This is a genomic window from Streptomyces sp. NPDC041814 (genome assembly GCF_055590565.1).
In genome coordinates this window covers 1-110,004 of the sequence record NZ_JBVJAM010000010.1, presented here as the reverse complement: position 1 = coordinate 110,004, position 110,004 = coordinate 1, and the positions used below count along the sequence as shown (strand labels likewise).

Genomic DNA, 110,004 nt, shown 5'->3' with positions numbered 1-110,004 from the left:
GGCAGAGCGGCACCCTCACCGACGCGCTCGTCCCCGTCTCCGGCGACACCCGCCGCACCCTCGCCGTGGTCGACGCGGCCACCGGCGACACCACCCAGTTCAACGAGGCGGGACCGCACGTCACCGCCGACGAGTGGACCGCCTTCCTCGGCGCGTACGCCGGGCTGCTGGAGACCGCCGACGCCGTCGCCCTGTGCGGCAGCCTCCCGCCCGGCATCCACGTCGGCGCGTACGGCGAACTCGTCCGGCTCGCCCGCACCGCCGGAGTACCCGTTCTCCTGGACACCAGCGGCGAACCGCTGCGCCGGGGCATCGCCGCCCGCCCCGACCTGATCAAGCCGAACGCCGACGAGCTGGCCCAGCTCACCGGCTCCCGCGAGCCCCTGCGCGCCACCCGCGACGCCCGCCGCCGCGGCGCCCACGGCGTCATCGCCTCGCTCGGCCCGGACGGCATGCTCGCCGTCACCCCGGACGGCGTCTGGCGGGCCTCGCCGCCCGCGTCCGTCAAGGGCAACCCGACCGGAGCGGGCGACTCCGCGGTGGCCGGGCTGCTCTCCGGCCTGGTGGAGTCCCTGAGCTGGCCGGACCGGCTGCGCCGGGCGGTGGCACTGTCGACGGCGACCGTGCTGGCCCCCACCGCGGGCGACTTCGACCGCACGGCGTACGAGGAGCTGCTGCCGCGCGTCGCCATCGAGGAACACGCAGCGGGGGCGGCCTGACGCCGCGCCCGCCCCGCACCGGGCCCGCCCGCCGGGCCCGGAGAAACAAACAGAGGTCAGCAATGCCGCTCGTCAGCACCGGTGAACTCGTCTCGGCCGCCCAGGCCCAGGGACGCGGGATCGCCGCCTTCAACGTCATCACCCTGGAACACGCGGAGGCCATCGCCACCGGTGCCGAACGCGCCGGCGCGCCCGCCATCCTCCAGGTCTCCGAGAACGCCGTGAAGTTCCACGGCGGCCGCCTCACCGCCATAGCCGCTGCCGCCGCCGCGGTCGCCCGGACCTCCTCCGCGCCGCTCGCCCTGCACCTCGACCACGTCGAGTCCGTGGACCTGCTCCACCAGGCCCACGACGAGGGCTTCGGCTCCGTGATGTTCGACGCGTCCAAGCTCTCCTACGAGGACAACGTCCGGGCCACCGCCGAGGCCGTCGCCTGGGGCCACGAGCGCGGTATCTGGATCGAGGCCGAGCTCGGCAAGGTCGGCGGCAAGGAGGGCGAGGCCCCGCTCGACGCCCACGCCCCCGGCGTCCGCACCGACCCGGACGAGGCCGCCGCGTACGTCGCCGCCACCGGCGTGGACGCCCTCGCCGTCGCGGTCGGCTCCTCGCACGCCATGACCGAGCGCACCGCCGCCCTCGACCACGAGCTCATCGGCCGGCTCCGCGCCGCCGTCCCCGTCCCGCTCGTCCTGCACGGCTCCAGCGGCGTCCCGGACGACGAGATCCGCCAGGCCGTCGCCGCCTCCGGCATGGTCAAGATCAACGTCGGCACCGCCCTGAACACCGCGTTCACCGGCGCCGTCCGCGCCCACCTGGCCGAGAACACCACGGGCGTCGACCCCCGCAAGTACATCGCCCCCGGCCGCGAGGCCATGGCCGCCACGATCGCCGGGTTCCTCGCCCTGATGGGCTGAGCGGACCGGAAACGCGCCGGCCCCCTCTGCCCGGAGGCGAGGGGGCCGGTAAGTCGTACGCGGACGGTCAGCGGGTCTGGTGACCGGCCTTCAGCGACAGCTGGTCCAGGTTGGCGTCGCACTGATCGCCCTCGTTGCACGAGATCATCAGCGTGTTCTGGCCCTTGACGAGGTTGACGTAGGCGTACGTCGTCGTCCAGCCCTTCTCCAGGTCGCCCTCGGGGGCGTTGGCGAAGTTCTTCATGTTGATCGCGCGCGGGTCCTCCTGGTTGACCGTGAGCGAGGTCTTGGCGTCCTTGCCCGGTACGCCGTACGTCACGAACAGCGTGTACTCGCCGGCGTCCGGCACCTCGACCGTCCAGGTCGCCGACCGGCCCACCTCGTTGAGGTTGATGTACTGCCCGTTCGCGCTCTTGGCGCCCTTCACGGTGTTGTCGAGCCGCGCCGAGCCGCCCAGGTGGAGCGAGGCCGCGTCCTGCTCCGGGAGCTCCGCCGGGGCCGAGGAGGACGGGGACGTCTCCGGGGTCGGGGACTGCTCGACCTGCTTGCCCGGGCCCTCCGAGGACGTCGCCTCGGCCTTCTTGTCCTTGTCGTCGTCGCTCGTCATCAGCGCCGCGCCGATGCCGATGAGCACCACCGCGACCACCGCGACCGCCGCGATCAGCAGGCCCTTGGTGTTCGGACCGCCCTTGCCGGAACCACCGCCGCGACCGCCCTGCTGCGGCACCTGCGTGGTGGCCGCGCCGCCGGGATACGTCTCCGGGGCGGCGTACTGCGGGCTGGGCTGACCGTACTGGCCCTGGGGCGGGTAGCCGTACGCCTGCTGCTGCGGCACCTGCTGGCCGTACTGGCGCTCGCCGACGGCCCGCACCTGGTTGTACGAGGTCCGGGGCACACCCGGCTGGGCGGCGGGACCCGGGTAGCCGTAGCCGCCCTGCCCCGGCGGCTGCGCCCCGGCCGCCTGCCCGTCCGCGTAGAGGTAGCCGAACGGATCGTCGTCCTCGGGTGTGCTCGCGCCGTTGTTCCCGGCCATCCCTGGGTCACTCCTCACCATGTCGCCAGCCGTCGCCGAATAGCGCCGGCCCTCGCCGACCGGCCGAGCCTACCTCGAATGGACGATGTCAAGAATTGACAAGCACCTCGGCGGAAACCCGGGCGGGGACGCCCGGAAGAACGTCAGCCGGCTCTGCGGTGAACCTTCGACCGCGACCGCTTCTCCACGTACATCCGCTGGTCGGCGGAGCGCAGCACCTCTTCCGCGGTCATCCCGCAGGCCGCCCAGCCGATGCCGAAACTCGCCCCCACGCGCACCGCGCGCCCGTCGACCCGAATGGGCGGAATGATCGCATTGCGCAGGCGAACCGCCAGGTCAGCCGCGTCCGCCGCGCCCAGCCCGTCCGCGAGCACGACGAATTCGTCACCCCCGAGCCGGGCCACCGTGTCCCCGTCCCGGACACAGGTGGTCAGCCGCCGGGCCACCTCGATGAGCACCGCGTCACCCGTGTGGTGCCCGAAGCGGTCGTTGATCGACTTGAAGCCGTCCAGATCGCAGAAGAGGACCGCGAGCCCCTTCGCCCCGTCGTCCCGCGATGTGTCCGGCGCCACGGCGTGCACATGGTGGTCGAAGGGGTGGGCGCCCGCACCGGCCACCGGATAGTGCCCCCGCGACTCGTCCACGTCCCCGTACGCCGCGTCCAGCGCCTCCACGTCCGTGGTCGCCGCCGCGTCCGGGCGGGCGCACAGCCGGGCACCGAGCCGGGCCCGCAGCTCCGCGCTGTTGGGCAGCCCGGTGAGCGCGTCGTGCGAGGCGCGGTGCGCGAGGTTCAGCTCATGGCGCTTGCGCTCCTCGATGTCCTCCACATGCGTCAGCAGGAAGCGCGGCCCGTCCGCCGTGTCCGCGACGACGGAGTTGCGCAGCGACACCCACAGGTAGGAGCCGTCCCGGCGGCCCAGGCGCAGCTCGGCCCGGCCGCCCTCGGCGGAGGTACGGAGCAGGGTGCCGATGTCCTCGGGGTGGACCAGGTCGGCGAAGGAGTAGCGGCGCAGCACCGACGCGGGGCGGCCGAGGAGCCGGCACAGCGCGTCGTTCGTCCGCAGCAGCCGCCCCTGCTGGTCGCCGCCCAGCTCGGCGATCGCCATGCCGCTGGGGGCGTACTCGAATGCCTGGCGGAAGGATTCCTCACTGGCCCGGAGCGCCTGCTGCTCGCGCTCCAGCCGGACCAGGGCCCGCTGCATGTTGGCCCGGAGTCTGGCGTTGCTGATCGCGATGGCGGACTGCGAGGCGTACATATGGAGCGCCTCGCGGCCCCAGGCCCCCGGGCGGCGTCCGTTGCGCGGCCGGTCGACGGATATGACGCCCAGGAGGTCCGAGCCGCCGCCGGACGCGTACATCGGGGCGTACAGCCGGTCCTGCGGGTGCCACTCGTCATCGAAGCGGGGCTCCGGGCCCTCCGTGTGCCACTGCGGCACGTCGTCGTCCAGGAGGACCCAGCCCTCGGTGTGCGGTATGAACCGCAGCCCGTCCCACGCCTCGCCCATGAGGAGCCGGCGCTCCCAGGAGGCGCGGGAGCCGACCCGGCCGGTGATCAGGGCCTCGGCGGCGTGGTTCCCGGCGAGGGCGGCGACGACGAGGTCGCCGTCGGGGCGGACGAGGTTGACGCAGGCAAGCTCGTAGCCGAGGTTGGCGACGATCCCGTCGGCCACGGTCTGCAGTGTGTCGGCCAGGCTCCGCGCCGTGTTGAGATCGGCGACGGCCTGGTGCAGCTGCCGCATCGTCGCGAGACGGACGTAGGGCTCCGACTCGGCGTCCATCGCTCGCACTCCCCGAGACCTCGACAGCACTCCAGAATTCATATCGACGTACGTGACGTACTTACTGCAGTGTCACGGCCACTGAATCACAGCGAGCTGTGCACCCGGTACACAGGGTCAGCAAATATTGCACTCTGTGACTCAAGTCACAAACGAGCGGGAAGAGGACACGGCAGGTCAGCGGGGCGAACGGGGGGCGGCGGTCCTAGGACCCGGCTGGTCCCCTGGCCCGATGCGGGGGCGCGTGGAGCGCGGCTAGCGTTCCCGGTGTGTTGCAGACGAAACCCCCCACCCCGCGTACCGAGCCCGTCCCCCATGCTGAGGGGGTGAGCAACGAAGAGTTCCGTGCCGCCCTCTCCCGGCTGGCGGCCGGCGTGGTGCTGGTCACCGCCCAGGAGCCGCCGCTCGACGCGGACGGGCGCGGTGAGGACGTCGGCATGACCGCGACCGCCTTCATGTCCGTGTCCCTGGACCCGCCGCTGGTGATGGTGAGTCTGCGCAACGACTCCCGGATGGACGACCTGCTGGCGGAGCAGCCGCTGTGGGCGGTGTCCGTGCTGGCGGAGAGCCAGCGGCACATCGCGGGCCGCTTCGCGATGAAGGGCCGGATCAGCGACCGGCTGCTCTTCGAGGACATCCCCTACGCACGCGGCGAGGTCACCGGCGCCCCACTGGCGGGCGGTGCGCTCGCGACGCTGGAGTGCCGCACGGAGCAGCGGGTGGTCGCGGGCGACCACACCCTGGTGATCGGCCGCGTGCTGAGCGCACACGTCCCGGGCGGCGACGGCGGACCGCTCACGTACTTCCGGGGCAAGTACCGCCATCTGGGCTGAGTGCGCGGGCCTGAACCCCGCCGGCCCGGGGGGCCGCGCTACCAGTCGCGGCCCGAGCGGCCCCGCTTCGTATCGCCGCGCTGCTTCTTCTCGCGCAGCCGGCGCTCGTTGATCCCGCGCGGCACCTTCTTCTTCACGCGCGGCCTGGGCGGCGGGGCGGACGCCTCCGCCAGGAGGGCCGCGAGGCGTACGGCGGCCGTCTCCCGGTTGCGCCACTGCGAGCGGTGCTCCGACGCGCGTACCGCGATCACACCGCCGGTCAGCCGGCCCGCCAGCCTTTCCAGCGCGCGTTCCTTCCACACCTCGGGCAGCGCCTCGGTGGCCGCGAGGTCGAAGCGCAGCTCGACCTGCGAGTCGCTGGTGTTGACGTGCTGGCCGCCGGGACCGGAGGACCGCGAGAATCGCCACATCAGCTCGGCCTCCGGCAGGGAGACCGAACCTCGGATGACATAGGGCCCGGACATGGCACCCATGTTCCCCGCCCCACCAGCTGTTCGTCACCTCTTTTTGCGGCGCCCCGACGCCTCTTCGGCAAAGAAAGTAAAGGCGGGCGGAACCTCGCGGTCCCCTGTCGACGTTATGACCTGTGACGGTAGCTTCGTGACCGCGAAGCCCGCACCCGACAGATGAAAGGGACTTCCCATGGCAGTAAGCCTGTCCAAGGGCGGCAACGTCTCCCTCACCAAGGAGGCCCCCGGCCTCACCGCCGTCACGGTCGGCCTCGGCTGGGACGTCCGTACCACCACCGGCACCGACTTCGACCTCGACGCCTCGGCGATCGCGGTCAACACCGCCGGCAAGGTCTTCTCCGACGCCCACTTCGTCTTCTTCAACAACAAGGCGACCCCGGACCAGACCATCGTGCACACCGGTGACAACGTCACGGGTGAGGGCGAGGGCGACGACGAGCAGATCAACGTCAACCTGGCGGGCCTGCCGGCCGACATCGACAAGATCGTCTTCCCGGTCTCCATCTACGACGCCGAGACCCGCAGCCAGAACTTCGGCCAGGTCCGCAACGCGTACATCCGCATCCTCAACCAGGCCGGCGGCGCCGAGATCGCCCGCTACGACCTGAGCGAGGACGCCGCCACCGAGACCGCCATGGTCTTCGGCGAGCTGTACCGCAACGGCGCCGACTGGAAGTTCCGCGCCGTGGGCCAGGGCTACGCCTCCGGCCTGCGCGGCATCGCCCAGGACTTCGGCGTCAGCCTCTGACGCCCAGCCAAGGAGCCCCCGGCCGAACGTCCTGCGGCCGGGGGCTCCCGCATGTCCGGAGACCCGGTCATGACCGGTCGAAGGCCGCCGGATAACGGACATGACAGCGCCTCAGTCGGACAAGAACTGGTCAAGGAAATGTGAGGCATTTGTTGGTACACCGTCAATAACGCCGATTCGGTGGCAGGCTCCCGGCTCGTAACCCCCCACGGAACGAGCAACGGAGTCTGCATGACCCCCCACATGAACACCCGTCGCACCGCTGCCCTGGCCGCCGTGGCCGCGATGGTCGTCGTCGGAATGCAGTCCGGTGCGGCGAACGCCCACCCCAACACCCCCGGCGACTCCGCCTCCGCCTCAACCACCCCGGCCTTCAGCAGCGCGTCGGCCCGTACCGCCGCCATCAAGTCCGCCCAGTCCGACGCCTCCGCCACCGCCTCCGCACTGAAGCTGGGCGCCAAGGAGAAGCTGATCGCGCGTGACGTGATCAAGGATGCCGACGGCACCGTCCACACCCGCTACGAGCGCACCTACGCCGGGCTGCCCGTCCTCGGCGGCGACCTCGTCACCCACGCCACCGCCAACGGCAAGCTCAAGAGCGTCACCAAGGCGACCGACGCCCGCATATCCGTGCCGTCCACCACGCCGAAGGTCAAGACCGCGGCGAGCGCCCGCACCGTGATCTGGGCCGGCGACGGAACCCCCGTCCTCGCCCTGGAATCCGTCAGGACCGGAGTCCAGAAGGACGGCACCCCCAGCCGCAAGCGCGTCATCACCGACGCCACCACCGGCAAGGTCCTCCTGAGCTACGAGGAGATCGAGACCGCCGGCGTCGGCAACAGCCAGTACAGCGGCAAGGTCGACCTCACCACCACCGCGTCCGGCTCCGGCTTCGAGCTGACCGACGGCGACCGCGGCGGCCACAAGACGTACGACCTGGGCCAGGGCCAGAGCGGCACCGGCGACCTCGTCACGGACGACGACGACACCTGGGGCGACGGCACCGGCAACGACCGCCAGACCGCCGCGGTCGACGCCCACTACGGCGCCGCCAAGACCTGGGACTTCTACAAGTCCGCCTTCGGCCGGGACGGCATCGCGGGCGACGGCAAGGCCGCGTACTCCCGGGTCCACTACGGCGACGCGTACGTCAACGCCTTCTGGGACGACAGCTGCTTCTGCATGACGTACGGCGACGGCGCCGACAACAAGAGCGCCCTCACCGCCCTCGACGTCGCCGGCCACGAGATGAGCCACGGCCTCACCTCGTCCACCGCCAACCTGAACTACTCCGGCGAGTCCGGCGGGCTCAACGAGGCCACCAGCGACATCCTCGGCACCTCCGTCGAGTTCTTCGCCGACAACGCGACCGACGTCGGCGACTACCTCATCGGCGAGAAGATCGACATCAACGGCGACGGCAGCCCGCTGCGCTACATGGACGAGCCCAGCAAGGACGGCGGCTCGGCCGACTACTGGGACAGCGGCGTCGGCGACCTCGACGTCCACTACTCCTCCGGCGTCGCCAACCACTTCTTCTACCTGCTGTCCGAGGGCAGCGGCGCGAAGACCATCAACGGCGTCGACTACGACTCCCCGACCTCCGACGGCTCCACCGTCACCGGCATCGGCCGGGACAAGGCCGTCCAGATCTGGTACAAGGCCCTGTCCGAGTACATGACCTCCACCACCGACTACGCGGACGCCCGCACCGCCACCGAGAAGGCGGCGACCGACCTCTACGGCGCCGACAGCGCCGAGCTCAAGGCCGTCGACGCGGCCTGGAGCGGCGTCAACGTGAAGTAACCCGTACGCGGGAGCGGGAGCCGGTCAGCCGTCCGCGGCGGGCCGGCTCCCGCCGTACAACCACGCCTTCCACAGGTCCGACAGGTCCTGGCCCGTCTCCTCCTCCACGTACGCCGTGAAGTCGGCCGTCGACGCGTTGCGGTGCCGGTACTTCTTCGTCCACCCCCGCAACAGCGCGAAGAACTCGTCGTCGTCGTCCACCGCCTCTCGGATCTTGTGGATGACCATCGCCCCGCGCCCGTACACCGGATCGTCCGAGATGGCCGCCGCCGACGGCGGATCGGCGGGCGGGAACGCCCAGTTGTCCTTGTCCTCGTAGGCGTCGTCGAACGACTCCTCGGCCAGGGTGTCGTTCTTCTCCTCCTCCCACAGCCACTCCGCGTACGTCGCCAGACCCTCGTTCAGCCACATGTCGCGCCAGCTCTCCGGCGTGACCGAGTCGCCGAACCACTGGTGCGCCATCTCGTGCACGAGCAGCCCGACGCCCGGCGGGCCGGGGAAGAAGGGCCGCGTCTGCGTCTCCAGGGCGTACCCCGCGTCGTCCTCGCGGTCCACGATCGCGCCCGTCGCGGAGAACGGATACGGACCGAAGTGCTCCGCCTCCCACGCCACGACCTCCGGGACGCGGGCGACCGTCCGCGCGCTCGCCTCCGCCACCTCCGGGTCCACGGCCGTGAACACCGTGATGCCCCCGGCCATCGTGGACGTCTTCGTCTCGAACCGCCCGACGGCCAGCGTCGCGAGATAGCTCGCCATCGGCTCGGCGGTGTGCCAGCGGAAGGTGGTCCGGCCCTTCTCCGTCACCGGCGGCCCGGCGAGCACGCCGTTGGAGACCGCCGTGAGCCCCTTCGGGACGGTCACCGTCAGGTCGTACGCGGCCTTGTCGCCCGGGTGGTGGTTCCCCGGGAACCAGGCCATCGAACCGGTCGGCTCACCGAGTGCCAGCGACCCGTCGTCGGTGGGCAGCCAGCCCTCCTCGGACTCGTCCGGGTCCGTGATGGTCTTCGGGGAGCCGGAGTAGCGCACGACCGTACGGAACGTCTCGCCCTTCCGCAGCCGGTCCTCGGCCTTCGCGTCCGTACGGAGCGTCAGCTCGTTGCCCGCCCGGTTCACGGCGGCCGGACGCCCCTCCACCGTCGCCGAATCCACGGTCAGCCCGGCCAGGTCCAGATTGAACGAGCTCAGGTCCTGCGTGGCCCGCGCGGTGATCTCGGCCGTCCCGCGCAAGGTCTGCTCGTCCGGGTCGACGTCGAGCGTGAGGGCGTAGTGCGTGACGTCATAGCCCCCGTTGCCCAGCTTCGGAAAGTACGGATCGCGCACTCCGGAAGCGCCCGGCTTGCCCTCCACCCCGCCCGTGCAGGCGGGCGCGAGGAGCGCGAGGGCGAGCAGGGGGAGGGCGGCGCGGGTGGCCCTTCGGCATGCCGGGGTTCGATGATCCACACGGATGATCCTATGTGCGGAATGTCGTAATCCGGAGGCTGTGCGGCGGGCTCACAGCACCGCGATCCCCAGCGGCCGCTCGCCCGCCGCGAGACGGACCGGCGGGGTCCTCCCGTCGAGCGCGACGACAGTGATCCCGTTCCAGTAGCCGTCCCGGGTGAAGCCTCCTGTGACGTACGCCGTACGGCCGTCCCGGGACACAGCGACATCCTCGTGCGGGCCGTCCAGCTCCACGACGCGCTCGGAGCCGTCCGGCTCACGGATCGTCAGCGACGCCTCCTCGTCGTCGGAGGCGATCGGGCCGGTGCCGACGACGAGCAGGGTGCCGTCCGGGGCGAGCGCCGCGCCGTGCTGGTGGGTGTTGGCCGTCATCCGCTCGACGGTCACCTTCCCGGTGCGCGGATCGAGGACCGCGAGCCGCTCGCCTTCGAACGGCAGCAGCAGCTTCCCGTCGGACGGCCGCACCACCGCGTAGTGCGGCTTCAGCCAGGACCCGAGCCCGCCGCCGGTGCCGTACGGGGCGACCTCCATGCGGCGCGCGCGGAGCGTGTCCGTACGCACGGACGTCACGTCGAACGAGTCGTGCCCGGTGGCGTACGCCTCCGAGCCGTCGCGCGACACGTCCACGTCGAAGGGCCGGCGCCCCACGGAAGCCGTGCCGGTGACCTTCCGGGCCGCAGTGTCGATGACCTCAAGGACGCCGTTGCCATCCGGCACGTTGACACCGACGTAGGCGTGCCGGCCGTCGGGGGCCAGCGCGATGCCCATGCCGCCGCCCCGGTATTCACCCGTCGTCGCGGGCCCGGTCCGCGTCCGGTACGGGATACGGGCCGTCCGCGTCCGCTTCTCGGTGTCCACGACCGCGACGCCTTCGGCGGTGGTGACCCACGCCCGCCCGTCCGCGCCGACGGCGACGCCATAGGGGGCTGTGCCGACCCTCACCCGGTCGAACGTGCCCCGCTCCGGATCGACGAAGCTGACCGTGTCGCCCCCGAAGTCGGCGACGAGCAGCGTCCCTTCGGGGGTCACCCCGGGCTCGGGCGCGGCAGTGGGCGCGGGGGCCCGCGCGGCGGGCGAGGCGCCGGGGGACGCGGGCGCGTCGGTGGCGGCGCACCCGGCGAGCACGGAGGCGGCGGCGACGGCGGCCAGGACGGCCGCCGGGCGCTTCCGGCCGACAGGGCGGGGGCTCACGAGGCGTCCCGCAGCAGCGCCGCGATCCCCGCGAACCCGCGCCGCTCCGCGTGCTCCAGCGCGGTCACCCCGTCGCCGTCCGCCAGCCCCGGCGTCGCGCCCGCCGCGAGCAGCAGCTCCACGATCTCCTGGTGCGCCCGGCCGCCGTCGCCGAGGATCACGGCCTCCAGCAGGGCGGTCCAGCCCAGCCGGTTGACGTGGTCGACGTCGATGTCGGTCACCCTCAGCAGCTCCCGTACGTACGCGACATGACCGCGCTCGCTCGCCGGGATCAGCGCGATCCCGCCGAACCGGTTGCGGAGCTTCAGGTCGGGACCGGCCGGCAGCAGGGCGCGCAGCATCTCCACGCTGCCCGTGACGCCGGTGGCCAGCCAGGGGCTCTCCTCGCGCCGGTCCTGCGCGTCCGGGTCGGCGCCCGCCGCGACGAGCAGCCGGGCGGCCTCGACGTGATCGCCGTGGACGGCCAGGAGCAGCGGGGTGCGCAGCTCCTCGTCCCGGGCGTCGACCCGGGCGCCGCCCTCGATCGCGGTCCGCACCCCGTCGGTGTCGCCTGTGCGCGCGGCGTCGAGCAGCTGGTGATCGAGGGCGTTCATGTCCGTCTCCCGGGAGGTGTGCGCGTACGTACTACTTGGCGAGGGCGGCGACGCCGGCCTGGGCGAACTTCTCGTCCAGGTCGCCGCTCGGGGCGCCCGCGACGCCGATGCCCGCCACCGGGGCGCCCTTGACCTGCACGGGGGCGCCCCCCGCGAGGAACAGCGTGCCAGGGATGTCCTTCAGGTTCGGCGCCTGGGCGAGGCGCTTGGCCAGCTCGGAGGTCGGGGCGTTCCACGACACGGCGGTGTACGCCTTCTTCTCGGCCGACTCGTACGCCTGCGGGCCCGAGCCGTCGCCGCGCAGGGTCAGGATCGTGTTGCCGTTGCGGTCGACCACCGAGACCGCGACGCGCTGGTTCTCCTTCTTCGCCGCGTCCAGGGCGGCCTGCGCGGCCTTCGTCGCGGCGTCGAGCGTCAGGTGCGTCGTCTGCTGGAGGTTGCGGTGCGCGGTGTCGGCCTTGACGGTGGTCGCGGGGGCGGCGGCCGGGGTGGACGCGTTCGCGGACATCGCGCCGAACGTGCCGGCCCCGAGGGCGGCGGCGGCGACGGCACCGGTCAGGACACGGGTGCGCAGCGACATCTTCTTCATCAGGGGCTCCTCAGGGGGGACGGAAGCGGGTGGTTCCCGCGTCCTGTCATCCATCCTTGGCCCGGAACCGCCCCCGGACGGTCGTCGTACCGGCTCGACCCGGCGCCCGGGACGGCTGACGTCCCCATCGGCCGATCGGTTGATGCGGGGACGGCCTTCCGGGGTGACGATGGAATGTCCACGCAGGTCAGCGGGGGTCCCTTCGGGGCCGGAGATCGGAGTACGAGGTGGCTCAGGGGTACGAGGACGGGCTCCGGCCCGTACCGGAGCGGGGCGCCGACGACGGCGACACCCGCTCCCTCGCCCTCCTCATGCACGCCGCGTTCTTCCTGCTCCTCGGCGCCTCGCTCGCCCGGTTCCTGCTCCGGCACCCCGGTGAGGCCCGCACGCCGTGGATCATCGGCCTGTCCATCGCCCTGGCCGTGCTCTACGTCATGGGGCCCGTGCTCGGCTCGCGGCCCACCGCCCGCAGCCTCGTCTGGCTCGGCGGACTCGTCGTCGTGTGGATGGTGGTGGTCGTCCTCGCGCCCAGCTTCGCCTGGTGCGCGGTGCCGCTCTTCTACACCGGTCTGCGCATCCTGCCGCCCCGCGCCGCGTACGCGCTCGTCGCCCTGCTCACGCTGTTCGTCGTCGCCGCGCAGCTCCGCCTCGCACACGGCTTCGACCCCAACCTCGTGCTCGCCCCGCCCGCCGTCGCCGCCGTCGCCACCGCCGTGTTCGTCCACATGCAGCGCCAGGCCGTACGGCAGAGCAGGCTCATCGACGATCTGCTCCGCACCCGCCGCGAACTCGCCGCCACCGAGCGCCGCGAAGGCACCCTCGCCGAACGCCAGCGGCTGTCCATGGAGATCCACGACACCCTCGCCCAGGGCCTGTCCAGCCAGCAGATGCTCCTCCAGGCCGCCGACCGCACCTGGGACACCGACCCGGCCGCCGCCCGGCGCCACATCCGTACCGCCGGGGGCATCGCCGAACGCAACCTCGCCGAGGCCCGCCGCTTCGTCCACGACCTGGCCCCCGCCGACCTGGCCGAGGGCGGCGGCCTCGACGCGGCCCTGCACGCACTCGCCGCCCGCGAAACCGCCCAGGCGCAGGGCAGGCTCACCGTCCGCTGCCACATCGAGGGCGCCCCGCACACCGTGCTGCCCGACCGCACCCAGTCCGCGCTGCTGCGGATCGCCCAGGGCGCCCTGGCCAACGTCACCGAACACGCGGGCGCCACCGAGGCCGCCCTCACGCTCACGCACCTGGACGACCGCACCGTCCTCGACATCGCCGACAACGGCCACGGCTTCACGCCCACCGCCACGGCCCCGGGCGGGGTGCGCGGCCACGGGCTGCCCGCCATGCGCGCCCGCCTCCATCAGCTCGGCGGCACCCTCACCATCGAGTCGGCGCCCGGCGAAGGCACCGTCGTCACCGCCACCGTCCCCGTCGTCACCGCACCCCAGGACTCCGCATGACCGCCGACCGCACCGCCGACCGCATCCGCATCCTGCTCTGCGACGACCACGCCGTCGTACGCGCCGGGCTCCTCGCCCTCCTCGGCAGCGAACCCGACATCGAGGTCATCGGCGAGGCGGGCAGCGGTGAGGAGGCCGTCGCGCTCGCCGCCCGGCTCACCCCCGACGTCGTCCTGATGGACCTCCAGCTCGGCACCGGCATCGACGGCGTCGAAGCGACCCGCCGCATCGCGGCCGGCCCCGGCACCCACGTCCTGGTCCTCACCACGTACGACACCGACGCCGACATCACGCGCGCCATCGAGGCCGGCGCCACCGGCTACCTGCTCAAGGCCGAACGCCCCGAGGAGCTGTTCGCAGCGATCCGCTCCGCGGCCCAGGGCCGCACCACGCTCTCCCCGCCCGTCGCCAGCCGCGTGATGGCCCGTATGCGCGCGCCCCGCCCCACCCTCACCGACCGCGAGCGCGACATCCTCGGCCAGCTCTCCCGGGGGCTCGGCAACCGCGAGATCGCCCGCGCCCTGTTCATCAGCGAGGCCACGGTCAAGACGCACCTCGGCCGCATCTACGACAAGCTCGGCGTCGACACCCGCGCGGGCGCCGTCGCCGTCGCCAAGGAGCAGCGGTTGCTGCCGTAACGGGCGACACGCCGGGCATGACACCATCGAAGCGTGCTCGACATCGGCTACTCCCTCTCCCGCCGCTTCCCCGACCCCCCGCAGACCGACTACCGCCGCGCGGACGTCCACGCGCTGCGGCACGACCTGTTCTCCGGGGACGTCTACCTCGCGGACACCAAGGAGGACCGCGAAGTATCCACAGCCTGGGGATGGGTGCCGGTGCTCGACTTCGCCTGGGCGCTGTGCGACATCGTGGAGCGGATCGACCAGGACCCGCGCGGCAGCCGCTCGCACCGCCGCCAGCAGGCCGAACTCGACTTCACCGAGTCCACCGACCGCATGCTCTTCGAGCGCCGCTTCGGCTGGGTCGACATCGAGGCCGACTGGATGGACCCCGAGGAACCGCCGCTCACCTTCAGCCACTCCCTCCTGCGCCGCGAGGCCCGCGACTTCCTGCACGACCTGATCGCCGACCTGGCCGACATGCACGAGGGCCTGGCCGACAACCCGGCCGTCTGGGACCTCCAGGCCCGCTTCCCCCGCCTCTGACCGGGCCCGGCCCGCACCTCACGCCTCCACCCGCACCCCGATCTGCGCCGCGAACGCCGGCGCCAGCTCCATCAGCTGCACGGGGCTGATCACCGCGCCCGCCAGCCGCTCCACCCCGCGCGCGATGTCGAGCTCGGCGGCCGCGCGCAGATCGACCGCATCCATCCGCGCCGCGCTGAAGTCCGCCCGCTTCAGCGCGCAGTCCCGGAACTCCACCCGCGTCAGCCGCGCGCCCCCGAAATCCGGCTCCACCAGCACACAGCCCTCGAAGACGACATCCGTCAGCCGGGCCTCCCGCAGATTCAGGTAGTCGATCTTCCCGCCCCGCACCACCACCCGCTCCAGCACCGCGCCGTGCAGCTGCGTCCCGCCGAGCCTCGCGTCCACCACCTCCACGTCCCGCAGCGACGCCTCCGCGAGATCGGTGCCCACTCCCCGTACGCCCGTCAGCACCGAGTCGATGAACCGCGCCCGCACCAGCTCCGCCCGGTCCAGGGCGCATCCCTCCAGCGCGCAGTCCATGAACCGCGCACCCCGCCCCGACGCGTCCGCCAGGTCGACCGACGCCCCGAACCGCACGCCGTCGTAATCCCCGTCCGGTTCGAGCACGCCCTCCTCGAAGTCCACCAGCGGCGGCAACCGCACCTCCGGCCGCCGCGCCGCCTTCACACCACCGCTCCGACCACCAGCACGCACCATGCCCCCATCGTGACGCACGCCACTGACAACGCCCCGACCGCACTTGACCTCAACCCTGCTTGAGGTCAAAGGCTGGGGCCACCCGCACCCACACCACTCCGGGGGACCCCGCCATGCACGCCGTACGCCTCCACGCCTTCGGCCCCGCCGAGAACCTCACCTACGAGCACACCGACACCCCCTGGCCGGGCCCCGGCCAGGTCCGCATCGCCGTCCGCGCCGCCGGCGTCCACCTCCTCGACACCACGCTGCGCCAGGGCCTCCCCGGCCCCTTCCCGCCCGCCCCGCTGCCCACCATCCCCGGCCGCGAAGCCGCCGGCACCGTCGACGCGCTCGGCGAAGGCACCGACCCGGCCTGGCTCGGCCGCGACGTCGTCGCCCACCTCGGCAACATTCCCGGCGGCTACGCCGAACGCGTCGTCAGCGACACCGACCGGCTCCACCTCGTACCCGAAGGGCTCGGCCACGCGGAAGCCGTCGCCATGGTCGGCACCGGCCGCACCGTCCTCGGCATCCTCGGCTTCACCCCGCTCGGCCCCGACTCCCTCGTCCTCGTCACCGCCGCCGCCGGAGGCATCGGCACCCTGATCGTCCAGTACGCCAAGAACGCCGGAGCCACCGTCATCGGCCTAGCCGGAGGCCCCGGCAAGACCGCCCGCGTCCGGGACAACGGCGCCGACCTCGCCGTCGACTACACCCGCCCGGACTGGCCCCACCACGTCCGCACCCACCTCGACGCCCTCGGCCGCCGTGCCACCGTCGTCTACGACTCCGTCGGCTCCACCACCGCCCGCGCCGCCGTCGACCTCCTCGGCAGGGGCGGGCAGCACGTCGTCTACGGCCGGTCCGGCAACGGCCGCCCCTACTCCCCCACCGACGACGAACTCGAAGCACGCGGCATCACCTCCGAGAACGTCCTCGGCCCCGGCCTGTTCCGCAAGGGCGGCGGACCGCGCGCGCTCGAAACCCGCGCCCTCGCCGAGGCCGCCGCCGGCCGGCTGCGCCCCGCGATCCAGACCTACCCGCTCGCCCGCGCCGCCGACGCCCACCGCGACCTGGAGACCCGGGGCACCATCGGCAAGGTGGTCCTCATCCCCTGACGCGGGACCCCGCCCGCCTCACGCCCCGCCCAGCTCCGCCAGCGCCCCGTCGGTCAGCCGGTACACCGTCCACTCGTCCTGCGGACGCGCGCCCAGCGACTCGTAGAACGCGATCGACGGGGCGTTCCAGTTCAGCACCGACCACTCCAGGCGCTCGTAACCCCGCTCCACACAGATCCGCGCCAGCTCCGTCAGCAGCGCCTTCCCGTGCCCGCCGCCGCGCCGCTCGGGGCGTACGTACAGGTCCTCCAGGTAGATGCCGTGCACCCCGCGCCACGTCGAGAAGTTCAGGAACCAGAGCGCGAAGCCGACGACCTCGCCGTCCTCGTCCGACTCCGCGATGTGCGCGAAGGCGGCCGGCCGCTCGCCGAACAGCGCCTCCCGCAGGTGGTCCTCCGTCGCACGCACCTCGTGCAGCGCCTTCTCGTAGTCGGCCAGCTCACACACCATGGCGTGGATGACGGGGACATCGGCGGGGGTAGCGGTACGAATCATGCGTGCAGCGTAGACATCGCCCCGCCGAGAGCTACGCGCGGCCCGTCGTCAGACGAGCCCCCGCAGCACCCGCGCGATCTCCGCCTGCTCCGGAGCCAGCCGCCTCGTCCCGCCCTCCACCGACCAGCACGCGTTCTGGAGCACCCTCCCCAGCGTCCACGCCGCAGCCCGCCCCCGGTCGAGCTCCAGCACCCCGGTCATCGCGTCGAACCGCTCCCCCACCGCGCCCGCGTCGAACCGGTTCACCAGCGCGGGCAGCAATTCGAACCCCGGGTCCCCCACCAGGGGCTTCGGGTCGATGGCCACCCACCCGCTGCCGCCCTCCCCCGCCAGCACGTTCCCGAAGTGCAGGTCCCAGTGCAGCAGCCGGTCCCCCGGCTCCCCCGCCACCTCGCGCACCACCGCCGCGCAGTCCCGTACGAGCCCCCGCTCCTCCTCGTCCACCAGCGCCGCCACGACCTCCGGCGCGCCCGCCAGCATCCGCGAAACCGCCTCCCCGAGCCCCCTCAGTCCGGCCCCCGTCGCATCCGCCCCCGGCCGCACCGCCGTCAGCTCCGCCAGCAGCCCGGCGATCACCCGGACCGCCCGGTCCGGGTCCGGCTCGGCCGCCAGCGAACGGCGTCCGTCCAGCCGCTCCAGGAGCATCGCCCCGGTCACCGGATCGTGCTCCAGCAAGCGCACCGCCCGGGCCCCCGCCGCACCCCACAACCGCAGCGCGACCGGCTCCCCCACCGTCTCCGCGTCCACCGGCTGCAGCTTCAGCACCGCCCGCCGCCCGTCCGCCCGCACCACCGGCAGGACCAGCGCGCACACCCCGTACATCGCCGCACCGTCCCGGCGCAGCCCCCACCGCTCCAGGAACTCCGCCGCCATCCCCGGCAGCGCGGCCACGAACGCCCGGCCCGCCTCCCCGTTGTATGCGGACTGAGTAGCGATGAGCGCATCCGGAATGTCGATCACGCCCCCGATCGTAGGAGCGTGCGTCAATCGGGCATGCCCTCCGGCCACCCAGCCCCGCCCGCCCGGCCCCGCACCGCCCCCGCCGGGCGGCTGCTCCGCGCCCTCGGCTCCTGGATCCGCAGCGCCCCCGGCACGTACCTCTGGCTGACCGCCCTCTTCGTCACCACGGTGATCGTCCACCAGATGTCTCCGGCCTTCGAGGAGGAGTTCCTCCGCCAGCGCTCCACCAACATCCACGAGCTCTCCCGCAACCCCATCCGCGTCCTGATCACCAGCGCCTTCTGGATCGACAGCGGACGATGGCTCCCCTACGCCGTCCTGTACACCGTCTTCCACGCCCCCGCCGAACGCCGCCTCGGCACCCTGCGCTGGCTCACCGTCGCCGCCACCGCGCACGTCCTCGCCACCCTGGTCAGCGAGGGCATCCTGGCCTGGGCCATCAACCACGGCCACGCCCCGGCCTCCGCCGCCAACACCCTCGACGTGGGCGTCAGCTACGCCCTGGCCGGCGTGGTCGCGGTCCTCACCTATTACGTCCCCCGCCCCTGGCGCCCGGCGTACCTCTTCGCGGTCCTGGTGATCTACACGGTCCCCCTGATCACCAACCCGACCTTCACGGACATCGGCCACCTGACAGCGGCGCTGATCGGCCTGGGGTGCTACCCGCTGACGCGGCGCGGGACACCTGGACGTAGCGAGGCATGAAAAAACCAGGCCGGGGAAGACCGGCCTGGTGGTGGAGCCCCCTGTCGGATTCGAACCGACGACCTACGCATTACAAGTGCGTTGCTCTGGCCAGCTGAGCTAAGGAGGCGTGCCGGAGCAGTCTAACCAACCCGGCCACCGGCACCGCGCAGAAATTTCACAGCCGGGGAACTACTGACAGATTCGAAACCGCCAGGTAGCGTCCTTGCAGGTTCACTCCGATGGACCAGACCACTCCCTTACAACGGATCGTCCGGCACGTTCCTGCCGGTGGAGGAGAAGAATCAGCATGGCCAGTGTCACGTTCGACAAGGCGTCCCGCGTCTACCCCGGCTCCACGAAGCCCGCGGTGGACCAGCTCGAAATCGACATCGCGGACGGTGAGTTCCTCGTCCTCGTCGGTCCCTCCGGTTGCGGCAAGTCCACCTCGCTCCGCATGCTCGCGGGTCTTGAGGACGTCAACGGCGGTGCCATCCGCATCGGTGACCGCGACGTCACGCACCTGCCCCCGAAGGACCGGGACATCGCCATGGTGTTCCAGAACTACGCCCTGTACCCGCACATGACCGTCGCGGACAACATGGGCTTCGCGCTCAAGATCGCCGGTGTGAACAAGACCGACATCCGGGCGAAGGTCGAAGAGGCCGCCAAGATGCTGGACCTCACCGACTACCTGGACCGCAAGCCGAAGGCGCTCTCCGGTGGTCAGCGCCAGCGTGTGGCGATGGGCCGCGCGATCGTGCGTGAGCCGCAGGTCTTCCTCATGGACGAGCCGCTGTCGAACCTCGACGCCAAGCTCCGTGTCTCCACCCGTACGCAGATCGCCTCGCTCCAGCGCCGCCTGGGCATCACCACCGTGTACGTCACGCACGACCAGGTCGAGGCCCTCACCATGGGTGACCGCGTCGCGGTCCTCAAGGACGGTCTCCTCCAGCAGGTCGACTCGCCGCGCAACATGTACGACCGCCCGGCGAACCTCTTCGTCGCCGGCTTCATCGGCTCCCCCGCGATGAACCTGGTCGAGGTCCCGATCACCGACGGCGGCGTGAAGTTCGGCAACAGCGTCGTCCCGGTCTCCCGCGAGGCGCTGACCGCCGCCGCGAACCGCGGCGACACCACCGTCACGGTCGGCATCCGCCCCGAGCACTTCGACATCGTCGAGCACGGCGGCGCCGCCGCGAAGTCCCTCACCAAGGACTCCTCGGACGCCCCGGCCGGCCTGGCCGTCTCGGTCAACGTGGTCGAGGAGCTCGGCGCCGACGGCTTCGTCTACGGTGCCGCCGAGGTCGGTGGCGAGCACAAGGACCTGGTCGTCCGCGTCGGCGGCCGCGCCGTCCCGGAGAAGGGCACCAAGCTGCACGTCGTGCCCCGCCCGGACGAGCTGCACGTCTTCGCCACGTCGACCGGTGAGCGCCTCACCGACTGACGTCGCACCCGCTGTACGGTGGCCCCGCGCGATCTTCGTGCGGGGCCACCGCGCGTCCCGGACACGTTACGAAGCCCGCCCGCGTTTGAAGCGCCGGAGGCGAATTCCCTGCCAGATCGGTCATTTCGCTACCGTTCGTCAACACGTGATTCGAAAAGCACACTCGAACCGTCCCCCGCGAGGGTGACGTAATGTCGCCGTATCATCACCGGCCGCTACGCTCGCTGCGTGACCCACACCGTGCGCCGTATCGGCCGAACTCTCGCTTTCGTACTGCCCGTCGTCATGGTCCTGTCCGGGACCCTCGCGGTCACCGCCGTGCCGTGGGCAGCCAGCAACTCCGACTCGCAGCTCCTCGCCGCGTCGGCCCGCAGCGTCCCCGACGCCAAGGGTGCCGAGGCCGCCGTCAAGCCGCGTGCCCCGCAGGACGTCCTGCGCGACCGGCTCCTCCAGGAGCTCCGCGCCAAGGACCCGGGCGTCGCGCTGACGGACCTCCAGCGTGCCGTCGAGGGACGCCCGTCGCTCGCCAAGCACTGCATGTCCATCGCGAAGACGCTGGGCAAGGCCGCCGTCGACAAGTACGGCCCGACGCGCGCGCACCGCTTCTCGCGCCCCGTCTGCGACACCTCGTTCGCCTCGGGCGTCGCCCAGTTCAGCTGACCGACGCGACGCTCCCCGCTGCCGGGCACGGCTTATCGTGCCTGGCATGCATACGTTTCCGACGCAGGCCGTGATCCTGGCGGGTGGCCAGGGGTCACGGCTGCGCCCGTATACCGATGACCGCCCCAAGCCGATGGTCGAGATCCCGGGCACCGGGACGCCGATCATCGGCCATCAGCTTTCCTGGCTGGCCGCCGAGGGCGTGACGGACGCCGTGGTGTCGTGCGGGCACCTGGCCGAGGTGCTCCAGGAGTGGCTGGCCGACGCGGTGCTCCCGCTGCGCGTGACGACGGTGGTGGAGTCCGAGCCGCTGGGACGCGGCGGCGGCCTCAAGTACGCGGCGGCGCGGCTGCCCGAGCCGGACGAGCCGTGGTACGCGACCAACGGGGACATCTGGACGCGGTTCTCGCTGCGCGAGATGGCGGCGTTCCACGCGGAGCGCGACGCTACCGCGACCCTCGCGCTGGCGCGGCCCCGGATTCCTTGGGGCGCGGTGGAGACGGACGCGTTCGGCCACATCACCGACTTCATCGAGGCGCCCCCGTCGCCGTATCTGATCAACGCCGGGGTGTACGTGTTCTCCCCCGCCTTCACGGACATGCTGCCGGACCGGGGCGACCACGAGCGGACCACGTTCCCCCGGCTGGCCCGCGAACGCCGGCTGGCCGGCTATCCGTTGCCGCACGGCGCGTACTGGCGGGCGATCGACACCGCGAAGGACCTGACGGAGGCCGCCAAGGAGCTGGACGGACGGTAGGGCGTACGGGAACGGGGCGGGCCCGGAGGTTTTCCTCCGGGCCCGCCCCGTTCCCACGCGGGGCGTCCGCCGTCAGCCGAGGAGGCCGCCGATCGGGTTGCGGCCGCCGCTGCCGCCGTCGCCGCCGCCCGAGCCGGCGCCGGGGTCGGGGTCGGTGCCGCCGGTGGTGGAGCCGCCGCCGGTGCCGGTGGTCCCGGACGAGCTGGGGCCCGAGCTGGTGGCGGGCGGCTGCTGGGGGGTGGTCTGCTGCGGGGGCTGCTGGCCGGTGCCCTGGGTCTGGCTGGGCTGTCCGGTGCTCGCGCCCGCCGCCTGACCCGTCTCGCGCACGCTGTCCGAGGCCGGGGTCGAGGCGTCGGCCGACGGGGTGTGCGGTGCGGTGCTGTGCGAGGGCGAGGGCTGGTGGCCGGTGGGGCTCTTGGACGCCTTGCCCTTGCGGGACTTGTCGGGGAGGGGCGAGCCGGGGAGCTGGTTGGTGGGGACGCCGTGGGGGCCGGGGACGGTGACGACCTCCGTGGAGCGGACGGCGCCGCCGAGCACGGAGCCGATGAGCAGGGTGAGGCCGACGACGACGCTGGCGACGACCGCGCCCCGGCGCAGGACGCGGCGGCGCAGGTCCCAGATCTCCGAACGGGGGCCGAGCTTGCGCCAGGCCTCCCCGGCGAGCCGTCCGTCGATGGAGTAGACGGGGGCGCCCGCGATGATCAGGGGGCTCCAGGCGGCGAGGTAGATGATGTCCGGCGCGTCGTAGGCGGCGACGGTGCGCCAGCTGACGGTGACCAGCAGGGCGGCCGACAGCAGGGCGCCGACCGTGGCGGCGACGCGCTGCCAGAGCCCGAGGACGGTGAGGACACCGACGACGACCTGGAGGAAGGCGATCGAGAGCCCGGCACCGACGGGGTGCGACAGGGCGAACTCGCGCAGCGGCTCGGCCAGCGCCCACGGGTGGAGCGAGTTGAGCCACTTGACCATCGAGCCGCGCTCGCCGCCGTCGAAGTAGACGGGGTCGCAGAGCTTGCCCATACCGGCGTAGATGGAGATGAAGCCGAGGAAGACCCGCATCGGCAGGAGGACGACGCCGAGGTTCATCCGGCGGCCCGGGTAGTACGCGTGGCGCACGTCGTCGGCGCCGCCCTGACGCCGGCCGCGGGCCTCCTCGTCGGTGAGGTCGACGGGCTCGTCGTCGTAGGCGCCCCGCCCGTCGTAGCCGTCCGGGTCGTACGGACCGGGGTCGACGGGGTCGTAGGCACCGACCGCCCGGCGCATGGGGGGCAGCAGCGGACCGCCGGAGCGGGGCGCGCCGATGACGGGGTTGGGCTGGGTCTCTTCGAGCGGGGACTCGTCGAGGCGCGGGATGACCTGGGTGCCCGCTCCGCCGCGCCCCTGGTCGAACTCGTAGGAGGCGTACGGATCGTAGGGGTCGTACGCGGTGTCGGGCCGGCCGGCGGTGGAGTTGCGTACGGCCTGCAGGAGTCCGGTCGCGCCGGGGTCGCCGGGAGAGGACTTGCCGCTCCAGACGACGGGGGCGCGCCGGCCGCGTCCGGCTCCGGGGACGCTCATGGCGGGGATCCTGGGCGCGCCGGCGGGGGTCACACCGCGCAGCCGTGCGCGCTGGCCGGGGGCGAGCTGCACCCGGAAGCTGGCGTGGTTGACGATGACCTGCGCAGGGTCGCAGTCCACCTTGGTCATGCTCAGGGCGGGTAGTTCGTCGAACCGAGGCGTTCTGGTGTCCACACTCATCTAACCGAGTGATGTGTGATTAGGACACTGCCTTGACCGTGTCGAAGGTGTCCGAGACCCGTCAACAGGTGGTGGGGGGTTGCGCGGGGGCGCGTGCACGTGCGCGCGCGCCCCCGTGCGGCCCCTCGGACCGGCTCCGGTCAGGCGCGGCGGCGCGCGACCTCGTACATGACGATGCCCGCGGCGACACCGGCGTTGAGCGATTCGGCACCGCCCGGCATGTTGATGCGGACGCGGTAGTCACAGGTCTCGCCGACGAGGCGGCCGAGGCCCTTGCCCTCGCTGCCGATGACGACGACGACGGGCCCGCCGAGCGCTTCGAGGTCCTCGACGGTGTGCTCGCCGTCGGCGGCGAGACCGACGACCGCGATGCCCTCCTTCTTGAACGCTTCGAGGGCCCGGGTCAGGTTGGTGACCTTGGAGACGGGGGTACGGGCGGCGGTGCCGGCCGAGGACTTCCAGGCCCCCGCGGTCATACCGGCCGCGCGGCGCTCGGGGACGACCACGCCGTGACCGCCGAAGGCGGAGACGGAGCGGACGATCGCGCCGAGGTTGCGCGGGTCGGTGACGCCGTCGAGGGCGACGATCAGCGGGTCCTCGCCGTTGTCGTACGCGGCTTCGAGGAGGTCCTGCGGGTCGGCGTACTCGTAGGGCGGGACCTGGAGGACGAGACCCTGGTGGTTGAGCCCGCCCGTCATGCGGTCGAGCTCGGGGCGCGGGGCCTCCATGAGGTTGATGTTGCCGCGCTCACCGGCGAGCTGGAGGGCCTCACGGACGCGCTCGTCGTTGTCGATGTACTGCTGGACGTAGAGCGTGGTGGCGGGGACGCCGTCGCGCAGGGCCTCGTACACCGGGTTACGGCCGACGACCATCTCCGAGGTGCCCTTGACGCCGCCGCGCCGGGGGGCGGGGCGGCGGTTGGCGGCCTGCTTGGCCCTGGCGGTCGCGATGCGGTTCTTCTTGTGCTTCTTGCGCTCCTCGGCCGGCGGGGTCGGGCCCTTGCCTTCGAGGCCCCGGCGTCGCTGGCCACCGCTGCCGACCGTGGCGCCCTTCTTGTTGGACGTGCGGCGGTTCCTGCGCTGGCTGTTCCCGGCCATGACCTACCTGTTTCGTTGCTTCGTCGTGCGTACGTATAAGTGCAGTGTGCCGCCCGGCGGACCGGGCGGCATGTGGTGGCTACTGGCGCGGGCCGAGTGTCCACCGGGGGCCGGACGGGCTGTCCTCGATGACGAGTCCGGACTGGTTGAGCTGGTCGCGGATGGCGTCGGCGGCGGCCCAGTCCTTGCGGGCACGCGCGGACTGCCGCTGGTCGAGGACGAGGCGGACCAGGGTGTCCACCACGCCGTGGAGGTCGTCGCCGCGGTCGCTCTCGCCGGCCCAGTGGTCGTCCAGCGGATCGAGGCCGAGGACGCCGAGCATGGCGCGGACCTCGGCGACGCGCGCGACGGCGGCTTCCTTGTCGTCGGCGGCCAGGGCGGAGTTGCCCTGGCGGACCGTGGTGTGCACGATCGCGAGGGCCTGGGGGACGCCGAGGTCGTCGTCCATGGCTTCGGCGAAGGCGGGCGGCACCTCGGCGGCGGGCGCGACGGTCTCCCCCGCCTTCTCGGTGACGCGCTGGATGAAGCCCTCGATGCGGGCGAACGCGGACTCGGCCTCGCGCAGGGCCTCCTCGCTGTACTCGATCATGGACCGGTAGTGCGGGGTGCCCAGGTAGTAGCGCAGGACGATGGGGCGCCAGGTCTTGACCATCTCGCTGACGAGGACGGAGTTGCCCAGCGACTTCGACATCTTCTCGCCGGACATGGTGACCCAGCCGTTGTGCACCCAGTAGCGCGCGAAGTCGTCACCGAACGCCTTGGCCTGGGCGATCTCGTTCTCGTGGTGCGGGAAGATCAGGTCGATCCCGCCGCCGTGGATGTCGAAGGCGGTGCCGAGGTACTTGTGCGCCATGGCCGAGCACTCCAGGTGCCAGCCGGGGCGGCCGCGGCCCCAGGGCGTCTCCCAGCTGGGCTCGCCGGGCTTCGACGCCTTCCACATGGCGAAGTCGCGCTTGTCGCGCTTGCCGGTCTCGTTGTCGCCCGACGGCTGGCGCAGATCGTCCAGCTCCTGGTTGGACAGCTCCAGGTAGCCCGGGAACGAGCGCACGTCGAAGTAGACGTTGCCGTCGGCGGCGTACGCGTGGCCGCGCTCGATGAGGCCCCGCATCATCTCGATCATCTCCGGGACGTGCCCGGTCGCGCGCGGCTCGTAGGTGGGCGGCAGGCAGCCGAGCGCGTCGTAGCCCGCGTTGAACGCCCGCTCGTTCTCGTAACCGATGGACCACCACGGGCGGCCCCGCTCGGCGGACTTGGCGATGATCTTGTCGTCGATGTCCGTGACATTCCGGACGAACGTCACGTCGTAGCCGCGGTACGTGAACCAGCGGCGCATGATGTCGAAGTTCAGCCCGGACCTGATGTGCCCGATGTGCGGGGCGGCCTGGACGGTGGCGCCACAGAGGTAGATCGAGACACAGCCCGCTGTGAGCGGGACGAAGTCACGGATCTGCCGGGCGCTGGTGTCGTACAGGCGAATAGTCACCCCTCAAGGGTAGTGGGCCCGCACCAGTGCCCCGCGCCCCTCCGGATATTGCGGGCGCAGTTGTTACGGGGCGGGCGCGGGCGCTCGCGCGTACGGGTCAGCCGGTGCGGTAGACGAGGGCTGTCGCGAGGCCGGCGATGCCCTCGCCGCGCCCGGTGAAGCCCAGCCCGTCGGAGGTGGCGGCGGACAGCGAGACGGGGGCGCCGACGGCGTCGGACAGCACCCGCTGCGCCTCCTCGCGCCGCTTGCCGATCTTCGGGCGTACGCCGACGACCTGGACGGCCACGTTGCCGATCTCGAACCCGGCCGCGCGGACGATGCGGGCGGCCTCGGTGAGCAGGGTGACCCCGGCGGCACCGGACCACTCGGGGCGCCCGGTGCCGAAGTGCTGCCCGAGGTCGCCGAGACCGGCGGCGGAGAAGAGCGCGTTGCACGCGGCGTGGGCGACGACGTCCGCGTCGGAGTGCCCGGCCAGGCCGGGGCCCTCGCCGTCCCAGCGCAGACCGGCGCACCACAGCTCACGGCCCTCTTCGAAGGCGTGGATGTCGGTACCGATGCCGACGAGCGGGATCACCGGCGCGGGGGCCCGGCCGGGTCCGGGGGTCTCAGAAGCCATCGTTGGCCCTCCTGCGTGCGAGTACGGCTTCGGCCAGGACCAGGTCCAGGGGCCGGGTGACCTTGAACGCCTCTTCGTGTCCGGGGACGACGACCACGGGCGCGCCGAGCTGTTCGACCATGCCGGCGTCGTCGGTCGCGCCCTCACCGCTGACCGCGACCTGCTCGTGGGCGCGGAGGAGGGTGGCGCGGTCGAAGCCCTGCGGGGTCTGCACGGCCCTGAGCCGGGCGCGGGCCGGGGTGGAGAGCACCGGCTCGGGCGCGCCGGGGGCCCCCGGCTCGACCTCCTTGACGGTGTCGGCGAGCGGCAGGGCGGGAACGACGGCGGGGGCGCCGTCGCGTACGGCCTCGACGACCGCGTCGACGGTGTCCACGGGGACGAGGGGCCGGGCCGCGTCGTGCACCAGGACGGCGGAGATGGCGTCGGGGAGCGCGTCGAGGCCGCGCTGCACGGATTCCTGGCGGGTGCCGGCGCCGGGCACGACGAGGAAGTCGGTGCGCTCCGGCAGGGCGTACTCGTCCAGGAGGGTGCGGACCTCGGCGACGCCTTCGGGCGGTGCGACGACGACGACCAGGGACACGTGCCGGGAGGCCGCCATGGCGCGGACGGCGTGGACGAGCATGGGCGTTCCGCCGAGCGTGCGGAGCGCCTTGGGGGCGCCGGGCCCGAGCCGTACGCCGCGGCCGGCCGCGGGGATCACGGCGGCCGTGCGGTAGGGACGCGGTTGTTCAGACATCGGTTGCACTCCGAGGCTTCGGCATGTTTGTGTCCACGGCCGACGTGGGTATGGCCACAAGCGAGCCGGGGCGCTGCGCCATGACTCGACCGGGACCCTTTCCGTGACCCCGGGCGAGCCGGGACACACCGCGGCCGTTCGGGGTCGGTCTCGCACGCCGGTTCAGCAAGATCGCGAGCAACGTACCAAGGACATGTACCGGGGGACCGTCGGCAAGTGGCCGGAATTCGCCGTTCGATTGCGGTCCGGACATGCCGCAGCGCCCGACGACACAGCGTGAATACAGCTGGTCAGCGGGCACCGCGGCACATTATCTACGACCGGTGCGATCCGGTCGTGACGACCGGTGCCATCCGGTTCAGGATGCGAGGACCTCGTCGAGGAGAGCCTCGGCCTTGTCCTCGTTGGTGTTCTCCGCGAGAGCGAGCTCGCTCACCAGGATCTGGCGCGCCTTGGCGAGCATGCGCTTCTCACCTGCGGAGAGTCCGCGCTCACGCTCACGACGCCACAGGTCGCGAACGACTTCGGCGACCTTGATGACATCGCCGGATGCGAGCTTCTCGAGATTTGCCTTGTAGCGCCGGGACCAGTTCGTCGGCTCCTCGGCATACGGTGCGCGCAGCACCTCGAAGACGCGGTCCAGCCCTTCCTGCCCGACTACGTCGCGCACGCCCACGAACTCCGCATTGTCCGCCGGCACACGCACCGTCAAGTCGCCCTGAGCGACCTTGAGCACCAAGTAGGTCTTGTCCACGCCTTTGATCTGGCGAGTTTCGATAGCCTCGATCAGCGCGGCCCCGTGATGGGGATAGACCACGGTGTCGCCAACCTTGAACGTCATGTGACAGGTACCCCTTCCGTGGCTATCAAGCGTAACACGAGAATCGCTACTCCTGAATGGCGTTTTCGCAGGTCAGGGCATATCTCGGGGCTTGACAAGAGAGACAGGGACGTGCTGCGGAGGGCCCGCGGAAGACGGTATTCGCAGGTCGGAGCGGCTGTCCGGCAACGGAGAAACGCGGACGTTACACACACTCCAGCTCGCTTCGAAGGGGCCGAACGTCCCGTTTTGTCGGTTTCCGCTTGCTGAACATTCCGTAGCCCGTTCGATGATGGATCACTCGTTCGGACGTAAGTGCCGATGGCCAATGAAATTGATCAACGTACGGCCTCGCCGCGGATTATGCGCAATGAATGCGCCACCGTCCGTGAACAGCCAGGAAGCCCGGGGTGAACGCGTGGCCGGAATTTGATCAAGCGCGTTATGTGAAGGGACTGCGAATGTCCGTACGTGTCCGGGCCCGGTGATCACTGGCCCGTCAGGGGCGGGTCGGGTGCGGGGCGGCGAGGAGGGCTCGGTAACCTGACCGCTGACAGACCCTTAGGGCGGCTTTACCCCAGGCGCCCGACCCGTCCGTACCGTCCGAACGTTCAAGGAGTTGCCGCCGCCGTGAGCCGCAGCCTTCGACACGGCGCCCTCGCCGCCACTGCCATCGCGTTCTCGATCACCGCGCTGACCGCATGCGGTGCGGGCAACAACGCGCAGACGCTCGAAGTCCGCCCGGACAACGCCTCCACCCGGTCCGGCGACATCAAGATCCAGAACGCCAACGTCATCACCCAGCCCGAGCGCGAGGCCAAGGGTCCGGCGGTCGTCACCGCCACGCTGTTCAACAACGGCTCGAAGCCGGAGACCCTGGACTCCATCACCCTGAAGGGCGGCAGCGGAACCGTGCAGCTGCACCCCGCCAAGGGTTCGGGTCCGGTCGTCGTCCCGGCCGGCGGCCGGGTGATCCTGGGCGGCCAGGGCAACGCCTCCGCCGTCATCGAGAACGGCGACGAGGCCACGGAGAACGGCAACGTGCAGCCGCTGGTCTTCAAGTTCAGCCGCTCCGGCGACGTCTCGCTGGCGGCCTCCGTCGTCCCGGCGACCCACTACTTCAAGGGCTTCGGCCCCAGCGCGCTGCCCGAGCCGTCGCAGACGCCCGACGCCTCGCCGTCCGGCTCCGCGTCGCCGGACGCGTCCGGGAGCCCCTCCGGCGAGGCGTCGGCCTCGTCCTCGGCCTCCGAGTCCGGCCAGCCCGGCTGAGCCGCACCCCGAAGCACACATGGCCGAGGCGCCTTCCCCGCAGGGGGGAGGCGCCTCGGCCATGTCATGCGTACGGGCCGGCCTACGGCTCGAACTTGTACCCGAGGCCCCGCACCGTCACCAGGAACCTGGGCGCGCCCGGGTCCGGCTCGATCTTGGCGCGCAGCCGCTTCACGTGGACGTCGAGGGTCTTGGTGTCGCCCACGTAGTCCGCGCCCCAGACCCGGTCGATGAGCTGCATCCGGGTCAGCACCCGGCCCGCGTTGCGCAGCAGCATCTCCAGCAGGTCGAACTCCTTCAGCGGCAGGTCGACCTTGCCACCGGACACCGTGACGACGTGCCGGTCGACGTCCATGCGGACCGGTCCGGCCTCCAGGGCGGCGGGGGCGACCTCCTCCGGCTCGCCGCGCCGGCGCAGCACGGCCCGGATGCGGGCGACGAGCTCGCGGGAGGAGAAGGGCTTGGTGACGTAGTCGTCGGCCCCTATCTCCAGGCCGACGACCTTGTCGATCTCGCTGTCCTTGGCGGTCACCATGATCACGGGCACGTTGGAGCGGCTGCGCAGCTGGCGGCAGACCTCGGTGCCGGGGAGCCCGGGCAGCATCAGGTCGAGCAGCACGAGGTCCGCGCCGTTGCGCTCGAACTCGTCCAGGCCGTCGGGCCCGGTGGCCGCGATGGCGACCTCGAAGCCTTCCTTGCGGAGCATGTAGGACAGGACGTCGCTGAAGGATTCCTCATCCTCGACGACAAGCACTCGGGTCACGGAAGGGCCTCCGGGGAAGGGAATGAATCGAAGGATTCGGGGGCGGCGTCCGGGTGGGACGCCTCGTCGCCGTTGACGATGAGCGGCCCGCCGGACACACGGTCCCGGCCGCGTGCGGAGCCCGCTTCGGGCAGCCGCAGGGTGAAGGTGGAGCCCTGTCCCTCCGAGCTCCACACGGTGACCTCCCCGCCGTGCGAGGCGGCCACGTGTTTGACGATGGCCAGGCCGAGGCCCGTACCACCGGTGGCGCGTGAGCGGGCCGGGTCGACGCGGTAGAAGCGCTCGAAGACCCGTTCCCGGTCCTTCTCGGAGATGCCGATGCCCTGGTCCGTCACGGCGATCTCGATCTCGTCCCCGCCGGGCACGACCACGCGGCGGGCGGCGATGCCGACGCGGGTGCGGGCGGGACTGTAGTTGACGGCGTTCTCGACCAGGTTGCCCAGTGCCGCGGCGAGCTGGCCCCGGTTCCCCCATATCCGCAGGTCGGCGGTGCCGCCGGCGGCCATGGTGATCTGCTTGGAACCGGCCTGCTGGCGGCAGCGGTCGATGGCCTCGGCGACGAGCTCGTCCACGCGGACCGGCTCGGCGTCCTCCAGCGGGTCGTCGTTCTGCACCCGGGAGAGGTCGATCAGCTCCTGGACGAGGTTGGTGAGCCGGGTCGCCTCGATCTGCATCCGGCGGGCGAAGTGCTCGACGGCCTCCTGGTCGTCGGAGGCGTCGAGCACGGCCTCCGAGAGCAGCGACAGGGCGCCGGTCGGGGTCTTGAGCTCATGGCTGACGTTGGCGACGAAGTCGCGCCGGACCGCCTCGATGCGGCGGGCCTCGGTGAGGTCCTCGACGAGCAGCAGCACGAGCCGGGAGCCGAGCGGAGCGACCCGCGCGGAAACCGCGAGCGCCTCGCCCCGGCCCGTGCCGCGGCGCGGGAGGTCCAGTTCGCCCTGGCGTATCTCGCCGTCGCGGCGGGTGTCCCGCGCCATGTTGAGCATCGGCTCGACGGCGAGGCGGCCGCCCCTGACGAGCCCCAGCGCGTAGGCGGCGGAGCTGGCCTTGACGACGCTGTCGCTCTCGTCCAGCACCACCGCGGAGGAGCTGAGCACGGACAGGACCGTGTCGACGCCCGGCGGCAGCGGGGCGCCGCTGTCGGACCGCAGGGAGGTGCGCGTCGGCTTCTTCTGGTCGCGCTCGCTCCAGCGGAACGCCAGCATGGCGATCACGCCGGTACCGACACCGGCGATCGCGGCAGCTGCGGCGACCGCCGCGTTCACGTCCATGTGTCCAGGTTATGCGGCACGCCGGACACTCTCCCAGCCGTCCGGGGGCCTCCTCGGTCACTCGTCGCCCAGAGTTCACCGAGGGGCTAGGGCCGGTTCACTTGGCCGGTCGGAATCCGACGCGTACACCCGTCACGGTGGTGGCGTGGGGTTCGGAGCCGGTCGTCGGCGGGCCCCGGCCTCGGTCAAGGACTGGAGAGGGACACCCATGCGTGACGCGTACCACGAGGAACTCGACTCGATCGGCGAGGGCCTGGTCGAGATGGCCCGGCTCGTCGGCTCGGCGATAGGCCGGGCGACGACGGCGATGCTCGACGCCGATCTGAAGCTGGCGGAGTCGGTGATCGCCGCCGACCAGAAGGTGGACGACCTCCAGCACGAGCTGGAGGCGCGCGCCATCGCGCTCCTGGCCCGCCAGCAGCCGGTGGCGACCGATCTGCGGATCGTGGTGACGTCGCTGCGGATGAGCGCGGACCTGGAACGCTCGGGCGACCTCGCCCAGCACGTCGCCAAGCTGGCCCGGCTGCGCTTCCCGCAGTCCGCGGTCCCGCACGACCTGCACGCCACCATCCTGGAGATGGGCCAGCTCGCGCAGCGCCTGATGGCGAAGGCGGCCGAGGTGATCGTCACCAAGGACGTCGACCTCGCGCTCCAGCTGGAGCAGGACGACGACGAGATGGACCTGCTGCACCGCGCGCTGTTCCAGCACCTGATGGACGACCGCTGGAAGCACGGCATCGAGACGGCCGTCGACGTGACGCTGCTCGGCCGCTACTACGAGCGGTTCGCGGACCACGCGGTGTCGGTGGCGAAGCGCGTGGTCTACCTGGTGACCGGTGAGCACGCGGACGAGATCCAGCAGTCCGCGCCGGCCGAGGGGGCTTAGCGAGGCTCCGGGGCGGGAAGAGCGGGGCGCGCGCGGCCAGACGCACGCCCGCGCGCACGGCTCGTACACACGTTCCTGCGCGTGTGCGCCGTTGATGCGCCCGTCCGGGTGGGCATGCAATGGGTCGGGGCGGCACGACGTGTCCGTACGCCCCGGGTCGCGGGCCCCGGTGGGCGTGTGGCCCTTCCGTACGCCTTGAGGAGGAGCCATGGCCGATTCCCCCATGACCGAACCTGAGCGGGAGGCCCCCGTCGAGGTGGTGCCGCTGACCGTGCTCGGCGCCTGCGGCTGCGGCTCGGGCTGCGGGTGCGGCTGCCAGTCCGGGGCTCCGTGCCAGTGCGGGGGCTGCTCCGGCTGACGCCGCCGGGCCGTACGGGTTACGAGGGTGACGCCTCCGCCTTCGTGACCCGTGCCCCGCCCGGCCGCGCCGGGGCGGCGGTCTCCGTCACCGCGGTCTCCTCCGTCGGCAGGCCGCGCATGAGCAGCCAGTAGCCGGCGGAGGCCGCCGTGCCCAGGAGCGCGGTGGTCCCCCACAGCCAGCCGGCGCCGAAGTGGTCGATGACCACACCGGACATCAGCGGGGCGATGAGCGCGGCGGCCGACCAGGACAGGGTGTACATGCCCTGGTAGCGACCCCTGCCGTGGGCCGGGGACAGCCGGACGACCAGGCCGTTCTGCACGGGCGCGTTGATGATCTCGGCGACCGTCCACACGCTGATGGTCAGCGCGTACACCCCGACGGAACCGGCGAAGGCCGTCAGCCCGAAGCCGTACCCCGCGAGCAGCGACGAGGCGACGAGCAGCCGGCGCGGGTCGCGGCTCTGGATGAACCGGGTGACGGGGATCTGGAGCACGACGATGAGGACGCCGTTGACGGCGATCGCCGTACCGAAGTCGGAGCTGCTGAGCCCGTCCGCGCCCATGGCCACCGGCAGGCCCACGTATCCCTGCTGGAAGATCAGCGCGATCACGAACGACAGGCCGACGACGCCCATGAACCGTCCGTCGCGCAGCACGGTGGAGAGCCGTACGCCGTCGTCGGCGGGCACCCCGCCGGGAACGGCCGGGGCGGAACGCTCCGGGCGGGACTCCGGGACCTTCAGGAAGACGACGATCGCGCACACGAGGGTCATCGCCGCCTCGCCGAGGAAGCCCGCGCGGTAGCTGTACTCCGCGACGAACCCGGCGCCGGCCGAGGAGACCGCGAAGCCGAGGTTGATGGCCCAGTAGTTGAGCGAGAAGGCCCGCACCCGGTCCTTCGCGGGCACGATGTCCGCGATCATCGCCTGGACCGCCGGGCGGGAGGCGTTGCTCGCCATGCCGACGAGGAAGGCGACCCCTGCGATGGCCACCGGATGCGTCATGAAACCGAGCACGGCGACCGAGGCGGCGGTGGAGAGCTGGGCGACGAGCATGGTGGGCCGCCGCCCGACGCGGTCGGTCAGCACCCCGGCCCCGAGCGAGGAGACGACCCCGCCGAGCCCGTGGAGCGCGGCGACGAGACCGGCGTACGAGGCGGAGTAGCCGCGGTCCAGGGTCAGGTAGAGGGCCATGAAGGTGGCGACGAACCCGCCCAGGCGGTTGACCAGGGTGCTGGTCCACAGCCACCAGAACTCCCTGGGGAGCCCGGAGACGGTTTCCCGGGTGGCCCGTCCGAGACCGGTGGCAGACATACGGGTTCCCCCCTGGGACGTACGACGGATGAAGCCGGGGAGGTAAGTGGCCCACCGGCGGTCCGAACATTACGAACCCACGGGGCGCCGCTGCCACTCAATTGACGCCCCCCGTCAAACGTCGGAGGCCCCCCTCCTCCGGCCCTGTCCGCTCTGTGGCCGGTCGCGCGCGGCTCGGACGGGTTCGATTACGCTCGGACTCATGGCCGACGCACCGTACAAGCTGATCCTCCTCCGCCACGGCGAGAGCGAGTGGAACGCGAAGAACCTGTTCACCGGATGGGTGGACGTCAACCTCACCGAGAAGGGCGAGAAGGAGGCGGTCCGCGGCGGTGAGCTGCTGAAGGACGCCGGCCTGCTCCCCGACGTGCTGCACACCTCCCTCCAGAAGCGCGCCATCCGCACCGCCCAGCTCGCGCTGGAGGCCGCGGACCGCCACTGGATCCCCGTACACCGCTCCTGGCGTCTGAACGAGCGCCACTACGGCGCCCTCCAGGGCAAGGACAAGGCGCAGACGCTCGCCGAGTTCGGCGAGGAGCAGTTCATGCTCTGGCGCCGCTCGTACGACACCCCGCCGCCCGCCCTTGAGGACGGCACCGAGTTCTCCCAGAGCGACGACGCGCGCTACGCGACGATCCCGCCGGAGCTGCGCCCGCGCACGGAGTGCCTGAAGGACGTCGTCACGCGCATGCTGCCGTACTGGTACGACGCCATCGTCCCGGACCTCCTGACCGGCCGCACGGTCCTGGTCGCCGCCCACGGCAACAGCCTCCGCGCCCTGGTCAAGCACCTCGACGGCATCTCCGACGCCGACATCGCGGGCCTGAACATCCCCACGGGCATCCCGCTCACCTACGAACTCGACGCGGAGTTCCGCCCCCTGAACCCGGGCGGCACCTACCTCGACGCGGACGCGGCGAAGGCCGCGATCGAGGCCGTGAAGAACCAGGGCAAGAAGTAGCACCTGCCCCGAGAAGGCCCCCGCCCTGCAACGGTCAGGCGGGGGCTTCTTCGTACTCCGGCACTTCCAGGCGGAAGTGACGCGCGTCACCCCGCCCCGTACTCTGTGCCCCATGCGGGGAAGAGCGGGAGGGCGGTTATGGGTGAGCCGTTGAAGACCTTTGTCGGGGGTGCCGAGGTCGAGGTGCCCAACAGCATTCCGGCGATCCGGGACGCGCTGCCGGAGGGGCGGCGGGCGGAGTTCGAGCGGGCCATCAACGAGGCCGGGGTGCATGAGATCCAGGCCGTGATGCGGCACTGGATGCTGGAGGCCGTGCCCGATCCGGAGGCCGAGCGGATTCTGGACCGGCTGGCGCAGGACGAGGCCGAGAGGCGGAGCGTCGCTTGAGCTTCCGGATCTCCTACGCGCCGCCCGCCGACGACACCCTTGCCAAGATGGCGGACGGTGAGACATTCCGGGACGAGATGGCGGCGACCCTGGGACGTGAGCCCTACGGGCACGGGTCGACCGCCGTCAAGGGGGAGCACGATCGCCGGGAGGCGACGGTCGCCGGGGCGATCGTGCTCTATTACGTCTCCGGGTCCGTCCTCACCGTCACCGTCGTACGCCTCGTTCCGCTTCCCTGACGTACGGTCAGACCAGCTTCTTCGCCTGCGCGTCGATCACCGCGGTCGGCAGGTCGAAGTCCTCGCCGGAGCCCGCGGCCGCGAGGTTCATCGAGCTGAGCGTGGCGAGCGTCGCGCCCTGACGCAGCGCCGTGAGCTTGAGGGAGCTCTTCTCGCCGTCCGACTCCACCGTCACCGTCCAGGCAGCCGCCTCCTCGCCGCCCTTGACCTGCTCCTCCGCGATCTTGGCGACCTTCTGCTTGTCCCCGCCGACGGTGAGCGTGAAGCCGCCCGCGCAGTCCGTCGCGGCGGTGCGCAGCGCGGCCAGCGTCTCCTCGGCACCCTTGCCGTCGTACGACGCGAGCGTCGTCATCGTGGTCGTGATGTCGAAGGCCGCCTTGAACGCCTCCTCGGGGTCGGCGATGTCCTTGTCCGCACCCTTCTTCGGCACACTCGCCACCTTGCGCTGCGTGGCGGCGGCGGGCGAACCGGCCTTGGCGCCCATCAGCGCGTCGGCGAAGACGTCACAGGACTCCTTGTCCGCGGTCACGTCCTTGGCGTCGATCAGGTCGGCCGGACCGGCCTTGGTGATCTTGTGGTCCTTGACGTCGCCCTGCGCCAGCGAGACCTGCTCCAGCTCGGCGGCGGACAGCGTCTTCGCGGGGGCGTCCGCGCCCTTCTCCGACGGCTGAGCCGAGGAACCGGCCGCCTTGCCGCTGTCCTTGTCGTCACCGTCCGAACCGCAGGCGGCGGTGAACAGCGCCAGGGACATCACAGTGGCGGCAACAGCGGTACGGCGTATGACAGTGGGTCGCATGGCCCGTCTTTCTGCTCAAAGTGTTTCGCCCGCACGCGAGCAGCCCCGCCGGGTTCGGCGCGGCTGAGATGGGGGTGCGTGGGGGGTGAACCAACTCTATGAGTCCCCTGTGGTTTGGCAATCCTTTACTTTGGGCATCGCACGTGATCGTGACGCCGTCGTGATCACTTCGCTCACACCGTTCGGGGGAGCTCACCGTGCCGATCGATTCCGTTCTCACCGACGTCATCGGCGCGTTGGGCATACAGCCCGGTCCGGTCGTCTCCTGCGAGCCGCTGACCGGCGGCACGTACAACGCCGTCAGCCGCGTCCGGCTGACGGACGGGCGCGACTGGGTGGTGAAGGTGCCGCCGCCGGCCGCCGGGGACTGCCTGTCGTACGAACACGGCCTGCTGGTCAACGAGGTGACGTTCTACCAGGCCGCCGCGGACGAGGCCACCGTGCCCCTCGTCGTACGGGCGGAGCTCGACCCGGCCGCGTCCACCGGCCCGTACGTGGTCATGTCCGCACGCCCCGGCCGCCCCTGGCACGAGCTGACCGGCGCCCTGGCCGACGGCGAGCAGGCGCGGCTGCGCACCGAGCTCGGGCGGATCGTCGGCCGGCTGCACGGCGTGCCCGCGCCGGGCGGCTTCGGCTACCCCTCGCAGGCGCTCGGCCCGCTCGCGCCCGGCTGGCGGCAGGCGTTCACCGCGATGACGGACGCGGTCCTGGCCGACGCGCGGACGTACGCGGCCCGGCTCCCCCGTACGGCGGCGGAGACCGGCGCGGTGCTCGCCGCCGCCGCGTACGTCCTGGACGACGTGACCCGGCCGGCCCTGGTCCACTTCGACCTGTGGCAGGGGAACATCCTGGTCACGGGTGAGCCGGGCGCCCGCCGGGTGGGCGGGGTCATCGACGGGGAGCGGATGTTCTGGGGCGACCCGGCCGCCGACTTCGTGTCGCTCGCCCTGCTGGGCGACATCGCGGACGACAAGGATTTCCTCGCCGGTTACGGGGAGGAGGCGCCGGGCGGGCCCGTCGAGTTCGACGGTTCACTGCGGCTGCGGCTCGCGCTCTACCGGGCGTATCTCTATCTGATCATGCTGGTGGAGACCGTGCCGCGCGGCACGTCCGGGGAACAGCTGGAGTGGACCTGGAACGAGGTGGCGCCCCGTCTTGAGGCCACGCTCAAGGAGATCGAGTCGACGACGCGCGTACGGGGATGACGCGAGGTCAGCCCGCCGGGCGCTGGGTGAGGTGCGCGAAGGCGTCGAGATTGCGGGTGGACTCGCCGCGCGAGACCCGCCAGGCGTACTCCTTGCGGATCGCCGTCGCGAAACCGATCTCCAGCAGGGAGTTGAACGCGCCGTCCGCCGCCTCCAGCACGGAGCCGAGCAGCCGGTCCACCTCCTCGGGCGTCACCACGGACAGCGGCAGCTTGCCGGTGAGGTAGATGTCCCCGAGCTGGTCGATCGCGTAACTCACGCCGAACAGGCGCAGATTCCGTTCCAGCAGCCAGCGGTGCACCGCCGCGTCGTTCTCGTCGGGGTGCCGGATGACGAAGGCGTTGAGGGAGAGGCTGTGCGCGCCGACGATCAGTGAGCAGGTGGTCGCCAGCTTGCGGGTGCCGGGGAGCTGGACGACGTAGCTGCCCGGTGCGGGGCTCTCCCAGTCGAGCCCGGCGTCGGCGAAGCTCGCTTCGAGGACCTGGGCGGCCCGGGTGGCCTCGTTCTTCGCCGGTACGGGTGCGTCAGCCATGTTTCGAGCGTACGTCAGGCGGTAAGGGCGCGCGGTCGGGGAGGGTGCCGAGAGCGTTACGCGGTGACGCCCGGCGGGTACGGCCCGGTCACGCGTGGCGGGTGCGGGCCCGCCTGCGGTGTTCCTGGACGGCGGCCGTGTAGACCTCGGCGGTGGCGGCCGCCGCCGTGTCCCAGCCGAACCGCTGGGCGTGCTCCGCCGCCGCCCCGCCCATCCGGGCGACCAGCTCCGGCGCCTGCGCGAACCGCTCCAGCGCCTGGGCGTACGCGGCCGGGTCGTGCCCGGATATCAGGAAGCCGCTGACCCCGTCGCGCACGGCCACCGGGAGGCCGCCCACGGCAGCCGCGACGACCGGCGTCCCGGCGGCCTGGGCCTCGATGGCGACGAGCCCGAACGACTCGCTGTACGAGGGCATGACCAGCACGGACGCGGCCCGGAACCAGTCCGCGAGCCGGTCCTGCCCGACCGGCGGGTGGAACCGCACGACGTCCGCGATGCCCAGCCGGGCCGCGAGCTTCTGCAGCCCCTCCGGCTTCGCGAGGCCGCTGCCGCTGGGGCCGCCCACGACGGGCACCACGATCCGGGACCGCAGCGACGGGTCCCGGTCGAGCAGCACGGCGACCGCCCGCAGCAGCACGTCGGGGGCCTTCAGCGGCTGTATGCGGCCCGCGAAGAGGGGGATCAGGGCGTCCTGCGGAAGGCCGAGCCGGGCGCGGGCGGCGGCCCGGCCGTCGTCCGGGCGGAAGCGGTCGAGGTTGACGCCGGGGTGGACGACGGCGACGGCCCGCGGGTCGGCGTCGTAGAACCGGACGAGCTCGCCCGCCTCCTCGGCGGTGTTGGCGATCAGCCGGTCGGCGGCGTCCACGATCTGGGTCTCGCCGATGACCCGGGCCGCGGGCTCGGGGGTGTCGCCCTCGGCGAGCGCGGCGTTCTTCACCTTGGCCATGGTGTGCATGGCGTGCACGAGGGGAACGCCCCAGCGCTGCGCGGCCAGCCAGCCGACGTGTCCGGAGAGCCAGTAGTGGGAATGGACGAGGTCGTAATAGCCGGGGCGCTGACCGGCCCACGCCTGCATCACCCCGTGGGTGAAGGCGCAGAGCTGCGCGGGCAGCTCCTCCTTGGCCAGACCCTCGTAGGGCCCCGCGTCGACGTGCCGGACGAGCACACCGGGCGCCAGGTCCACGGCGGGGGGCAGTCCTCCGGTGGTGGAGCGGGTGAAGATCTCGACCTCGATGTTGATCGCGGCGAGGCGCTTGGCCAGCTCCACGATGTACACGTTCATCCCCCCGGCGTCGCCCGTCCCCGGCTGGTGCAGCGGGGAGGTGTGCACGGAGAGCATCGCGATGCGGCGGGGCTTGCGGTGACCGGCGGTGAAGGAGCCGGTGAGGCCTGCGGGGAACCTGAGACGCGGTGCGCCACGGCTGCTGCCGAGCCGAGAGACGTACTGGGTCACGTCGTCCGTCCTCCTCGCTGGGCCCCGGTGCCGGCGCGGTTCACGGCATGGCACCGAAGGGGCGCACGGTCCCTTCGAAGGTGGGGAACAGCGGAATCCCTCCTTTCATTTCCGCTTTGCCAAATCATTACGGTGCGAACACGGCGGCCGTCCCGATGCTCTCCCGCCCGCCCGGCGCCCGCATCCGCCCGGATCGTTACGCTCTGTGTCATGCGCCCGATCGGCACCGCGACGCGCGGCACCACCAACCCGAACCGGCTGCGCCGCATGGACCGCTGGATCGCCGCCACGCACGGCCCCGCCCTGCGCCGCGCCGGGACCCCCGTCGCCGTCGACCTCGGCTACGGGGCGGCACCCTGGACCGCCGTCGAACTGCTGGAGCGCCTGCGCACCGCCGAACCACGCACGACGGTGGTCGGCATCGAGATCTCACCGGAGCGGGTCGCCGCCGCGCAGCCGTACGCCCGCGAGGGCCTCACCTTCCGGCACGGCGGCTTCGAGGTCCCCCTGCCGGAGCGGCCCTCGCTGATCCGGGCCGCGAATGTGCTCCGCCAGTACGACGAGAGCGAGGTGGCCGGGGTCTGGCTGCGGCTGTGCGAGCGGCTGGCGCCGGGCGGGCTGCTGGTGGAGGGCACCTGCGACGAGATCGGGCGCCGGCACGTATGGGTCGCGCTGGGGCCGGAGGGGCCGCGCACGGTGACCTTCGCGACCCGGCTCGGCTCGCTGGACCGGCCGTCCGATCTCGCCGAACGGCTGCCTAAGGCGCTGATCCACCGCAATGTCCCGGGTGAGCGGGTGCACGCCTTCCTGCGCGACTTCGACCGGGCGTGGGCGGCCGCGGCACCCTACGCCTCGCTGGGGGCCCGGCAGCGCTGGATCACGGCGGTGCGGGCGCTCTCGGGCGACTGGCCGCTGACGGACGGGGTGCGCCGGTGGCGCCAGGGCGAGGTCACGGTGGCGTGGGAGGCGCTGGAACCCGGGGGGTGGTGAGGGCGCGTCCTCGCCACCCCGGAATTCACCCCTGCGGTGGGAACGGCCGGCGGGCATCGTTCGTCGGAGTGAGTGGGGCATCGGGGGCGCGGGGGCGGCGGGGAGCGACGGAATGGCGAAGTGCCGCCCGACGGCCGGGGCTGTGTCTGCCTCTGTTGCTTTTCCGTACGGCATGGCACGATCTGGTCGACGCCACATGTTACTGACGGTTAATCAGACAATTGACCAATCTGGTTTGCTGAGTCTGCTCGAACAGTTGGGAACTGCTCGGAGGGGGAGCTCGTGTACCGACGCCACTGTGCCGCCGCCGCGATGACCCTGGTCTGCGCGCTGGCGGTCCTCGCCTCGCCGGTCCAGGCATTCGCCGCACCGACACCGCCGGGGTCCGCCGATGGCGGCGGGAAGAGCCTGGAACAGGTGCGCGCGGAGATCGACGAGCTGTACCTGGAGGCGGGCGCCGCCACGGACGCGTACAACCTCGCCGAGGAGAAGGCCAAGAAGCAGTCGGGCGAACTGGTCGAGCTGGCGCAGTCGATAGTCGAGGGGCAGGCGAAGATCACCGCCCTCAAGAACCGGGCCGGCGCCCAGGCCCGCGAGGAGTACCGAAACGCCGGACTCCCGCCGGGCGCGCGCCTCATGCTCAGCGGTGATCCGCAGCTCTTCCTGGACGGCATCAGCCGCACGCACCAGGGCCAGCAGGCCACCAAGGGGCTCCTGGAGGAACTGACCAGGACCCAGCAGGACTTGGAGACGTACACCAAGGACGCCAGCACCAACTGGACCAAGCTGGAAGCCAGCCGGGTCAAGCAGGCCAAGGCCAAGAAGAAGATCAACGCGCAGATAGCGGCGGCGAAAAAGCTGGAATCGCGGCTGGAGAAGGAGGAGCGTGCACGGCTCCTCGAAATGGAGCGGGAGTCCGCGCGGCAGGCGCAGAGCGCGTGGCTCGACTCCGGCGCGCTGAAGGAGATCAACCGGGACGCCAGCCCGCTCGGCAAGAAGGCGGTGGCCTTCGCGACCGCGCAGATCGGCAAGCCGTACGTGTGGGGAGCGGAGGGCCCCAAGTCGTACGACTGCTCCGGGCTGACCTCCCAGGCATGGGCGGCGGCGGGCCGCCCGATCCCGCGCACCTCGCAGGAGCAGTGGCGGCTGCTGCCGCACATCGCGATCAAGGACATGCGCCCCGGCGACCTGATCATCTACCACGCCGACGCCACCCACGTCGGCATGTACGTGGGCAACGGCCAGATCATCCACGCCCCCCGCCCCGGCCGCGACGTCACCCTGGCGGGCGCGGGCTCGATGCAGATACTCGGCGTGGTCCGCCCCGACGCGTAGTCCTCGGGCGGACGGCAGCGGGGGCGCGGTGCCGCGCCGGACTCGGGTGCCCCTGGCAGGGGGACCCGCGCCGGGGTGCGTGACCTTTGTCATGTCGGGAACGGCCGCCTCGGCGCGGCCCATAGCGCCGGATCCGTACGGGGACGCGGCTTATGGCGTTGCATATGCCGGCCGCGGCGGGCGGGTCGCCATTCCGTTCCCGTGGTCCGTACCGCTATGGTCCCCGTCTGGCGGTACGTCGTTCGTCGCTCCGCCGCGCCCTCGGGGGGAGGGAAGGAAACCCGAACCGATGCCCGTACCCGTACCGCAGCCGCGTTCCGCGCCCGCCGCGGAGAGCAGCTCCGGCGCCGGCCTCACCCTCCTCGTGATCGAGGACGACCCGGCGGGCACCTTCACCGCCCCGGAGCTCTCCGCCGCGGCCGGTGCCCGGGTCCGTATCCGTGCCGCCCGCAACCTCACCGAGGCGGGCCGGCTCCTCACCGACGAAGTGGACTGCATCCTGCTGGACCTGGCCCTGCCGGCCGGCGCGGAGGCGCGCGGCGACGGGGAGGGCGAGGAGGACGGGCTCGCCACGCTCAAGCACGTCCTGCGGATCGCGCCCCGGCACGCCGTGCTCGCCCTCACCGCCGAGGACGACGCCGAGCTGGCCGCCGAGGCCGTCCGGGTGGGCGCGCAGGACTACCTCTTCCGGGGCGAGCTGGACAGCAGGCTGCTGAGCCGGGCCATCCGCTACGCCGTCGAACGCAAACGGGCCGACGTCGCACAGCACCAGCTCACCGAGTCCCGGCTGCGCGCCCAGGAGAACGCCCGGCTGGAACGCGGGCTGCTCCCGACCCCGCTCCTCGACGGCTCCGACCTGCGCTTCGCGGCGCGCTACCGCCCGGGCCGCAGCCGCGCGCTGCTCGGCGGGGACTTCTACGACACGGTCCGCACGCCGGACGGCACCGTGCACGCGATGATCGGCGACGTCTGCGGCCACGGGCCGGACGAGGCCGCGCTCGGTGTGGAACTGCGCATAGCGTGGCGCGCGTTGACGCTGGCGGGGCTCTGCGGCGACGAGTTGCTGTCCACGCTCCAGGAGGTGCTGGAGCACGAGCGGGAGAGCGAGGAGATCTTCGCGACGCTCTGCACGGTGGACATCGCCCCGGACGGCCGCCGCGCGGGCCTGTGCCTGGCCGGACACCCCGCGCCGCTGATCGCCCGCCACGGCCGGGCGGCGCTGCTCCCGTACGAGGACGGCGGACCGGCCCTGGGCCTGCTGCCGCGGGCGCGGTGGCCGCGCCGGCAGGTGGAGCTGGGCGGGTCGTGGAGCCTGATGATGTACACGGACGGCCTGATCGAGGGCCGCGTCGGCGACGGCACGCAGCGCCTCGGCCAGGACGGCATGCTGGCGATGGTCAACCGTCAGCTCGCCGAGGGCCTGACCGGCGAGGAGTTGCTGGAAGCGGCGGTGACCCGGGCGCGGGAGCTGAACGGCGGCGAGCTGACGGACGACGTCGCGGTCCTGCTGCTCGACCGCGACCAGGACACCGCCCGGCTGCGGCCCCCGGGCGGCGCGCGGAGCGTGAACATCCCGCGCCCGCGCCCGGCCTCACCGGCGAGGGCTCAGCGCCCGCCGTTGTAGGGGCCGTACGGGCCGTCGCTGCTGGAGCCGCCGCGTCGACGGCCACCGCCGGAGACGGCCTTGAGGGCGGGCCGTACGTCCACGAAGAAGACGATGGTGGCGATCAGACCGGCGATCTGCAGGAAGATGTAGATCGGCCAGAGGTTCACCGCCACCACGATGCCGAGAATGATCAGCCAGAAGGACTTCTTCTGCTTGTCCGCGGCGCGGTAGGCGTCCTCGCGGGCCATCAGAGCCATGATCAGCGCGACCACGGCCAGGACGAGCATGGCCGCGGAGAGCAGCCCGAGGAACGAATTGAAGCCGTCGAGCAACATGATGTGCACCGCCTAGTCAGGTGGAGAGCGCCTCGCGGCCAAGGTACCGGGACAACGAACGGGCCACCCGGAATGTGCCCGCCCGCCGTCCCGGCACACCTGCCCGGGCATCGGTGCTACTTGCCGGACGGCGGGGTGGCCTTCTTCGCGGCGGGCTTCCGCGCCGGCGCCTTCTTGGCGGCGGCCGGCTTGGCGGCGGCCGGCTTCGCAGCGGCCGGCTTCGCAGCGGCGGCGGGCTTGGCCGTGGTGGCCGGCTTCGCGGCGGGAGCGGCCTTCGCGGGACCGGCCGGCTTCGGGGCGGCGGCCGGCTCGGACTCCTTGCGCGGCTCCACGACGACGGCGATCTCCACGATCTCGTCGGCGGTCTCACCCCGCCACGTCCGCACGGTGCGCTCGCCGCGCTCGGCGACCTTCTCGTACGTCTCCCGGGCCCGTACGGCGTACTCGGCGGCGACGCCCACACCGCGCAGCGCCAGGTCCTGGGCGTTCTCGCCGAGCTTCTTCAGGTCGGTGTCGAAGGCGCCGATCACCTCGGTGACCTTCGACTGGAGGACGGCCTGCGCCTCCCGGGCCTGCTCGGTGACCTTCTCCTGCACGGCCTTGGGGTCGGTGTTCCGTACGGCCTCGATCCGCTCCGGGGCCTCGGCCCGCAGCTGTTCGAGCAGCGCGGGCACCTTGCGGGCCTGGCGGACGGCGAGGTCGGCGGTACCGGCGGCGAAGTAGAGGGGGGTCGGGTCGGTGAGGGTCTTGCGCAGGTCATCGGCGATGGCCATGACTGTGGTCCTCCCGGATCATCAGACTGGGTGTGAGGGTGATGGCGCTCTCAAGCTGTATCGGCAGCACTGCCGTCGGCATTGAAGGAAGCGTCCGCCCCGGGCTCGTCGTCCAGCCCGTTCTCCTTGCGGAAGGAGGCGTAGATCTGGAGCAGCACGCTCTTCTGGCGCTCGTTGATCGACGGATCGGCGAGGATCACCGCCCGCGTCTCCAGCTCGTCCTGCTGCCGCTCGTCCAGAATCCCGGCCCGTACGTACAGGGTCTCGGCGGAGATGCGCAGCGCCTTGGCGACCTGCTGCAGCACCTCTGCGCTGGGCTTGCGCAGCCCGCGCTCGATCTGGCTGAGGTAGGGGTTGGACACGCCGGCGGCGTCGGCGAGCTGCCGCAGGGAGAGCTGCGCGCTGCGGCGCTGCTCCCGCAGATACTCGCCGAGATTGCCGACGTTGAGTGAGGCCATGCCTCGATGCTGCCCCCTGTTGCTAACTTTTGCAAGCAGCCGCTTGCAAAAGTGTTCCGACCCACATCGTGGTTCCGCTGTCGGCAGAGCCGGGCGATGCCGGGCGGCGGGCTGCCAGGATGGGCGGATGGGGACCATCTCGGTACGCCGGCTCGACCTCGGGTACTTCGTCCGGCCCGCCGGGGAGACGGGCGGCCCGCTGCCACGCGTCGAGCCTGTGCTCGCCTATCTGATCCGGCACGACGACGGGCTGATCCTCTTCGACACCGGCATCGGGGACGCGGGGCCGGAGACCGAGGCGCACTACCAGCCCCGGCGGCGGGCGTTGCGGGAGGCCCTGGCAGGGGCGGGGTTCGGGCTCGACGACATCTCCATGGTCGTCAACTGTCATCTGCACTTCGACCATTGCGGCGGCAACCCTCTCCTGAGCGGCCGGCCGATCCTGGTCCAGGACGTCGAGCTGGCCGCCGCCCGCGCGGGCGACTACACCGTCGACGCGTTGATCGACTTCCCCGGCGCGGTGTACGAGGAAGTGTCCGGCGAAGCCGAGATCCGGCCCGGGGTCCGGATCGTTCCGACACCCGGGCACACCGACGGGCACCAGTCGCTGGTGCTCCGGCAGAGCGACGGCACGATGGTCCTCGCCGGGCAGGCGCACGACTTCGCCTCGCACTTCGCATCCGAGCAACTGGCCAGGCACGCCGCCCTGGAAGACGTGGAACCACCGCTTCCGCCGTATCGGCCCTGGCTGGACCGGCTGGCCGACTTCGACCCGCGACGCGTGCTCTTCGCGCACGACTGCTCGGTCTGGGAGCCGGGGCGGTCCTGAGCGGCGAGCTCCGAAGCGCGGGTTGCCCGACGCCGGAATGACTCGCCGTCAGTACAGGACGAACTGGTCGCGCACCGGGCCGCGTACGACGGGATCGGCCGCGCGCTCGACGTGCCGTCACGGGCCGCCGGAACCCCGCCCTGCCTCGCGTCCGTACGCCGTGCGCTCGCGCACCGCCCGCAACTCGACCGGCTGCGGGGCGAAGACGCCCGGGACGAGGACGCCCGGGACGAGGACGCCCGGGACGAGGATGTCGGGGCGAGGACGCCCGGGAAGAAGACGCCCGCCCCGTCACGCCCTAGGCTCGTCCGCATGGCCTCGTTCCTGCCGTACCTCGTCAGCACCGGCGTCCTCGCGGCGGTCATGGGCGGGCTCGGCCTGTTCGCGGTACGGGTCAGACGGCGCGGGCCCGCCGGATCGGCGATGCGGGCCGCGCTGGCGTCGTACGACGAGGCGTTCCGGGTGACCGCCCACGAGTCGTACTACGAGATCCGGGCGCAGGCGGACCGGCAGGCGCCGGTGGCCTCGCCCGACGACGCGTGGCGCCGGATGCCCGCCCTGCCGCCCGCGCGCCGCGGCCAGGGGCCCCGGAAGCCCGGCAAGGCGTTCCTGCGGTGGTGGCGCCGGGGCTGACCCGCGCGCCCCCTCCCCGCCGGGCCCGGCCGCGACCACGCGGAGCCGCCCTCAGAACACGTCCGGGCACCACGCCCGCCGCGCAGCCCGGAACACCGGGTCCGCCTTCGCCGCCGCGCCCGGGACCAGCTCCTCCACCCGGCCCAGCGCCGCCAGCCGCAGGACCGATTCGTCGCCGAGCCAGAGCGCCCCCAGCTCCCGGACGTCCATCGCCAGGTCCGCCGAGCGTGTCGTCGGCGCGCAGGTCGCGCCGTCCGGCGTGGCGTCCAGGTGGAAGCGGCCGGCCGCGTAGCCCGCCGCGTCCCGGATCTCCAGGACCAGCGACCCGGCCACCGCGTACGTGCGGGCCTCAAGGGCGCGTACGACGTCCAGGACGCGCACCCACAGGAAGTCCGCCTGCGTCACCACCCGCGCCGCCCGCGGGTCCGGCAGCAGCAGCGGGAGCAGGTCGTCCGCCGGGCGGATGCCGGTGCGAATGGTGGAGATCCAGTCCACCGAGCACAGGAAGTGCCACAGCGCCCTCTCCGCCGCCGGGGTCACCGCGATCATGTCGCGCACCTTCGCGCCGTTCAGCGGCTGCTTCGCGTCACCCCACTTGTCGTCGGCGCGGTAGATCAGCATGCCGTCGACCGTGCCGTCCGCGCCCCGGTACACGGCGTAGAAGGGTTCCGTCCACTGGTCGACGGGGAAGAGCTCCCGCCCGGTGACCAGGTCCCACCAGCGGGCGTCACGGCTCACCGCCCCGTGCTGCCGGGCCCGCAGCCGGTCGTGCAGGGCGGGTCCCAGCTTCAGCGCCTCCGCCCCGTCCACCAGGTCGATCCGGCCGCCGTCGCCCTCCGCAGGGACCCGGCGGTGCGGGTCGAGACCCGTGCGGTGGACGTCGATCTCCCACACGGTCGCCCCGGCCGCCGGGCCGAAGCCGTACCGCCCGTAGATCGGGTACTCGGCGGCGATCAGCGTCGCCGCCACGTCCCCGCCCTCCTTCGCCTCCGCCAGGTCGTCGGCCATCAGCCGTGTGAGCAGGCCCCGGCGGCGGTGGGTCGGCGAGACGGTGACGTTGGTGACCGCGTCGGTCGGCACGGTGGCACCGCCGACCACCGTCAGCTCCTGCGCGAACGAACGGAACGTCGCCACGCACCGCCCGGCGTCGAACGCCCCGCGCGTACGCGAGAGGTCCATGTACGCCTGCCGCCCGGTCACCTCCTCCTCGGACGGTGTGGGCGGTCGAAGGAAGCCGGTGTTCAGGGCGCGCAGCCAGTCGGGGAACTCGGACGGGGTGACGGGACGGATATCGAGGGCGTTCATGCGCCCCACGCTAGGCAGCGCGGTCATTTATGTCGCTGGATTTACCAGCACTCCTCTGACCTGGGCTTATGTCCGATGAATGTGCACAGCGGACAACGTGGTCCTGCGCCTCGGCCTCAGAACGCCGCCCGGATCTCCCCCACCTCGGCCCCGCCGCCCAGCAGCGGTGCGCGCCCGATCCGCCCGACGACCGGGGCGTCGATCCCCAGCAGGTCCAGCGAGCGGGCCAGGACGGGGCCCAGCGCCCGGGTCGAGCCGTCATCGATCTTGAAGGCCAGCGCCCGGCCGTCCGCCAGGGCCACCGCCTGTACGGCCTCCGCGCCCATCTTCGACAGGGTGCCGGGCACCTCGCGCATCAGCCAGGTGTCGGGGCGCCGGGTGCCCGCCACGTACTCCGGGTGCGCCCGCATCGCGTCCGCCACCCGGCGCTCCGCCGTACCCGGCTCCGCGAGCACGAAACCGCGGAACGCGCGCGCCAAGCCCACCAGGGAGATCGCCATCAGCGGGGCCCCGCAGCCGTCCGTGCCGACGGCGGCGACCTCCTCGCCCGCGGCCTCCTCCACGACCTGGTGCACCAGCCGCTGGAGGGGGTGCGCCGGGTCCAGGTAGCCGTCCATGTCCCAGCCGTTGCGCGCGCAGGCGGCGAGCATCGCCGCGTGCTTGCCGGAACAGTTCATCGTGAGGCGCTCGCGGACATGGCCGGCGGCGAGATATGTCTCGGCCTCCACCGCGTCCAGCGGCAGGTCCGGCGGGGTCTGGAGGTCCTCGGGCGACAGTCCGTGCTCGGCGAGCATCTTGCGTACGAGATCGAGGTGGAAGCCCTCGCCGGAATGGCTCGCGGCGGCCAGTGCCAGCCGCTCCCCCGACAGGTCGAGCCCGGCCCGCAGCACCGCCGCCGCCTGCATCGGCTTGCTCGACGAACGCGGGAAGACCGGCGCCGCCGGATCGCCCAGGGACAGCTCCACGCCGCCGTCGGCGGCGAGCACGACCAGCGAGCCCCGGTGGTGGCCCTCGGTGAAACCGGACCGCACGACCTCCGCCAGCACGGGCAGGCCGGGGGCCGGGTCGGATATGGCGGGTGTGCGCGCTGCGCTGGAGGTCATGGTGGCCTTCCGGGGACGAGAGGGACCCGCCCCCGGAAGGATCGCCTCAGGCGAGCAGGTCGTCTACTTGTGCTTCCCCGTCACGGTACCTGCGGGCGATCTCCGCGCCGCAACCGTCCGCCGTGCGCTGGAGCCGGTGCCGGCGCCGGGAAACCTGCTGTTCGTAGCGGACCAGGCGCCCCATGGCGGTGTGCAGCTCTTCGTCCGTCCGGGCGGCGAGGTCGGACAGCTCCACCTCGGCCAGCGTCTCCGCCGCCAGCTTGCGGTACTCGTCGCTGCGCGGCGTGGACAGCGTGACGTGCCGGGCGGACGAGCGGTGCGGGGACGGGGCGTCGGCAAGGATCTCCGACAGCCGGTCCACCACCGGCGACTCCGGGCCCCGGCGCCGGGACAGCTCGGCCCGCAGGATGTCGATCCGCCCCTGGACGAGCCGCCGCACATAGCTGAGGTCGGCCTCGTCGCGCTGGGCGTCGCGGCGCAGGGCGCGCAGCTCCGGCAGGCGCAGGGCGGTCAGATCGGGGCGGGCCGCCCCTTCGCCGGTGTCGTCGCCCTGCCCGGTCCGCTGTACGGGTGGGCGCATGGTGCTGATGCTCGTACCGTTGCCCGTGCCGCTGACACCGGGGCGCGCGACCGGCACTGCGCCCGGGGACTGCCCGGTTCCATGGGTGCTCATGCTTGTGTCCATCCCCTCGACCCGGTGCGTCGGCGCACCGCCTCCCGAGCATCGTGCCACCCCGAGGGGCCTTCTGAGGTTGCTCTGTACCCGTTCGGCCCAAGATAGGTTGGTCTGTATGCGTGCAGTGGTACAGAGGGTGGATGGTGCGAGCGTCACGGTGGCGGACGCCGCGGACGGCGACGGCGGTTCCCGCGTCGTCGGTGAGATAACCGGCGAGGGCCTGTGTGTGCTGGTGGGGGTGACTCACGAGGACACCCCGGCGAAGGCGGCTCAGCTCGCCCGGAAGCTGTGGTCGGTCCGCATTCTGGAGGGCGAGAAGTCCTGCTCCGACGTGAATGCGCCGCTTCTGGTGATTTCGCAGTTCACTCTCTACGGGGACGCCCGGAAGGGCCGCCGCCCCACCTGGAACGCCGCCGCGCCCGGCGAGGTGGCCGAGCCCCTGGTGGACGAGGTGGTGGCGCAGCTGCGGGCGCTCGGGGCGACGGTGGAGACGGGCCGGTTCGGGGCGGACATGCGCGTCTCGCTCACCAACCACGGCCCGTTCACCGTCATCGTCGAGGTCTGAGCCCCGTACCCGGGGCGGCTACGGCTCGACCACCGTCTCCTGCGCCGCCGCCGTGTCCCCGGCCAGCAGCTGCGCGTCGACCGCCACGTTCCGCTTCACCAGGGCGAGGGCGATCGGACCCAGCTCGTGGTGGCGGGCGGACGTGGTGACGAAGCCCAGCTGGCGCCCCTCGGGCCCGTCCGAGGCGAGCCGGACCGGGGTGCCGGGGCCCGGGAGGTGGACCTCGCTGCCGTCCAGGTGCAGGAAGACCAGGCGGCGCGGCGGCTTGCCCAGGTTGTGCACCCGGGCGACGGTCTCCTGACCCCGGTAGCAGCCCTTCTGGAGGTGCACGGCGACGCCGATCAGGCCCAGCTCGTGCGGGATGGTGCGGTGGTCGGTCTCGAAGCCGAGCCGCGGCCGGTGCGCCTCCACGCGCAGCGCCTCGTACGCCAGCACCCCGGCGACCGGGCCGTGCTCCGCCGCGTACGCCTCCAGCCCGGCACGCGGCAGGAACAGGTCGCGGCCGTGCGGAGTCTCGCGTACGACGGCCCCGTCCGGGACCTCGGCGATCGAACCGGCCGGGAGATACACCACCGCGAAGTCCTCGGTGCGGTCGGCCACCTCCACCCGGTAGAAGAACTTCATCGACTCCAGGTACGCGACGAGGTCGCCCTGCGTTCCCGGTTCGACGTGCATCCACACCGTCTCGCCGTCGTCCACGAGATACAGGGCGTGTTCGATGTGGCCGTTCGCGCTGAGGATGAGCGCTTCGGTGGCCTGGCCCGGGGCGAGCTCGGTGACGTGCTGCGTGATCAGGAGGTGCAGCCAGGCCAGCCGGTCGCTGCCGGTGACGGCCACGACGCCGCGGTGCGAGAGGTCGACCAGGCCCGAACCGTCGGCGAGGGCGCGCTGCTCGCGGAACAGGTCGCCGTAGTGCGCGGCGACGCCTTCGTCGCGGCCCTCGGCGGGGACGGCGCCGGGCAGGGACAGCAGGGGGCTCTTCATGCGACCAGCGTACGACTGGTTTTCCGGGCCCGACGGCCCGGTGCCCGGGGCTCGGGCCGCCCGGCGCCTCAGGCCCCGGCAGCCGGTACCGGACCGGCGGCGTCCGGGCCGTCGTCCGCCGCCTTCGCCGTGCAGTCGGCGCAGCGGCCGAAGATCGCGAAGTGCTTCATGTCCGTCTCGAACCCGAAGGCGCCGCGCAGCTTCTCGGTGAACTCCGCGACGACGCTCACGTCGGCCTCGATGACGTCCGTGCAGTCCCGGCACACCAGGTGGATGTGGTGGTGGCGGTCGGCCAGGTGGTACGTCGGGGCGCCGTGCCCGAGATGGGCGTGGCTGACCAGCTCCAGCTCCTCCAGGAGCTCCAGCGTCCGGTAGACCGTCGAGATGTTCACGCCCGAGGCGGTCCGGCGCACCTCGGAGAGGATGTCGTCGGGCGTCGCGTGTTCGAGCGTGTCGACGGCCTCCAGGACCAGCTGGCGCTGCGGGGTCAGCCGGTAACCGCGCTTCCGGAGATCGGTCTTCCAGTCGGTGCTCACCACAGCCCCCAGTGTAGGTCCGGGCGGACGGCCACTCGGCGGAAACGGCGGCTACTTGAAGAAGGCGATCCCGTCGTCCGGCAGGTCACCGAGGCTCTTGGCCATCGCCTCGACCTCCTCGGGCGTGACGGTCTTCTTCAGGTGCGCCGACATGTACGGCCGCAGCTCGACCTCGGGCGTCGCCTTCTCGCCGACCCACATCAGGTCGCTGTTCACATAGCCGTAAAGCCGCTTGCCACCGCTGTACGGGCCGGAGGCCGCGGTGCGGGCCACCGCGTCGGTGACCAGGTCGATCTGCGGCTTCTTGTCGGCCAGCTCGCCGTACCAGATCTCGATGACGCCCTGGTCGCGGGCCATGACGACCTCGACCTTGCGGTCCTTGTCGATGCGCCAGTAGCCGGTCTCGGTCTCCAGCGGGCGGGCCTTGTTGCCGTCGGCGTCGAGGACCCAGGAGTGCGAGGTGTACTCCAGGAAGTCACGGCCGTCGTGGCGGAAGGTGACCTCCTGTCCGAAGTTGCACTTCTCCGCGCCCGGGAAGTCGGAGACTCCCGCGCCCACCCAGTTACCCAGGAGGAAGGCCAGCGGGACGAGGTCCGGGTGGAGGTCGGACGGGATCTCGATCATGAGCGGCTCAGTCGATCTGTGAGGCGGGAGGCGGGAACGCCGGGAACGGGGAGGTGGTCAGCGCTGACCCTGGTACAGCTTCTTCACGGTCACGGCGGCGAAGGCGAGAACGCCGACGCAGACCAGGACCAGCAGGGCGGAGAAGAATGCCTCAAGCACGGGGGCTCCTCGGACGAGCGGTTGGGCGGCGGTCCGGGGCAGTACAGGACCGGGCCCCAGCCTAATAGGTGGGGCCCGGTCCCGCCGTTCCGGGGCCGGTCAGCCCAGCAGCTGGTTCTGCAGGATCAGCGTCTGGTGGAACGGCACGCGCGGCGTCCCGGCGCCTCCCTTGCGGGACTGGACGACCACGGCGAGGGTGTCCCCCGCGATGACATAGCCCGTCCGCACCTGCGCGGCGCCGTAGGGCTTCGGCTCGCTGAAGACGTACGAGGCCGTGGCCTCCACCTTCCCGCCGCCCTTCCAGCTCTCGTCGAGCTCCATCTCGTGCGCGCCGAGCATCTCGTCCCCGGCGGACGCCCCGATGAAACGGTCGTCGCGGTAGGCGTCGGCGTCGTCCGCCGAGCTGAACTGGAGCAGGTAGATCCGGTTCGAGGTGCCGTCCGGCATGGTCCAGCCGCGGGCCGCGATGTGCCGCAGGGTGCCTTCGCGCAGGGTCTCGCCGATCCCGGCGCGCCCGCCCTCGGTGAACTCCGACTCGAACTGCTCGTCGCTGACCCAGCCGCCCTTGAGCTTCTTGTCCACCGTGGCCCCGGCCGGGGCGGGCAGCAGCAGCTCGCGCAGGTCGGCGTGGTGGATCTCGGACGGGTTGCCGTCGTTGTAGGGGCGCGGCGTGTCCGCCGGGAGCGCGGGCAGGGTGAGCCGGGGGTAGTCCCAGCGCCCGTCGTCCTCGGTGGCGAGACCGGGTACGTCGGTGCGCTCCATCGACGTGATCCCGTACGCCGTTCCCGCCCCGGCCGCGCCGAGGACCAGCACGGCGGCGGTCCACCGCGCCACGGCCCGCAGCACCCGGCGCGGCGGCCGGGGGCCCTGCGGCACGGGGCCCGGCGGCAGCGGCGGCAGCGGCGGGAGGTCAAGGACCGGTGGCGCCGCCTGGGGCTCCGGCCCGGTCGCGGGCGCGGCCGTCTGCTCGGTCATACGTACTCCCCCGGGGACGTGATGTGGTTCAGCTGGTCCTTCACCAGTTCGGCGACGGCCGACTTACGGAACGGCTCGATGCCCGACGCCGAGAAGGTGACCATCACCTCGCCCTCGTACGCCATGCAGAACATGCCCTCGATCCGCCGGTCGTCCTCCTTCGGGCCGAGGAAGCAGGAGGCGTTCTTCCTGTGGCCGGCGATCTTCGGGCCGTCGCGCAGGACGCCGATGCTGTCGAACAGCTCGTGCCGGAAGGTGTAGAGGTCACGGATGGCCTTCTTGTCCTTCATCCGGACCAGCTGGGTGTCGACGACCAGGTCGTTGTCGTGCGAGACGTAGGTGCGGACCGCCAGGCCCTGGATGCGGAGCTTGTCGATCCGCTTCTCGAACTCGCGCCGCTGCCGACCCGACAGGCCGCGCCCGCCGTCCTTCATCTCGGCGGTGGCCGCGGCGCCGCCGAGTTCGGCGTCGTTGCCGTACGTACCGGAGTCCGGGCCGAGCCGGTAGCCGGCCGGGACGGGCAGCAGCAGCTTGCTCAGCTCGGTGGAGGCCCTGCCCCGCGCCAGATCCCCTGCGGGGTCCTTGGCCGGTTCGTGGGCGGGCTTCTGCCACAGCCGCGTCGGGACCGTGCGGTCCGCGCCGTCGACGGTGACCTTCGTGTACGCGGCGGCGCCGCCGACCGCGGCGAGCACCAGCACGACGGGCAGGACCGCGAGGACCACCCGGCGCGCCCTGCCCTTCCGTACGGGAGCGGGCTCCGGAGCGGCGAACGGCTCGGGCGTCTCGGGCGTCCCAGGTGTCTCGGGCGTCCCAGGTGTCTCGGGCGTCTCGGGCGTCTCGGGGATGCTGTCGTCGTTCACAGGCGCTCCAGCTGTCGCTCGGCCAGCGTGCGGATGTCCTTCTTGCTGATCGGCGCGCTGTCGTAGATGTGGATGTCGACCATGACGTCACCCCGGCTGAAGATCGCCCTGGCCTGATAGAAGGGCAGGTAACCGGCCTTGCGCTCGGCCGAGAAGAGGTAGTAGCGGCCCTCGGCGCTGCCCTTGATCGCGGTGCCCCCGTTGCCGGCGGCGCTTTTCGCGGGCATGTACGAACGCTGGTCCTCCGCGTACGCGGCGGCGGCCGCGCCCGAGCTGAACTGCACGAGGTACACGTCGGCGGCGCTGTACTCGCCCTTCTTCCAGGACGCGCCCGCGATCCGGCGGATGCCCTGGTCGAGGAGGTCGCCGTACATGTACTCCTCGTTGGTGAAGTCCAGGGCGTAGTCGTCCACCCCCAGCCACCCGTCCTGGGTGAGGGCGGCGAGGCCCTTGTCCTCCTGCCAGCCCTTCGGCCGGGGCACGATCAGCTTGCGCAGGTCGCCGTCCGTGCGGACCCGGCGGTCCTGCGAGGCCGGCAGCGGGTCGGGGGCCTTGTCCGCGGGCAGGGCCTTCGCCGGGTACGCCAGACCGGGCTGCGAGAGCGCGGAGAGCGGTGTCGGGGCACGCCCGGCCTGGACGCCGTAGCCGGTCGCGACGCCCCCCGCGATGCCGAGCACGGCCGCGGCGGCGATGATCAGGGCCGTACGCCCTCGCGGGCGCCGCTTCACGACGGCGGCGGGCTCCGCCGCGGCCTCCGGATGTTCCCCCGTCCCGGCCGTCCCGGCCGCATCGACGGGCGGCTCGGGCTGCCCGTCGGAAACGCTGTCTTTCGGATGCAAAATGGGTCCCCCCACGAGACCTTGAAGCACGGATTCCGTTATCCGCGCACACAACTGACCCACAGGTACGGGGTGGGGTTGTGCGGCCGAGGATTACAGTTCCGTATATGCCGAAGAAGCTCGTGATCAAGGTGACCGCAGGTGCCGACTCCGCCGAGCGCTGCTCGCAGGCGTTCACGGTGGCGGCCGTGGCCGTCGCCAGCGGGGTGGAGGTTTCGCTCTGGCTGACCGGGGAATCGGCGTGGTTCGCCCTCCCGGGCCGCGCCGCCGAGTTCGAACTGCCGCACGCCGCCCCGCTGCCGGATCTGATCGAGTCGATCCAGGCGGGCGGCCGGATCACCCTGTGCACGCAGTGCGCGGCCCGCCGCGACATCACCCAGGAGGACGTCCTGGAGGGCGTGCGGATCGCCGGGGCCCAGGTCTTCGTCAGCGAGATCATGGCCGACGGCGTGCAGGCGCTCGTCTACTGAACAGCCTTCTCAGCCGCGCCGCTTCCGGCCGTCCAGCTCGTCCCACCACGCGTCCGACTCCGGATCGCCGGTGGCGCCGCCCCCCTTGCCGGTCCTGGCGTCACCGGGCGGCGGCCGCTGCTGCTCCTGCCGCCCGCCGGGCTCGTCCCACCAGCGGTCCTCCGGACCCTTGCGGTTGCCGACCATCGCCGCGACGGGCGGGATCACCATCGCGACCACGCACATCGCGATGGCGGCCGGCATCGACCAGAGCCTCACGAAGGCCCAGGCCGAGACGAAGAGGACGAGGCATGCGCCCATCAGTACGAAGTAGGCGCGCCGGCGTCGGCGGTACATGAGTCCAGCGTAGGCCCGATCGGCCCACTCGGCCGGTCCTGGGAGAACCCGCACTCCGTACGGGCAGCACGAAGGGCCGTACCCGCGCCAGGCAAGCGTCCAAACCCCCTGGGGTACGGCCCTTCGGCCGGTCGTCGTCGGCCGCGCCGACGGTCGTCCTAGACGGCGATGGCCACCTCGGCCAGGCCACCGGTCTGCGCGACGACCGTACGGTCGGCGGTGCCGCCGGGGACGAGGGCGCGAACGGTCCAGGTGCCCTCGGCCGCGTAGAAGCGGAACTGGCCGGTCGCCGAGGTCGGGACCTCGGCGGTGAACTCGCCGGTCGAGTCCAGCAGGCGGACGTAGCCGGTGACGGGCTCGCCGTCGCGGGTCACGCTGCCCTGGATGGTGGTCTCACCGGGCTTGATGGTCGAAGCGTCGGGGCCGCCGGCCTTTGCTCCACACATGGTTCAGTCCTTCTGGTCGGGGAACGTGCTGGTCCGGGTCGTACGGGTTACTTGTTGGCGCCGAGCTCGATCGGCACGCCGACGAGGGAGCCGTACTCGGTCCACGAACCGTCGTAGTTCTTGACGTTCTCCTGGCCGAGCAGCTGGTGCAGCACGAACCAGGTGAGCGCGGAGCGCTCGCCGATACGGCAGTACGCGATGGTGTCCTTCGACAGGTCGACCTGCTCGGCCTCGTAGAGGGCGCGCAGCTCGTCGTCCGACTTGAAGGTGCCGTCGTCGTTGGCGTTCTTCGACCACGGAATGTTGCGGGCGCTCGGCACGTGGCCGGGGCGCTGCGACTGCTCCTGCGGGAGGTGCGCCGGGGCGAGCAGCTTGCCGCTGAACTCGTCGGGCGACCGCACGTCGACCAGGTTCTGGGTGCCGATCGCCTTCACGACGTCGTCGCGGTAGGCGCGGATGGACTCGTCCTGCGGCTTGGCCTTGTACTGCGTGGCCGGACGGGACGGGATCTGGTCGCCGTCCACCAGGTCGCGGGAGTCGAGCTCCCACTTCTTGCGGCCGCCGTCGAGCAGGCGGACGTCCTGGTGGCCGTAGAGCTTGAAGTACCAGAACGCGTAGGACGCGAACCAGTTGTTGTTGCCGCCGTAGAGGACGACCGTGGTGTCGTTGGCGATGCCCTTCGCGGACAGCAGCGCCTCGAAACCGGCCTGGTCGATGAAGTCGCGGCGGACCGGGTCCTGGAGGTCCTTGGTCCAGTCGATCCGGATCGCGTTCTTGATGTGGTTCTTCTCGTACGCGGAGGTGTCCTCGTCGACCTCGACGATGGCGACCTGCGGGTCGTCGATGTGGGCCTCGACCCAGTCGGCGTCTACCAGGACGTCACTGCGGCTCATTGTGTTTCTCCTCCGGGGCAGTCTGCGGCGAGATGGTGCACGGGTCGTGCGTGATGCGGATGTGCGGGGCGCGGGCCGGGCCCGTGACCACGGGCGGCGTGCGGGATGGCCCCGACGTGCGGTCGAAGGGCCTGGGAATGCGGGAAACCGGGCGTCCCGCTCAGACAGTGCGACAGAGCATGGCGGCGACGCGGCACAGGTCCACTGCCCGCCGCTTCGTGAGATCCGCCTGGCCACCCTGAGGGAGGCCGTCCATAGAGCACTGCATGGGTCCGATCGTAGGGATGTACGGGCGGACATGTCACCGCCGTGTCGCATCTTGAGACAGGATCGTCCGCAATGCGGGACACCGACTGCTTCCCCACGGCCCGGGCGTCGTCGCGCGAGGCGTCCGGGCGGTCGGCCATCTGCGGACCGGACCGGCCCGTCTCACTATGTGGCTGGGCCCCTCACCCCTGCCCGCCGGCGGGCCCGGTCATCTCATCCGGCCAGGCGCACATCGGTGCCGGTCACCGATATCTCCAGCCCGTCCTCGGTCGGCTGGATCTTCTCCAGCTTCAGGCCGTTCGGCAGCGCGCCGACCTCGCGCTCGAAGTCGGTCTTCTCGCGGATCAGCTTCTCCAGGCCGGGGATGCCCTCACCCGGCACCTTGTCCGCGTGGACCCGGACGGTGCGGCCGTCGAGCAGGGTGACGGTGGACAGGACGCTGCGCGAGACCGGACGCCCCAGGAGGGGGACGGTGACCGTGCCGGTCACCTTCACCTTGTTCTTGCCGCCGTACGCGACCGCGACGCCCTCGCTGGCGGCCTTCGTCAGGTCCTCGTACGAGATGACGGCCGTCCCGGAGGCGCGGGCGGCGGTGGCGCCTGAGAAGCCGTCGGTCAGGCGCACGTCGTGCAGTTCGGCGTTCATGGTGGAGATCCGCAGCGTGCGCCCCCCGGCGCGGGTCTCGATGCCGGTGATCTTCACATCGACGTCGTCCAGCTCGGAGCCGGCGAGCTGGGTGAGGAACGGGAAGCCCCTGACGGAGATGTCGGTCGAGCCGATCCGCGCGCCCGGGACCTTCACCCGGTCCTCGGCCTGCGACTCGGCGACGTACACCGCCACCCGGTCCACGGCCACGAACAACGCCGCCAGGATCACCAGGGCGACGCCCCATATTCGCAGTGCACGCATGCCTGTCCTTCCCCCACCCTGCCGTCCCCGTACGGCGTGATCGACGTGCGGAAGCCCCCCAACGGTTCCCCGTGGAGGGCTTCGCCATGCGGATGGAACGGTACGGATCCGAGGCGTACGGGACTACGTCAGGACGCGCCCCAGCACATAAACGGCCGGCGCGGCCGCGGTCAGCGGCAGGGCCACACCCGCCGTCATGTGCACGAAGCGTGACGGGTAGTCATAGCTCGCGACCCGCAGTCCGATCAGCGCGCAGACCCCGGCGGCGAGGCCCAGCAGAGCCCCCTTCGCCCCCAGGTCCACCGCGGCCCCCGCCACCGCTCCCGCCCCCGCCGCGACGGCCAGCGCGGCCACCACGGACACCGGCGCGGGCAGCGGCAGCGCCCGTACGAGCACGGCGGCGGCGACCGCGACCGCGCCCACCGTCACGGCGTCCGGAACGGCCGCGAGGTGGCCGGCCGCCAGCACCGCGAGGGCGGCCGAGGCGACGGTGGCCATGAGGCCCTGCATCCGCTCGTCCGCGCCGGCCCGGCTGCGCAGCTGGAGGACCACGGTGAGCAGCACCCAGACGCCCAGCGTGCCGATGATCGCGGCCGGACCGTTCTCCCGGCCCGCCGCGAGGAGCGCCACATCGGCGACCAGACCGCCGGCGAAGGCCAGCGCGATGCCCTGCCGGGCCGGCCACATGCCGTTGAGCCGGAACCAGCCCGCCGCCGTCACCGCCTGGAGCAGCACCAGCGGGACGACCAGGGCGTACGGGCCGACGGCCGCGCCGAGCGCCAGCAGCAGCCCGAGCACCGCGGTGATCGCGGCCGGCTGGATTCCCGGCGCGATGATCGGGGAACGCCCCTCGGCCCGGGCGCGCTGCGCGTCGGTGATCCGGGCGTTGCCGAGGGTGGTGGGCGCGCTGTAGCCGTCGCCGCCGGAAGCGGCGGGCGCGGGCGGCACGGGCGCGGGCGGCGCGGGCTCGGCGTGCACCTCGGGCGGCAGTGGATGGGAGCCGGTGGCCGGCTGGTACTGCGTGTCCCAGGTCTGGCCCTGCCAGGTCTGCGTGGCGCCCTGGTCCGGCTGCCCGGCCGAGGCGTCCGGATACGCCTGACCGCCGTAGGCCGGCTCGCCGTACGCCTGCTGCGGGTACGCCTGCTGCGGGTACGCCTCCGCCTGGGGATACGCCTCCGCCTGGGGGTAGCCGTAAGCCTGCTGCGGGTCCTGCGCGTACCCGTACTGCGGCTGCTGTCCCGGGTCCTGGGCGCCCGGGTGGTACGGATGCTGCTGATCGTTGCTCATGTGCTGGGGTTCACCCTCCTGCGAACGGCGGGAGCACCTCGACCGTGCCGCCCTCGGCAAGGCGTACGGTCTCATGGCTCCGGGTCCCGACGGGGTCGCCGTCGATGAGGAACGAACACCTTCGCAGTACGCGGCTCAGCTCGCCGGGGTGCCGCTCGCGCACCGCGTCGAGCGCCTCCTTGAGGGTCGCGGCGGCGTACGGCTCCTCCGCGGTCCCGGCCGCGGCCTTGGCGGCTGCCCAGTAACGGATCGTTCCCGCAGGCATGGCGGCGCTCCTTTCGTTCCGTTCCTCCGGTGCCGGTTCGGGGGACACCGGCCCCCCATCATGGTTCACCGTCGCACCACCCAGTCGGCGATGCGGGTGAGCAAGCTCTCGTCGGCCGCGTTCTCCGCGTGCCCCATGCCGCGCTCCAGCCACAGCTCCGCCCCGTCACCCGCGGCGGCGGCGAGCATGCGGGGGTGGTCGAGCGGGAAGTACGGGTCCCGGTCGCCGTGCACGATCAGCAGGGGCGCCGGGGCGATGAGAGCGGCCGCCCCGACCGGGGAGAGCGGGACCGGGTCCCACGCCTCGCGGTGGATGCGCGTGCGGAAGCCGTAGCGCCCGACGAGCCGTCCGGCGGGCCGGGTCACCATCCAGTGCAGGCGGCGCATCGGAGCCGTACCCCGGTAGTACCAGCGCGCGGGGGCGCTCACGGCCACTACCGCGTCCGCGTGCGCCCCCGTACGCGCACCTGCGCGCCCCCCGCGCTCCGCAACGTCCCGATCCCCTCCGTCCGCCCCGGGCGATGCGTACAGCGCCCCGTGCCGCAGGACCACCGAGCCGCCCATCGAGAAGCCGACGGTCACCACGCGCCGGTGCCCCAGCGAGCGCGCCCAGGCGACCGCCGCCGCCAGGTCCAGCACCTCGCGGTCGCCGACGGTGGAGAACCCGCCGGACCTGCCGTGACCCCGGAAGGAGAAGGTCACCACCGCCGCGTACCGGGAGAACGTGCCCACCGCCCTCCGCACCGCCGGGCGGTCCACCGAACCGGTGAATCCGTGCGCGACGACGATCGCCGTATCCCCGCCGTCATCCCCCGTACACGGGTCGTACACCGCCTCGATCCAGGTCCCGTCATCCGCCCGCAACGCGGCCCTCAGGGGCACCCGCGTGACCGAGCGAACAGCGAAAGCCGGAATTCTCCCCTCTGACAACGAACTCATGTGGGTTATTCTCCTGTGAAGAGGATCCGGGCAGAGCAGCCCCCGGATCCTTTTGTGCTTTCCGGACGTTGTTACGGCGACGTTTCGACAAGCTCAGCAATGCCGTACGAAGCAGAGCCGCATACTCCCCCGGGCCCCGCCCGGGAGTGCCCCTCTCGCAGGGAACGAGGAGGACCGAACGTCATGGGCGAGCCGACTGTGCACCATCAACGACCGACGAACCGGGCAGGTGGACGGCGATGAGTTCTCTGCTGCTCCTGACCAATGCCCTCCAGCCGTCGACGGAGGTGCTTCCCGCGCTCGGCCTCCTGCTCCACAGCGTGCGCGTCGCCCCCGCCGAGGGCCCCGCACTCGTGGACACCCCGGGTGCCGACGTCATTCTCGTGGACGGGCGCCGCGACCTCCCCCAGGTCCGTTCGCTCTGCCAGCTGCTGCGGTCCACCGGGCCCGGCTGTCCGCTGATCCTCGTCGTCACGGAGGGCGGCCTCGCGGCCGTCACCGCCGACTGGGGCATCGACGACGTCCTGCTGGACACCGCGGGCCCCGCCGAGGTCGAGGCGCGGCTGCGGCTGGCGACCGGCCGGCAGCAGATCACCGCCGACGACTCCCCGATGGAGATCCGCAACGGTGATCTCTCGGTGGACGAGGCGACGTACAGCGCGAAACTCAAGGGCCGGGTCCTCGACCTGACCTTCAAGGAATTCGAACTGCTGAAATACCTGGCGCAGCACCCGGGCCGGGTCTTCACCCGCGCCCAGCTGCTCCAGGAGGTCTGGGGCTACGACTACTTCGGCGGTACGCGCACGGTCGACGTGCACGTACGGCGGCTGCGCGCGAAGCTCGGCCCGGAGCACGAGTCGCTGATCGGGACCGTGCGGAACGTGGGCTACCGCTTCGTCGCCCCCGAGAAGGTCGAGCGGGCGGCCGAGGAGGCGAAGGCAGCCAAGCGGGGTGTCACCCGTTCGGAGCAGCCGCCCGCTGCCGAGGTCACGGAAGAAGCCCCGGTCCGGCCTGCCAAGAGGTAGTTCCATCCGCGTAGACTGCCGCGCGTGGCCAAGGTGACGCGGGACGATGTGGCGAGACTGGCGGGGACGTCGACCGCGGTGGTCAGTTACGTCATCAACAACGGACCCCGGCCGGTCGCCCCGGCCACGCGCGAGCGGGTGCTCGCCGCGATCAAGGAGCTGGGTTACCGGCCCGACCGGGTCGCCCAGGCCATGGCCTCGCGGCGGACCGATCTCATAGGGATGATCGTGCCGGACGCCCGGCAGCCGTTCTTCGCGGAGATGGCGCACGCGGTCGAACAGGCCGCCGCCGAGCGCGGGAAAATGGTCCTCGTCGGCAACTCCGACTACCGCGACGAGCGCGAGGTCCACTACCTGCGGGCCTTCCTCGGCATGCGGGTCTCCGGTCTCATCCTGGTCAGCCAGGGCCCCAGCGAACGCGCCGCCGCGGAGATAGAGGCGTGGGACGCCCGGGTCGTGCTGCTGCACGAGCGGCCCGAGGCCATCGACGACGTCGCGGTCGTCACGGACGACGTCGGCGGCGCCCAGCTCGCCACCCGCCACCTCCTGGAACACGGCAACGCGTACGTGGCATGCCTCGGCGGTACGGAGGAGACCCCGGCCGTCGGCGACCCGGTCGCCGACCACGTCGAGGGGTGGCGGCGCGCGATGCACGAGTCCGGCCGCTCGACGGAGGGCCGGCTCTTCCAGGCCCCGTACAACCGCTACGACGCCTACCAGGTCGCCCTGAAGCTGCTCTCCGGGCCGGACAGGCCGCCGGCCATCTTCTGCGCCACGGACGACCAGGCGATCGGCGTGCTGCGGGCCGCCCGCGAGCTGCGCATCGACGTGCCGGGCGAGCTGGCCGTCGCCGGGTTCGACGACGTCAAGGAAGCCGGGCTGACCGATCCGCCGCTCACCACGGTCTCCTCGGACCGCCCGGCGATGGCGCGGGCGGCGGTGGACCTGGTGCTCGACGACTCGCTGCGGGTGTCGGGGTCGCGGCGGGAGCGGCTCAAGCAGTTCCCCTCGGCGCTGGTGGTCCGCCGCTCGTGCGGCTGCGGAGAGCCGCCCGCGTCCGCCTGAGCCCCGCCCTTATACCGGGCATACGCGGTTCTGCCGGGCTTCTCAGGGCGCCCTCACGCTCCTCTCATCTTGGCCGGACAGGCTCATAGGCATGACAGAGAGCCAGCGCCCGAGCGGCGAGTACCCGATGTACCCCTCGTACGGCAACGGCGAAGCGGCCTACCCGCCGCCGCCGTCATACCAGCCCGCCCAGCCGGTCTTCCCGGACCCGGTGGGCCCCGCCCCCGAGCCGCCCGCCGCCCGGCGCCGGGTCCGCAAGCCGGTCGCGCTGGTCGCCGCGGTGGCCATCGCGGCGGCGATCGTCGGCGGCGGCACCGCGACGGTCATCGGCAGGCTCGCCGACGACCCCGCCACCACGGCCGCGGGCAGCGGCGTCGTGCCGGGCACCACCGTCTCGCAGAGCGACAAGGGCACGGTGGCCGGAGTGGCCAAGGCGATCTCCCCGGCCATCGTGGAGATCGGCGCGACCTCGACGGCCGGCCAGTCCACCGGTTCGGGCGTGGTCATCACCTCGGACGGCGAGATCGTCACCAACAACCACGTCATCGCGGACGCCTCGCAGATCAAGGTCACCCTGAGCACCGGAAAGACGTACACCGCAGACGTCGTCGGCACCGACGCCGGCAAGGACCTCGCGCTGATCAAGCTCCAGGGCGCGAGCGGCCTGAAGACGGCCACGCTCGGCGACTCCTCCCAGGTCGCCGTCGGCGACCAGGTCGTCGCGATCGGCTCGCCCGAGGGCCTGACCGGCACCGTCACCAGCGGCATCGTCTCCGCCCTCGACCGCGACGTCACGGTCGCCAAGGAGGGGGACAACGGCCAGAGCCAGGAGCAGCAGGGCGGCGGGCGCCAGTGGCCCTTCGAGTTCGGCGGGCAGCAGTTCAACGGCGACACCGGCGAGTCCACCACCACGTACAAGGCCATCCAGACCGACGCCTCGCTCAACCCGGGCAACTCCGGCGGTGCGCTGATCAACATGAACGGCGAGATCATCGGCATCAACTCCGCCATGTACTCGGCGAGCTCGGCGAGCGGCCAGGGCAGCTCCGGCGCCGGCAGCGTCGGCCTCGGCTTCGCCATCCCCGTGAACACCCTGAAGGCCGACCTCGACACCCTGCGGGCGGGGAACGGCTCCTGACCGTAGGGGGCTGAGAAACTGGGGTCCCGCGCTCCGGCCCGTACGACCGAGAAGAGGACAAGACAGCGATGAGCCCCGCCGAAGACGATCCGCAGCGCATCCTGATCGTCGACGACGAGCCCGCCGTGCGCGAGGCCCTGCAACGCAGCCTCGCCTTCGAGGGATACGGCACCGAAGTCGCCGTCGACGGCGTCGACGCCCTCGCCAGGGCGGAGTCGTACGCCCCCGACCTCATCGTCCTGGACATCCAGATGCCCCGCATGGACGGCCTGACCGCCGCCCGCCGCATCCGCTCCACGGGCGCCACCACGCCCATCCTGATGCTCACGGCCCGGGACACCGTCGGCGACCGCGTCACCGGCCTCGACGCGGGCGCCGACGACTACCTGGTCAAGCCGTTCGAACTGGACGAACTGTTCGCCCGCATCCGCGCCCTGCTGCGCCGCAGCTCGTACGCGACGGCCTCGGGCGGTCCCGTCCCCGACGACAACGTGCTGTCCTTCGCCGATCTGCGCATGGACCTCTCGACCCGGGAGGTCATGCGCGGCACCCGGCGCGTGGAGCTGACCCGTACCGAATTCACGCTCCTGGAGATGTTCCTCGCGCACCCGCGCCAGGTGCTGACCCGCGAGCAGATCCTGAAGGCGGTGTGGGGCTTCGACTTCGAGCCGAGTTCCAACTCCCTGGACGTGTACGTGATGTACCTCCGCCGCAAGACGGAGGCCGGCGGCGAACCGCGCCTCGTGCACACCGTGCGCGGTGTGGGGTACGCGCTCCGCTCCGGCGGGGGCGACGGATGACGGGGCCGCTGCGACGCGTCCGCGCGCTGCCGCTGCGGTCCCGGCTGGCCCTGCTGGTCGCGACGGCGGTCGCGGCCGCGGTGGCGGCGGTGGCGGTGGCGTGCTGGTTCGTGGTGCGGGAGCAGCTGGAGGAGCGGCAGGACGAGACGTTGCGCGCGTCCACGGTCGACCAGGACTACCTGGTCAGCCTGTACCAGTACTGCAAGGGCACCACCAAGCTGCGGCCCACGCCCTACACCGGCCTCACCGTCCAGCTCATCGACGGACAGGGCAACGCCTGCGTCGCCCCCGGCTCCCCCGAACTCCCGATCACCGCCGACGACCTCGCGGTGGTCGGCGGCAACCAGCCCGGTCCGCTGCACACGGAGACCGCGTCCGACGGTGCGAAGATGCGCGCCTTCACCTACCCGGTGACGGCGACCCGCGGGCCTGGACTCGACCAGCCCCGGGTCGACCTCGGTGTCACCATCGCGCGGCCCCTCAGCGAGATCGACGAGCCGCTCTCCACCCTCGCCTGGGTCCTCGCCCTCGTCGGCGGCATCGGCGTCATCGGGGCCGGCGCCGCCGGTCTCTGGGTCGCCCGGTCCGGGCTGCGTCCCGTGGACGAGCTCGCCCAGGCCGTCGAGCACGTGGCCAGGACCGAGGACCTGACCGTCCGCATCCCCGTCGAGGGAGAGGACGAGATCGCGCGCCTGTCCCGGTCGTTCAACTCGATGACCGCGTCCCTGGCGACCTCCCGCGACCGGCAGGCCCAGCTCATCGCGGACGCGGGCCACGAGCTGCGCACCCCGCTCACCTCGCTCCGGACCAACGTGGAGCTGCTGGCCCGCAGCGACGAGACCGGCCGGGCGATCCCGCCGGACGACCGCAGGGCCCTGATGTCGTCGGTGAAGGCGCAGATGACGGAGCTGGCCGCGCTCATCGGCGACCTCCAGGAGCTGGCCCGCCCGGACGCCGCCCAGCCGGGCCCGCTCCAGGTGGTGGCCCTGCACGACATCACCCGGGCCGCCCTGCGCCGCGCCCGGCTGCGCGGTCCGGAGCTGACGATCACGGAGGACCTGGCCCCCTGGTACGTACGTGCCGAACCCGCGGCCCTGGAGCGGGCGATCGTCAACGTCCTGGACAACGCGGTGAAGTTCAGCCCGTCGCAGGGCACCATCGATGTGGTGCTGCACCGGGGCCGCCTCACGGTCCGCGACCACGGCCCCGGCATCCCCGCCGACGAACTCCCCCACGTCTTCGAACGCTTCTGGCGCTCCCCGTCCGCCCGCCAGCTCCCGGGCTCGGGCCTGGGCCTGTCGATCGTGGCCCGTACCGTCCAGCAGTCGGGCGGTGCCATCGCCCTCACCCCGGCCCCGGGCGGCGGCACGGAGGCGGTGATCAACCTTCCGGGGGCCCCGCAGCCGCCTCCGGACGCACCCTGAGGCCTGTCCTGTTCAGCAGCTGCTGTAGGAGGCCCGCCGCTTGCTGTCACCGATCCAGACGATCCAGTGCCCGTCTCCATCGCGGTTGGCGAGAGCACGCACACTGGACTGCGGGGAGTCGTAGTAGATCATGCGCTGGCCGCTGGTGCTCAGGCCTGCGTCCTTCAGATACTTGCCCGCCTTGGTGAACGTGTTCTTCCCCGGCACCCCGTCGGCCGTCAGGCCGTGGTCCTTCTGCCACTTCTTCGTAGCAGCCAGAGTGTCGGGGCCGAAGGAGCAGTCCACCGAATCGTCGTAGGCGAAGCTCAGGTAGTTGTCGGCCCAGAGGATGGACTGCCACACCGCTACCGCACCGCTGCGGTCCCCGTAGTGCAGAGGTCCTTCGTCGTTCAGGTCGTCCAGGACCGACCCGGTCCCCGAGACGTACCCCGAGGAAGCCGAAGCGTTGGCCGGGGCGCTGAGCGTCAGCGTGCCGGCGATCGAGAGGGCGATGGCTGCGGCACCGACATACAGCTTGCGTTTCACGACTGCTCCGATCATCGATTCGCCGAAGAAGAGAAGAAGCCCCCACCGGACGACGGCGACTTCAGGCCAGAGACTAGAAGCGGCCGGGGGCGTCGGATGTGTCGTACGTGCGCGGGTGTTTGCCGAGCGTGCACGACGGCAGGTCGCCCGCACACGTGCCGAGGGCCCGCCACCTTCCGGTGGCGGGCCCTCGGTGCGGGACGCGTGTTACTTCACGACCGTGATCCGGTCCGTCGCCGGCGGGGCCAGCGGGGCCGAGGCCGTGGAGTGCGCGGCCAGGTAGGCGTTGAACAGGTCCAGGTCGGAGGCGCCGACCAGCTTGTTGGTGCCCGCGCCGAGCGCCGCGAAGCCGTCGCCGCCGCCCGCCAGGAACTCGTTCATCGCGACGCGGTACGTCTTGCCCGGGTCGATCGCCTCGCCGTTCAGCAGAATCGTGTCCGTGACGACGCGGGCCGCGCCGGACTTCGTCATGTCCAGCGTGTAGGTGAGGCCCTTCGAGACCTGGAGGATCTTCGGGCTGGCCTCGTTCGAGCCGCTGACCTGCTGCTGCAGGGCGCTGACGAGCTGGGCGCCGGTCAGGTCCACGACGTTCATCATGTTGGTGAACGGCTGCACGGTGAACGACTCGCCGTAGGTGACGACGCCGTCGCCCTCACTGCCGGACGCCTTGTACACCAGGTCCGCGCGGATGCCGCCCGGGTTCATGAAGGCGACGACCGCCCCGCCCTTGTCCGCGGGGGCCAGCCCCTCCAGCTGCGCGTCGGCGATCAGGTCGCCGAGCGGCTTCTCCAGGGCGGTGGAGCCGCGCCCGTTGATGTCGGCGGAGATGTAGCCCTGCGGCCGGTTCGCGATCGGCGCCGCGAGCGTGTTCCAGCGGGCGATCAGGTCCGTCATGTCCTTGGCGGGCGTCTGGTCGCGGCCGACGAGGTGGTTCGCGGAGACCGGGTTCGACGGAGCCGGGCGCTTCGCGCCCTTCTTGCTGCTGCCCTCCACCGCCGTGCGCACGATGTCGCCGGTGCGGCGGTCGTACGTCAGCGTCGTGTCCGTGTACAGCCGGCCGAAGGAGGCCGCCGACGTGACCAGGCGCGGGTTGCCGGCGGGGTCCGGGATGGTGCAGACGTACGCCTGGTGGGTGTGGCCCGTGACCAGGGCGTCCACCTTCGGCGTGATGCCCTCGGCGATCTCCGTGATCGGCCCGGAGATGCCGTCACCGGCGCCCGGGCTGTCGCAGTCGTAGTTGTACGAGGAGGAGGCGGGCAGACCGCCCTCGTGGATGAGCGCGACGATCGACTTCACGCCCTGGCGGTCCAGCTCCTTGGCGTACTTGTTGATCGTCTCGACCTCGTCGTGGAACTTGAGTCCCTTGACGCCGTTGGCCGTCACGATGTTCGGCGTGCCCTCCAGGGTCACCCCGATGAAGCCGATCTTGACGCCGTTCTTCTTCCACACGGTGTACGGCTTGAGGATCGGCTTCCCGGACTTCTCGTCCGTCACATTGGCCGCGAGGTACGGGAAGTCGGCGCCCTGGAACTCCTTGCCCTTCTCGTAGCACCCCTCGACCGGGTGGCAGCCACCGTTCTGCAGGCGGGCCAGCTCGGTCGCGCCCTCGTCGAACTCGTGGTTGCCGACACTCGTCACATCGAGGTCGATCTTGTTCAGCGCCTCGATGGTCGGCTCGTCGTGGAAGAGCCCCGAAAGCAGCGGGCTCGCGCCGACCATGTCGCCACCGGCCGCGGTGATCGAGTACGGGTGGCCCTTGCGGGCGGTACGCAGCGAGGAGGCGAGGTACTCGACGCCACCGGCCGGGATCGCCTTCGTCGTACCGTCGGCCTGCGTCTCGGTGACCGTTCCGGCCGAGCCGGCCGGCGGCTCCAGGTTGCCGTGCAGGTCGTTGAAGGACAGCAGCTGCACGTCGACGGTCCGGGCCGGCGTGTGGTGCCCGTGGCCGTGGCCGCCGTCGTGGGCGTCGGCCGGCATGGCGGCGACGAGCGCGCCCACGGTGGCGAGACCGGCCGCGGCGGCGAGCACCCGCCGTGACGCCCGGTTCTTCTGCGGTGTCGCTGACATCGGTCCCCTTGTGAGTTCAGCGGGTGAAGTACGAGCCGCAGCCTAGAGTCAACGCGCGTAGCGCGACAGGTGTACGGGGTTACGAAGTGGTTGCCAACCGGTGCGGGCCGCAGGCGCATACGCTCGTACGCATGACGACAGACGCACCCCTCCCCGCACCCGGACGCGAGATCCAGACCCTCGACACCCTCTCCCCCGACCAGGCCGCGGCCGTGCTCGACCTGCTCGCCGAGGCCGCGCGGTCCGACGGCCGGCAGGCCGTCTCGGAGCAGGGCCGTCTGCAACTGCGCGGCGGACAACGGGAAGGCGTCCGGCACTTCCTGCTGTCCGCCGGAGGCGTGCTCGCCGGGTACGCGCAACTGGAGGACACCGACCCCGTGGAGGCACCGGCCGCCGAGCTGGTCGTGCACCCCGCGCACCGGGGCCGCGGCCACGGCCGCGCGCTCGGGGCCGCCCTGCTCGCCGCCACCGGGAAGCGGCTGCGGGTCTGGGCGCACGGCGGGAAGGCCGCGGCGCGCCATCTCGCCCAGGTCCTGGGCCTGTCCCTGTTCCGGGAACTGCGCCAGCTGCGCCGTCCGTTGAGTCCGCTGAACCTCGCCGAGCCGGTGCTCCCGCCGGGCGTCACCGTGCGCACCTTCGTCCCGGGCGAGGACGACGCCGCCTGGCTCGCGGTGAACCGCGCGGCCTTCGCCCACCACCCGGAGCAGGGTTCCCTGACCCAGCGCGACCTGGACGACCGCAAGGCCGAGTCCTGGTTCGACCCCAAGGGCTTCTTCCTGGCGGAGCGCGAGGACGGCGCGGGCGGCGCGGAGCTGATCGGCTTCCACTGGACGAAGGTGCACGCCGAGGAGCAGCTCGGCGAGGTGTACGTGGTCGGCATCCGGCCCGACGCGCAGGGCGGCGGCCTCGGCAAGGCCCTCACCGCGATCGGCCTGCGCCACCTGGCGTCGGAGGGCCTGCCGACCGCGATGCTCTACGTCGACGCGGACAACCCGGCGGCGCTCGCGGTGTACGAGCGGATGGGCTTCGTCACGCACGAGGTCGACCTGATGTACCGCACGGAGTCCTGACCTCTCCTCAACTCTTCCGGGGGCGGCTCCGCTTGACGCCGCCCCCTTTCTTACGACACCCTTTCACTACTCAATTAGTGAAAGGGTGAAGATGGCAGAGTCCGCGGCAGTCGAGTTCCGCATCGACCGGCGCAGCGGCGTCGCCACCTACCTCCAGATCGTCCAGCAGACCAAACAGGCCCTGCGCCTGGGCCTGCTGGAGCCGGGCGACCGGCTGCCCACCGCCCGGGAGGTGGTCGAGGCGACCGCGATCAACCCGAACACCGTGCTCAAGGCGTACCGCGAGCTGGAACGCGAAGGGCTGGTCGAGGGCCGACGCGGCCTCGGCACCTTCGTCACCCGGTCACTCGGCGGCGCGGCGGCCGCCGACGACTCCCCGCTGCGCGCCGAACTCGCCGCCTGGGCGGGCCGGGCGCGGGCGGCCGGACTCGAACGCGACGACGTGAGCGCGCTCTTCACCGCCGTACTGGACAGCACATTCGAGGGGGACCAGGACCGATGACGGGTACCGCGCTGGAGGCCGAGGGGCTCGGCATGAGATACGGGGGCCGCAGGGGCGACTGGGCACTGCGGGACTGCGCCTTCCGGCTGCCGGCCGGCGCCGTCTGCGCGCTCGTCGGGCCCAACGGCGCCGGGAAGTCCACGCTGCTCGCCCTGGCGGCGGGCTTCCTCCGCCCGGCCGAGGGAACGCTGCGGGTCCTGGGCGCCGCGCCCGGCGAGTCGCGTGCCCGCATGGCGTACGTGGCCCAGGACAAGCCGCTCTACCCGCAGTTGACGGTCTCCGAAACGCTGTGGGCGGGTGCGCAGCTGAACCCGGACGGCTGGGACCGGGAGGCGGCGGCGCGCATCGCCGGACCGCTGCCGTCGGACGCGAAGGTCCGCGACCTCTCCGGCGGGCAGCGCAGCCGTCTCGCCCTCGCCCTCGCGCTGGGCAAGCGGGCCGAACTCCTGCTCCTGGACGAGCCGATGGCCGACCTCGACCCCCTCGCCCGCCACCAGCTGATGGGCGCCCTGATGGCCGAGGCCGCCGAGCACCGGACGACCATCGTGATGTCCTCGCACATCCTCAGCGAACTGGAGGGCGCCTGCGACCACCTCCTCCTGGTCGACGGCGGCCGCGTCCGCCTCGGCGGCGAGACGGACGAACTGCTCGCCGCCCACGCCGTACTCACGGGCCCGGTCCGCGACCTGACCCCGCACACGGTGATCGAATCCCGCACGACGGGCCGCGCCCTGACCGCCCTGGTCCGCCCGGAGGGCCCGGTCGACCCGGCCTGGGACCTCTCCGAACCCACCCTGGAGGAGCTGTTGCTCGCCCACCTGCGCTCCCCGGAGGCCCCTGCGCTGCTCACGCCGAGCGCGACGGTCCACGAGGCGGTGGCGGCATGAGTGCGCTCACCGGCATCGCGCCCGCCACGCCGCGTACGGCCCGGCCCGGACCCGCCCTGGGCGCCGGTGCCCGCGTCCTCGTACGCCAGCACCGGTGGGCCCTGTGGTGCACGGGCATCCTCGCCCTGGTCTGGATCGCCGTCGTCGTGGGCATCACCCTGTGGGCAGGCCACGTCAACGACGCGTTCGAGGCGAGCCCCTGCACGTCGCTGGTGACCGACCGCACCTGTGACGACCGGTTGCAGAAGTTCGACCTCGCCCTGTCGGTCCGGCAGACGGTGCTCGGCTACGCGGGGCTCTGCCTGACCGTCCTGCCCGGATTCGTCGCCGCGTTCGTCGCGGGCCCGATGATCGGCAAGGAGTTCGAGAGCGGTACGTACAAGCTCGCCTGGACGCAGTCGGTGTCCCCCGTCCACTGGCTCCTGGCCAGGCTCGCGGTTCCGGCCGCACTGCTGGTCGCGGGGGTGTCCGTCCTGTCCGCCGTCTTCGCCTGGGCACGGGCGCGGTCGGAGGGGCTGTACCCGGTCCACTGGTTCGGCAACACCTCCTTCGGCGCGCTGGGAACCGCGCCCGTGGGGTACGCCCTGCTCGGGCTCGCCCTCGGGGCGCTCGCCGGGCTGCTGACGCGCCGCACCCTGCCCGCCATGGGCGTGGCCTTGCTCGCCACCGCCGCGGTGGCCGTGGCGCTGAACCGAGTACGCAGCGGACTGTGGCCGCTGAGCACGCGGTCCAGCACCGGCTCGGTCCCGCCCCAGACGCCCGACGACGCGTGGCTCGTCGAGACCGGCCGGCTCACCGGCGACGGCGCCCGGCTGCCGGCCGACACCTGCTGGGCCGCAGGGGCCAAGGCCGACCGCTGTCTCGCGGACCGCGGCGTCACCGGCTACTACGTCGACCACCACCCCGTCTCCCATTTCTGGCCCCTCCAGCTCATGGAAACCGGCATCCTGCTCGTCCTCGCCGCAGCCGCCACCGCCCTCGCCTTCCGGGTCCTGCGGCGCTACCACGCCTGAGGCATTCCCAAACCCGTCCGGGGCCCTGGCCCCGGACGGGACCCCCACACACGGCCACCCACCGCTTCCCGCACGTCATGTCGTCGTAACCACGCATTCAGACGGCCTTGCGACCCTCGCAGGATGCAGCCAGCTGTGCCGTCCCCCCGCAACGGGCGAAATCCCGGCAGAACGCGCCCCGACCGCGCCGTCCACGCGATCTCGTCCTCCTCCGACGCGCCTCCGGAGCACTCCGGGCGGAACAATGGGCTCATGAGCCAGCAGCCCAGCTCCGAGGTCCCGGTCCAGCCCGCCGCCCAGCCGTCCGTCGGTGCCCTCGCCGCACACCGGCCGCATGCCGTCGCCCCCTCCGGGAGGGGCGCGGCCCTGTCCACCGCCGCCGATTTCGACCCCGACATCGACGCCGACGCCGACGCCTACGAACCCGAGGTGGACGGCGACGAGCTGCCCCAGGGCCGCTTCCTGGACCGGGAACGCAGCTGGCTCGCGTTCAACGAACGGGTCCTCGAACTGGCCGAGGACCCGACCACGCCCCTCCTGGAGCGGGCCAACTTCCTGGCGATCTTCGCGTCGAACCTGGACGAGTTCTTCATGGTCCGGGTCGCCGGCCTGAAGCGCCGCATCGCGACCGGCGTCGCCACCCGGTCCGCGTCCGGCCTCCAGCCCCGCGAGGTGCTGGACCTGATCTGGACCCGCTCGCGCGAACTCATGGCCCGGCACGCCGCCTGCTACCAGCAGGACGTCTCCCCGGCCCTGTCCGACGAGGGCATCCAGCTGATCCGCTGGCCGGAGCTGACCGACAAGGAGCAGGCCCGCCTGTTCACCTTCTTCCGGCAGCGCGTCTTCCCCGTCCTGACCCCCCTCGCCGTGGACCCGGCCCACCCCTTCCCGTACATCTCCGGCCTGTCGCTGAACCTCGCCGTCGTCGTACGCAATCCGGTCAGCGGCCACCGCCACTTCGCCCGGGTCAAGGTGCCGCCGCTGCTGACCCGCTTCCTGGAGGCGTCGCCGCAGCGCTACGTCCCCATAGAGGACGTCATCGCGGCCCACCTGGAGGAGCTGTTCCCGGGGATGGAGGTGCTGGCGCACCACATGTTCCGGGTCACCAGGAACGAGGACCTGGAGGTCGAGGAGGACGACGCCGAGAACCTGCTCCAGGCCCTGGAGAAGGAGCTCATGCGCCGCCGCTTCGGCCCGCCGGTCCGTCTGGAGGTCGAGGAGTCCATCGACCCCTACGTGCTGGACCTGCTGGTCCGCGAGCTGAAGGTGTCCGACGCCGAGGTCTACCCGCTGCCGGGCCCCCTCGACCTCACCGGCCTCTTCGGCATAGCGTCGCTGGACCGGCCCGAGCTGAAGTACCCCAAGTTCGTCGCGGGCACCCACCGCGACCTCGCCGAGGTGGAGTCCGCGTCCGCGCCGGACATCTTCGCCGCCGTACGCGAGCGCGACGTCCTCCTGCACCACCCGTACGACTCCTTCTCCACCTCCGTCCAGGCGTTCCTGGAACAGGCGGCGGGCGACCCGGACGTCCTCGCGATCAAGCAGACGCTGTACCGGACCTCCGGCGACTCGCCGATAGTGGACGCCCTCATCGACGCCGCCGAATCCGGCAAACAGGTCCTCGTCCTCGTCGAGATCAAGGCCCGCTTCGACGAGCAGGCCAACATCAAGTGGGCGCGCAAGCTCGAAGAGGCGGGCTGCCACGTCGTCTACGGGCTCGTCGGCCTCAAGACGCACTGCAAGCTCTCCCTCGTCGTCCGCCAGGAGGGCGACACCCTGCGCCGCTACTCGCACGTCGGCACCGGCAACTACCACCCGAAGACGGCCAGGCTCTACGAGGACCTGGGGCTGCTCACCGCCGACCCGCAGGTCGGCGCCGACCTCTCCGACCTCTTCAACCGGCTCTCCGGCTACTCCCGCCGCGAGACCTACCGCCGCCTCCTGGTCGCCCCCAAGTCGCTGCGCGACGGCCTGGTCGCCCGTATCACCAAGGAAGTCACGCACCACCGCGCGGGCCGCCCCGCCTACGTGCGCATCAAGGTCAACTCGATGGTGGACGAGGCGATCATCGACGCCTGCTACCGGGCCGCCCAGGCCGGCGTCCCCGTCGACATCTGGGTGCGCGGCATCTGCGCGATCCGCCCCGGCGTCACCGGCCTCTCCGAGAACATCCGGGTCCGCTCGGTCCTCGGCCGCTTCCTCGAACACTCCCGGGTCTTCGCCTTCGGCAACGGCGGCGAACCCGAAGTCTGGTTCGGCAGCGCCGACATGATGCACCGCAACCTCGACCGCCGCATCGAGGCCCTGGTCCGGGTCACCGACCCCGCCCACCGCGCCGCGCTCAGCCGCCTCCTGGAGACCGGCATGGCCGACACCACCTCCTCCTGGCACCTGGGCCCCGACGGCGACTGGACCCGGCACTCCGTGGACGCGGACGGCAAACCCCTGCGGCACGTACAGGAAATGCTCATTGACGCCCGGAGGCGCCGGCGTGCGACGCCCTGACCCCCACACCCAGGCCGCCGCCCCGGCCCACGCCCCCGGCATCACCGGCGTGAACGCCGGGGCGGTCCTCGGCCCCTATCTGCGCACCCAGGCCGCCGACTTCCTGCGCAGCCTGCGCCTGCACCGCGAGAACACCGCCCCCACGGACGCCGGAACGCGCACCGCCGAACAGGCCGCCACCGCACTGCGCCGCTCCTCCCGCCGGATCGGTGCCACCCTGCGCACCTTCCGCACCGCGCTCGACCCGCTCTGGGCGGATCAGCTGCGCACCGAACTGTCCTGGCTCTCCGGCACCCTCGCCCGCGAACACGCGTACGCGGACCGGCTCACCCGGCTCCTGGAAGCGCTCCACGGCCTCTCCGGCGACCCCGTCCTCCCGGCCGCCCGCACCGGCGACTCCACGGGAACGGCCCGCCCCGTCCTCGGCGTCGGCGCCGCCCGCGCGGGTGCCCTGCTGGAACGGCAGCTCACCCTCGCCCGGACCCGCGCCCACTCCGCCGCCCTCCAGGCCCTCGGCTCCGCCCGCTTCCACGCGGTGGCCGACGCCGTCGCGCTGCTCGCCTCCGAGGTCCCGCTCTCCCCCGCCGCGGCCGGCCCCGCCGGTGACGTCCTCGCCGGGCCCGCGGACCGGGCCGAGCAGCGGCTGCTCGGGGCGGTCGCCGCGCTGCCCTCCGACGAGTCGGCGGAACCGTACAACGAGGCGCACGACGCGCCCTGGCACCAGACCCGCCTGCTCCTCCGGCTCCACCGCTACGCCCACGAGGTGGTGCACGGCGCCCCCGACCCGGTCCTGGCCGCCCCGGGCCGCGCCCTCGACCTGCACCGGGACGCGGCCGAGGCGGCCGGCGCGGCGGCCACGGCCGCCCGCACGCCCAGGATCGCCCCGGCGACCGCGTACGCCCTGGGCGTGCTCCACGCCGACCAGCGCCACGAGGTGGAGGCGGCGCGCGCGGTCTTCCGCGAGAGCTGGGCCTGCGCGACGACGGGGGCGGCGCGGTCGTGAGCGGCCCGGTGCGGGCGGCGGGCTGCGTCCTGTGGCGCCGGCCGCCCGCACCCGCCGGGGGCGTGGAGCTGTGCCTCGTCCACCGGCCGCGTTACGACGACTGGTCGTTCCCCAAGGGCAAGCTGAAGCGCGGCGAGTCCCCGCGGGAGGCGGCGCTCCGCGAGGTCCTGGAGGAGACGGGCCACCACTGTGTGCCGGGGGCCGTGCTGCCCATGGTCCGGTACGTCGCGAACGGGCGCCCGAAGGAGGTCACGTACTGGTCCGCCGAGGCCACGAAGGGCTCCTTCACCCCGAACCACGAGGTGGACGCGGTGCTGTGGCTGCCGCCCGCGGCCGCCCGCGAGCGCCTGACCCAGCCGCGCGACCGCGAGGTGCTGGCCGCCGCCCTGAGGACGTTCCCGGAGGCGTAGGCCCGGAACCCAAGGGCCCGCCACGGTTCACCCCCCGTTCACCCACCCCCGTAAACCACGTCACCTGTTCTGCCTAATTTCAGACCTACCGGGTGCAGCGATCAGCCACTGCACCGCCCGCGTCGCACGCCGCCCGCAAGCAGCCGCGGCGGCTTCTGGAAGGAACACCCGAAAGTGAAGCTTCAGCGCAAGAACCGGCTTCGTGCCACCGCGCTCGGTGCCCTCGCCGTCTCCGGCGCCCTGGTCCTCACGGCGTGCGGTTCGGACGACAACAGCGGCGACACCTCCCCCACCGGCGGCGCCAAGACGAAGGCCGCGTCCAACGTCAAGTGCGACGGCGCCAAGGGCCAGCTGCGCGCCTCCGGCTCCAGCGCGCAGAAGAACGCCATGGACCTCTGGGTCAAGGAGTACATGGCCGCCTGCTCCGGTGTGGAGATCAACTACAACTCCTCCTCGTCCGGCGAGGGCATCGTCGCCTTCAACCAGGGCACCGTCGGCTTCGCCGGCTCCGACTCGGCGCTGAAGCCCGAGGAGGTCGCCGACTCCAAGAAGATCTGCAAGACCGGCCAGGGCATCAACCTCCCGATGGTCGGCGGCCCGATCGCCGTCGGCTTCCACCTCGAAGGCGTCGACAGCCTGACCCTGGACGCCCCCACCCTCGCCAAGATCTTCGACACGAAGATCAAGAAGTGGAACGACGAGGCGATCGTCAAGCTCAACCCCGACGCCAAGCTGCCGGACAAGGCGATCCAGCCCTTCCACCGCTCCGAGGACTCCGGCACCACGCAGAACCTCGGCAAGTACCTCGGCGCCGCCGCCCCGCAGGACTGGAAGTACGAGGCCGAGAAGAAGTGGCCCGCCCCCGGCGGCCAGGCCGCGTCCGGCTCCTCCGGCGTCGCCACCCAGGTCAAGCAGGTCGACGGCTCCATCGGCTACTTCGAGCTGTCCTACGCCACCTCGCAGCAGATCTCCACGGTCGACATCGACACCGGCGGCTCCGCCCCGGTCAAGGCGTCCTCCGAGAACGCCTCGAAGGCCATCGCCGCCGCCAAGGTCAAGGGCACCGGCAAGGACCTGGCGCTCGACCTCGACTACACCACCAAGGCCGACGGCGCCTACCCGCTGGTCCTCGTCACCTACGAGGTCGTCTGCGACACCGGCAACAAGGCCGACACCCTCGGCACCGTCAAGTCCTTCCTGACCTACACCGCCTCGGCGGACGGCCAGAAGCTCCTCACCGAGGCGGGCTACGCCCCGATCCCCGAGGAGATCAACGCCAAGGTCCGCGAGACCGTCGCCGGCCTCTCGTAACCAGCCGCACGACACCCAGCGCATCCGGCGGCCGGTCCGGAACACCCCTCCGGACCGGCCGCCACCGCCCCTCCGGTGCACCGCCGCCAGGGGAGCCCCGGCTCCCCCACACAGACCGGAAAGACCATGGCTTCCACCACACAACAGATACAAACCCCACCGGGCAGGCGAACCGGCCCCCGCTCCACCGGCCGCGCCGGTGACCGGATCTTCCTCGGCCTCTCGCGTGGCTCCGGCATCCTGCTCCTGGTGATCATGGCGTCGATCGCCGGGTTCCTCACCTACCGCGCCGCGATCGCCATCTCGAAGGACGAGGGCAACTTCCTCACCACCTTCGACTGGAACCCGGCCGGCGACCCGCCCGTCTTCGGCATCGCCGTCCTGCTCTTCGGGACCGTCGTCAGCTCCGTGATCGCGATGGCCATCGCGGTCCCCGTCGCCGTCGGCATCGCCCTGTTCATCTCGCACTACGCCCCGCGCAAGCTGGCCGGCCCGATCGCGTACGTCATCGACCTGCTCGCCGCCGTCCCCAGCATCGTCTACGGCATCTGGGGCGCCCTCGTCCTCGTGCCGTACCTGGAGGGGCTCAACCTCTGGCTCGACCAGTTCTTCGGCTGGACGTACGTCTTCGAGAAGACCGAGATCGGCGTCGCCCGCTCCCTCTTCACCGTCGGCATCCTCCTCGCGGTCATGATCCTCCCGATCGTGACCAGCGTCAGCCGGGAGGTCTTCCTCCAGGTCCCCCGGATGAACGAGGAAGCCGCGCTCGCCCTCGGCGCAACGCGCTGGGAGGTCATCCGCCTCTCGGTCCTGCCGTTCGGCCGCTCCGGCGTCATCTCCGCGTCGATGCTGGGCCTCGGCCGCGCGCTCGGCGAGACGATGGCCGTCGCCACGGTCCTGTCGCCGAACTTCCTGATCTCGCTGCACGTGCTCAACCCGGGCGGCGGGACGTTCGCCCAGAACATCGCGGCGAAGTTCGGCGAGGCCGACGCGTTCGGGCGGGACGCCCTGATCGCCTCCGGCCTGGTCCTCTTCGTCCTCACCCTGCTGGTCAACGGCGCGGCCCGGCTCATCATCGCCCGCCGCAAGGAGTACTCGGGGGCCAACGCATGAGCCACGCCACCACCACCCCCGGCGTCCAGGACCTCCCGACGCCCGCACCGGCCGCCCCGAAGGGCAGCCTCAGCAGCCGGTCCCTGCCGCGCCTCGCGCCGCTCGGCTTCGCCGTCGTCGCGATCGTCCTCGGCATCGGTCTGAGCCTCGCCGCCGGCTGGCAGAGCCGTGTGCAGTGGGGCCTGATCTCCGCGCTGTTCTTCCTGGTCATCTCGTACGTCGCCACCAGCGTGGTCGAGAACCAGCGCCAGGCCCGCGACCGCCTCGCCACCAGCCTGGTCTGGGTGTGCTTCCTGCTCGCGGTCGTCCCGCTGGCCTCGCTGCTCTGGACGACCGTCAGCCGCGGCTCCGAACGCCTGGACGGCTACTTCCTGACCCACTCGATGGCCGGCGTCCTCGGGCCCGAGGCCAGCGGCGGCGTCTACCACGCGCTGATCGGCACCCTGGAACAGGTCGGCATCGCCACCCTGATCTCCGCCCCGCTCGGCCTGCTCACCGCCGTCTACCTGGTGGAGTACGGCAAGGGCGCGCTGGCCAGGGCCGTCACCTTCTTCGTGGACGTCATGACCGGCATCCCGTCGATCGTGGCCGGCCTCTTCATCCTCTCGATCATGCTCATCGCGGGCCTGGAACCGTCCGGCCTGATGGGCTCGCTCGCCCTGACGATCCTGATGATCCCGGTCGTCGTCCGCTCCACCGAGGAGATGCTCAAGCTCGTCCCGAACGAGCTCCGCGAGGCATCGCTCGCCCTCGGCATCCCGAAGTGGCGCACGATCCTGAAGGTGGTCCTGCCGACCGCGATCGGCGGCATCGCGACCGGCGTCATGCTCGCCGTCGCCCGCATCGCCGGCGAGACCGCCCCGATCATCCTGCTGGTCTTCGGCAGCCAGCTGATCAACACCAACCCCTTCGAAGGCGCCCAGTCGTCGCTGCCCTTCTACATCTACGAGCAGTACAAGATCGGGGAGGCCGCGTCCTACGACCGCGCCTGGGCAGCGGCCCTGGTCCTGATCGCCTTCGTCATGATCCTCAACCTGGTGGCCCGCGGCATCGCCCGCTGGAAGGCCCCCAAGGCCGGGCGCTAGGCCCGCCGGAAAGCAGCAGTGATTCAGATGGCCAAGCGCATCGACGTCAGCGGACTGTCGGCCTACTACGGCAGCCACAAGGCGATAGACGACATCTCCATGACCATCGAGCCCCGCTCGGTGACCGCCTTCATCGGCCCCTCCGGCTGCGGCAAGTCCACCTTCCTGCGCACCCTGAACCGTATGCACGAGGTCACGCCCGGCGGCCGCGTCGAGGGCAAGGTCCTCCTGGACGACGAGAACCTGTACGGGACGAACGTCGACCCGGTGACCGTACGCCGTACCGTCGGCATGGTCTTCCAGCGCCCGAACCCCTTCCCCACCATGTCGATCTACGACAACGTGGCGGCGGGCCTGCGCCTCAACGGCTCGTACCGCAAGAGCGCCCTCAACGACATCGTGGAGAAGTCCCTGCGCGGCGCGAACCTGTGGAACGAGGTCAAGGACCGGCTGAACAAGCCCGGCTCCGGCCTCTCCGGCGGTCAGCAGCAGCGCCTGTGCATCGCCCGCGCCATCGCCGTCGAGCCGGACGTGCTGCTGATGGACGAGCCGTGCTCCGCCCTCGACCCGATCTCCACCCTCGCCATCGAGGACCTGGTCGGCGAGCTGAAGGAGCGGTTCACGATCGTCATCGTCACGCACAACATGCAGCAGGCGGCCCGCGTCTCGGACCGCACCGCGTTCTTCAACCTGGCGGCGGTCGGCAAGCCCGGCAAGCTCATCGAGATCGATGAGACCGAGCGCATCTTCTCCAACCCGTCGGTCCAGGCCACCGAGGACTACATCTCCGGCCGCTTCGGCTGATCCGCCCGGCCCTCCCGTACGGCCTTGGGGTGCTGCATGGCGGTGCCACCACAAGGCGAAAAGGGTCCGCCCCGCACTCCCGAGGGAGTGCGGGGCGGACCCACAGGACCAAGCCCGTCCGGTCAGCCGAACATCAGGTAGACGACCCCGTAGCTCGCGGCAGCGACCAGCGCGGCGGCCGGCATCGTGATGAACCACCCCAGGATGATGTTCTTCGCGACGCCCCACCGCACCGCGTTCACCCGCTTCGTGGCACCCACACCCATGATCGCCGAGGTGATCACATGCGTGGTCGAGATCGGCGCGTGGAAGAGGAACGCCGAACCGAACATGATCGACGCACCCGTCGTCTCGGCGGCGAAGCCCTGCGGCGGGTCCAGCTCGATGATCTTCCGGCCGAGCGTACGCATGATGCGCCAGCCGCCCGCGTACGTACCGAGCGACAGCATCAGCGCGCAGACCAGCTTCACCCAGACCGGGATCGGATCGCTCGGGGACTCGACGTCGGCGATGACCAGGGCCATCACCACGATGCCCATCGTCTTCTGCGCGTCCTGGAGACCGTGCCCGAGCGCCATGCCCGCGGCCGAGACCGTCTGCGCGATGCGGAAACCGCGCTTGGCCTTGTGCGGGTTGGCCTTCCGGAACATCCACATGATGGCGACCATCACCAGATAGCCGACCACCAGGCCGATCAACGGCGACAGGAACATCGGGATCACGATCTTGTCGAGCACCCCGTCCCAGTGCACCATCGTCCCGCCGGCCAGCGCCGCGCCGACCATCCCGCCGAACAGCGCGTGCGAGGACGACGAGGGCAGGCCGAAGTACCAGGTGACCAGGTTCCAGATGACGGCACCGACGAGCGCGGCGAAGAGGATGCCCATCCCCTTGTTGCCCTCGGGCGTCGCGATCAGGCCCTCACTGACGGTCTTGGCGACCCCGCTGCCGAGGAACGCGCCCGCGAGGTTCATCACGGCCGCCATCGCCAGCGCCGCACGCGGCGTCAGCGCACGGGTCGAGACCGACGTGGCGATCGCGTTCGCCGAGTCGTGGAAGCCGTTGGTGTAGGTGAAGCCGAGCGCGACGCCGATGGTCACGATCAGTACGAAGGTGTCCACGTGGTTCAGGACTCCTTGACCGCGATGGTCTCCACCGTGTTCGCGACGTGCTCGAACGCGTCGGCAGCCTCTTCCAGCACATCCACGATCTGCTTCAGCTTCAGCACCTCTATGGCGTCGTACTTGCCGTTGAAGAGGTGGGCGAGCAGCTTGCGGTGGATCTGGTCGGCCTGGTTCTCCAGCCGGTTGACCTCGATCCAGTACTCGGTGAGGTTGTCCATCGTGCGCAGACCCGGCATGGCCTCGGCGGTCAGCTCGGCCGCCCGCGCCAGCACCTCGATCTGCTGCTCCACACCCTTGGGAAGCGTCTCGATCTGATACAGCACGACCAGATCGACGGCCTCCTCCATGAAGTCCATGATGTCGTCGAGCGACGACGCGAGGTTGTAAATGTCCTCACGGTCGAACGGCGTAATGAAGGAGGAGTTCAGCTGGTGGAAGATCGCGTGGGTGGCATCGTCCCCCGCGTGCTCCGCTGCCCGCATGCGCTCCGCGATCTCGGCCCGGGAGGACGAATCCGCCCCGAGCAGTTCCATCAGGAGTTTCGAGCCCGTGACGATGTTGTCCGCGGATGCGGAGAACATGTCGTAGAAGCTCGTCTCCCTGGGGGTCAGACGAAAGCGCACGTGGGGTCCTCGGGGTGCTTTGGATTCGGTCAGGCTGATGCTAGGCGCATCATCCGGCCACGGCTAACCGGCATTCTTCAGTGTCGCGCATCAGGCACAGTGATCAGCACGGGACCCCGGTCACGTTTCAGCTGAATTCGTTAGGATATACCCACCAGGGGTATATAAACGGCAGGGTAAAGGGAAAACGGGAGGCAGCAATGACCACCACCGAGGCCATGGGGACCGGGCCGTCACCGGACGCGGCGCCCGGCGCCGCCCCCGTGGAAGCGATCGTCACCGACCACGACCGCGGAATACACGGCTACCACCACCAGAAGGCCGAACACCTCAAGCGCCTGCGCCGCATCGAGGGCCAGATCCGCGGCCTCCAGCGCATGGTGGACGAGGACGTCTACTGCATCGACATACTCACCCAGGTCTCGGCGTCCACCAAGGCGCTCCAGTCCTTCGCGCTCCAGCTCCTGGAGGAACACCTGCGGCACTGCGTCGCCGACGCGGCCCTCAAGGGCGGCGACGAGGTCGACGCCAAGGTCGAGGAGGCCACCAAGGCCATCGCCCGCCTGCTGCGCACCTGACCCGAGACGATCCCGTCAGCCCCGGTGGTCGCCCTGCCGGGGGACGGTGGTGCGGTCGGTGTCCGTCTTCACGTCGAGCACCTCGTCGATGCGGTCCGCACTGAGCCGTTCCCCGATCGCCGCGGACGCGGCGATCATCAGTTCCCCGCACAGCTCGATCTCGGCGAGCGCCACATGGTCCGAAACGGTCGGGCTGAGCGTCACCACGTCACTCACCTCTCACTGCCGTCACCGGCTTCCTAGGGTAGACAGCCCGCCACGCACCGCGCATGGCACGGACGGACCATTTCGCCCCCACGGGAGGGCTAGGGCGGGCGAGCGGGCCTCCGTGCGATTCATCTCACGCACGTCCCTGCTCGATCTCGCCGGTGTAGATGTCCCGGTCGTGCGGCAGCCGTACGGTGACGGGCACGCCGAACCCGTACAGGAGCGTCGTGGAGACGACCTCCGCCGCCGGGCCCTCGTTGGCGAAGCTGAACCGGTGGCGCACCTTGCGCAGCCTCCCCTCCTCGTCCAGATACGCGTCGAACGGCACGGCCCGCGTGCGGAACCCTTTCGCCGCCGCCACCAGCGCAGCCCGCGCACCGGGCGCCGCCAGCCGCGCCGCCCGGCCGATGTCCGCGGTGCCCCGGTAGTGCCGCACGGCCACCCCGGCGACGTCCGTCTCGCCGACGTACGTCACGGCCCCCGCACCCCGCAGCAGCTCGGCGGCGGCCAGCGGATCGGTCACCCCGCCGGTGACCAGATTGCCGTCCTCCAGCGCCGTCGTGTCGATCCGCACCCACTTGCCGGCGGGCACCCCGGCGCCCCGGTTCATCATGTACAGCGCGCCCGGCGCCAGCAGCTCCGTGATCGGCCGGTGCTCCTCCTCGCCCGCCGCGTCGGGCGGCAGCACCACCTTCACCCGGCCCGACCCGGCCCGGAAGTCGTACGCCCCCGAGCCCCTGATCGTGACCCGGGTGCCACCCGCGGCCGTCTCCATCGACGTACTCACCTCGGCGCTCGCCACCCCGTCCCCGGCGAGCACCACCGCCGCCCGCCGCACCACCTCGGCGCCGCCGTCCCGGGCGTCCGCGGCCGCCGCCGCCCGGTCGGCCCCGCCGCCACCGGCGCACCCGGCGGCCGCCGCCGTCACGCCCACCGCGACGAGGGCGCGCACGACGCGCACCCCGCCTCCGGACCTGTGCTGCTGCACCACCATCGCCTGCCATCCCCAAACGCCGAACCGCTTGCCCGAGCCCGTGTCCGCCTCGCATAACGACGGCCCGTGCCCCCTGTAACGTCCACGCCCCCGATTGGCGCCGTCACCGCCGCCCGAGCGCCCCCTCACGGTTGACGGACCCCTCCCGGCCGGACCGCCCCGCCCAGTACCGTGTTCGCGTGTACGACCAACACGCCGCGGAGGTCCCGCCGGACCGCCCCGCCCACGAACCCACCACCGTCGAACGCGGCTCGTTCTGCACCGCCCGCTGCTCCTGCGGCTGGTCCGGACCCGCCCGCCGGTCCCGCGACCGGGCCCGCGCGGACGCCGCCGAGCACCGCACCACGGCCTGACCACCGGGCCTCCCCTCGTGGAGCTTTCCTTCGGGCCGGCCCCTCTCCCCCCCACACCGGAGGTCCGATGACCCCGCCGAACCGGCGCACGCTCCTCGCGGCGGGCGCCACCGTCCTCACCGGCGCCACCGCCACCGCGTGCGAGGCCACCGACACGACGGACCCGGCCCCCGGCGGCACCCGGCCCCCCACCGGGTCCGCGTCCTCCCCGGCCCCCTCGACGCCCAAGCCCTCCAAGCCCTCCAAGCCCTCGGGACCCGCGGACTGGTCCGCACTGGCCAAGAGCCTCGACGGGCCGCTGATCCGCCCGGGCGACGCCGCGTACCCGACGGCCCGTCAGCTCTACAACACCCGCTTCGACGGCCAGAAACCGGCCGGAATCGCCTACGTCCGGCACGAGGACGACGTCCGCGAATGCCTGGCCTTCGCCCGCCGCGCCTCCGTGCCGGTCGCCATCCGCAGCGGCGGCCACTCGTACGCCGGCTGGTCGAGCGGCAACGGCCGCCTGGTGATTGACGTCGCGTCACTCAACCGCGTCGAGGCGAACGGCACGATCGGCGCGGGCGCCAAGCTCCTCGACGTCTACGAGGGCCTGGCCGCGCACGGCGTGACGATCCCCGGCGGCTCCTGCCCCACGGTCGGCATCTCCGGTCTCACCCTCGGCGGCGGCCACGGCGTCGCCGCCCGCGCCTACGGCCTGACCTGCGACAGCCTCACCGCCGCCACCATCGTCACGGCCGACGGCCGCACCGTGACCGCCGACGCCAAACGCGACCCGGACCTCTTCTGGGCGCTGCGCGGCGCGGGCAACGGCAACTTCGGCGTCGTCACGAGCCTCCGCTTCCGTACGCACTCCGCCCCGCGGACGGTCACCGCCTACATGTCCTGGCCCTGGTCGCGCGCCCGGGACGTCGTCACCGCCTGGCAGGAGTGGGGCCCGGACCAGCCCGACGAGATCTGGTCCGCCGCGCACCTCGACGCCGGGCCTGGCGGCAGCAGCCCGACGGTCTCGGTGTCGGCGTTCAGCCTCGGCACGTACGGCGACCTGCAGAACGCCGTCGACCGCCTCGCCGACCGCATCGGCGCCTCCGCCACCTCGGTCTCGCTGCGCCGCCGCGACTACCGGGAGGCGATGCTCGTGTACGCGGGCTGCTCCGGCCTCACGGACGCGCAGTGCCACCTCCCGGGGACCACGCCGGGCCGCACCCCGCAGGGCGCCCTCCGGCGCGAGACGTACGCCGCCGCCTCCGACTTCTACGACCGCTCACTCCCCCCGGCGGGGGTTTCGGCCCTGCTCGACGCGGTCCAGGCGTTCACCCGGCTCGCCCCGGGCCAGGGCGGCGGCGGCTCGGTCGCGCTGACCGCGCTCGGCGGGGCGGTGAACCGGGTGGACCCGCGGGCCACGGCGTTCGTCCACCGCCGCTCCCGGATGCTCGCCCAGTACATCGGGGCCTGGCGGCCGGGGGCCCCGGGAACCGCCCAGCAGAAGTGGCTGAAAGACACCCATGCGGCGCTGCGCCCGTACGCGTCGGGGGCGGCGTACCAGAACTACACGGACCCGGCCCTCACCAACTGGCGCACCGCGTACTACGGCTCGGGGGCGACGCGCCTGGCCCAGGTGAAGAAGCGGTACGACCCGGAGGGGCTGTTCACGTACACGCAGGGGGTGTGAGGGGGCGGGCGCCCCGGACACACGTGTGCCCCGGGCCGCTCTCGCGGGCTCCGGGGCACGTGCGGGTGAGGGGGCCGGGATCAGGCCGCGAGGCCCTTCTCGCCGTCGGAGCCGCCGCCGCGCGAACCGGGGCGCGGCTCGGGGATCCCGAGCGCGTCGTTCCGGTCGGAGTCCGCCGCCCGGGGCCGGCGCGAGCGGACGAGGGGGCCGAGGCGGGCGGACCGGGAGACGGCCGCCACGAGGGGCGTCAGCAGCATCATCGCCAGGGGCGCGAGGAGCAGCGCCACAGCCGTACCGAGGGCGAAGCCGCCGATGACGTCGGTCGGGTAGTGGACGCCCATGTAGACCCGGCAGAAGCCCTCCAGGAGGGCGAGCCCGATCGCCGCGATGCCGAACTTCCGGTGGGCCACGAAGAGCCCGACAGCGAGGGCCATCGCCATCGTGGCGTGGTCGCTGACGAACGAGAAGTCGTTCTTCCCGTCGACCAGGACGTCGAGCCCGGAGTGGTCCTTGAACGGCCGCGGCCGTTCCACGAAGCCGCGGATCGGAATATTGATGAGCAGGGCGATACCGGCCGCGAGCGGCGCCCACACGAGCCCCGCCACCGCCGACACGGAGTCCTCGGCCGTGCCCCGCCGGCGAACACTCCACCAGCACCACAGGACCACGAGGACCATGCCGAGCATGATCCCGTACTCTCCGACGAACTCCATGACCCGGTCGAACCAGGTGGGAGCGGACTTGGCGAGCCCGTTGATGTCGTAGAGCAGGCTGATGTCGGGGTTCGACCCATCCAGTGCGAGTCCAGCCATCTGCTGCGGCCCCTTGCCTTGTCTGCTGCTGCGGCCCACGTCCCTGTGCGCCGCGATTCACGAACCCCCGTGTTCGGTCCGTCCACGTCGATCACTCACGCGCCCAGCCAGAGAACGACGCGCCCCGCGCGTACGTTCCACTCTCCACCGAATGATCACCATGACGTTATCGAAGAGTGACACATCGTCGCAGCTCAGGGCCTGGGCTTCACGGAGAGTTCCGGCCACCGGCGCGGGCCCTCAGGCGGCCGGCCCCGCGGTTGGCAGCGCCGCGGCCCCGTCCTTGGTCACGCGGGTGGCACCGAAGTAGTCAGGCGTGTCGATCTTGTCGAACCGAATGACCGCACCAGTGTACGGAGCGTTGATCATGTACCCGCCCCCGACGTACAGGCCGACGTGATGAATGGCACGGGAATTGGTCAGATCGTCGGAGAAGAACACCAGATCACCGGGAAGCAGCTCATCGCGCGACGGGTGCGGCCCGGCGTTGTACTGGTCGTTCGCGACACGGGGCAGCTCGATGTCGACGGTCCGGTACGCGGCCTGGGTCAGCCCGGAACAGTCGAACCGCCCGCCCTGCTCGGGCGTACCGTTTCCGCCCCACAGATACTTCGTGCCGAGCTTCTTCTGAGCGAAGTAGATGGCCCCGGCCGCCTGCTGTGAGGGCTGCACACGGCCGACGGGCCGGGCGAAGCTCTTCTCCAGCGAACGGATGATCTTGACGTAGTTCCTGGTCTCCGAGATGTCGGGCACCCCGCCCGACTTGATCACGCGGTACGCCCCCGCGTTGTAGGCCGCGAGCATGTTGTCGGTGGGATCACCGGGGACCTTCTTCACGTACCCGGCCAGCTCGCAGTCGTACGAAGCGGCGGAGGGGATCGCGTCGGCCGGGTCCCACACGTCCCGGTCCCCGTCCCCGTCCCCGTCGATCCCGTGCCCCGCCCAGGTCCCCGGGATGAACTGCGCGATGCCCTGCGCGGCGGCGGAGCTCTCGGCACGGGGGTTCCACCCGCTCTCCTGATAGAGCTGTGCGGCGAGCAGCGCCGGGTTGATCGCGGAGCACAGATTCCCCCACTTCTGCACAAGCCCCTGGTACTTGGCCGGCACAGCCCCCTTCGCCAACGCGACGGCCCCCCCACCCGCGCCCCCGACGAGCCCGGCAGCGGCGGAGTAGGTCCCCACAACGAGCAGACCCACAAAACACAAGGCCCCCCCGACCCCGACCCCCACGGCCACCCAGAATCTACGCACCCGTCAACCATCCCCCATCGGGGCACGGTTCGGGAGCGTTTTCGACGGTGTGTACGAGTCGTACGAGGGAGCACGGGGGCGCTCAGGGAGCGCCGAGGGACCAGAACTCGGAGCGGACGTTGGGGCGGGGCAACGGGTACTCCCCCTCGTAGGAAGGCCCATTGGGCGAAGCCGTCGACTCAGCCACCTCGGACTCGTCCACACAGGGACTATCCACCTCGAAGAAGGCTTGGCCTTTCCCTCCCACACTCAACGTAACGCCAAAGCCATCGCTGGTTTGGGCGTAGATGGCGGGGAGATCGATGTCCTTGTTGACAGCCTTTATCGCGTACCCGCTATTCCGCCAGAAGCGTTCAACGATCCCTAGCAGGCTACCGCGACGCTCTTCAGAGATGACGGTCATAACAACGCGCATCCGCGAAACGTCGCAGCGCCCGGTGCTAGTGGGCCCATGGGCCCATTGGACCTCAGGCTTAATCTCTCGAAGGACTTGGTCCAGAATGACGTCAGCTCGATCTGCAGCCTGTTGCATATCCATGTCCGCGCGCCCTCCATTGTTAGTGCGATCACCACCACCGCAACCAGGCGCGAGGAGACACAACAACACTGCACCCAGCACCAACGCTCGCCGCGTCACCGCGCCTCCTCCATCTTGACCTTGTCGGCCCGACCGGCCGCGATCAAAGCAATGCTGTCAGCCGACATCGCGTCCCGTTGGGGCTCGGCGTCGAAGTAATTGGAGTGGGCATCAACCGAAAATCCGCCGGGCCCAATAAGGGGCGGCCCAGGCGCCACCGGGAACCGCCTGGCACCAAATGATTCGCTCGCTGGATCCTTCCCGAACCAGAGATCGTCGCTCCCCGGATCCGCAGCCTCTCCAAGCAGGTGCGCAGCAGTCGGCCCGCCGGTCAGGCCGAAGAACCCTGCGGCAACCTGCCGAACCGACGGCACTTTGGTCACGACGTCATTTTCCGCCGCACCCACGAAGACGTGGTCCTTGCCCACTCCGAGGTCCTCTGCTCGATTCACGCCAACCCCGGGGCTTCCAACTAGAACGATGTCGTCGACCCCGGGGATCCCGCCGTCTCGCTGAGTCGCAGCTCCGACCGTGCGCGACCCGTAAGAGTGCCCGATTGCTGTCATATGCGGATCGTCATGCACATTCGTGACAGCCAATCCGCCCATGAACTGACTGAACGCGTTGCCGCCCCTGACAGCCCTGTCATCACCCCCCACAGCCAGGCTGCTCAGACCATCCGGAAATTGCGGCGCGTCATACCCCAACCACACCATCGACGCACTTGAGTGGTGATACTTCATTGCCGACTTGGCCGTGTCTCGCGCCCGCTTGAGGTCTCCCAAAGCGAAATCCTCATCCAGTGAAGTATTCAACCCCGGCACATACGCCGCCACATTCCGCGCCGTATCCGGATTCCCGTACGACACAATCGCGCGCCCATTCCCCTCGTCCCCGATGCCCAGGAGGTACATCGGCGGCTGGCCGCCCGCGTCCAGTTGCCGCTGAATCTCCCGCAACCCCGCCAACCGCACCTGGGACACCTCGTCATCCCGCCCCTCCAGCTTGCCGATCAGAAGCTGGAGGTTGTCGCGGTTCGCCGTGTCGCGGATCAGGGACGGGATGCCGTCCAAGTTGCCGATCTGGTCCGGGTACACCGCGAGGTACTCCTCGCGCTGTTCGTCCGTCAGGTTTCCCCACCACGCACGCCTCGCCGCAGGCGACGCGTCCAGCGGGATGCGGGACTTGAGGTAACCGCGCGCCGCTTCCCGGACCGCCGCCGCGTCGCCCGCCGCGTCGGTCCACGTGCGGTCCGGGACCTTCAGGCCCTCCTCCGCCCGGAGGCGCCGCAGGATCCGGGTGAAGCGCCAGTCGGTCCGGGCGGCCGCACGGACCGCCCCCGTGATCCGGTCCGAGATGTCCCGCGCCGTCGCGGCATGGGTGTCCGGGGCGACCAGCCCCGAGGGCGGCAGCAGCCCGGGCATGCCGGTCACCCGAGCCGTGCCACCCGGCACCGGATCGCCGTCGAACAGGCCCCCCGGCCCGGACGGATACGACACCGACCCATCCGCGTGCACGGTGAACTTCAGCGACTCCGCCTCCTCCAGCGCCCGCCGCAGCACCCCCTGCTGCACCCGCATCTCGTGCGCGAGGCTGTTCAAGGCCGTACGGATCAGCCCGCACTCGGTGTACACGTACTGCAGGTTCCGGCTCATCCGCCGCAGCCGCCCGGCCGCCGCCTCGGCCGCCGCGCCGCGCTGGGACTCGCGCAGACCGACGAGCAACTGCTTCTCGATCCGATCCCGCCCGGCATCCGCACGGTTGCTCGCCTTGCCCCAGCCATCCGCCGCGCTCTCCAGCTCGGCGCACTTGAGGTCGCGTAACTGAGCCCACGTCAACGTGGAGGACAGCGCGGTCACCGTTCGACCCCATGGGTCAGACGCGCCACGGGCGAGAACGACGACCGTACGGCCTCATTCGTCTCACCCTGCGCCCGCGCGACAGCGCGCAGGCTGCCCGCGAGCGCCCCGCACTCGTGGCGGGCGGACTCGACACGGCGCACCCAGGACTCCCGCACGGCACCCAGCTCGGCCAGGGAGTTCAGACCGGCGGTCCCGGCGATCAGCCCCTCGTGCGCCGTCGTCAGTTCCGCGCGTACGGGCCCGAGATGGGCCCCCATCCCCTCCGCACCCCCGGCAGCCCTCAGCCACGCACCAGCGCTGTGCCGCAGCTCGTCCCCGGCGGCGGAACCGCCACCTCCAGCAGGACCGCCCCCGCCGGCAGAGCCACCACCCGCCAGATCGACCAGCCTCAACCGCGCACCACTCATCGTCCACCCCGTTCTTGATCACGAAGATCGTGGAGCGGCACTGTGCCAAACGCGGCAACCACGACACGCCGGACGCACAGCGGCCGGGGAGCGGGCACACCCGCGCTCCCCGGCCCTGCCAACGCCTCGCCCCCGCCCCGGGATCACCCGATCGGTGGACCGGCGCTAACGCCCGTACGCCCTCGGATCCTCCTCGCTGAGCCGCCGCAACGCGGCCGCAGCCCGATCCTCCGCCGGGGTGCCGTCCTCCGGGATGCTCCAGATGACCTGCCGTACGTGCCCGTTCTCGGCGTCGTACAAAAGGCTGATCGTCGTCTCGTCCGGGTCACCGAACGCCGTCCCGGCCCAGTCGAACCGGACGCTCCAGCGCGCGAGGAGATCCGGCCGGCCGCGCAGCCCGGCGGCGATCAGCCGTGCGGCACGCCTGGCCGGCCACATCCAGCTCTCGTCCCCCTCCGCACGGGCGACTTCCGCGTCGTACGCGGCGGCGTCGAAGCGGATTTCGGGCATCTCACGTCTGCCGCCCGGCGGAACGGGGCATCGCCAGCCGGACCAGACGACCTGGTCCCCGTCCCGCCGCACGGTGACATACAGCGCCCCGCAACAGCCCTCGGCGCAGTACGCCTCCGCGAGCCGCACCTCACGCGGCTCGTCCGTGGCGCGCAGGGCGCCGGAGAACAGCAGCTCCTCGGGGGAGTCGGCGGGCCCCCTGCCGAAGCAGTCCGGGACCAGCGGGCGCCCGTCGACCAGGACACGCGCCTCGACGGTGGCGGGATCGCCGGGATCACGCTCATGGACCGCGATACGCAACCGCGCACCCGGCGCCTCCGACGCCCCCAGCACCTGCGCCCGCGTACGCCCCAGCCACGCGGCCCGCCACCGCACAGCGGGCTCGTCACCGGCGTCCGGCACCTCACGCCACTCCGGCCGCCCCAGGACGGCCGTCAGCTCCGCCAGCACCTGCTCGCGCCGCCCGGGCCCCCAGTCGTGCAGCATGGCGGGCCCCGTGCTCAGCTCCTGAACGGCGGACAGGAGAAGCGCATGGTGGTCGAGCGTGGGGGGAAGGAGCCCGGCGCCCCGCGCGAACGCCTCGTACGCACGAGGGGCGTCCGGGTAGGAGAGGATCTCGGGCCGATAGTCGCGGAGGGTGGTCATGAGGAACAGCAGCCGCCCGGCCCGGGCGATCAGCGCGGCACCCTCGGCGGCCGGCAGCCCGGGGACGTCCGCCGGCATGTCGGCCAGCCCGGACGCCTCCGCCACCCGCCGCGCCACCACGGGCGCCAGGTCCCCCGGCAGCACGACCAGCCGTTCCCGTACCGCGGTACGGTCACCGGCTCCGAGGGCGGCGAGCAACGGCCCGAAGGCCACAGGCCCCTCGTGGTGGTGCAGTTCGAGCAGCGCACCGGCCGGCCGGTCGAGGGCGTCGAGGGCATGGACGACGGGGCGCACAAGGGCGCGCAGCCGCCCAAGGGTCCACAGATACGGCACGTCCTGCGACTCACCCAGCTCGGTGAGCAGGGCGAGCCCGGTACAGACGGCCAGGTAACCGGTCCCCGTCCGCACGAGCGTCCGGGCCAGCGCCCGCGCCCGTTCCTCGTTCTCCACCGGCATCCCGGCGACGAGAAGGCGCAGGGTGCGATGCCTGACGGGCGGGTCCAGGGCGTCGAGCCGCCGGTGCACCTCTTCCGCCGCCTCGACGGGATCGGGGGCGACCAGCAGGGGCCCGAGGAGACGGGTCAGTTCGTCCCTGGTCCGAGTGAAAGTCCGGCTGCCCCGGTTGGACGGGACCCGGCGGGGCACAGGCGGCGCCGCGTCCGCCAGGCACCACGGCCCCTCGGGCTCGGCACGCTCCACGCGCAGTGCGCACGCGTACAGGGAGGAGGGCCGGGGAGTGAGCGCTCCGCGCTCTTCCGGGGCGCTCAACGGGCGGGGTGGTTCTCGATTCCATAGGTCATGGCGCGGAGTGTGGCAGAGCCCCGCCGCACCGCGCCATCGCTTTTCCACCGGGCGCGGTTCACGCGCCCTCGCCCCGCCCAGCCGGAAGAATGCGCCCCCATGAGCTCATCGTCCCCCTCCCCCAGCTTCTGGCACCGGCCCATGGTGGCGCGCAGCGCCGACGAGCGGCACCGCGCCTCGACGATGCTGGAACTCTTCTTCGACCTCTGCTTCGTCGCCGCCGTCGCCCAGGCCGCCTCCGCCTTCGAACACGAACTCGCCGCAGGCCGCATCGGCCACGCCGTCCTCGGCTACGCGATGGTGTTCTTCGCGATCTGGTGGGCGTGGATGAACTTCACCTGGTTCGCCTCCGCGTACGACACCGACGACGTCCCGTACCGCCTGCTGACGCTCGTACAGATCACCGGCGCGCTCGTCCTCGCGGCGGGCGCGCCCGAGGCGCTGGAGCACGAGGACTTCACCGTCATCACCTGGGGCTATGTGATCATGCGGCTCGCCATGGTCACGCAGTGGCTGCGCGCCTCCCGCTCGGACCCGGAGCGGCGCGGCACCTGCCTGGGGTACGCGGCCGGGATCTTCCTGGTGCAGATCGGCTGGGTCGTACGGCTGGCACTGCCCGAGGACACCGGCCTGGCGACCTTCGCGGTCCTCGTCCTCGCGGAAATCGCCGTTCCCGCACTGGCGGAGCGTAAAACCACCACCACCTGGCACCCGCACCACATCGCCGAACGGTACGGCCTGTTCACGCTGATCGTGCTCGGCGAGTCCATCACCGCCGCCACGGTTGCCGTACGCGCCGCCCTGGACACGCACGCGGCGCTCGGCGACCTCGCCGCGCTCGTCGCGGGCGGTCTCCTCACGGTGTTCGCGCTGTGGTGGCTGTACTTCGCGCAGAGCGCACCCCGGCTGCTGACCAGCCTGCGTACGGCGCTGCTGTGGGGGTACGGGCACTACCTCGTCTTCGCCTCGGCGGCCGCGGTCGGCGCGGGCCTCGCCCTCAATGTGGCGCACACCGCGGGCCACGGCCACATCTCCGACCGCACGGCGGCGGCCGTCTACACCGTGCCGGTCGCCGTGTTCATCACCCTCGTCTGGCTGCTGCACCACCGCACCGCGGGACTTCGCCGCGCGGCCGACGTGCTCCACCCGGTGGCGGTACTCGCGGTCCTGGCGGCCACCTTCGCCCCCTCCCCCATCCTGACGACGGGCATCATCACCGCACTGCTCATCGCGGCGACCCTGCTCCTGGCCTCCCGGGACGCGGACGGCGGCACCGGTCGCCGGCACTGACCTCAGCGCCCTGCCCGCACCGCCTGCCCGGGCAGGGCGATCCCCTGCGCGTGGGCGGTCTTTCCCGGCCGCAGCGTCCACGGCACCGGAGGCGTGGACGTCAGCCAGCCCTCCGCGATGAGGGTGTGCACGATGACCCCGCGCAGCTCCCGCCCGAGCTTCTTCCACCGCAGCCCCTTGCACAGCTGGCCGTACGACGGCCCATGGCCGTGCTCCGCCCGGAACTCGACGGTGAACAGGGCCGCCTCGCGCCCGCAGTCGGGGTGGGCGGCCCGCCACGACTCGTACGCGTCGAGAGCCGCGCGGGGCGCCGGCAGCGGGGACGGCCCGGACATGAACGCCGGAGCGACCCGCACGAAGGGGAGATGGCAGAGCGCACACGCCTCGACCGCCTCCGCGTGCCGCAGCAGCGCGGGGCTGACGCCGGACTTCCAGGCCGCCCAGCTCTCCGGAGTGGGCTCGGCGGCGGCCGCCGCCTCCCGGGCCGCCCGGCGTTCCTCCTCGTCCCGCGCGATCGCGGCAAGCTCCTCCGGAGTACGGAACCGGCCCGCGAGGTGCCGTACCGACTCACCGAGCCGGTAGGTCTGCCCGGAGACCTCGGCGAGGAACCCCTTCTCCAGGAGCGCGGGCACCGCCCCGTAGCAGGCGGCGGGCAACTCGGCCGGCGCCTGCCCGACCAGCTCGTCGGAGCAGTGGGCCGCCAGGAACAGCGCGGCCAGCCGGACCCCCGACGCCCCCTTGCGCACCGGCTTGGCCAGCCTCGTACGCATGGACCAGCCCGACACCCGCGACCGCGCGTCCTTGCCGAGGCGCAGTGCGCGGTCGGGCCCCGGGGCCAGCTCCGGCACCACGATGGCGTACGGCACATCCGGTTCCCCGCCGATGAGCTGCCCGGGCACCTCCCACCCCGCCGCCGACAGCTCGGCCAGGGCACCCTCCGGGTCCTCCAGCCGCAACGACCGCAGATCGGTCCCCGTGAGATTGCCCGCGCCCGTCCGCGCGGCCCGGATCCCCACGACGACCGCGAGGAGCCGCGCGTCGACGGACTCCAACGGCAGGCCGGCCACGTACGAGAGGAGCGCACGGGCGCCCTCCCCCTGGCGCGGTGTGAGCAGGAAGGGCGGTGGCGAGGCGGCGGTACCGTCCCCGGCGGAAGCGGTCGTCACGGGCGGCACGGCGGACACGACAGGCTTGGGCACATCACATCTAACGGTGATCGGACCGCCGAAGTCACGCGCGGACGCGCCTTTCCCGCACGGACACCGGGCCATGCGCGGACCGAAGCCCTCCTTCGGGCGACGTCAGCGGGACGTCAGGCAGGCGTTAGCAGAACATGAGCGGCGCGCGGGAGGCTTCCCATGTCAGACGGTCCGGAGGGGGAGCGGTACGCCGCAGATCCGGACCTGTCTGTACCGAACCACCGACCGCCACACACCTCGGGGAATCCCATGCATACGCTCCGCAAGCGCACCGCCGTCCTCGGCGCCGCCGCCACCGCCGTGCTCGCCCTCGCCCTCACCGCCTGCGGTGGGGACGGCAGCGGGACGAAGGCAGCAGGTCCGGCCGGCGACTCCGCCTCGACCAAGGCCACCGTGGCCGCGAAGGACACCTCCAAGGACACCGCGGACGACGCCGCCCAGGACCAGGGCAGCACGGCGGGCGACAGTGCGAAGACGGGCGGCGGCTCCACGGACGCGGTCACCTCCAGCACCGGCAAGTCCACGGGGGGCGCCACGAAGACGGGCGGGGCCGCCGCCGGCGACACCAGCGACGCCTACGCGTACAAGCACCCGTGCAAGAGCGGCGACCTGTCGGTGCGCGTGTACGCCCGCGAGGGCTCAGCCACGCAGCACGTGATCGAGGTCAACAACACCGGCAGGAACTCCTGCGGCCTCAGCTACTACCCGCGCGTCAGCCTGGGCGCGGCAAAGGCCACGGACCACAGCGGCGACGTCATCCCGCTGGTCCCGGGCGGCCTCGGCGGCGCACCGGCGTACCCGGTGAAGCCGAAGACCGCCGCGATCGCGGTGATCGACCTCAACCCGGGCGGCGGTAACGGCATGACCTGGGTGGACGAGCTGAACGTACTCGCCGACGGCGACCACATGGCCAACGCCGAGCAGCTCAACTTCCCGCTCGGCCCCGACGTGAAGGTCGGCACCCCGAAGCTGGGCCTGTACGAGCGCACCGTCGCCGACGCGGTGGCCTCCATGAAGCAGGCGAACACGAAGCCCTGACCCGTACCGGGCCACGGTGACGGTGCCCTCGGACGGACCACGGCGATCTGTCCGAGGGCACCGTTACGATCCGTGCCATGCCTGCCTTCCGCGACTTCAACTTCAAGCTGCTCGTCATCGAACAGCTCATGTACTCCACCGAGACGCTCACCCCGGCGTTCCGCATAGCCGACTGCCTCAAGGCCAAGGGCATCGACCAGGACCCGCAGACCTACGCCTACGAGAACGATCTCGCCTTCACCGTCCTGGACGAGGCCCGCGCCCACTTCGAGGCGCTGGAGATCAGCCCGGAGCTGCTGGCCACCGTGGAGACACTGACCCTCGACGGCGGCCTTGAGGTGTACCAGGAGTGCGCGCCGGTCTGGGACGGGGAGGACGACCTCTTCGACGTGGGCTCGCTGGACGACCTGGACCTGCTGCCGAACCTGCGACTGATCGAGGGCGTGGACGACTGCGGAATCGGCATGTCGTTCGACACCGGCATCCTCGCAAGCCGGGGCATCGCCACCGACTGACGGACGACACCCCGTCAGGGGCCGCTGTCACCCGGCCTGTACGTGTCCGGCGCACGCGCTGCGGGAATGATCAACCGCATGAAAGAGGACAACAGGGACACCGCAAACTGCACGCCCGGCCGGATCCTGCACTGGAACCTGTTCATAGGCGGCCACCTCAGCGCCTCCGTACCCGTGCGGCTGGTCGAACGAACGGACACCGGGCAACTGGTGTGGATGAAATCGGGCACCCCGATGTGGCGCACCGCCCTCCCGCGCGGCGTGACCCATCTACGCGACATCGACCCGCGCGAACGCCCGGCCGAAGGCTTCCCCGTCGTCGCGGGCCGCTGGCCGATGGGCGACGCCCTCTTCTACCAGCCGACGGGGGCGGCCCACTCGGTGCTGTGGCTGTTCGGGCGCGGACACAAGTTCCGCGGCTGGTACGTCAACCTCGAACGACGCGTGCATCACGGCGCGGACATCGACATCGCCGACCACGAGCTGGACATCAACGTCGCCCCCGACCGGACGTGGAGCTGGAAGGACGAGCAGTCCTTCGCCGAGAAGACCGGCCACCCCGCGTACTGGACGGCCGAGGAAGCGCGGGCGATCCGCTCCGAAGGAGCGACGGTCGCACAGCTCGCCGAGGCCGGAACCTTCCCCTTCGACGGCTCCTGGTGCGACTTCCGGCCACCCTCGCACTGGAAGACGCCGCCCCGCCCACCGGTTCCGCGCCACCCGCTGCTGCTCCCGATGGGCGCTCCGGCCTCGCCTCTCCCGCCCCGAGGTGCGTGAATCGGCCGCCGCGGGACATCTCGGCCAATCTGGCTCGATAACGATCATTGCCCGGCGTCACTCTCCGTGATACACAGAGTAACCATACGCATTTCGCCCACACACCGATTCGATCCGCAGGTCAGGGCGGTCAGACCGGTCAAATGTGCGAGATCCGGGTAAAGAGAGCCGTGAAGCCGTCGTACGAATCCGGTTTCATCAGCGAAGATAGAGAGTGACCCGTGCCATGCGGTACGGGCGGCGAACTACCCAACAGGGGCGGTGACTTACATGATCCTGGCAGCTGAAAAGGGCGACATCACCACCATCATCGGCGGAATCGCCCCGAACTGGGGGCCGTTCGGGACCCTGGGCAACGAGGCGCGCGTGATGATCGAGGTGGTGATGGCGATCGCCATCCTGCTGTGCCTCGGCATCGCGATCTGGGGGGCGGCCAAGCAGCGGATCGGCGCGACGGCTCTGCGCGACACCTTCAGTGCGGAACAGGGCAAGGGGCTGATCGTGGCCGGGCTGACCGGTGTGTTCATCATCGGATCACTCGGCACCCTGTTCACCATTGTGTACGGGATGGCCGTCTGACCGGGCGTCACCCGCTGAGCCGGGGCTCGTCCGCCCCACCCCTCCCATCCGTCCGTCGTGCCCACCGGCAGAGGTTGCGTACCCCTGATGTCGAGTCACCACACCGCGTCCACGCGGAGAGCAGCACGGCTACCGTCGTACTACGACGTGGTTCAAGCAACGGTTGAGGGGGCGTACGCGGCATGAGTCTCGGCGACGAGGACGGCTACGGCAACGACGCGGGACGCACGAGCGACGCCTACAGCACGATCGGCGGCACTCGCCAGACCCGCACCCGCCTGCCCGACGGCCCCACCGGCGACCCCTACGGCCCCCGCCGCCCGGCCCGCAACTCCCGCTCCCTCATCACGTTCGCCGGTGTGGTGATCCTCCTCCTGGGCGCCATCGCCTTCGCCAACATGGGCGGCGACAAGGACGACTCGAACGGCAAGTCGAACACGACCTCCGGCAACAAGGCGGACGCCGCGCCTACATCCCCCACGGGAACGAAGCCGGTAACAGGCAAGAACGGCACAATCCCCTCGGGCTTCGCCCACAACCAACAGGGGGCGGAGAGCGCGGCGGCGAACTACGCTGCCGTACTCGGATCTGACGGCATGTTCAATGAAGGCCGCCGTCACGAAATCGTCCAGGCTCTCGCCGCCTCGGGTGCCAAGGAGGGGCTCCAGGCAGGTTTCGACGCCGACTATTCGCAGGACTTTCTGGCGCAGATCGGTCTCAACTCAGATGGCAGCGCGCCCACCGGATCAACGTTCGTTAACCGGACCATGCCAGCGGGCGCAAAGGCCAAGGCATACAGCGACCAGACGGCAGAGGTCGCAGTCTGGTGCACGGGCTTGTTCGGGCTGACCGGCGAGAAGTCCACCAAGCCAGTGACCAGCGGCTGGTTCACGGTGACCATGAAGCTCACGTGGGACGGCTCGGACTGGAAGGTCGTCGAGACTGGACAAAAGCAGGGCCCTACCCCGGTGACCGGTGACAACCCGGTATCGGGGTCCGATGAAATCGCAGACGCCGTGAACGGATTCGGAGGCTTCACATATGCGCGCTAGCCTTCGCCTCCGCGCGGGTTCCATTGCAGCCGCAGCCGTAACGCTTCAGTCCGTCGTGGTTGCCTTCGCTGCACGAGCTGGGGCAGCGCCCTCTCCGAGCCCCACACCCAGTAACGGCAACGACGCATGCGAGCTCATCGCAGGTCCTGCGCGCCAGTACTGCGAAGGCGGAAGCTCCAGTTCCCCCAGGTCCACCCCGCCCGCCAGCACCGACCCCGCGCTCGATCCGCTCACCTCGCTCGGGCGGGGCTGCGCCGACGCCGCCGCGTGGATCGTCGGCAAGCTCAGCGACGCGGTCAAGGAGACCGCCAACGTCGACTTCACGAACACCCGCTTCCTCCAGCAGTACGCCATCGTCTTCGCCGCCTCCACCGTCCTCACGCTCGTCCTCTGGCTCCTCGCCGTAGCCAAGCGCGCCATCCGCGGCGTCCCCCTCACCACCGCCATCTCCGAAGCCATCGGCTTCCTCTGGCTCACCGTCCTCGCCTCCGCCTTCACCCCCCTCATCCTCTACACCATCGTCTCCGCCACCGACGGCGTCACCGAGGTCATCGCCTCCTCATCCGGCGGCCAGACCGACGTCTTCTTCGGCTCCTTCGCCCAAGCCCTCAAGAAGGACTCCGACATCGGCGGCGGCCCCATCATGCTGATCGTCGTCTCCCTCGTCTCCATCCTCGCCGCCGGCATCCTCTGGCTCGAACTCGTCATCCGCGCCGCCCTGCTCTACGTCGGCGCCCTCCTGGGAACCGCCGTCTACGCCGGGCTCGTCGACAAGAACATGTGGGGACACGTACGCCGATGGGCAGGCATCATGATCGCGGTGATCATGGTCAAACCCGTCATCGTCGTCGTCCTCGGCCTCGCCGGCGCCCTCTCCTCCGACGACGGTCCCGACGCCTTCTCCGCCGTCGTCTCCGGCCTCGCCATCATCCTGCTGGCCATCTTCGCCTCCGCCATGATCTACCGCTTCGTCCCCGGCTTCGGCGACGAGATCCAGGGCGCCCGCACCAACCGCAAACAGGCCACCGACGGCTCCCAGGCCGCCGCGATGATCAGCTCCCCCGCCGCCCTCGTCTCCCAGGGCATCAAGACCCACAGCAGCCGCGGCGGCCAGAACAGCGGCGACACCGGCAGCGGCGGCGGCCGCCCCGCCAACCCGGTCAGCGGCGGAGTCGCCGCCCACAGCTCCCGCAACCCCGGCACCCCGTCCGCCGCACCCTCACCCCGCAGCGGCTCCGCCCCGACCGCCGGCACCCCCCACAGCAGCCGCGGCACCCGCGGCGGTCCAGGCAGCACAGGTAACAACCGCACAGGAGGTGGCGGGCGTTGAGCACACAGTCCCATCCCATCGCGCCCCGCCGTACGTATCTCATCGGCCGCGCCCGGCCGAACGCGATCGTCGGCAAGAACCGCGAGACGGGCGAAATCGCCCTGATCATCGCCGGCGCGTTCCTCGGCATGATGAGCGGCCTGCTCATCCCCGTCCTCTCCCTGCGCATCGTGCTGCTCACCGGCTTCCCGCTGCTCGCCATCGCCATGGTCTACGTCCCGTACCGGCACCGGACCTTCTACAAGTGGTTCGAGATCAACCGCAGCTACAAGCGCTCCCTCCGCCGCGGCACCACCTACCGCTCCACCGCCATGGAAGCCGGCACCCGCGCCGACGGCCGCGAGGTCGAGATCGGCCCGCCCCCCGGCATCGGCCGCATCAACTGGCTCTCCGCCCCCTTCGGCCCCGACGAGATCGCCGTCCTCCTCCACGCCGACCGGCGCACCGTCACCGCCGCCATCGAGATCGAGGGCCCCGGCGTCGGCCTGCGCGACAGCGAGGACCAGGAAGCACTCGTCGACCGCTTCGGCACCCTCCTCAAGCACGTCGCCAACGGAGACGGCTTCGTCACCCGCCTCCAGATGCTCGCCCGCACCCTCCCCGCCGACCCCGACGCCCACGCCAAGGACGTCGCCCAGCGCGGCGACAAGTCATCCCCCCGCTGGCTCCAGGACTCCTACGACCAGCTCCAGTCCATGGTCTCCACCTCCAGCGAGCAGCACCGCGCCTACCTCGTCGCCTGCATGCACTTCAACCGCGAGCTCTCCGCCGAGGCCAACGCCATGGCGCGCGCCGCCCGCCCGCACTCCGGCCGCAAGCTGGACCGCGACGCCGGCCTCGCCGTCGTCATGGCCCGCGAGCTCACCGACATCTGCGCCCGCCTCGCCGAAGCCGACATCCGGGTCCGCCAGCCCCTCGGCCAGAGCCGGCTGGCCTCCCTCGTCCACTCCATGTACGACCCCGACCACCCCATCGACCACATCCAGGCCATGACGAAGCGCAACGCCTGGCCCGCCGAGCTCGACGCCGTCGAGCCGACCTACCTCCAGGCCAAGACCCGCGAATCGTCCACCCGCGCCCCCTGGTGCCACTCCACGGCCTGGGTGAAGGAGTGGCCCATGACCCCCGTCGGCGTCAACTTCCTGGCCCCCCTCCTCGTCCACACCCCCGACGTCATCCGCACGGTCGCCGTCTGCATGGACCTCGAACCCACCGAGATCGCCATCGAGCGCATGCTCACCGAGAAGACCAACGACGACGCCGAGGCCAGCCGCCAGGCCAAGATGAACCGCACCGTCGACCCCCGCGACATCGCCGCCCACGGCCGCCTCGACCAACGAGGTGAAGACCTCGCCAGCGGCGCCGCCGGCGTCAACCTCGTGGGGTACATCACCGTGTCGTCCCGCTCCCCCGAAGCCCTCGCCCGCGACAAGCGCACCATCCGCGCCTCGGCCGGAAAGTCGTACCTCAAGCTCGAATGGTGCGACCGCGAGCACCACCGCGCCTTCGTCAACACCCTGCCGTTCGCCACCGGCATCCGCCCCTAGCCACCAGTCCGCGACACCGAGAGGGAGGTCAGTCACGCCATGCGAGATCCGCTGTCCGCGTTGTCGGACGCCTTTACCGCCTTCCTCTTCGGAAAGGTGGAGACCACCCGGCTGCCCGTCCGCACCTCGACCGGCCAGGCCCAGGCCGTCTACCTGCCCACCGCAGCCCCCGGCCTCGGCGACTCCGGCGTGATCATCGGCCGCGAGGTGTACTCCGGCAAGGGCTACATCTACGACCCCTTCCAGCTCTACGGCCAGCAGCTCCCCGCCCCGCACTGGCTGGTCCTCGGCGAGTCCGGGAACGGCAAGTCCGCGCTGGAGAAGACATACGTGCTCCGCCAGCTCCGCTTCCGCGACCGCCAGGTCGTCGTCCTCGACGCCCAGGGCGAGGACGGCGTCGGCGAGTGGAACCTCATCGCGCAGGAGCTCGGCCTCACCCCCATCCGCCTCGACCCCACCTCCGCGCTCAACGGCGGCATCCGGCTCAACCCGCTCGACCCCGCCATCACCACCACCGGCCAGCTCGCCCTGCTGCGCACCATCATCGAGGTCGCCATGGGCCACGGCCTGGACGAACGCTCCGGCTTCGCCCTCAAGGTCGCCCACGCCTACGTCAACGCCACGACGACCGACCGCCAGCCCGTCCTCACGGACATCGTCGAGCAACTGCGCCACCCCGAACCGGAATCCGCCCAGGCCATGAACGTCGACATAGACGACGTACGGGCCTGGGGCCTGGACGTCGCCCTCGTCCTCGACCGGCTGGTCGACGGCGACCTGCGCGGCATGTTCGACGGCCCGACGTCCTTCGGCATCGACCTGGACGCCCCCCTGATCGTCTTCGACCTCTCGCACATCGACCGCAACTCCATCGCCATGCCCATCCTGATGGCGATCGTCGGCGTCTGGCTCGAACACACCTGGATCAGGCCCGACCGCAAGAAGCGCATCTTCCTGGTCGAAGAGGCATGGCACATCATCAACTCGCCGTTCGTCGCCCAGCTCTTCCAGCGCCTGCTGAAGTTCGGCCGCCGCCTCGGCCTCTCCTTCGTCGCCGTCGTCCACCACCTCAGCGACGTGGTCGACGGCGCCGCCGCACGCGAAGCCGCCGCCATCCTCAAAATGGCCTCCACCCGCACGATCTACGCCCAGAAGGCCGACGAGGCCAGAGCCACCGGACGGGTCCTCGGCCTGCCCCGCTGGGCCGTCGAAATCATCCCCACCCTCACCCCGGGCATCGCGGTCTGGGACGTGAACGGCAACGTACAGGTCGTCAAACACCTGATCACCGAAGCCGAACGCCCCCTCGTCTTCACCGACCGCGCCATGACCGAGTCGTCCGTGAACGACCTGCTCCCGGACGACGTGAGAGCCGCCGACCTCGAAGCGGAGGAACGCGCGGCCAGAATCGAGAACCAGCAGCGACTGAACGAGTCGTCCGAGTCAACGGTGGCATGACATGGCAAGGAGCGACGGGGGACGGTCCGGCGACGGCAAGGGGGGCGGCATCCCCGACGGCCTGCTCGTCGGACTGCTGGCCTTCCTTCTCGGACTGACGCTGCTGGCCTGGGCGGCCACCGGATTCGCCGGCCTCCTCGCCCACGGCGCCTGGCCCGACGGCGTCACGCCCACGGAGACACCACTGGCCCTCCGGCGCCTGCTGGAGGCCCCCCACGACCTGCCCGCCGCCTGGCCCGACACCCCACCCGGCCAGCTCTCCGGATACGGGCTGTTCTGGGGCCTGCTCATCGGCGAGCTGATGGTGCTCGTGGTGCTGACGGTGTTCGTGATGGGCGTCATCGCCCGCTGGCGCGCCGTGCTCGCCCGCCGCCGCACGGAACGCACGGAGCGGCTGGCCCTCCTCGAACAGGCACACCGCGAGGAACGCGCACGACGCAAGCTCGCCCAGGGCAAGGGCCGGAAGACCGGCCGGTGGAACAAGCAGCAGGACCACGCCCACGAGTCGGCGCTCCCCGAGCCGGAACCGGCCCCCGAGCCCGCCACCCCCGACGCCCTGCGCACGACGGCCCCCGTCCCCGAGCCCGCCACCCCCGTTCCCGCCGAACACCTCACCGAAACCGCGTCGCGGACGAGCGCCCTTCCCACCGAAGCCGCCCCCGAAGCACTCACCACCCGAAAGACGTGGCGCGCACCGACGGACACCACGGAGACGGCGCTCACCACCCCGCTCCCCGCGGCCGTCCCCTCCCCCCGCACCCCTCTCGTCCTCTACGGCCCAGCCGCCACCCGCCGGGCCACCGCCGTCCAGGCCATCCGCGAAGCCGACGGCCCCGTGCTCGTCGTGACCTCCGACCCCACCCTCTGGGCCGAGACCAAAGACGCCCGCGCCAAGCTCGGCCCCGTCCTCGTCTACGACCCCGGCCACCTCTGCGACACCCCGGCCCGGCTGCACTGGGCGCCCACCACCGGCTGCGAACAGGCCGACCGGGCCGCGACCCGCGCGGGTGCGCTGCTCGCCCCCGTCCGCCCTCAGGCCCGCGTCGACTCGGCGACGGCCGACATCGCCGAAACCATCCTCCGCTGCTGGCTGCACGCCGCGGCCATCGACGGCCGCCCCTTCCGCCAGGTCCACCGCTGGGCCCTCGGCGGCAACGCCCACGAACCGGTCCGCCTGCTGCGCACCCACCCCAAGGCGGCCCCCGGGCTCGCCGGGCTCCTGGAGTCCGCGCTCACCGGCCATCCCGAACGCCGCGAGATGGCCCAGGAACTGACGGTCCGCGCGTTCGGCGCCCTCTCCTCCGTACACGTCCGCGACGCCTGCACACCAAATCGAGCAGATGCGCTCGCACTGGATTCCTTTGCGGACGAAGGGGGCAGCCTCTATGTGGTCGGTGAAGCCATCGAGACCCCACGATCCGGTCCGGGGACGATGCCCCTGCTCACCGCGCTCGCCGCAGACGTGGTCGAGCACGGCCGCCGCATGGCCGCACGGTCATCCGACGGCCGGCTCGACCCACCAATGACGCTCGTCCTCGACGACATCGCGGCCGTCGCCCCGCTGCCCCGGCTGCCCGAGCTGCTGAGATCCGGCCAGACCCAGGGCCTGTCCACCATCGCCCTGCTCCGTTCCCCGGAACAGGCCCGCTCACACTGGACGCAACAGCTCCGCACGCCCAGCAGCCTCTGAACAGCAGGCACGGCCTCAGGGCCGCGCCACCGCGTACTCCAGCTCACGCGCCGCCGGATCCCCCGGCATCGCCACCGTCTCCCCGGTCGGGACGAACCCGAACCGCCGGTAGAACGCCCCGGCGCGCGGATTGTTCTCGTGCACATACAGCCGTACGCGCTCCAGCCGCGGCGCCTCCAGCGACCACGCCCAGTCCACAGCCGCCCGGAACAACGCGTCCGCCACCCCGGCGCCCCGCGCCTCCGGCCGCACGAACACGGCGACCAGGTGGCCCTGGTTCACCGACGCCGCGTCACCGAACCGCGCTTCGATGTCCGGCCTTTCCACGAGCACCGTCACCGAGCCCGCCCAACGACCGTCAGAGCCCTCCGCGACGAACTGCCGCACCTCGCCCGCACCGTCCTCGGAGGCGTCCACGGTCCGCTCCCGCCACGCCTCGTCGGACCGCTTCAGCCCCTGCTCGTACGTCTCCAGGAACGCCACAGGCGCGGCCGGGTCCTGCAAGGCAGCCAGTCGGAGCTCCTTCACCGACCGCCACTCGTCGGCACGCACCGGCCGTATCACGTAGTCCATGCACCGATCCTGACCCGCGCTCCCGAGACCACGCAAACGGATTCGCCCCTCCGCCGACAGTCGTACCCCGGTACTACGCACCCCCGCACCTCCCGCCTCCGGTCCGACGACCGGCCCGCGCCCGCTCCGTAGCGTCGACCGCATGATCAGGGCACACGCACTCACCAAACGCTACGGGGACACCACCGTCGTCCACGACCTCGACTTCACCGTCCACCCGGGCACGGTCACCGGCTTCCTCGGCCCCAACGGCGCCGGCAAGTCCACCACCATGCGCATGCTGCTCGGCCTGGACGCACCCACCCGGGGCCGCTCCACGATCGGCGGCCGCGCGTACACGTCACACAGCGCTCCCCTCACCGAGGTCGGCGCCCTCCTGGAGGCGCGCTCCGTCCACCCCGGCCGGACCGCCTTCCACCACCTGATGGCGCTCGCCCACACCCATGGCATCCCGCGCACCCGCGTGGAGCACGTGCTGGACCTCGCCGGTCTCACCGCCGTCGCCGGGAAGCGGGTCAAGGGCTTCTCGCTCGGCATGGGCCAGCGCCTGGGCATCGCCGCCGCCCTCCTCGGCGACCCCGCCACCGTGATCCTGGACGAGCCCGTCAACGGCCTGGACCCGGAGGGCGTCCTCTGGATCCGCACCCTCCTCCGCGACCTGGCCGCACAGGGCCGCACGGTCCTGGTCTCCTCGCACCTGATGAGCGAGATGGCCCTCACGGCCGACCGCCTGGTCGTCATCGGCCGGGGCCGCCTCCTCGCCGACACCACCGTCACCGAGTTCACCGCCACGGCCGGCGGCAGCTCCGTCACCGTCCTCACCCCCCGGGCCACCGCCCTGCGTGACCTGCTGAAGGGCCCCGGCATCGAGATCACCGCCACACCCGGCACCGACCGGCTGGACGTGCGCGGCACGGACGCCGAACACATCGGCCGCACCGCCGCCGCCCACGCCATCCCCCTCTATGAACTCACCCCGCGCACCGCATCCCTGGAGCAGGCGTTCATGGACCTCACCCAGGAGTCCGTCGACTACCGGACCACCGCCGCCGAACCGACCGGAGCCCCCGCATGACCACCACGGCCCTTCCCCACCCCTACCGCGTCACACCTGCCCGGGTGCTGCGCTCCGAGTGGCACAAACTGCGCACGCTGCGCTCCAGTTGGATCACCCTGGGCCTGGCCGCCGTCTTCGTCCTCGGCGTCGGCATCCTCATGGGCACCACCTACACCTCCGACGGCGGCGACTCCGACGTCGACACCGTCATCCTCGTCCTCTACGGCTCGCTCCTCGCCTCGCTCTGCACCGTGGTCCTCGGCATCCTCGTCACGGCGGGCGAGTACTCCTCCGGCCTGATCCGCGCCTCGCTGACCGCCGTCCCGCGCCGTCTCCCGGTGCTCTGGGCGAAGGCCGCCGTCTTCACGGTCACCGTGTTCACCGCCATGTTCGCGACCGCGCTGGTCACCTTCGTCGTCGCCCAGTTCTTCCTGCACGACACGGACCAGGCCGCCTCCCTGACCGACCCGGGTGTACTGCGCGCCGTAGCGGGGAACGCCGCCGGAACCACCTTCCTCGGCCTCATCGCCCTGGGCCTCGGCGCACTCCTGCGATCGGTCCCCGGAGCGATCGGCGCGTTCATCGGCGGCGTGATGATCCTCCCCGAGGTGCTGACCATGCTCCCGTACGACGCGGTGGAGACCGCCGTCCGCTACTTCCCCACCCAGGCCGCGGGCGTCCTCGGCTCCGCCACCCCGCTCCCGGACGCCGCGTCCCCGGGCCCGGCCCTGCTCGCCCTCACCCTGTGGGCCTCGGCCACACTGGTCGCGGCGGCCGTACTCCTGCGGCGCCGGGACGCATGAGCCGTACGCTGCCGGGTACAGGGGAGGCACCAATGGCGGACACGACCGGGCCCAGGGCACCGGAACCTCCGTCCGCCCCCACCCCGCTCACGGGTCACATACAACGACTGTTCCAGCGCATCCGCACCCTCGACCGACGTCGGCCGTCGGTCTGGAACAGCGTCCTGACCACGTTCTGGGTGCTCTTCGCCGTCCTCGACGTCTCCTCGGGCGGCTGGCGCACGGTCGCCGTCGACCCGCACGTACCGGAGCCGCTGGTGTTCGTCATGAGCGCGGCCTTCTCCGCCCCGCTGCTGTGGCGCCGCACGCACCCGCTGGCCGTGCTCGCCTTCATGGCCCCGTTCTCACTGGCCAACGTGTGGACGGGCGCGGTCATCCAGGCGTCGCTGCTCCAGGAGATCGTGGTCTTCAACATCGCGGTGCGCCTCCCGATGCGCACCCTCGCCCGGTCGGGCGCCCTGGTCGCGACACCGCTGGTGATCGCGTCGGGCTGGTTCCCGGAGGTCTGGAGCCGCCTCCTGCTCCCGCACGTCTGGATGTTCGCCATCGCCGCCCTGGCGGGGATCCTGGTGCGTACGCGCAAGGAGTACACGGAGGCCCTTCTCGACCGGGCGGACCGCCTGGAACGCGAACGCGACCAGCAGGCCCGGCTGGCCGCCGCCGCCGAACGGGCCCGGATCGCCGGGGAGATGCACGACATCATCGGACACAACCTCTCCGTCATCACGGGCCTGGCCGACGGCGGCTCGTACGCGGCGGCCCGCAGCCCGGAGCGCGCGGCCCAGGCGCTGGAAGCCATCGGCACCACGAGCCGCCAGGCCCTAGCGGAGCTCCGACGCCTCCTGGGTGTGCTGCGCGACCGGCCGGAGGACGCGGACCGCACGCCGCAGCCCACCCTGGACGACATCGACGTCCTCCTGGAGGGCGTACGCCGGGCAGGTCTCCCGGTTGCTCTTGCTGTCCGGGGTACGCCTCCGTCCCGTCCACCCACCCCTGGACGCCAGCTGACGGTCTACCGGGTGGTGCAGGAGTCCCTGACGAACACGCTGAAGCACGCGGGCACTTCACCGTCGCTCGCGGCCGAGGTCACTCTCGCCTACCGACCGGGCGCGCTGGAAGCCGTGGTCACGGACAATGGCACCCTGCCCCCGGGTGAGCGGACCTCCGCAGGCACCGGGCAGGGCATCACCGGGATGCGCGCACGCGCTTCCCTGTACGACGGCACACTCGAAGCCGGCCCGTCCGCCGAAGGCGGCTGGCAGGTACGGCTATGGCTTCCCCTGGAGGACTCCCTCTCGTGACGACCGTGCTCATCGCGGACGACCAGCCGATGCAACGCTTCGGCTTCCGCATGCTGCTGGAGAGCCAGGACGACATGACGGTCGTCGGCGAGGCCGCCAACGGCCACGAAGCGCTCCAACTCGTCGCCCGGCACCAGCCGGACGTGGCGCTGATGGACATCCGCATGCCGCTCCTGGACGGCATCGAGGCGACCCGTCGCATCATCAGGACCGGCTCCCATACCCGCGTCCTGATCGTCACGACGTTCGACCTGGACCGGTACGCGTACGACGGTCTCCGCGCCGGCGCCAGCGGCTTCCTGATCAAGGACGCTCTGCCGGAGGACATGCTGTCCGGCATCCGGGCCGTGGCCCTCGGCGACGCGGTGGTCGCCCCGAGCCTGACCCGCCGTCTCCTGGACGCGTACGTGCAGCACTTGCCGGCCGCCCCGGGCGAGCCGGCGACTCAAGACCCGCGCATCGCCGGACTCACCGGCCGGGAACGGGAAATCCTTACGGTGATCGGCCAGGGCTGGACCAATTCCGAAATCTCCGAACGCCTTCACCTCGCGGAATCAACGGTGAAAACGCACGTCTCCCGCATTCTCGCCAAGACCGGGGCCAGGGACCGTGTACAAGCGGTGATCCTGGCGTACGACACACGCCTGGTCTCCCCGGGCTGAAACGCAGAAAAGCCCCGTGCCATCGGCACGGGGCTTTCCCACAATGATTGTTCGGCGGCGTCCTACTCTCCCACAGGGTCCCCCCTGCAGTACCATCGGCGC

The 110,004-nt window shown here is 71.7% G+C and carries 116 protein-coding genes and 1 tRNA gene (1 of these 117 only partly in view); 60 read left to right on the top strand and 57 right to left on the bottom strand.

Going from position 1 to position 110,004, the window contains the following annotated elements; all coding sequences use genetic code 11:
• Positions 1 to 719, top strand: partial view of a 1-phosphofructokinase family hexose kinase gene (locus ACZ6C6_RS24690; protein WP_469205429.1) — the 3' portion only. The gene continues 226 nt to the left of window position 1, outside the view; the window shows 719 of its 945 coding nt (coding positions 227-945); the start codon falls outside the window, past its left edge; the stop codon is at positions 717 to 719.
• Positions 720 to 781: 62 nt separating this feature from the next.
• Positions 782 to 1,633, top strand: coding sequence for a class II fructose-bisphosphate aldolase (locus ACZ6C6_RS24685; RefSeq protein WP_469205428.1), 852 nt, complete (start codon positions 782 to 784; stop codon positions 1,631 to 1,633).
• A 67-nt stretch (positions 1,634 to 1,700) separates the two neighbouring features.
• Here ACZ6C6_RS24685 and ACZ6C6_RS24680 read toward each other — a convergent pair whose 3' ends face one another.
• The gene (locus ACZ6C6_RS24680) at positions 1,701 to 2,666 is read right to left on the bottom strand and encodes a carbohydrate-binding protein (RefSeq protein ID WP_469205427.1); all 966 of its coding nucleotides are present in this window, start codon (positions 2,664 to 2,666) and stop codon (positions 1,701 to 1,703) included.
• A 143-nt stretch (positions 2,667 to 2,809) separates the two neighbouring features.
• On the bottom strand, positions 2,810 to 4,444 hold the full coding sequence (cdgB, locus tag ACZ6C6_RS24675; protein WP_469205426.1) for a diguanylate cyclase CdgB: 1,635 nt from the start codon (positions 4,442 to 4,444) through the stop codon (positions 2,810 to 2,812).
• Between the two features lie 269 nt (positions 4,445 to 4,713).
• Here cdgB and ACZ6C6_RS24670 point away from each other — a divergent pair, with 269 nt between their 5' ends.
• Entirely contained in the window at positions 4,714 to 5,277 is a 564-nt protein-coding gene (locus tag ACZ6C6_RS24670; RefSeq protein WP_469205425.1) for a flavin reductase family protein, read from the top strand.
• A 38-nt stretch (positions 5,278 to 5,315) separates the two neighbouring features.
• Here the strand turns inward: ACZ6C6_RS24670 and arfB are convergent, their stop codons facing one another.
• Positions 5,316 to 5,750, bottom strand: coding sequence for an alternative ribosome rescue aminoacyl-tRNA hydrolase ArfB (gene arfB, locus ACZ6C6_RS24665; RefSeq protein ID WP_469205424.1), 435 nt, complete (start codon positions 5,748 to 5,750; stop codon positions 5,316 to 5,318).
• Positions 5,751 to 5,919: 169 nt separating this feature from the next.
• On the opposite strand from arfB, the gene ACZ6C6_RS24660 reads away from it, so the two are divergent.
• Both ACZ6C6_RS24660 and ACZ6C6_RS24655 read left to right on the top strand, forming a co-directional pair.
• Positions 5,920 to 6,495, top strand: coding sequence for a TerD family protein (locus ACZ6C6_RS24660; RefSeq protein ID WP_469205423.1), 576 nt, complete (start codon positions 5,920 to 5,922; stop codon positions 6,493 to 6,495).
• Between the two features lie 231 nt (positions 6,496 to 6,726).
• Positions 6,727 to 8,301, top strand: a complete 1,575-nt coding sequence (locus ACZ6C6_RS24655; RefSeq protein ID WP_469205422.1) for a M4 family metallopeptidase — start codon at positions 6,727 to 6,729, stop codon at positions 8,299 to 8,301.
• Positions 8,302 to 8,325: 24 nt separating this feature from the next.
• Here ACZ6C6_RS24655 and ACZ6C6_RS24650 read toward each other — a convergent pair whose 3' ends face one another.
• Genes ACZ6C6_RS24650 through ACZ6C6_RS24635 form a run of 4 tightly spaced genes read right to left on the bottom strand, consistent with a single transcriptional unit; the run spans position 8,326 to position 12,114 of the window.
• Entirely contained in the window at positions 8,326 to 9,741 is a 1,416-nt protein-coding gene (locus ACZ6C6_RS24650; RefSeq protein ID WP_469205421.1) for a M1 family metallopeptidase, read from the bottom strand.
• Positions 9,742 to 9,792: 51 nt separating this feature from the next.
• Positions 9,793 to 10,932 (bottom strand): YncE family protein, encoded by a 1,140-nt coding sequence (locus tag ACZ6C6_RS24645; RefSeq protein ID WP_469205420.1) that lies wholly within the window; start codon positions 10,930 to 10,932, stop codon positions 9,793 to 9,795.
• Entirely contained in the window at positions 10,929 to 11,525 is a 597-nt protein-coding gene (locus tag ACZ6C6_RS24640) for an ankyrin repeat domain-containing protein (protein WP_469205419.1), read from the bottom strand. Before ACZ6C6_RS24640 ends, ACZ6C6_RS24645 begins: the two co-directional genes overlap by 4 nt.
• 31 nt (positions 11,526 to 11,556) lie before the next feature.
• Positions 11,557 to 12,114, bottom strand: a complete 558-nt coding sequence (locus ACZ6C6_RS24635) for a GlcG/HbpS family heme-binding protein (protein WP_469205418.1) — start codon at positions 12,112 to 12,114, stop codon at positions 11,557 to 11,559.
• Between the two features lie 227 nt (positions 12,115 to 12,341).
• On the opposite strand from ACZ6C6_RS24635, the gene ACZ6C6_RS24630 reads away from it, so the two are divergent.
• From ACZ6C6_RS24630 to ACZ6C6_RS24620, 3 genes are read left to right on the top strand one after another with little or no spacing between them, the layout of a single operon-like run.
• The gene (locus ACZ6C6_RS24630) at positions 12,342 to 13,577 is read left to right on the top strand and encodes a sensor histidine kinase (protein WP_469205417.1); all 1,236 of its coding nucleotides are present in this window, start codon (positions 12,342 to 12,344) and stop codon (positions 13,575 to 13,577) included.
• On the top strand, positions 13,574 to 14,215 hold the full coding sequence (locus tag ACZ6C6_RS24625) for a response regulator (protein WP_143620933.1): 642 nt from the start codon (positions 13,574 to 13,576) through the stop codon (positions 14,213 to 14,215). The genes ACZ6C6_RS24630 and ACZ6C6_RS24625 overlap by 4 nt, the downstream gene beginning before the upstream one ends.
• A 33-nt stretch (positions 14,216 to 14,248) precedes the next feature.
• Complete coding sequence (locus tag ACZ6C6_RS24620) at positions 14,249 to 14,746, top strand: hypothetical protein (RefSeq protein WP_425815819.1); 498 nt, start codon at positions 14,249 to 14,251, stop codon at positions 14,744 to 14,746.
• Positions 14,747 to 14,764: 18 nt separating this feature from the next.
• On the opposite strand, the gene ACZ6C6_RS24615 is transcribed toward ACZ6C6_RS24620, so the two are convergent.
• Positions 14,765 to 15,445, bottom strand: a complete 681-nt coding sequence (locus ACZ6C6_RS24615; protein WP_469205416.1) for a pentapeptide repeat-containing protein — start codon at positions 15,443 to 15,445, stop codon at positions 14,765 to 14,767.
• Positions 15,446 to 15,558: 113 nt separating this feature from the next.
• On the opposite strand from ACZ6C6_RS24615, the gene ACZ6C6_RS24610 reads away from it, so the two are divergent.
• On the top strand, positions 15,559 to 16,545 hold the full coding sequence (locus ACZ6C6_RS24610) for a zinc-binding dehydrogenase (protein ID WP_469205415.1): 987 nt from the start codon (positions 15,559 to 15,561) through the stop codon (positions 16,543 to 16,545).
• 18 nt (positions 16,546 to 16,563) lie between these two features.
• Here ACZ6C6_RS24610 and ACZ6C6_RS24605 read toward each other — a convergent pair whose 3' ends face one another.
• The gene (locus tag ACZ6C6_RS24605) at positions 16,564 to 17,040 is read right to left on the bottom strand and encodes a GNAT family N-acetyltransferase (RefSeq protein ID WP_469205414.1); all 477 of its coding nucleotides are present in this window, start codon (positions 17,038 to 17,040) and stop codon (positions 16,564 to 16,566) included.
• Between the two features lie 48 nt (positions 17,041 to 17,088).
• Positions 17,089 to 18,000 (bottom strand): aminoglycoside phosphotransferase family protein, encoded by a 912-nt coding sequence (locus tag ACZ6C6_RS24600; RefSeq protein WP_469205413.1) that lies wholly within the window; start codon positions 17,998 to 18,000, stop codon positions 17,089 to 17,091.
• 33 nt (positions 18,001 to 18,033) lie between these two features.
• On the opposite strand from ACZ6C6_RS24600, the gene ACZ6C6_RS24595 reads away from it, so the two are divergent.
• On the top strand, positions 18,034 to 18,705 hold the full coding sequence (locus ACZ6C6_RS24595) for a rhomboid-like protein (protein WP_469205716.1): 672 nt from the start codon (positions 18,034 to 18,036) through the stop codon (positions 18,703 to 18,705).
• 32 nt (positions 18,706 to 18,737) lie between these two features.
• Here ACZ6C6_RS24595 and ACZ6C6_RS24590 read toward each other — a convergent pair.
• Positions 18,738 to 18,814, bottom strand: a tRNA-Thr gene (locus tag ACZ6C6_RS24590).
• Between the two features lie 180 nt (positions 18,815 to 18,994).
• Between ACZ6C6_RS24590 and ACZ6C6_RS24585 the strand changes: the two genes are divergently transcribed.
• The 3 genes from ACZ6C6_RS24585 to ACZ6C6_RS24575 all read left to right on the top strand — a co-directional run bounded on the left by ACZ6C6_RS24585 (position 18,995) and on the right by ACZ6C6_RS24575 (position 21,548).
• The gene (locus tag ACZ6C6_RS24585) at positions 18,995 to 20,131 is read left to right on the top strand and encodes an ABC transporter ATP-binding protein (protein ID WP_330453010.1); all 1,137 of its coding nucleotides are present in this window, start codon (positions 18,995 to 18,997) and stop codon (positions 20,129 to 20,131) included.
• A 228-nt stretch (positions 20,132 to 20,359) separates the two neighbouring features.
• Positions 20,360 to 20,791 (top strand): hypothetical protein, encoded by a 432-nt coding sequence (locus tag ACZ6C6_RS24580; protein ID WP_469205412.1) that lies wholly within the window; start codon positions 20,360 to 20,362, stop codon positions 20,789 to 20,791.
• Between the two features lie 46 nt (positions 20,792 to 20,837).
• Entirely contained in the window at positions 20,838 to 21,548 is a 711-nt protein-coding gene (locus ACZ6C6_RS24575; protein ID WP_365679233.1) for a nucleotidyltransferase family protein, read from the top strand.
• Between the two features lie 72 nt (positions 21,549 to 21,620).
• Here the strand turns inward: ACZ6C6_RS24575 and ACZ6C6_RS24570 are convergent, their stop codons facing one another.
• The 6 genes from ACZ6C6_RS24570 to ACZ6C6_RS24545 form a co-directional block, all read right to left on the bottom strand.
• Positions 21,621 to 23,234, bottom strand: coding sequence for a DoxX family membrane protein (locus tag ACZ6C6_RS24570; protein ID WP_469205411.1), 1,614 nt, complete (start codon positions 23,232 to 23,234; stop codon positions 21,621 to 21,623).
• A 191-nt stretch (positions 23,235 to 23,425) separates the two neighbouring features.
• Positions 23,426 to 24,382 carry a 23S rRNA (guanosine(2251)-2'-O)-methyltransferase RlmB gene (rlmB, locus tag ACZ6C6_RS24565; protein WP_469205410.1) on the bottom strand — a complete coding sequence of 319 codons (957 nt, stop codon included), beginning with the start codon at positions 24,380 to 24,382 and terminating at the stop codon, positions 23,426 to 23,428.
• Between the two features lie 79 nt (positions 24,383 to 24,461).
• Positions 24,462 to 25,865, bottom strand: coding sequence for a cysteine--tRNA ligase (cysS, locus tag ACZ6C6_RS24560; RefSeq protein ID WP_469205409.1), 1,404 nt, complete (start codon positions 25,863 to 25,865; stop codon positions 24,462 to 24,464).
• A gap of 97 nt (positions 25,866 to 25,962) precedes the next feature.
• Positions 25,963 to 26,481 (bottom strand): 2-C-methyl-D-erythritol 2,4-cyclodiphosphate synthase, encoded by a 519-nt coding sequence (gene ispF / locus ACZ6C6_RS24555; protein ID WP_365679239.1) that lies wholly within the window; start codon positions 26,479 to 26,481, stop codon positions 25,963 to 25,965.
• Complete coding sequence (gene ispD / locus ACZ6C6_RS24550; protein ID WP_469205408.1) at positions 26,471 to 27,217, bottom strand: 2-C-methyl-D-erythritol 4-phosphate cytidylyltransferase; 747 nt, start codon at positions 27,215 to 27,217, stop codon at positions 26,471 to 26,473. The genes ispF and ispD overlap by 11 nt, the downstream gene beginning before the upstream one ends.
• 358 nt (positions 27,218 to 27,575) lie before the next feature.
• A complete protein-coding gene (locus ACZ6C6_RS24545; RefSeq protein WP_006380568.1) occupies positions 27,576 to 28,058 on the bottom strand; it encodes a CarD family transcriptional regulator in 483 nt (160 codons plus the stop codon).
• Between the two features lie 609 nt (positions 28,059 to 28,667).
• Here ACZ6C6_RS24545 and ACZ6C6_RS24540 point away from each other — a divergent pair.
• Positions 28,668 to 29,306, top strand: coding sequence for a copper chaperone PCu(A)C domain-containing protein (locus ACZ6C6_RS24540; RefSeq protein WP_469205407.1), 639 nt, complete (start codon positions 28,668 to 28,670; stop codon positions 29,304 to 29,306).
• A gap of 82 nt (positions 29,307 to 29,388) precedes the next feature.
• Here the strand turns inward: ACZ6C6_RS24540 and phoP are convergent, their stop codons facing one another.
• The gene (phoP, locus tag ACZ6C6_RS24535; RefSeq protein WP_018101612.1) at positions 29,389 to 30,060 is read right to left on the bottom strand and encodes a two-component system response regulator PhoP; all 672 of its coding nucleotides are present in this window, start codon (positions 30,058 to 30,060) and stop codon (positions 29,389 to 29,391) included.
• Between the two features lie 5 nt (positions 30,061 to 30,065).
• Positions 30,066 to 31,340, bottom strand: coding sequence for a two-component system sensor histidine kinase PhoR (gene phoR, locus ACZ6C6_RS24530; protein WP_469205406.1), 1,275 nt, complete (start codon positions 31,338 to 31,340; stop codon positions 30,066 to 30,068).
• A 208-nt stretch (positions 31,341 to 31,548) separates the two neighbouring features.
• Between phoR and phoU the strand changes: the two genes are divergently transcribed.
• Entirely contained in the window at positions 31,549 to 32,226 is a 678-nt protein-coding gene (phoU, locus tag ACZ6C6_RS24525; RefSeq protein WP_469205405.1) for a phosphate signaling complex protein PhoU, read from the top strand.
• A gap of 208 nt (positions 32,227 to 32,434) precedes the next feature.
• Entirely contained in the window at positions 32,435 to 32,584 is a 150-nt protein-coding gene (locus tag ACZ6C6_RS24520) for a hypothetical protein (RefSeq protein ID WP_469205404.1), read from the top strand.
• Positions 32,585 to 32,603: 19 nt separating this feature from the next.
• Here the strand turns inward: ACZ6C6_RS24520 and ACZ6C6_RS24515 are convergent, their stop codons facing one another.
• A complete protein-coding gene (locus tag ACZ6C6_RS24515) occupies positions 32,604 to 33,899 on the bottom strand; it encodes an MDR family MFS transporter (protein WP_469205403.1) in 1,296 nt (431 codons plus the stop codon).
• A gap of 202 nt (positions 33,900 to 34,101) precedes the next feature.
• On the opposite strand from ACZ6C6_RS24515, the gene ACZ6C6_RS24510 reads away from it, so the two are divergent.
• The 3 genes from ACZ6C6_RS24510 to ACZ6C6_RS24500 all read left to right on the top strand — a co-directional run bounded on the left by ACZ6C6_RS24510 (position 34,102) and on the right by ACZ6C6_RS24500 (position 35,486).
• Positions 34,102 to 34,860 carry a phosphoglyceromutase gene (locus ACZ6C6_RS24510; RefSeq protein ID WP_469205402.1) on the top strand — a complete coding sequence of 253 codons (759 nt, stop codon included), beginning with the start codon at positions 34,102 to 34,104 and terminating at the stop codon, positions 34,858 to 34,860.
• Positions 34,861 to 34,998: 138 nt separating this feature from the next.
• Complete coding sequence (locus ACZ6C6_RS24505) at positions 34,999 to 35,247, top strand: hypothetical protein (RefSeq protein ID WP_143621014.1); 249 nt, start codon at positions 34,999 to 35,001, stop codon at positions 35,245 to 35,247.
• Complete coding sequence (locus ACZ6C6_RS24500) at positions 35,244 to 35,486, top strand: hypothetical protein (protein ID WP_161207978.1); 243 nt, start codon at positions 35,244 to 35,246, stop codon at positions 35,484 to 35,486. The genes ACZ6C6_RS24505 and ACZ6C6_RS24500 overlap by 4 nt, the downstream gene beginning before the upstream one ends.
• A gap of 7 nt (positions 35,487 to 35,493) precedes the next feature.
• On the opposite strand, the gene ACZ6C6_RS24495 is transcribed toward ACZ6C6_RS24500, so the two are convergent.
• Positions 35,494 to 36,282 carry a hypothetical protein gene (locus ACZ6C6_RS24495; protein ID WP_469205401.1) on the bottom strand — a complete coding sequence of 263 codons (789 nt, stop codon included), beginning with the start codon at positions 36,280 to 36,282 and terminating at the stop codon, positions 35,494 to 35,496.
• A gap of 197 nt (positions 36,283 to 36,479) precedes the next feature.
• On the opposite strand from ACZ6C6_RS24495, the gene ACZ6C6_RS24490 reads away from it, so the two are divergent.
• Positions 36,480 to 37,487: a phosphotransferase family protein gene (locus ACZ6C6_RS24490; RefSeq protein WP_469205400.1), complete on the top strand. Its 1,008-nt coding sequence runs from the start codon at positions 36,480 to 36,482 to the stop codon at positions 37,485 to 37,487.
• 7 nt (positions 37,488 to 37,494) lie between these two features.
• Here ACZ6C6_RS24490 and ACZ6C6_RS24485 read toward each other — a convergent pair whose 3' ends face one another.
• Positions 37,495 to 38,019: a type III secretion system chaperone family protein gene (locus ACZ6C6_RS24485; RefSeq protein ID WP_469205399.1), complete on the bottom strand. Its 525-nt coding sequence runs from the start codon at positions 38,017 to 38,019 to the stop codon at positions 37,495 to 37,497.
• 88 nt (positions 38,020 to 38,107) lie between these two features.
• Positions 38,108 to 39,472, bottom strand: a complete 1,365-nt coding sequence (gene mshA / locus ACZ6C6_RS24480) for a D-inositol-3-phosphate glycosyltransferase (protein WP_469205398.1) — start codon at positions 39,470 to 39,472, stop codon at positions 38,108 to 38,110.
• A gap of 210 nt (positions 39,473 to 39,682) precedes the next feature.
• Between mshA and ACZ6C6_RS24475 the strand changes: the two genes are divergently transcribed.
• The 3 genes from ACZ6C6_RS24475 to ACZ6C6_RS24465 all read left to right on the top strand — a co-directional run bounded on the left by ACZ6C6_RS24475 (position 39,683) and on the right by ACZ6C6_RS24465 (position 43,421).
• Positions 39,683 to 40,462 carry a class I SAM-dependent methyltransferase gene (locus ACZ6C6_RS24475; RefSeq protein WP_469205397.1) on the top strand — a complete coding sequence of 260 codons (780 nt, stop codon included), beginning with the start codon at positions 39,683 to 39,685 and terminating at the stop codon, positions 40,460 to 40,462.
• Between the two features lie 282 nt (positions 40,463 to 40,744).
• Positions 40,745 to 41,797 (top strand): C40 family peptidase, encoded by a 1,053-nt coding sequence (locus tag ACZ6C6_RS24470; RefSeq protein WP_469205396.1) that lies wholly within the window; start codon positions 40,745 to 40,747, stop codon positions 41,795 to 41,797.
• A 289-nt stretch (positions 41,798 to 42,086) separates the two neighbouring features.
• The gene (locus ACZ6C6_RS24465; RefSeq protein ID WP_469205395.1) at positions 42,087 to 43,421 is read left to right on the top strand and encodes a PP2C family protein-serine/threonine phosphatase; all 1,335 of its coding nucleotides are present in this window, start codon (positions 42,087 to 42,089) and stop codon (positions 43,419 to 43,421) included.
• Here ACZ6C6_RS24465 and ACZ6C6_RS24460 read toward each other — a convergent pair.
• The 3 genes from ACZ6C6_RS24460 to ACZ6C6_RS24450 form a co-directional block, all read right to left on the bottom strand.
• Positions 43,403 to 43,738, bottom strand: a complete 336-nt coding sequence (locus tag ACZ6C6_RS24460) for a DUF2516 family protein (RefSeq protein WP_469205394.1) — start codon at positions 43,736 to 43,738, stop codon at positions 43,403 to 43,405. The two genes, ACZ6C6_RS24465 and ACZ6C6_RS24460, sit on opposite strands and share 19 nt — an antisense overlap.
• Positions 43,739 to 43,854: 116 nt before the next feature.
• Positions 43,855 to 44,511, bottom strand: a complete 657-nt coding sequence (locus tag ACZ6C6_RS24455) for a hypothetical protein (RefSeq protein WP_469205393.1) — start codon at positions 44,509 to 44,511, stop codon at positions 43,855 to 43,857.
• Positions 44,512 to 44,561: 50 nt separating this feature from the next.
• Positions 44,562 to 44,969, bottom strand: a complete 408-nt coding sequence (locus ACZ6C6_RS24450; RefSeq protein WP_365679272.1) for a helix-turn-helix domain-containing protein — start codon at positions 44,967 to 44,969, stop codon at positions 44,562 to 44,564.
• A gap of 127 nt (positions 44,970 to 45,096) precedes the next feature.
• Between ACZ6C6_RS24450 and ACZ6C6_RS24445 the strand changes: the two genes are divergently transcribed.
• Positions 45,097 to 45,798 carry an N-acyl homoserine lactonase family protein gene (locus ACZ6C6_RS24445; RefSeq protein ID WP_469205392.1) on the top strand — a complete coding sequence of 234 codons (702 nt, stop codon included), beginning with the start codon at positions 45,097 to 45,099 and terminating at the stop codon, positions 45,796 to 45,798.
• A 312-nt stretch (positions 45,799 to 46,110) separates the two neighbouring features.
• Positions 46,111 to 46,431 carry a hypothetical protein gene (locus ACZ6C6_RS24440; protein ID WP_469205391.1) on the top strand — a complete coding sequence of 107 codons (321 nt, stop codon included), beginning with the start codon at positions 46,111 to 46,113 and terminating at the stop codon, positions 46,429 to 46,431.
• A 51-nt stretch (positions 46,432 to 46,482) separates the two neighbouring features.
• Here the strand turns inward: ACZ6C6_RS24440 and ACZ6C6_RS24435 are convergent, their stop codons facing one another.
• From ACZ6C6_RS24435 to ACZ6C6_RS24425, 3 genes are all read right to left on the bottom strand, one after another.
• The gene (locus ACZ6C6_RS24435; RefSeq protein WP_469205390.1) at positions 46,483 to 47,736 is read right to left on the bottom strand and encodes a GNAT family N-acetyltransferase; all 1,254 of its coding nucleotides are present in this window, start codon (positions 47,734 to 47,736) and stop codon (positions 46,483 to 46,485) included.
• 116 nt (positions 47,737 to 47,852) lie between these two features.
• Positions 47,853 to 48,839, bottom strand: a complete 987-nt coding sequence (locus ACZ6C6_RS24430) for an asparaginase (protein WP_469205389.1) — start codon at positions 48,837 to 48,839, stop codon at positions 47,853 to 47,855.
• A gap of 46 nt (positions 48,840 to 48,885) precedes the next feature.
• A complete protein-coding gene (locus ACZ6C6_RS24425; RefSeq protein WP_469205388.1) occupies positions 48,886 to 49,512 on the bottom strand; it encodes an RsiG family protein in 627 nt (208 codons plus the stop codon).
• A gap of 118 nt (positions 49,513 to 49,630) precedes the next feature.
• On the opposite strand from ACZ6C6_RS24425, the gene dtd reads away from it, so the two are divergent.
• On the top strand, positions 49,631 to 50,080 hold the full coding sequence (gene dtd, locus ACZ6C6_RS24420) for a D-aminoacyl-tRNA deacylase (RefSeq protein ID WP_365679288.1): 450 nt from the start codon (positions 49,631 to 49,633) through the stop codon (positions 50,078 to 50,080).
• A gap of 18 nt (positions 50,081 to 50,098) precedes the next feature.
• Here the strand turns inward: dtd and ygfZ are convergent, their stop codons facing one another.
• The 6 genes from ygfZ to ACZ6C6_RS24390 form a co-directional block, all read right to left on the bottom strand.
• Positions 50,099 to 51,064, bottom strand: a complete 966-nt coding sequence (gene ygfZ, locus ACZ6C6_RS24415) for a CAF17-like 4Fe-4S cluster assembly/insertion protein YgfZ (protein ID WP_469205387.1) — start codon at positions 51,062 to 51,064, stop codon at positions 50,099 to 50,101.
• Positions 51,065 to 51,132: 68 nt separating this feature from the next.
• Positions 51,133 to 51,603, bottom strand: a complete 471-nt coding sequence (locus tag ACZ6C6_RS24410) for a Fur family transcriptional regulator (protein ID WP_469205386.1) — start codon at positions 51,601 to 51,603, stop codon at positions 51,133 to 51,135.
• Positions 51,604 to 51,651: 48 nt separating this feature from the next.
• A complete protein-coding gene (locus ACZ6C6_RS24405) occupies positions 51,652 to 52,224 on the bottom strand; it encodes a heme-binding beta-barrel domain-containing protein (protein ID WP_361029918.1) in 573 nt (190 codons plus the stop codon).
• Positions 52,225 to 52,482: 258 nt separating this feature from the next.
• The gene (locus ACZ6C6_RS24400) at positions 52,483 to 53,358 is read right to left on the bottom strand and encodes a hypothetical protein (RefSeq protein WP_469205385.1); all 876 of its coding nucleotides are present in this window, start codon (positions 53,356 to 53,358) and stop codon (positions 52,483 to 52,485) included.
• A complete protein-coding gene (locus ACZ6C6_RS24395; RefSeq protein WP_469205384.1) occupies positions 53,355 to 54,218 on the bottom strand; it encodes a hypothetical protein in 864 nt (287 codons plus the stop codon). Before ACZ6C6_RS24395 ends, ACZ6C6_RS24400 begins: the two co-directional genes overlap by 4 nt.
• Entirely contained in the window at positions 54,215 to 55,057 is an 843-nt protein-coding gene (locus ACZ6C6_RS24390) for a hypothetical protein (protein ID WP_469205383.1), read from the bottom strand. Before ACZ6C6_RS24390 ends, ACZ6C6_RS24395 begins: the two co-directional genes overlap by 4 nt.
• Before the next feature lie 107 nt (positions 55,058 to 55,164).
• Between ACZ6C6_RS24390 and ACZ6C6_RS24385 the strand changes: the two genes are divergently transcribed.
• Positions 55,165 to 55,527 (top strand): DsrE family protein, encoded by a 363-nt coding sequence (locus ACZ6C6_RS24385; RefSeq protein WP_469205382.1) that lies wholly within the window; start codon positions 55,165 to 55,167, stop codon positions 55,525 to 55,527.
• 9 nt (positions 55,528 to 55,536) lie between these two features.
• Here ACZ6C6_RS24385 and ACZ6C6_RS24380 read toward each other — a convergent pair whose 3' ends face one another.
• The 8 genes from ACZ6C6_RS24380 to ACZ6C6_RS24345 all read right to left on the bottom strand — a co-directional run bounded on the left by ACZ6C6_RS24380 (position 55,537) and on the right by ACZ6C6_RS24345 (position 60,868).
• Positions 55,537 to 55,863 (bottom strand): DUF3099 domain-containing protein, encoded by a 327-nt coding sequence (locus ACZ6C6_RS24380; protein WP_469205381.1) that lies wholly within the window; start codon positions 55,861 to 55,863, stop codon positions 55,537 to 55,539.
• A gap of 158 nt (positions 55,864 to 56,021) precedes the next feature.
• Positions 56,022 to 56,309 (bottom strand): DUF1416 domain-containing protein, encoded by a 288-nt coding sequence (locus ACZ6C6_RS24375; protein WP_018101653.1) that lies wholly within the window; start codon positions 56,307 to 56,309, stop codon positions 56,022 to 56,024.
• A gap of 47 nt (positions 56,310 to 56,356) precedes the next feature.
• Positions 56,357 to 57,202 (bottom strand): sulfurtransferase, encoded by an 846-nt coding sequence (locus ACZ6C6_RS24370; RefSeq protein ID WP_469205380.1) that lies wholly within the window; start codon positions 57,200 to 57,202, stop codon positions 56,357 to 56,359.
• A gap of 160 nt (positions 57,203 to 57,362) precedes the next feature.
• A complete protein-coding gene (locus ACZ6C6_RS24365) occupies positions 57,363 to 57,458 on the bottom strand; it encodes a putative leader peptide (protein ID WP_469205714.1) in 96 nt (31 codons plus the stop codon).
• A 224-nt stretch (positions 57,459 to 57,682) separates the two neighbouring features.
• The gene (locus ACZ6C6_RS24360) at positions 57,683 to 58,378 is read right to left on the bottom strand and encodes an LmeA family phospholipid-binding protein (protein ID WP_469205379.1); all 696 of its coding nucleotides are present in this window, start codon (positions 58,376 to 58,378) and stop codon (positions 57,683 to 57,685) included.
• A 123-nt stretch (positions 58,379 to 58,501) separates the two neighbouring features.
• On the bottom strand, positions 58,502 to 59,665 hold the full coding sequence (locus ACZ6C6_RS24355) for a hypothetical protein (RefSeq protein ID WP_469205378.1): 1,164 nt from the start codon (positions 59,663 to 59,665) through the stop codon (positions 58,502 to 58,504).
• Positions 59,666 to 59,675: 10 nt separating this feature from the next.
• A complete protein-coding gene (locus ACZ6C6_RS24350; protein WP_143621062.1) occupies positions 59,676 to 59,930 on the bottom strand; it encodes a MoaD/ThiS family protein in 255 nt (84 codons plus the stop codon).
• A 65-nt stretch (positions 59,931 to 59,995) separates the two neighbouring features.
• Entirely contained in the window at positions 59,996 to 60,868 is an 873-nt protein-coding gene (locus tag ACZ6C6_RS24345; protein ID WP_469205377.1) for an alpha/beta hydrolase family protein, read from the bottom strand.
• Between the two features lie 239 nt (positions 60,869 to 61,107).
• On the opposite strand from ACZ6C6_RS24345, the gene ACZ6C6_RS24340 reads away from it, so the two are divergent.
• The 5 genes from ACZ6C6_RS24340 to ACZ6C6_RS24320 all read left to right on the top strand — a co-directional run bounded on the left by ACZ6C6_RS24340 (position 61,108) and on the right by ACZ6C6_RS24320 (position 66,320).
• On the top strand, positions 61,108 to 61,893 hold the full coding sequence (locus tag ACZ6C6_RS24340) for a response regulator transcription factor (protein WP_469205376.1): 786 nt from the start codon (positions 61,108 to 61,110) through the stop codon (positions 61,891 to 61,893).
• Between the two features lie 24 nt (positions 61,894 to 61,917).
• A complete protein-coding gene (locus ACZ6C6_RS24335) occupies positions 61,918 to 62,958 on the top strand; it encodes a LacI family DNA-binding transcriptional regulator (RefSeq protein WP_469205375.1) in 1,041 nt (346 codons plus the stop codon).
• A gap of 91 nt (positions 62,959 to 63,049) precedes the next feature.
• Positions 63,050 to 64,096, top strand: a complete 1,047-nt coding sequence (locus ACZ6C6_RS24330; protein WP_469205374.1) for a S1C family serine protease — start codon at positions 63,050 to 63,052, stop codon at positions 64,094 to 64,096.
• A 68-nt stretch (positions 64,097 to 64,164) separates the two neighbouring features.
• Positions 64,165 to 64,896: a response regulator transcription factor gene (locus ACZ6C6_RS24325; RefSeq protein WP_469205373.1), complete on the top strand. Its 732-nt coding sequence runs from the start codon at positions 64,165 to 64,167 to the stop codon at positions 64,894 to 64,896.
• Positions 64,893 to 66,320 (top strand): sensor histidine kinase, encoded by a 1,428-nt coding sequence (locus tag ACZ6C6_RS24320; RefSeq protein WP_469205372.1) that lies wholly within the window; start codon positions 64,893 to 64,895, stop codon positions 66,318 to 66,320. The genes ACZ6C6_RS24325 and ACZ6C6_RS24320 overlap by 4 nt, the downstream gene beginning before the upstream one ends.
• Before the next feature lie 12 nt (positions 66,321 to 66,332).
• Here ACZ6C6_RS24320 and ACZ6C6_RS24315 read toward each other — a convergent pair whose 3' ends face one another.
• Entirely contained in the window at positions 66,333 to 66,845 is a 513-nt protein-coding gene (locus ACZ6C6_RS24315; protein ID WP_469205371.1) for a peptidoglycan-binding domain-containing protein, read from the bottom strand.
• Between the two features lie 207 nt (positions 66,846 to 67,052).
• Complete coding sequence (locus tag ACZ6C6_RS24310) at positions 67,053 to 68,912, bottom strand: bifunctional metallophosphatase/5'-nucleotidase (protein ID WP_469205370.1); 1,860 nt, start codon at positions 68,910 to 68,912, stop codon at positions 67,053 to 67,055.
• Between the two features lie 131 nt (positions 68,913 to 69,043).
• Between ACZ6C6_RS24310 and mshD the strand changes: the two genes are divergently transcribed.
• From mshD to pstB, 11 genes are all read left to right on the top strand, one after another.
• Positions 69,044 to 69,982, top strand: coding sequence for a mycothiol synthase (mshD, locus tag ACZ6C6_RS24305; protein ID WP_469205369.1), 939 nt, complete (start codon positions 69,044 to 69,046; stop codon positions 69,980 to 69,982).
• Positions 69,983 to 70,073: 91 nt separating this feature from the next.
• Positions 70,074 to 70,484, top strand: coding sequence for a GntR family transcriptional regulator (locus tag ACZ6C6_RS24300; protein ID WP_328901356.1), 411 nt, complete (start codon positions 70,074 to 70,076; stop codon positions 70,482 to 70,484).
• On the top strand, positions 70,481 to 71,371 hold the full coding sequence (locus ACZ6C6_RS24295; RefSeq protein ID WP_469205368.1) for an ABC transporter ATP-binding protein: 891 nt from the start codon (positions 70,481 to 70,483) through the stop codon (positions 71,369 to 71,371). The genes ACZ6C6_RS24300 and ACZ6C6_RS24295 overlap by 4 nt, the downstream gene beginning before the upstream one ends.
• Positions 71,368 to 72,384, top strand: a complete 1,017-nt coding sequence (locus tag ACZ6C6_RS24290) for a hypothetical protein (protein ID WP_469205367.1) — start codon at positions 71,368 to 71,370, stop codon at positions 72,382 to 72,384. Before ACZ6C6_RS24295 ends, ACZ6C6_RS24290 begins: the two co-directional genes overlap by 4 nt.
• 252 nt (positions 72,385 to 72,636) lie before the next feature.
• The gene (locus tag ACZ6C6_RS24285; protein ID WP_469205366.1) at positions 72,637 to 74,889 is read left to right on the top strand and encodes an RNA degradosome polyphosphate kinase; all 2,253 of its coding nucleotides are present in this window, start codon (positions 72,637 to 72,639) and stop codon (positions 74,887 to 74,889) included.
• Positions 74,855 to 75,892 (top strand): CHAD domain-containing protein, encoded by a 1,038-nt coding sequence (locus ACZ6C6_RS24280; protein WP_469205365.1) that lies wholly within the window; start codon positions 74,855 to 74,857, stop codon positions 75,890 to 75,892. Before ACZ6C6_RS24285 ends, ACZ6C6_RS24280 begins: the two co-directional genes overlap by 35 nt.
• Positions 75,889 to 76,302, top strand: coding sequence for an NUDIX hydrolase (locus tag ACZ6C6_RS24275; protein ID WP_469205364.1), 414 nt, complete (start codon positions 75,889 to 75,891; stop codon positions 76,300 to 76,302). The genes ACZ6C6_RS24280 and ACZ6C6_RS24275 overlap by 4 nt, the downstream gene beginning before the upstream one ends.
• A gap of 174 nt (positions 76,303 to 76,476) precedes the next feature.
• Positions 76,477 to 77,613: a phosphate ABC transporter substrate-binding protein PstS gene (pstS, locus tag ACZ6C6_RS24270; RefSeq protein WP_469205363.1), complete on the top strand. Its 1,137-nt coding sequence runs from the start codon at positions 76,477 to 76,479 to the stop codon at positions 77,611 to 77,613.
• Between the two features lie 126 nt (positions 77,614 to 77,739).
• Entirely contained in the window at positions 77,740 to 78,726 is a 987-nt protein-coding gene (gene pstC / locus ACZ6C6_RS24265) for a phosphate ABC transporter permease subunit PstC (RefSeq protein WP_469205362.1), read from the top strand.
• A complete protein-coding gene (gene pstA / locus ACZ6C6_RS24260; protein WP_469205361.1) occupies positions 78,723 to 79,811 on the top strand; it encodes a phosphate ABC transporter permease PstA in 1,089 nt (362 codons plus the stop codon). Before pstC ends, pstA begins: the two co-directional genes overlap by 4 nt.
• A 27-nt stretch (positions 79,812 to 79,838) precedes the next feature.
• Positions 79,839 to 80,615, top strand: coding sequence for a phosphate ABC transporter ATP-binding protein PstB (pstB, locus tag ACZ6C6_RS24255; RefSeq protein WP_383305688.1), 777 nt, complete (start codon positions 79,839 to 79,841; stop codon positions 80,613 to 80,615).
• A gap of 122 nt (positions 80,616 to 80,737) precedes the next feature.
• Here the strand turns inward: pstB and ACZ6C6_RS24250 are convergent, their stop codons facing one another.
• Together ACZ6C6_RS24250 and ACZ6C6_RS24245 are read right to left on the bottom strand one after the other, a co-directional pair.
• Positions 80,738 to 81,736, bottom strand: a complete 999-nt coding sequence (locus tag ACZ6C6_RS24250; RefSeq protein WP_469205360.1) for an inorganic phosphate transporter — start codon at positions 81,734 to 81,736, stop codon at positions 80,738 to 80,740.
• A gap of 5 nt (positions 81,737 to 81,741) precedes the next feature.
• Positions 81,742 to 82,362, bottom strand: coding sequence for a DUF47 domain-containing protein (locus ACZ6C6_RS24245; protein WP_026171331.1), 621 nt, complete (start codon positions 82,360 to 82,362; stop codon positions 81,742 to 81,744).
• A gap of 200 nt (positions 82,363 to 82,562) precedes the next feature.
• Between ACZ6C6_RS24245 and ACZ6C6_RS24240 the strand changes: the two genes are divergently transcribed.
• Positions 82,563 to 82,940 (top strand): metal-sensitive transcriptional regulator, encoded by a 378-nt coding sequence (locus ACZ6C6_RS24240; RefSeq protein WP_018101680.1) that lies wholly within the window; start codon positions 82,563 to 82,565, stop codon positions 82,938 to 82,940.
• Between the two features lie 15 nt (positions 82,941 to 82,955).
• Here ACZ6C6_RS24240 and ACZ6C6_RS24235 read toward each other — a convergent pair whose 3' ends face one another.
• Together ACZ6C6_RS24235 and ACZ6C6_RS24230 are read right to left on the bottom strand one after the other, a co-directional pair.
• The gene (locus tag ACZ6C6_RS24235) at positions 82,956 to 83,147 is read right to left on the bottom strand and encodes a hypothetical protein (protein ID WP_469205359.1); all 192 of its coding nucleotides are present in this window, start codon (positions 83,145 to 83,147) and stop codon (positions 82,956 to 82,958) included.
• Between the two features lie 133 nt (positions 83,148 to 83,280).
• Positions 83,281 to 84,141: an SCO4651 family lipoprotein gene (locus ACZ6C6_RS24230; protein WP_469205358.1), complete on the bottom strand. Its 861-nt coding sequence runs from the start codon at positions 84,139 to 84,141 to the stop codon at positions 83,281 to 83,283.
• A 179-nt stretch (positions 84,142 to 84,320) separates the two neighbouring features.
• On the opposite strand from ACZ6C6_RS24230, the gene ACZ6C6_RS24225 reads away from it, so the two are divergent.
• Positions 84,321 to 84,494 carry a hypothetical protein gene (locus ACZ6C6_RS24225; protein ID WP_469205357.1) on the top strand — a complete coding sequence of 58 codons (174 nt, stop codon included), beginning with the start codon at positions 84,321 to 84,323 and terminating at the stop codon, positions 84,492 to 84,494.
• Positions 84,495 to 84,561: 67 nt separating this feature from the next.
• Positions 84,562 to 86,166: an FAD-binding oxidoreductase gene (locus ACZ6C6_RS24220; protein ID WP_469205356.1), complete on the top strand. Its 1,605-nt coding sequence runs from the start codon at positions 84,562 to 84,564 to the stop codon at positions 86,164 to 86,166.
• An 80-nt stretch (positions 86,167 to 86,246) separates the two neighbouring features.
• Here the strand turns inward: ACZ6C6_RS24220 and ACZ6C6_RS24215 are convergent, their stop codons facing one another.
• From ACZ6C6_RS24215 to ACZ6C6_RS24190, 6 genes are all read right to left on the bottom strand, one after another.
• Complete coding sequence (locus ACZ6C6_RS24215; RefSeq protein ID WP_469205355.1) at positions 86,247 to 86,978, bottom strand: phosphatase PAP2 family protein; 732 nt, start codon at positions 86,976 to 86,978, stop codon at positions 86,247 to 86,249.
• Positions 86,979 to 87,218: 240 nt separating this feature from the next.
• Positions 87,219 to 88,229, bottom strand: coding sequence for a C40 family peptidase (locus tag ACZ6C6_RS24210; RefSeq protein WP_469205354.1), 1,011 nt, complete (start codon positions 88,227 to 88,229; stop codon positions 87,219 to 87,221).
• Between the two features lie 82 nt (positions 88,230 to 88,311).
• Positions 88,312 to 88,767, bottom strand: coding sequence for a hypothetical protein (locus ACZ6C6_RS24205; protein WP_469205353.1), 456 nt, complete (start codon positions 88,765 to 88,767; stop codon positions 88,312 to 88,314).
• A 95-nt stretch (positions 88,768 to 88,862) separates the two neighbouring features.
• Entirely contained in the window at positions 88,863 to 90,665 is a 1,803-nt protein-coding gene (locus tag ACZ6C6_RS24200; protein ID WP_469205352.1) for an alpha/beta hydrolase, read from the bottom strand.
• Positions 90,662 to 90,925: a hypothetical protein gene (locus ACZ6C6_RS24195; protein WP_469205351.1), complete on the bottom strand. Its 264-nt coding sequence runs from the start codon at positions 90,923 to 90,925 to the stop codon at positions 90,662 to 90,664. Before ACZ6C6_RS24195 ends, ACZ6C6_RS24200 begins: the two co-directional genes overlap by 4 nt.
• A gap of 315 nt (positions 90,926 to 91,240) precedes the next feature.
• Positions 91,241 to 92,998, bottom strand: a complete 1,758-nt coding sequence (locus tag ACZ6C6_RS24190) for a hypothetical protein (RefSeq protein ID WP_469205350.1) — start codon at positions 92,996 to 92,998, stop codon at positions 91,241 to 91,243.
• A gap of 132 nt (positions 92,999 to 93,130) precedes the next feature.
• Between ACZ6C6_RS24190 and ACZ6C6_RS24185 the strand changes: the two genes are divergently transcribed.
• On the top strand, positions 93,131 to 94,321 hold the full coding sequence (locus ACZ6C6_RS24185) for a low temperature requirement protein A (protein WP_469205349.1): 1,191 nt from the start codon (positions 93,131 to 93,133) through the stop codon (positions 94,319 to 94,321).
• Between the two features lie 2 nt (positions 94,322 to 94,323).
• Here the strand turns inward: ACZ6C6_RS24185 and ACZ6C6_RS24180 are convergent, their stop codons facing one another.
• Positions 94,324 to 95,487 (bottom strand): hypothetical protein, encoded by a 1,164-nt coding sequence (locus tag ACZ6C6_RS24180; protein ID WP_469205348.1) that lies wholly within the window; start codon positions 95,485 to 95,487, stop codon positions 94,324 to 94,326.
• A gap of 282 nt (positions 95,488 to 95,769) precedes the next feature.
• Between ACZ6C6_RS24180 and ACZ6C6_RS24175 the strand changes: the two genes are divergently transcribed.
• The 9 genes from ACZ6C6_RS24175 (at position 95,770) to ACZ6C6_RS24135 (ending at position 105,506) form a co-directional block, all read left to right on the top strand.
• Positions 95,770 to 96,558, top strand: a complete 789-nt coding sequence (locus tag ACZ6C6_RS24175; protein ID WP_469205347.1) for a DUF4232 domain-containing protein — start codon at positions 95,770 to 95,772, stop codon at positions 96,556 to 96,558.
• Between the two features lie 77 nt (positions 96,559 to 96,635).
• Positions 96,636 to 97,073 (top strand): DUF6892 domain-containing protein, encoded by a 438-nt coding sequence (locus ACZ6C6_RS24170; protein WP_469205346.1) that lies wholly within the window; start codon positions 96,636 to 96,638, stop codon positions 97,071 to 97,073.
• Positions 97,074 to 97,151: 78 nt separating this feature from the next.
• Positions 97,152 to 97,850 carry a ribonuclease FAU-1 family protein gene (locus ACZ6C6_RS24165; RefSeq protein WP_469205345.1) on the top strand — a complete coding sequence of 233 codons (699 nt, stop codon included), beginning with the start codon at positions 97,152 to 97,154 and terminating at the stop codon, positions 97,848 to 97,850.
• A 270-nt stretch (positions 97,851 to 98,120) separates the two neighbouring features.
• Positions 98,121 to 98,429 (top strand): hypothetical protein, encoded by a 309-nt coding sequence (locus tag ACZ6C6_RS24160; RefSeq protein ID WP_024493027.1) that lies wholly within the window; start codon positions 98,121 to 98,123, stop codon positions 98,427 to 98,429.
• Between the two features lie 182 nt (positions 98,430 to 98,611).
• Positions 98,612 to 99,481, top strand: coding sequence for a DUF8175 domain-containg protein (locus tag ACZ6C6_RS24155; protein ID WP_469205344.1), 870 nt, complete (start codon positions 98,612 to 98,614; stop codon positions 99,479 to 99,481).
• Positions 99,471 to 100,811, top strand: coding sequence for a hypothetical protein (locus tag ACZ6C6_RS24150; RefSeq protein ID WP_469205343.1), 1,341 nt, complete (start codon positions 99,471 to 99,473; stop codon positions 100,809 to 100,811). The genes ACZ6C6_RS24155 and ACZ6C6_RS24150 overlap by 11 nt, the downstream gene beginning before the upstream one ends.
• Positions 100,808 to 102,358 carry an SCO6880 family protein gene (locus tag ACZ6C6_RS24145; protein WP_469205342.1) on the top strand — a complete coding sequence of 517 codons (1,551 nt, stop codon included), beginning with the start codon at positions 100,808 to 100,810 and terminating at the stop codon, positions 102,356 to 102,358. The genes ACZ6C6_RS24150 and ACZ6C6_RS24145 overlap by 4 nt, the downstream gene beginning before the upstream one ends.
• 39 nt (positions 102,359 to 102,397) lie before the next feature.
• Positions 102,398 to 103,816, top strand: coding sequence for an ATP-binding protein (locus ACZ6C6_RS24140; RefSeq protein ID WP_469205341.1), 1,419 nt, complete (start codon positions 102,398 to 102,400; stop codon positions 103,814 to 103,816).
• 1 nt (position 103,817) lies between these two features.
• On the top strand, positions 103,818 to 105,506 hold the full coding sequence (locus ACZ6C6_RS24135) for a P-loop NTPase family protein (protein ID WP_469205340.1): 1,689 nt from the start codon (positions 103,818 to 103,820) through the stop codon (positions 105,504 to 105,506).
• A 15-nt stretch (positions 105,507 to 105,521) separates the two neighbouring features.
• On the opposite strand, the gene ACZ6C6_RS24130 is transcribed toward ACZ6C6_RS24135, so the two are convergent.
• On the bottom strand, positions 105,522 to 106,079 hold the full coding sequence (locus ACZ6C6_RS24130) for a GNAT family N-acetyltransferase (RefSeq protein WP_469205339.1): 558 nt from the start codon (positions 106,077 to 106,079) through the stop codon (positions 105,522 to 105,524).
• Positions 106,080 to 106,221: 142 nt separating this feature from the next.
• Here ACZ6C6_RS24130 and ACZ6C6_RS24125 point away from each other — a divergent pair, with 142 nt between their 5' ends.
• Genes ACZ6C6_RS24125 through ACZ6C6_RS24110 form a run of 4 tightly spaced genes read left to right on the top strand, consistent with a single transcriptional unit; the run spans position 106,222 to position 109,902 of the window.
• Positions 106,222 to 107,154 carry an ATP-binding cassette domain-containing protein gene (locus ACZ6C6_RS24125; RefSeq protein WP_469205338.1) on the top strand — a complete coding sequence of 311 codons (933 nt, stop codon included), beginning with the start codon at positions 106,222 to 106,224 and terminating at the stop codon, positions 107,152 to 107,154.
• The gene (locus ACZ6C6_RS24120) at positions 107,151 to 107,939 is read left to right on the top strand and encodes an ABC transporter permease (RefSeq protein ID WP_469205337.1); all 789 of its coding nucleotides are present in this window, start codon (positions 107,151 to 107,153) and stop codon (positions 107,937 to 107,939) included. Before ACZ6C6_RS24125 ends, ACZ6C6_RS24120 begins: the two co-directional genes overlap by 4 nt.
• Before the next feature lie 32 nt (positions 107,940 to 107,971).
• Positions 107,972 to 109,240 (top strand): sensor histidine kinase, encoded by a 1,269-nt coding sequence (locus tag ACZ6C6_RS24115; RefSeq protein WP_469205336.1) that lies wholly within the window; start codon positions 107,972 to 107,974, stop codon positions 109,238 to 109,240.
• The gene (locus ACZ6C6_RS24110; RefSeq protein ID WP_469205335.1) at positions 109,237 to 109,902 is read left to right on the top strand and encodes a response regulator; all 666 of its coding nucleotides are present in this window, start codon (positions 109,237 to 109,239) and stop codon (positions 109,900 to 109,902) included. Before ACZ6C6_RS24115 ends, ACZ6C6_RS24110 begins: the two co-directional genes overlap by 4 nt.
• Positions 109,903 to 110,004 lie beyond the last annotated feature (102 nt).

Coding starts and splice junctions, on each gene's coding strand:
- ACZ6C6_RS24515 (WP_469205403.1), bottom strand. CDS start 33,899: ATGTCTGCCACCGGTCTCGGACGGGCCACCCGGGAAACCGTCTCCGGG.
- ACZ6C6_RS24340 (WP_469205376.1), top strand. CDS start 61,108: ATGAGTTCTCTGCTGCTCCTGACCAATGCCCTCCAGCCGTCGACGGAG.
- ACZ6C6_RS24360 (WP_469205379.1), bottom strand. CDS start 58,378: ATGCGTGCACTGCGAATATGGGGCGTCGCCCTGGTGATCCTGGCGGCG.
- ACZ6C6_RS24635 (WP_469205418.1), bottom strand. CDS start 12,114: ATGAAGAAGATGTCGCTGCGCACCCGTGTCCTGACCGGTGCCGTCGCC.
- ACZ6C6_RS24445 (WP_469205392.1), top strand. CDS start 45,097: ATGGGGACCATCTCGGTACGCCGGCTCGACCTCGGGTACTTCGTCCGG.
- ACZ6C6_RS24170 (WP_469205346.1), top strand. CDS start 96,636: ATGCCTGCCTTCCGCGACTTCAACTTCAAGCTGCTCGTCATCGAACAG.
- ACZ6C6_RS24300 (WP_328901356.1), top strand. CDS start 70,074: ATGGCAGAGTCCGCGGCAGTCGAGTTCCGCATCGACCGGCGCAGCGGC.
- ACZ6C6_RS24350 (WP_143621062.1), bottom strand. CDS start 59,930: ATGCCTGCGGGAACGATCCGTTACTGGGCAGCCGCCAAGGCCGCGGCC.
- ACZ6C6_RS24240 (WP_018101680.1), top strand. CDS start 82,563: ATGACCACCACCGAGGCCATGGGGACCGGGCCGTCACCGGACGCGGCG.
- ACZ6C6_RS24130 (WP_469205339.1), bottom strand. CDS start 106,079: ATGGACTACGTGATACGGCCGGTGCGTGCCGACGAGTGGCGGTCGGTG.
- cdgB (WP_469205426.1), bottom strand. CDS start 4,444: ATGGACGCCGAGTCGGAGCCCTACGTCCGTCTCGCGACGATGCGGCAG.
- ACZ6C6_RS24155 (WP_469205344.1), top strand. CDS start 98,612: ATGAGTCTCGGCGACGAGGACGGCTACGGCAACGACGCGGGACGCACG.
- ACZ6C6_RS24140 (WP_469205341.1), top strand. CDS start 102,398: ATGCGAGATCCGCTGTCCGCGTTGTCGGACGCCTTTACCGCCTTCCTC.
- ACZ6C6_RS24220 (WP_469205356.1), top strand. CDS start 84,562: ATGACCCCGCCGAACCGGCGCACGCTCCTCGCGGCGGGCGCCACCGTC.
- ACZ6C6_RS24385 (WP_469205382.1), top strand. CDS start 55,165: ATGCCGAAGAAGCTCGTGATCAAGGTGACCGCAGGTGCCGACTCCGCC.
- rlmB (WP_469205410.1), bottom strand. CDS start 24,382: ATGGCCGGGAACAGCCAGCGCAGGAACCGCCGCACGTCCAACAAGAAG.
- ACZ6C6_RS24660 (WP_469205423.1), top strand. CDS start 5,920: ATGGCAGTAAGCCTGTCCAAGGGCGGCAACGTCTCCCTCACCAAGGAG.
- ispD (WP_469205408.1), bottom strand. CDS start 27,217: ATGTCTGAACAACCGCGTCCCTACCGCACGGCCGCCGTGATCCCCGCG.
- ACZ6C6_RS24595 (WP_469205716.1), top strand. CDS start 18,034: ATGCCCTCCGGCCACCCAGCCCCGCCCGCCCGGCCCCGCACCGCCCCC.
- ACZ6C6_RS24120 (WP_469205337.1), top strand. CDS start 107,151: ATGACCACCACGGCCCTTCCCCACCCCTACCGCGTCACACCTGCCCGG.
- ACZ6C6_RS24640 (WP_469205419.1), bottom strand. CDS start 11,525: ATGAACGCCCTCGATCACCAGCTGCTCGACGCCGCGCGCACAGGCGAC.
- ACZ6C6_RS24230 (WP_469205358.1), bottom strand. CDS start 84,141: ATGGTGGTGCAGCAGCACAGGTCCGGAGGCGGGGTGCGCGTCGTGCGC.
- dtd (WP_365679288.1), top strand. CDS start 49,631: ATGCGTGCAGTGGTACAGAGGGTGGATGGTGCGAGCGTCACGGTGGCG.
- ACZ6C6_RS24605 (WP_469205414.1), bottom strand. CDS start 17,040: ATGATTCGTACCGCTACCCCCGCCGATGTCCCCGTCATCCACGCCATG.
- ACZ6C6_RS24575 (WP_365679233.1), top strand. CDS start 20,838: ATGCATACGTTTCCGACGCAGGCCGTGATCCTGGCGGGTGGCCAGGGG.
- ACZ6C6_RS24585 (WP_330453010.1), top strand. CDS start 18,995: ATGGCCAGTGTCACGTTCGACAAGGCGTCCCGCGTCTACCCCGGCTCC.
- pstC (WP_469205362.1), top strand. CDS start 77,740: ATGGCTTCCACCACACAACAGATACAAACCCCACCGGGCAGGCGAACC.
- ACZ6C6_RS24150 (WP_469205343.1), top strand. CDS start 99,471: ATGCGCGCTAGCCTTCGCCTCCGCGCGGGTTCCATTGCAGCCGCAGCC.
- ACZ6C6_RS24165 (WP_469205345.1), top strand. CDS start 97,152: ATGAAAGAGGACAACAGGGACACCGCAAACTGCACGCCCGGCCGGATC.
- ACZ6C6_RS24330 (WP_469205374.1), top strand. CDS start 63,050: ATGACAGAGAGCCAGCGCCCGAGCGGCGAGTACCCGATGTACCCCTCG.
- ACZ6C6_RS24370 (WP_469205380.1), bottom strand. CDS start 57,202: ATGAGCCGCAGTGACGTCCTGGTAGACGCCGACTGGGTCGAGGCCCAC.
- ACZ6C6_RS24135 (WP_469205340.1), top strand. CDS start 103,818: ATGGCAAGGAGCGACGGGGGACGGTCCGGCGACGGCAAGGGGGGCGGC.
- ACZ6C6_RS24440 (WP_469205391.1), top strand. CDS start 46,111: ATGGCCTCGTTCCTGCCGTACCTCGTCAGCACCGGCGTCCTCGCGGCG.
- ACZ6C6_RS24405 (WP_361029918.1), bottom strand. CDS start 52,224: ATGATCGAGATCCCGTCCGACCTCCACCCGGACCTCGTCCCGCTGGCC.
- ACZ6C6_RS24285 (WP_469205366.1), top strand. CDS start 72,637: ATGAGCCAGCAGCCCAGCTCCGAGGTCCCGGTCCAGCCCGCCGCCCAG.
- ACZ6C6_RS24320 (WP_469205372.1), top strand. CDS start 64,893: ATGACGGGGCCGCTGCGACGCGTCCGCGCGCTGCCGCTGCGGTCCCGG.
- ACZ6C6_RS24520 (WP_469205404.1), top strand. CDS start 32,435: ATGGCCGATTCCCCCATGACCGAACCTGAGCGGGAGGCCCCCGTCGAG.
- ACZ6C6_RS24460 (WP_469205394.1), bottom strand. CDS start 43,738: ATGTTGCTCGACGGCTTCAATTCGTTCCTCGGGCTGCTCTCCGCGGCC.
- ACZ6C6_RS24465 (WP_469205395.1), top strand. CDS start 42,087: ATGCCCGTACCCGTACCGCAGCCGCGTTCCGCGCCCGCCGCGGAGAGC.
- ispF (WP_365679239.1), bottom strand. CDS start 26,481: ATGGCTTCTGAGACCCCCGGACCCGGCCGGGCCCCCGCGCCGGTGATC.
- ACZ6C6_RS24310 (WP_469205370.1), bottom strand. CDS start 68,912: ATGTCAGCGACACCGCAGAAGAACCGGGCGTCACGGCGGGTGCTCGCC.
- ACZ6C6_RS24610 (WP_469205415.1), top strand. CDS start 15,559: ATGCACGCCGTACGCCTCCACGCCTTCGGCCCCGCCGAGAACCTCACC.
- ACZ6C6_RS24425 (WP_469205388.1), bottom strand. CDS start 49,512: ATGAGCACCCATGGAACCGGGCAGTCCCCGGGCGCAGTGCCGGTCGCG.
- ACZ6C6_RS24455 (WP_469205393.1), bottom strand. CDS start 44,511: ATGGCCATCGCCGATGACCTGCGCAAGACCCTCACCGACCCGACCCCC.
- ACZ6C6_RS24115 (WP_469205336.1), top strand. CDS start 107,972: ATGGCGGACACGACCGGGCCCAGGGCACCGGAACCTCCGTCCGCCCCC.
- ACZ6C6_RS24175 (WP_469205347.1), top strand. CDS start 95,770: ATGCATACGCTCCGCAAGCGCACCGCCGTCCTCGGCGCCGCCGCCACC.
- ACZ6C6_RS24380 (WP_469205381.1), bottom strand. CDS start 55,863: ATGTACCGCCGACGCCGGCGCGCCTACTTCGTACTGATGGGCGCATGC.
- ACZ6C6_RS24510 (WP_469205402.1), top strand. CDS start 34,102: ATGGCCGACGCACCGTACAAGCTGATCCTCCTCCGCCACGGCGAGAGC.
- ACZ6C6_RS24215 (WP_469205355.1), bottom strand. CDS start 86,978: ATGGCTGGACTCGCACTGGATGGGTCGAACCCCGACATCAGCCTGCTC.
- phoU (WP_469205405.1), top strand. CDS start 31,549: ATGCGTGACGCGTACCACGAGGAACTCGACTCGATCGGCGAGGGCCTG.
- ACZ6C6_RS24345 (WP_469205377.1), bottom strand. CDS start 60,868: ATGAGTTCGTTGTCAGAGGGGAGAATTCCGGCTTTCGCTGTTCGCTCG.
- ACZ6C6_RS24680 (WP_469205427.1), bottom strand. CDS start 2,666: ATGGCCGGGAACAACGGCGCGAGCACACCCGAGGACGACGATCCGTTC.
- ACZ6C6_RS24615 (WP_469205416.1), bottom strand. CDS start 15,445: ATGGTGCGTGCTGGTGGTCGGAGCGGTGGTGTGAAGGCGGCGCGGCGG.
- pstB (WP_383305688.1), top strand. CDS start 79,839: ATGGCCAAGCGCATCGACGTCAGCGGACTGTCGGCCTACTACGGCAGC.
- ACZ6C6_RS24160 (WP_024493027.1), top strand. CDS start 98,121: ATGATCCTGGCAGCTGAAAAGGGCGACATCACCACCATCATCGGCGGA.
- ACZ6C6_RS24295 (WP_469205368.1), top strand. CDS start 70,481: ATGACGGGTACCGCGCTGGAGGCCGAGGGGCTCGGCATGAGATACGGG.
- ygfZ (WP_469205387.1), bottom strand. CDS start 51,064: ATGAAGAGCCCCCTGCTGTCCCTGCCCGGCGCCGTCCCCGCCGAGGGC.
- ACZ6C6_RS24400 (WP_469205385.1), bottom strand. CDS start 53,358: ATGACCGAGCAGACGGCCGCGCCCGCGACCGGGCCGGAGCCCCAGGCG.
- ACZ6C6_RS24365 (WP_469205714.1), bottom strand. CDS start 57,458: ATGGACGGCCTCCCTCAGGGTGGCCAGGCGGATCTCACGAAGCGGCGG.
- ACZ6C6_RS24125 (WP_469205338.1), top strand. CDS start 106,222: ATGATCAGGGCACACGCACTCACCAAACGCTACGGGGACACCACCGTC.
- ACZ6C6_RS24570 (WP_469205411.1), bottom strand. CDS start 23,234: ATGACCAAGGTGGACTGCGACCCTGCGCAGGTCATCGTCAACCACGCC.
- arfB (WP_469205424.1), bottom strand. CDS start 5,750: ATGGGTGCCATGTCCGGGCCCTATGTCATCCGAGGTTCGGTCTCCCTG.
- ACZ6C6_RS24290 (WP_469205367.1), top strand. CDS start 71,368: ATGAGTGCGCTCACCGGCATCGCGCCCGCCACGCCGCGTACGGCCCGG.
- ACZ6C6_RS24495 (WP_469205401.1), bottom strand. CDS start 36,282: ATGCGACCCACTGTCATACGCCGTACCGCTGTTGCCGCCACTGTGATG.
- ACZ6C6_RS24205 (WP_469205353.1), bottom strand. CDS start 88,767: ATGGATATGCAACAGGCTGCAGATCGAGCTGACGTCATTCTGGACCAA.
- ACZ6C6_RS24545 (WP_006380568.1), bottom strand. CDS start 28,058: ATGACGTTCAAGGTTGGCGACACCGTGGTCTATCCCCATCACGGGGCC.
- ACZ6C6_RS24625 (WP_143620933.1), top strand. CDS start 13,574: ATGACCGCCGACCGCACCGCCGACCGCATCCGCATCCTGCTCTGCGAC.
- ACZ6C6_RS24475 (WP_469205397.1), top strand. CDS start 39,683: ATGCGCCCGATCGGCACCGCGACGCGCGGCACCACCAACCCGAACCGG.
- ACZ6C6_RS24450 (WP_365679272.1), bottom strand. CDS start 44,969: ATGGCCTCACTCAACGTCGGCAATCTCGGCGAGTATCTGCGGGAGCAG.
- ACZ6C6_RS24655 (WP_469205422.1), top strand. CDS start 6,727: ATGACCCCCCACATGAACACCCGTCGCACCGCTGCCCTGGCCGCCGTG.
- ACZ6C6_RS24185 (WP_469205349.1), top strand. CDS start 93,131: ATGAGCTCATCGTCCCCCTCCCCCAGCTTCTGGCACCGGCCCATGGTG.
- ACZ6C6_RS24195 (WP_469205351.1), bottom strand. CDS start 90,925: ATGGGGGCCCATCTCGGGCCCGTACGCGCGGAACTGACGACGGCGCAC.
- pstA (WP_469205361.1), top strand. CDS start 78,723: ATGAGCCACGCCACCACCACCCCCGGCGTCCAGGACCTCCCGACGCCC.
- ACZ6C6_RS24355 (WP_469205378.1), bottom strand. CDS start 59,665: ATGAGCAACGATCAGCAGCATCCGTACCACCCGGGCGCCCAGGACCCG.
- mshD (WP_469205369.1), top strand. CDS start 69,044: ATGACGACAGACGCACCCCTCCCCGCACCCGGACGCGAGATCCAGACC.
- ACZ6C6_RS24435 (WP_469205390.1), bottom strand. CDS start 47,736: ATGAACGCCCTCGATATCCGTCCCGTCACCCCGTCCGAGTTCCCCGAC.
- ACZ6C6_RS24430 (WP_469205389.1), bottom strand. CDS start 48,839: ATGACCTCCAGCGCAGCGCGCACACCCGCCATATCCGACCCGGCCCCC.
- phoR (WP_469205406.1), bottom strand. CDS start 31,340: ATGGACGTGAACGCGGCGGTCGCCGCAGCTGCCGCGATCGCCGGTGTC.
- ACZ6C6_RS24375 (WP_018101653.1), bottom strand. CDS start 56,309: ATGTGTGGAGCAAAGGCCGGCGGCCCCGACGCTTCGACCATCAAGCCC.
- ACZ6C6_RS24505 (WP_143621014.1), top strand. CDS start 34,999: ATGGGTGAGCCGTTGAAGACCTTTGTCGGGGGTGCCGAGGTCGAGGTG.
- ACZ6C6_RS24485 (WP_469205399.1), bottom strand. CDS start 38,019: ATGGCTGACGCACCCGTACCGGCGAAGAACGAGGCCACCCGGGCCGCC.
- ACZ6C6_RS24685 (WP_469205428.1), top strand. CDS start 782: ATGCCGCTCGTCAGCACCGGTGAACTCGTCTCGGCCGCCCAGGCCCAG.
- ACZ6C6_RS24325 (WP_469205373.1), top strand. CDS start 64,165: ATGAGCCCCGCCGAAGACGATCCGCAGCGCATCCTGATCGTCGACGAC.